We start from the raw sequence: 112,948 nt of genomic DNA on the forward strand, positions 1-112,948 counted from the left end.
TATGGCGGTGCGCATGGCTATATGCCTGGCCGTGTTTTGAAAGTGGATTCCGGCGCTCTATCCTTAATTAATGGTGGTGAATTCTGGATTGATTCAGTCACAACAAATACTGTGACAATGACGATTGACGCTGCTCCACTATCTATAAGCGGTGGGTTTGCCACGCGTATTGCCTCACTAGGTTGGTCGCTCGTTTATGAACAGGCAAATATTCACATCTATAAATTTAAACAGCTAGACGAATCCGATATATTTATTCGCATCGTTTTTCAAGATGTTTTAACACAGAGAAATAGATTAGGCGTCTGTATTGGTAAAACTGCAGACCCGGTAAGTGGCGTAATCACCGACTCAAATGCATTACAAAGTTATGCAACTATAACATCACCCAATCAGCCTTTTGCTATGGAATTTGGTGGTACAGCATCAAATACCGCAAATAACTATACGCACTCGCAAGGTGTGGCAACTTACGGAAAATGGGTTGTGGTGGGTAGTAAATATCATGTTGTTTTGAGTGGTAATATTGGACAAGCCAATTTCGGTAACCGATTTAATGCAGTATTACCTTTCGCAAGTGTTGGTTACGAAAAGTTAAATTACCCAGTAATTGTCGGTGAAGTAAGCACCCAAGCATTAACTGGAAGTAATTTTGGAGATGGGCAGAATGAGGGCGAAAGGGGATATGCGTATGTCGCTAAATACCGAGTTTGCATGAGAGAATACATTAAAACACTAACAACAGGTGTATTAGATCAATTACTTGGAATTCCACCACAATCCAAAACCAACTATTTACCAGCAGAAATAGATGGATTTAACACAACCACGGCAAAGCCGGTTGCGATCTATGACTACGAAAGTTGGCAATTTATAGGAATGATTTCCGGTGGTGCTTATCAAGTAAATTACTCTGACACAGGAAATCCAGATAAAACAACACTGCCATTAATTACAGGCGATATTGATTTAAATTCAATTGTATATCTCTGTGGTATGGCTAGTACAAGCGGTAATAATGTCTATTGGGCTGTGCCTGTTGAGGAGGTAAGAATTGCTTAAGATTTTTAGAACTTTTTTTGGCGGTTATATTCCAAACCATCAAAAACTCAATAGCATGAACTACAGTATTCTAAAGCTGCAACGCCCTATTATTACAGTAGTAAATCCGAATCAAGGCTTAGGTCAAATAAAAGGCACAACCAAAAAATTAGGGGCTAATTACTCACCAGTGCCAGTTTGTGTATTTAAGCGATCCACAAGGGAATTGCTTTGGGAAACCAAATCAAAAGCCGACGGCTCTTACTTGTTCCGCAATATTGCGGTAGGGCTTGAGTGCTTTGTGGTGGCTTTTGACCCAAATAATCAATACAACGCAGTCATTCAAGATAATGTGGTATCAAAATGAGTAAAACTTCAGTCAATGCTAGGCTTGCCATGATTCAAGCCTTTGCAGAATTTATGGATAGCGGTAGCCAAAGTGCTACCGTTATTTTTTATGAGGGTGTGCAGCCTGCCAATACATCGGTGGCGGCAGATTCAAATAATGCTTTGGTCACTTTGGTATTTCCTGAGCCATGCATCAAAGAAACTACAGCCACTTATGTAGAGCTTCATCCAACAGATACAGCCACTGTTATTAAAACCGGGACCGCTACTTGGGCACGGATCTACAATGGCGCTGGTGAGGCGGCTGCCGATCTGACAGTAGGTACAGATATTGCGCTAGCTAATACTAATTTAGCGCTTGGCGGCACACTTGCAGTCACATCAATAAAACTTAGACCTTAATTTAAAAAGGGTGCTCATGTGGATTTTAAAAATAAGCTCGGCACCATTGATGCTCACAACCTAAACTTAAACTTTAAGCCTGATAATACCGACAGCCATAACATTATTCTGAATTTTGAGCATCTGACCGATGGTTCAGCCAATCTCAATTTTGGTGATGATGTTTCTGGTGTTATTGATGCGGCACTTGATACTGAGTTTTCATTTGAAGTCACAGCAATTAATGCTGACAGTGGTGCCAATACTGCAGTCATAGACACAGTACTGGATACTGAGTTTGGCTTTGATGTGGTTGCTAAGTTTAGTGAAAACACTAATGTTATCGGTCAGATCGATACGGTTTTAGATACAAGCTTTAATTTTGAAATCGAAGCGGTATTTAGTGAAAACCTGTGCACCATTGATACGGTTTTAGATACTGAATTTCAATTTGAAGTTAAAGCACTATTCGATATCAATCACCTGGTTGGTGTGTCTTATGGTTTTGATATGCGCTACCAAAAAGCCATCGCAGCCTTAAGCACTACAGAAATACCATGGGCCAAGCCAATATTAAGAGTCTCGAATGAGGCTCTTTTTTATGATCAAGGCTTGGTGATTTCTAATCAAGTGGATATTTGGCATGAGCAAGCCGGATCATTAAATAGTGCGGTTAGATTGATACATGAGCAGGCAGCCGGTTTAAGTTCTGATGCATACATCATCTGGGAGGAAGGCGATAAACGCTTTATTCATCAGCGTTATCTGCATGAAGAAACCGTCAAGCTGCGTCATAACCGAGAAACAGTCTGGCAGGAAATGATCCGTCGGCGCAAGACTTTTACCTATTCCCATGAAGTCGCCCAAGTCTTAGAGCATCGTTTTTCGTTTGAATGGGATAAAAGCCTTGAGATTGTCACCAAGTCAGATTTGCCATGGGATAAAACCAAAGCGATTCATTATCGCAAGCATCCAGTTAAACCTTGGCCTGAGCCTGAGCTGCCCAAATACGAAGGCACTGGTGATTTAAATTTTGTCTGCCTTTGTGACGTTGATCCACACAATGTTGTTTTAAATTTTGGTGCGGATGACTGTATTCCAGCACTACCGAATAAAAACTGGTGGTATATCGTGAATAATTTAAGTGCAGAACGCTTAGATAATGGTGAGCCGATTAAAGTCATTAACGGCACTTATAACTGCAGCCGTAGTACGTGGTGCTGGTCATATTCAATTACCGTGGCACATACGGAGAAAGAAAAACTGCAGCCACTAAATGAGCAACCGGTGATTTTAAAATTAATCATCAATGGCTTTGAACATCATGTGTTACTTGAGACTGAAACAGAAACGATTAAGTTTGCGAATAAATCTTATACCTATGATGGTCGAAGTGTTACAGCGCTGAATGCAGTAGATTACGCTGCAAAACGATCCTTTATTCAAGACAATGAGCGAACGTCTGTACAGCTCGTGCAAGCAGAAATTGATCGAGCACAATCTGGTACCGAGCTGGACTGGAAGTTGATTGATGACGTCGGCTGGATCGTACCAATTGAGAGCCTAAGTTATGCGGAACTTGCGCCAATTGATGCAGTAAAGCAGGTTGTTGAAGCCGGTGGTGGTTTTATCTATAGCCAAAAGGCGGGTAATAAAGTCTCAGTGTTGCCACGCTATAAAAAAGGCTATTGGGACGCAATGACTGTGGATGACTACGATATCCTCATTTCACAGAGTATCGTGATTCAACAAACCATTGAACAGAATAAGGATTACATCACCGACTACAATGCGATTAATGTTGTGAATAGTCGAAGTGGCGACAGCTTGACTGTGAGGCAGCGCAACACTGGAGGTAATATTCCTCTTGAAGCTGTGACTGGCCCAATGTTTGATGTCGTATCGGGTGCAAGCTTTGGCAAGATGGAGTTGATCAAAGCCAATATTCAAGAATTTCACACCTTGTCAGGTTTACCGGTCTCTCAAGAAATTGGTGAGATGTTGCCAGGTAAAACGGTTGCGCTTCACGGGCAGTGGTGGGGAGTCATTGATTCGGTTAGCGGTTCATTTAGTCATGGCAAAGTCACAGAATCCATCAAAGTGGAGCGCATACATCGTGAGTAATCCTTTATTTGAACTTCGTAAACTGTTGAATCCAACTCATTCAGAATTAATTGGAACAATCACTTCTGCAAGTCATCCTGAATATCGTGTTCAAGTGGATGGAGGATCTGGACCAGTGCTTTGTACTAGTGGGACGGCCTACAACTTGGGGCAGCGAGTCTTCATTTCAAATCAACAAATCTTACGACCAGCTCCATCAGGTCAACACAGTCAGATAGAAGTCTGAATCATTTAAACAATGGCACCGAAAGGTGCTTTTTTATTGCCTAAAATTAGGGGGATTCATGCAAGAGCATGAGAGAAATTTACTATTGCTCATTGTCATTGGGGCAGCGATCGGGTTTGCAAAATTGCTTGTGTCTGATGAAAGGCTGACATGGCGTCTAGCAATTGGTCGAACAATTTTAGGGTCTGCAACATCAACAATTGCGGGAGCGGTCGTTTTACAAATACCTGATATTAATCCTTTAGCATTACTAGCCATTGCTTCAGCTGTGGGCATTTTAGGAAGTGCATTTATCGAATCATGGCTTAAATCACAAGTCACTAAGTGGAGTATCAAATGAAGTTAATCGATAACTGGAAACAGGCTTGGAAACTCAAGTCAGTACAAGTGGGCGCATTAAGCGCCTTTTTTTATGCCTTGATTTTATTCTCAGAGCAGTTTTTAAATATCTGGAATGTTATTCCACAGGAACTTAAAAACAAGATTCCTGAAAACATTGCAGAGTGGGGAGGTCTCTTTATTGGTGTGGCCACAGTGCTTGCACGTTTGAAAAAGCAGCCTGAACTACACGATGTAAATAAATTTGTGACGATTACTGCAGGGCATAGCAACTCAGATCCGGGTGCAGTCAATGGCAAATACAAAGAAGCTGAGTTAGTGCGACAATTCCGAAATGCAGTGACTCATTATTTGCGTGAAGCTGGATTGCAGGTCAAGACCGATGGAACAGGTACCAAGAATGACCCATTGTCCGCTGCGGTAAAGTTGATTCAGGGCTCAAGTGTTGCGGTTGAATTCCACATGAATGCTGCGGCATCAAAACAGGCCAATGGGATTGAAACGATTGCTTTACCAAAAGACAAGAAGTTGGCTCAAGACTTATCCAAAGCTGTAGCAGATGGACTAGGCGGTCGCTTACGTGGTGATAATGGTTGGATTGATCAAAGTAAATCTGCACGTGGTCGCTTGGCATACGTGAATGCTGGCGGTTTAATTGTAGAACTTGGTTTTATTTCAAATGAAGCTGAATTGGCAGCATTTCAGGTGCGCTATTGGCTTGCAGCAAAAGCTGTAGCCAAGGTTTTAATTGAATATGAAAACCGGAATTAAAATTTTATTGCTGTGCACTCTTCTTTCTGGGTGCACAGCTCATACGATTTCAACGAAAGTTCATATCACTGTATGTGTGCAGTGTGTTAACTAAGAGCCCTCGGTCTCCGGGCTGAGGGCTTATTATTCACTTTCTTTTGAATCAGTCATCGAGTGATTTTTCTTTACGTACTCTCCAACACTTTCTTTCGAGCAAGCAGTTAAAACTAATGTTGATAACAATAGAGCTAAAATGATTTTATGCATGTTGTTCTCCATTTTTTTGAGATTGAGTGATAATTTAATATATGAAATTATTCTAAATAAAATAATAATTCAATATCTTTTATAGCTGTAAGTTATTGATGTGTTTTATAAATATTGATTTAGGCTATTATAACTGGGTCGATGTTTTAATATAAAAAATTAATACTATATTGAATGTTATAGCTATTTTAGCTTTAACATATATTGACTTATTTATTATACTTAATTTATTTTTAACATCCCCTCCACAGAAAAATAGTTCTGTGTCAATCGATTACGACTCATTGACCATCTGCGGTTTGGCAACATACATGGTCCAATCGCAAGAATCTTATCCCCGAATTTTTCCTTTACATCTTCTAAAGTCGACTGCAGTTTTTCATCCACTTCTATGGAATCTAAATCTGCCAGCAAGTCATGAATGTAAGTTTCCTTAGGCTCAATACCAGTCAATATCACGCCACATTTCTTGAACTCAATTCCTTCTTTATATATCTCATCAATTCGCTTTATTACCGCTTTAATCATGACTGCAGCTGAGTCAGTGGGTTCGGCAAATCCAATACTGACGGACTTATTGTAAAAAGGTCGCTCCTTGTCAAAAGGATTTGATTGTGCGAAAGCAATGATACAACCACAAAGACTTCCATCATCACGTAATCTTTTAACTGCCGATTGCAAATAAGCACTCATGGCTTCTTTTAAGGAATCCAAATCAGTTACACGTTGGCCAAACGATTTCGAGCTGATGATCTGCTTCTTGCTGGGTGGAGTTTGTTCTAATTCAATACAAGCGGTACCAGTTAATTCAAGAACAGTTCTTTTCATCACAACGGAAAATTGCTGCTCTATATATTGGGGATTTGAGAGTGCTAGATCTAAAACAGATTTAATGCCCATTGCTTCAAGTTTCTTGGAATGCTTTCTTCCCACGCCCCAAACTTCCGACACATCAATATCATTAAGCACGTATTCTTTAATGCATGGATCCATTTCTACAAAATTGCAGATGCCGCTGAAGTGCTTATTTTTCTTAGCAACATGGTTTGCCATTTTTGCTTCAGTCTTAGATCGGCCGATCCCAACACATACTGGTAGGGCAAGCCATTTCCACAAAGTATCTTTAATATTTTGAGCAATCTCATTCACATCATGATTCACGTACGATGTTAGATCAGCAAAAGTTTCATCGATAGAGTATTGTTCGACATCTTTTTCAGAGACGAAGCACTTGATTGTATTTACGAAACGTCTACTCATTTCAGCATATACAGCGTAATTACTAGAAAGTACCTGCACATTATGCTGCTCTACAATATCTTTGATCTTAAAAAGGGGAACACCCATTTTAATACCGAGATCTTTAGCTTCTTGTGAACGTGCAACAGCACAACCGTCATTATTTGAAAGGACAATGACAGGGCGGTTTCTTAATTTTGGTTGGAATAAACGCTCGCAACTTACATAGCAATTATTGATGTCAATGAGCGCAATAATTCTATCATGAGCACTCATTTGAACTTCTTAATTACTGATGTCACAACACCCCAAACTTCAAAAGTTTGACCATCCATAGGGTGGATGTCTTTATAATCGGGATTTTCGGCTTTAAGCCAGCACCCTAGAGCATCTTTAATTAATCTTTTAACAGTTAATTCATTATCAACAACAGCAATGACAATATCTCGATGCTGCGGTTCACGACTGCGATCTACAATTAACTCATCATTAATGTCAATTCCAATATTAAGCATGGAAAGTGAATCAACTTTAACTATAAATGTTGCGTCAGCATTCTTAATTAGGTGCTCATTCAAGTCGACTTTTCGGTCGATATAATCTTGAGCTGGGGATGGGAAACCAGCTTGAACGCGCTCAAGTGCGAGTGGAATTTCTAGGTGTGTAATTGGGTCAATTTGACGAATATTTGAAATTTCTACTTCATTTTTAGGTTTGCTGAGAAAGTTTTTGATCTCTAAAATACGGGACTCTGGCACACGAATAACTTTCGTTGACTCTAACTTTTTTCTCCCAGAGCCAACTCTAAAGCCCCCATGTGATATGATCTCAGACATAATAAACTTGATATTTGTTACAGATATCAAGATTCTAATAATTGCTTAATTAGAATTCAAATTTATAAAATTTAGTAAAATCAACAAGAAGTCAAAATAAGTCGCGCTGAGATTTGTTTTCAGATAAACGGTTTTTCGGAAAAGTTACAAACTCATTTGGCATATCAAAGAAAAATTCATGCGCTTCTTCAAAATTGGTATTCAACCAATCTTCACGATAGTCCTCCGGAATCACAATGATGCTGCGCTTTTCATCCTGTGGAGCATGAAACTGTTTCATAAAAGGATGTTTGTCAGCATTTATGGTTAGCATGCTCATTGAGCGGATCTGTTCATTATCAATCATTGCACTTTCATAAATAGCGGCAACGGTAAACGGCATTCCGTCTTCGCGAGCTATACCATACCAGTGGGGTTTCCCATTGATATACTTTGGCTCATATATAGTTTCGACTGGAATTAAGGCAAACTGATTTTTATGCCAAGCGTTCTTGAAACTCGGCTTTTCAGCAACGGTTTCAGTTCTGGCGTTATAAGTATGACGGCCGTATTTAAGTTCCTTGGCCCATTTGGGGATCATTCCAAATTTTGCCGCGCGCCATTCAATATTACCGTTATTGCTAAAAACTAAAGGGGAGTTATAAGTGGGAAAAATATCATCCGGGAATTCAAGTTGAGTTGGCTCTGGCAGGCTTAATAGAAAAGCCCGGTCACGCTTTATCGCTTCAAAGTTTGAGCACATAGACTTCACCCTGATTTTTAATTATCATCTCTGCACAAATAATAACCTAAAAGAATAAAAAATGATTTCAAAGCAATTCAAATTACTGAGTACAGTTTTGGCAATACTAGGCATAGCTGCATTTGCCTATTTTCAATATCAAATGCGCCCAGAAGTACTAGGGGGTTATAAAGACGGTACCGAGCAGTATTTTGGATATCGCTACGCACGTGATAACCAACTTAAATCTGCTGATCAATGTGACGATGAAAAAGATGATCCTGGGATGAATGTGAATGCGGAATTTCTTAAAGGGTGTGAGTCGTATTTTAGAAATAAATGAAAACACATATCCTAAAGAGTGGTATTTATATTGTAAAAGCCCTCAAATGAGGGCTTAATTTAAAGCTCGATTGTATTTTAATTTCAATGATTCTAATTTTATAGTATTACGCTTGATCACGGATTGCTTGATGGATTCTTCTAATTGTTCATTTTGTATAAATTTCTCATATTCTTCAGTATTGGTATTTAATTTAATGAACTTAGAAGTTTCGACATCCTTAAAGCAATCTCTCAAATAACCTCTATATGAAATAATATTAGAAGAATTAAGTAGCTCTTTGAGTAGAATTAATGAATTTTTTCTATCAACTAAATATAATATTGAAAAAAGAATCCACCTAAGATGTATTGTGTCATCCTTGGTGTTTTTTATTGCCTTTTTTAGAATTTTAATAGCTTTCTTGGTTTGGTTATTATTTTTTAAGTATCTTAATTTAATAAAAAGAATTGATTTATTTTTTGCTCGTGATGATATTAATATTTTTTCAAGTTCTTTTTTTAGTTGATATATTTCAAAGAAAAAGTACCGTAAATAAGAGAGACTTGGGTCTGCTGGAACAGACGCTCTACCATCCCTAGTATCTACATATGGTCTATTAAAGTCTGAAAAATGATACTTATATAAAGCCTGATGAATTTTTTCTAAAACAAGAATTTCATCTGATGACAATTGATCATTAAAGTAAAAAATACGATCAATTTTTGTGTTAATGGTTTCTGTTTTCTTATAAACCAATTCACCAATAACTATATTGTCTGAAAAAATATCAACTAAATAACTTTTATTTAATGATTTATTCATTAATCCCATATGTAGATCATCTAAAGTTAGTTCATAATTTGCAATTTCCTTATGAAACATTGATGTAGTACTTTCGGCATGCGCCATTGCAAGATCAATTAAATGATTAATTGTGTTATTAATATAAAGTAAATCATCCTCTATTTTTGGCCTAAGTTTTGATTTTCTTATGTAAAGTGGAATAAGTTGAAATACAACCCAAAATACAAAACCTGAAAAAATAGATAACCCTATAGGAATTAAAATTTCTTTGATTGGATTTATAGATTTATTGTATTGATTAGCTAAAATTAAATTTTGCTGTTTTTCTATATCACGCACATTGGGTGAGGTCTGCTCGGTAGTTATCAAAAACTCCTTGTGAGTTTTATTAATTTCTTGAGAATTCGAATATGGGGTTAAAAATAAAGAAAAAACCAATATTATTAATGCTTTCATGAGGGATTCATATATTTTCAGGTTGTTAGCGCTTTAATGGGTTGATAATGCATGCATGTAAAATACTAGTTTTATCACCCCTCAACAACCCTACACCCCACAAAAAATCCCCGAGTTGTCTTGTGCTAAAAAACCATTAACACTCATCTGCTCTATAAACGCTATAGCATTGTCACTGTTGTTGATCCACTCAAAACCACATAATTATTCCTCAATCATAAGGCCAATTGATTTCTTTGAAAAATGGTTCGCGATTTTTGTATGTTCGATATAAAGGTAGAGTCATGTTTTCATTATTATAGTGACCTTTTTCAACCAAATTTTGTAATGTATTTTTGGAAAATCATTTTTTCAAGAGTTTTTATATTTTATCCCTTCCACCCATCAACCATATCAGCCCAATCTTGCATCATTTTCCTACGATCAGCTAAATATTTTGCGTGATTGTATGATGCTCGGGTTTTATTATCGTCAGCATGTGCAAGTTGAGCTTCAATCCATTTGTCATCATAGCCATATTCATTCAGCAAAGTAGAAGCAGTAGCACGCAAGTCGTGAGCTGAAACATCTTCAATAGCTAAATGTTGAAACATTCTATTTAGGGTCATCTGGTTAAGCATCGAATCCGATTTATAAACCGAAGGGAACACATAAACTTTATTACCAGAGTTTAAATATTGGTTTTTAAGAATTGCGTAGACTTGATCTGACATCGGAAGAATATGTTCGCGGCTTTTCTTCATAGCAGCCTTAGGAAAAGTTACGATGCGATCGTCAAAATCTACCCAAGACCACTCCATACGACGTATTTCTATGGTTCTAAGCATCGTGTAAAGCAGCATAAGACCAGCATTTTTTACCGTTTCAGTGCCGCCGTAAGTTTCTAAGCGAGTTCTGACCTTGATGCGCTCATCTTTACTTAATGGTCTTGCATGGGTAACTTCAGGGCGGATAACCACATCACGAACAGCATATGTTGGATCATTCTCAGCACGTAGGGTGGCAATGGCATATCGCATAACAGCACCAATAAACTTCCTATTCTGTATTGCTGTAACCTCACCAGTGCCACGATTCTTTTGAGATCTAACTCGTTTAATAGTATTTTTCAAAATACCTAAAACATCAGCTGACGTTACGGCTTTAATGTCTTTAGATCCGATAGCCGGAAACACATCTTTTTCCATAGAAACTGAAAATTGGTTTTTGTAGTTTTCAGTCTTAGAGCTTAGGCGCTCTGCATAGTATTCTAAAGCAACATTTTTAAAAGTATTTGTTAGTTTGCTTTCTTCTTCAAATTTGAGCTGCTTTCTCTCTAAAACAGGGTGAACTCCTCGAGCAAGTTTAGCCCTCATTTCTTCACGCAAAATACGTGCATCTGCTAAACCGATTGATGGATACTCACCAAGACTCATAGATGACTCTTTACCTTGATGCGTAAATTTAAAACGCCAAACTTTCGTACCTGATGGGCGAACTTCAATATACAGGCGATCTGAATCTAATATTCGGTAAACTTTCTCTTGTGGTTTAAGTGTTTTAATTTTTGCATCTGTAAGCTTATTGGAGGCCATACGGGTAACGAACGGGTAAATTTAAGGTTACCCGCAATATTACCCGTAAATGTACCGGATTAAGAAGAACTAAAAGGAACTAATACAAACCTATTTTGTAACAAATCAGACTGTTATGTGGGTCAAAGGAACTAATGGGGAGCAGTGTGAATCTCAGTACTTTTTTTCGATCATCAAAAGCATGAGCGTATTAACCTTTGAAATTTATGCACTTAAATGTGCTTTGAATAGTCCGAAATGATTCTAAATAGTTGTATATTGACCCAAATATCGTGTGGATATTTTTAATAGAAAAATAGTGAAATATTTAGAATGCAGCCAATCATAGCAAATATTATTCAATTTCTGCTGAACAATTTCGCCAAAGTTCATCGCAACTGAAATCATTTCAATAAATTTTCGACTTATAAATTTAGGATTTAATTTGAACAAGACATTAGGCTGAATTTAAGTGGGTAAAATATGTTCAATTGATATTTTAAAAAGATCTGCTTGATGTCGTTAAAAATAGCAATTCAGGCTCTAGATGGAAAAATATGAACCGTTTTGAAGTAAAATCACCAAAATGGAGCACAATTAATGTAAAGGTAAATTGATTAAAATTAAAACAAAGCGGTTAAATTAACTTCAAAAAAGAAGTGCTTTATGGGCTCAAAAAACCTAAATGTCGATCAGAAATATAGGTGTCACGCTGATTTTTTCCATCTATAACTAGCTAAACCATTAGTTTCTCTCGTATTTAAATTCGATCTTAAAGCTTTGATAAAATCTCAATGATTTTATCGTTGAAAGCGATTAATCATTTTGGTGCATACTGGTGCAAAACCAAGTTGCACTATTTTGATACACCTGCGAGAAGTTTTTAAACAAAAGTGATGAAGAGTGGCTGAATATGGTGCATTTACTGTTACACACAGTATAATAGTCGAAAAGCAAGGAGTTAAAATCTTCTATTCTGATAAGGAATTCAATATTTTAGCTTGGCTTTTAAAAGTTGGTACGGTAATTGCTTAATAACTACCAACTACTAACACGCACTTCAGTGTGCACAAAAAAATCATCGGAGCAAAATGAGCATGGCGAACAAGGTCCTTCAACTCATCCAAGAAAGTGGCGCAAAATGGGTCGATTTTCGCTTTACTGATACTAAGGGTAAAGAACAACACGTAACTTACCCAGCAGATTCAATCGACGAAGATACGTTTGAAGATGGCAAAATGTTTGATGGTTCTTCAATTGCTGGTTGGAAAGGCATTGAAGCATCTGACATGATCTTACGTCCAGATGCAGAAACTTGTTTTATCGACCCGTTCTTTGCAGAAGCTACAGTTGTTGTGACTTGTGATGTTATCGAACCTTCAACTGGTCAAGGTTATGAACGTGACCCACGCTCTATTGCTCGCCGTGCGGAAGAATACCTAAAATCAACTGGTATCGGTGATACAGCTTTCTTTGGTCCAGAACCAGAATTCTTCGTTTTTGACGAAGTAAAATGGGACATCGATATGTCTGGCGCGCGCCACACATTAATCGCTGAAGAAGCTGCTTGGTCTACTGGTAAAGATTACGAAGCGGGTAACTCTGGTCACCGTCCACGTGTGAAAGGTGGTTACTTCCCAGTTCCTCCTGTTGATTCTTCACAAGATATGCGTGCAGATATGTGTGCAAAAATCGAAGACATCATGGGCCCAGGTCGTGTAGAAGTACATCACCATGAAGTTGCATCTTGCCAGCTTGAAATCGGTGTAAGCTTCAACACTATGGTTCGCAAAGCGGACGAAGTTCAACAGTTCAAATATGCGGTTTGGAACGTTGCTCACCAATATGCTAAAACTGCTACGTTTATGCCTAAACCAATGGTTGGTGATAACGGTTCAGGTATGCACGTTCACATGTCGATCTCTAAAGACGGCAAGAACTTGTTTGCTGGTGATGAATACGCTGGTCTTTCAGAAATGGCGTTGTACTTCATTGGCGGTGTGATCAAACACGCTCGTTCATTGAACGCAATCACAAACCCATCAACTAACTCATACAAACGTTTAGTTCCACATTTCGAAGCGCCGATTATGCTTGCTTACTCAGCACGTAACCGTTCAGCTTCTATTCGTATTCCTTATGTTTCTAGCCCTAAAGGCAAACGTATCGAAGCACGTTTCCCAGACCCAATGATGAACCCGTACTTAGGTTTCGCTGCGCTTCTTATGGCTGGTCTTGACGGTATTCAAAACAAGATCCACCCAGGTGAAGCTGCTGACAAGAACTTGTACGACCTTCCTCCTGAAGAAGAAGCTAAAATCCCTACAGTGGCTCATAGCTTAGATATGGCGCTTGAAGCGCTTGCTGCGGACCATGATTACCTTCTTAAAGGTGGCGTGTTCACTAAAGAAATGCTTGATGCCTACATCGAACTTAAAACTGAAGAAGTTCGTCGTCTTAACACGACAACTCACCCAGTTGAATTCGACATGTACTACAGCTTGTAATTCTGTACAGAATTTCACTGTAAAAAGACCCGCCTTGTGCGGGTTTTTTTATGAGATGGGTTAAGATAAAGCAAAGAGTTGAATGAATATCTAAACATGGCAAAACCACGTAAAAAACATACCGGTTTTTTCCCTTGGATTGATCCAGCAGATCAGGCAAAGGGATTTAAACTCAACTTCTCAGAAGTGACTTATTTGGAAGTGGGGAGGACCGTTGAAGGTTATAAGCAGGCTCAATTTGTCGAACTGAAAAACCCAGAGCTGGCATTGGAGTTTGATTACCCTGAAAGTTTTTATATTACGACCGAAGGGCTGGTGCTGATTAAAACGCCGCAAGGCAAGTTTGAAGCCATTGCCAAGACAGATAACTTTTAATTCAACACTAAAAAATTGAACTGAAAAAATTACCAACAACATCGCAGGTCATTTTTTATTGAATATCTAGAAATTTGCCAATCGTCATTACAAACCATGCTGTTTTAAATTGTCGATTTCATAAGGCGCATCTTCGGCGGGGTAGCGTAAGTTTTCTAATCCTTTTGTTTTGGCAATAGACCAAATTACACTTTCACCCGCAGGGATGTTTTGGCTGTGCTGCGTATATAAGGGATCTTGCAGGGCGTCTGCTGCTGAAATAAAAGTCCAGCCATGCTGCTGAAAAGCAGTAATGACATCCTTTAAAAATGCGGCATTAATAGCATTCACATGTAAAAGTAAAACATGCTGTGGCGAACGATTTATGGTGAGCTGGGCAAGTTGGTCATAATAATCTGCTCGGTGAAGCAGGTGAGCAATATATGCTTGTTTTAGTCGGTCTAATTTGTCCTGATCTTGCAGTTTGGCATAGTCGAGATATTTTCGGTTATAAAACCAGTCACTGGCATCGATACTCACACCGCCAATGCGGTATTGATGCTGCTCTAACCATTGATAGACAGCATCACGTTTTTCAGCGCTATTACCTTCTTTTAAAAATGGATAACGATAGATACGTGTGTAATTCGGCAGCGTTTTTAACACTGTATCCGCATGTTCAATGCTGTGCAGATAATCTTTTAATGTGACATTATCTTTATTCAGATTTTGGTGCAGTGCACTATGATTGCCAATCAGATGGCCGGATTGTCCCCACGCTTGAATCAGTTGCTTACCTTGATAATCACCAATTTTAATCAGGCTCGGAAAAACAATAGTTTTGATTTTTTGATTATGCAGATGCTTTAAAATTTGAGCATTGATTTGTTCCGCTTGTGCGTTAAACGCTGGATTTAATCCATCATCAAAACTGAGTGCAATAGATTTTGCTTGAACCGTGATATTGGCACAAAGTAAAACGAAAAAAATAAAAACATGTAGCGGGTAAAATGGAAACATTATGCTTGTGTAATTTAGTGGTTATCCACGACATCATACTGTGTATGTGAGGTTTGTGTTGATTGCATATGTAATGAAGTGCTTAAGCTGTTTTGGTTTTGCTCATTTTACTGAAAACAAGCTATTGGTCATGAAAAACGATGTTGAGTTGGTTACACTAATGATTCGCTATACTCAGCAAATGATTAAAGGGAAATGAAATATGCAGCGTCAAGCATGCGAAATGCGGGATAAAAGAATGTCTCCTGAATTAAGAACATGGTTGTATGCTTCGGGTTCATTAACCCAACAATTAACAGATTTTGCCCAAGGTGTATTTAAAGTTGAGCCGAGTATTGAGCAATTTCAACGTATGACGCTTCAAGATGCACGGTGGCTACAAATGCCAATACAGCACACAGCTTGGGTACGTGAAAGTTATTTATATGGCTGTGAAGCTGAGCCGTGGGTCAAGGCAAAAAGTATATTTCCAATCCTTAGCATACAAGGCCGTGCGCGGATTTTTCAGCATATTGGTAAAAAACCCATCGGACATTTTTTATTTCAGCGTACCAATCCGAAGTGCGAGCGGCGTGTATTGTGGCTAGACGATGGTTGGACACGTCAGAGCTGTTATACTTGGCATGGTTGTAAATTTATAGTTCAGGAAACTTTTTTAGCGAGTTTTGAACAATATTTGCAGAAATAACATTACCAGATGAAGGACAGTCATGGCCGTGGTGCAACAGATTACTTGGCAGCAGCGTTTAGAAGCTTATTACTATTTATGTCGCTTCGATAAGCCAATTGGCACGGAACTGGTTTTTTGGCCAACCATGTGGGCACTGTGGATTGCCAATCAAGGAACACCGCAATTCAGTATTTTGATTCCCATGATTTTGGGCACGATATTTATGCGTGCAGCAGGTTGTGCGATTAATGACTTTGCTGACCGTAAAGTCGATGGTGCTGTGGAAAGAACCAAACATCGTCCTTTAGCGACAGGCGTAATTAGTGCTAAAGAAGCCATATATGTGTTTTTGATCTTGGTGCTTGCTAGCGCATGTATGTTGTTCTTTTTACCGATAGAAACTTTTTATTGGTCCTTTGGTGCATTGTTTTTAGCGTTCATTTATCCCTTTATGAAACGCTACACGCATTTGCCACAAGTATTTTTAGGCGCGGCATTTTCATGGTCGATTCCTATGGCTTATACCGCTGTGGGGCAAACACCTGATTTAACGTGTTGGTTATTGTACTTTGGTAATTTGGCGTGGACGGTTGCGTATGATACACAATATGCCATTACTGACCGTGAATATGATTTGAAAATTGGCGTGAAATCGACTGCGATTTTATTTGGTAAATATGATATTGAAATCATTTCTTTATTACAGGCGCTAAGCATTGTACTGATTGGTTCTGCGTTGTATTTAGAAGATCTCTTGATGCCATTTGGTTTAGTTGCAATGTTGGCTGTGGCTGCCGATTTTATTTACCAATGGACTAAAACTAAAGACCGTGATCCGCAGTTATGTTTTTGGGCGTTTCGCCATAACCGTTGGGTAGGGTTTATGATTTTTATTGGAATTTTTATGGTATTGGCTCTTTAATGTCATTGATCTGAAACTTTTTAAAATGAACTAAAGCATCCTATTCGGGTGCTTTTTTTTATGCATTAATAAAAAGGCATGTAGTTTCATGTTTAAAGAATAATGATTAAAAAGGATATTTTATGAAACGTTCAAAAATAGCATTAGCTTTGACAGTTGCAGTTTCTATGCTGTCTTTAACCGCGTGTAATGACGATGATAATGACTCATCATCTTCGAATCAAAAATCAACATTTGTGTCTGAAGCAAATTATGCTTTCAATACTGTAGACAATGCATCGTCCATAAAAGTCATGACCTATAACATGACCAATGTGCAGGGGAAAGCAGCAACAGCAACGGCTTTAGTGTTGTTTCCAAAAGCTACTCAACCTAAAGATGGTTATCGTGTTGTGGTATGGGAGCATGGAACAGTCGGAGCTGGAGATGAATGTGCGCCAAGTAAAAATGTAATTCATCCACGCTTTAAAATTCTAGCTAACACGCTTATGGCGGCAGGTTATGTAATTGTGGCACCAGACTATGAGGGTTTAGGAACCAAGGGGGTTCATCCATACCTTAATTTATCGAGTGCGGCAAATTCGGCGCTTGCTGCAGTTAAAGCGGCAAAAGAACATTATGGTAAGCAACTCAATGGTCAGTGGATGTCGATTGGTCAATCGCAAGGTGGTCATGCATCCTTAGGGACGGCGGAATTTGCGAATACCGATACTAACTATAAAGGTGCAGTAGCAGCCGCACCTGCGTCGAGTTTAGGCACGATTATTAAGATTTACTTAGATCCAAAACTAAATGTAGATGCAAATGGTCAACCTAAAGCCCATGGATTGAATAGATTGGATGAACAGTTGGCACAAGTGCGTTATGCACTTAGTATGGGGCAGCTTTCTGAGGTTCAAGCACAGGCGTTAATTGATCAAATTGCAGATGGCTATGCTGAGCTTTTGGCATATGCTGCATTGACTAGTTCAGGTATTAAAGCCTATGAGCCAAATTATGATTTAAAAAATATTTTTACTGCTGATGCTGGTGTTATTGCAGAAAAAGCCTATGGACGTACAGGGGATGACGGTGCATGTTTAAGTTATGCTGATCCAAATGGCGCAAATGGTTTGCAAGAACAGTTTAAAGCAGCTGTGATTGAATTCTTAAAGGATCCAACGCATACGGTTTCACAGTATGGAATTGATTTGAATAAAATCGATACCGATCCTGTTGTTCAGAAATTTTTAAATGATAATCAACCAGCGACAAATGCAAGCGCTGATAAAGTGATTAAAGCGCCTGTGTATATTATTCAAGGTGCAAATGATCAGGCAGTTATTCCTGTTGTTACGCAAGCGCTATTTGCAAATATGAAAACACAAGCGAAGAAGTATTTCCCAGATGCAAATTATGCTGAAGGTTATCAATTAGACGTTGTGCCAAATGCAAGTCATACACAGGCAATTATCTGTAGAAATGCGCAAGCGGTCGAATTTATTCAAGCTAAAATGTCTGCAGGTACAGGTATTGTCTTAACCAATGAGCAAAAAGATGCAAGCCAAAGTCCACATTGTAAGGGGGTTGCTGCTTCAAGCTAAGTTTTTTCAATAATAAAAAAAGGAGCATGTCTCCTTTTTTTTGCATATTGGATTATTAATCATTCAATCCTTAAAAATGAGGGGCACAGTTAGTTCGAGCAAAGAATGTTATGAAGACTTGAGCGAATTTTGTTTTTTGCTATATTGGGCGTCGAATTATTTATGTATATGAAAGAATAGTTATGTCTGAAGTTAAGTCAAAACCCAATACCAAAAAGATGATCACTCTGATGGCACTTGGGCTATTGATTCCTATATTTTTGGTCAGTATGGCTTTTCTTGCAGTCAATAGTGATGCCAAAAACCAAGAAAAATATAAGCAACAACAAGCTGAGATGATTGAGCGTATTAAAGCAAAAGAAGCACAAGATGAGGCTTTGGCTGCTGAGGCTGACCAAGCAGTATCAGAAGTGCTGGCAGCTCAAGAGTCAAATGCTCAATAAAATTCTGCTTACGTTATGGAGGTGAATGCAATGCGCATTCACTCAATGTTCGATTGTACTTTAGGTATTTAACAACTATTTATTTACATCATGCCTGAGCGTGTGAACTGTTGGAATACTGGTATAGCGGATTACACGGTAGCCAGCTTCTTCAAGCATTGCATCACGTTCAGCATCTTCTTGCTCTTTGCCTATATGACTGGGGTCATCCAGTTCGATAATTACAAGCACATCGTAAGTTTGGTCAAGTATGACAAAATCAGTGACTTTTCGATTAAATCTATTTCTGATTTTGTAATTTTGAGTGGTGATCAGTGCGCTAAAAGCCACTTGTGCTAAAATGTGGTAGTCCGGAAATGCTTCATTTAAACGATGAAACATCTTACTTTCAAAGGCAGTGATTACACGACGTGGGAAAAACTTTTGTTTGCTTCTAAACAGTCTCGGAAAGACTAAGCAGACAAGGGCAAAAGTTGCCAAGCAACCAATAATAAAAAATGTAAACTGACTGAGATTTGGCACGAAATAAACTACATATATGAAAAAAGCCCACGTCATGATGCGTGGGCTTTTTAGAATTTGGCTCTCCAACCTGGGCTCGAACCAGGGACCTGCGGATTAACAGTCCGTCGCTCTACCGACTGAGCTATTGGAGAATCTGCACGCATTCTATGGGGCAAATGCAGTGAGGTCAAGTCAGAATTGCAAAAAATAAGGAAATTTAGGCTGAATGTATTAAATATAAACACCTTTAATATAAAGCGTTTTTAAAACTTAAGCTCTGACTATTCTTTCTAATGTGGTCGGAGAGCTAAGTGAATAGCTTAGGTTATAGAGCAAGTTATACTTATCTTAAAACAAAAGTCAGAGCATAAAAAAAGCCCACGACATAATGCGTGGGCTTTTAGAATTTGGCTCTCCAACCTGGGCTCGAACCAGGGACCTGCGGATTAACAGTCCGTCGCTCTACCGACTGAGCTATTGGAGAATCTGAAACGGATTCTAAAGATGTATGGCAGGGTGGTCAAGCCTGATTTAAATAAAATACAGAAAAATCAAATTAAGTGTTTTAAAAATAGCCGAATCAGACAACTTGGTACATATACGGATACTTTTTGGAAAGCAAAAACAAAAAAAGTAGGTATGTTTTGTTAAATAGTAGGCAATAAAAAAACCACTTCGCAATGAGTGGGCTTTTTAGAATCTGGCTCTTCCACCTGGGCTCGAACCAGGGACCTGCGGATTAACAGTCCGTCGCTCTACCGACTGAGCTATGGAAGAATAGATGGCTCTCCAACCTGGGCTCGAACCAGGGACCTGCGGATTAACAGTCCGTCGCTCTACCGACTGAGCTATTGGAGAATCTGATGCGCATTTTAGGGATGAAAGCTAAAGCGGTCAAGCAGATTTGATGAAATGACTATTTGAATGTTTTTTTATTGTTCAAGTCTAGAAATTTTTTCTTAAATAGCGGTTATTTTTGAAGTTTTTTATATCATCTAGGTTGCTGATTTGCTTTATCGTCAAATTTTGTAGATTTAAATTTTTAAGCGTAGTTATACGTTTCTCTTGATCTAAAGGAATTATAATTTGGAATAATAAATATATTTCTAAAATTTGATGGTTTGCGAAGGTATCTAAATGAAATTTAGAAAAAGACATAACAGGTTTAATGGTGTTTTGGAGTAGATTAAAAAGATTTTGATTGTGTTTGAATACAATCCTTAATAAATATTCATTACCGACAGGTAATAGTTTGTAGTGACTTTTTGTGTTGTTAATGGATATGCTTTCTATTTGATCATAGTTAAACTGAATTTTAATTATATAAAGTTGAATTATACAATGACTTTCGAAAAATCTAATTTGTGGCAGTCCATTTTTGATGATAAGTAAAATTAAGACGAATTCCATAATTGATAATCCAGTCAGTATTAGTGCTGAATTAAAGCTGTATTTAATAGATTCTTGAACATAAGAGTAACTCAAATACTGGATTATAGTGATAAAGATAAATATCACTAATATTTTGGTATATTTTGCTTTTATGATTAGTAATGGCTCTTGATTCATTCTTTTGTGTAATATTGTTTGTTGTGGCAGTATGATATTTAAAGCATAAAAAATCACCCTAAAAGGGTGATTTTTTTGACTTTTGAATAAGTTTTAAAACTTATTTTTCAACGCCAGCAGCTTGACCTGCATATTTAGCGTTTGCATAGTCCCAGTTCACTAGGCTTTCTAAGAAAGTAGAGATGTATTTAGGACGAGCGTTACGGAAGTCGATGTAGTAAGCATGTTCCCAAACGTCGATAGTCAACACTGCAACTTTACCGTGAGCAAGTGGAGTGTCAGCATTTGAAGTTTTAAGGATAGAAAGGTTACCGTTTACTTCGTCAGCAACTAACCAAGCCCAACCTGAACCGAACTGAGTTGCAGCAGCATTTGCAAATTCTTCAGCGAATTTTTCGTAAGAACCGAAAGCTTCGTCGATTTTAGCTGCTAAAGCGCCAGTAGCTTTACCGCCACCGTTTTTAGCCATACAGTTCCAGTAGAATGTGTGGTTCCATACTTGAGCTGCATTGTTGAAGATACCAGCTTTAGAAGCATCGCCTTTAACAGCAGTGATGATTTCTTCTAAAGTTTTGCCAGCAAGGTCAGTACCTTCAATTGCTTTGTTTAGGTTAACCACATAAGTATTGTGGTGTTTGTCGTGATGGTATTCTAAAGTTTCTTTGCTGATATGAGGAGCAAGATCTTCGTAACCGTAAGGTAACGCTGGTAAAGTAATCGTTGTCATGTTTTCAATTCCTTGCATTTTGCTGGGTTTTGACATTAAGTGCCGTTATTGTAATAGATTCTTGCAGTAAAATGCGCATTGCTTATAAATAACAATACAGAATAAAGCCTGAAAATATACGTATAAGGACTGAGCCAAAGACCAGGACGATTTAAATTAAATCGGGTTGTTTAATTCGAAATAACTATACTCAATATTGAACTGTTCTGAAATAGCTTTTGCGAGTCGTTGTACACCATATCTTTCAGTTGCATGATGTCCACATGCATAATAATGCACATTTAATTCTTCTGCTTCGTAAAAAGTACGTTCACTCACTTCACCTGAAATGTACGCATCACAATCTAATGCAGCGGCTTTGCCAATAAAGTCCTGTGCGCCACCCGTACAAAAACCAATTTTTTGAATAGATGGTTTATCTGCTGGTAGGTGAATGGCATCAAATCCTAATTTTTCAGAAACGTATTCTTTAAACGCTGTTGGAGTCATTGCTTGTTTTAAATAACCAACATTACCAATAGGATTGCGCTCAGTAGGATCTAAGGCTTCAATATTCTCTAATTCGAGCAAATCTGCTATCGCTGCATTATTACCTAAAGTAGGGTGACTATCTAAAGGTAAGTGATAACCAACGAGTGAAATATCGTTTTTGATCAGGGTTTTGATGCGTTTGCCACGCATACCTGTGATTGGGTAAGCTTCACCTTTCCAAAAATAACCATGATGTACCAATAGCAAATCAGCATTTGCTGCGATTGCGGCTTCAATCGCTGTTTGAGATGCGGTAACTGCACATAAAATTTTATGCACTTCTGCTGAGCCTTCAATTTGCAAGCCATTGGGAGCATAGTCCTTAAATTCATGTGCTTTGAGTGTGCTGTCACACCACTGAATAATTTCACTTAACTGAGCCATATACTGTCCAAAATCTCAAAGAGATGCATCAAAATTTACGATTGTTTAAATTGTAACTAAAGAATCACAAATCTCTGTATTTATTTTTAATTTTGTTGAAAAGATTACATTACAATACGATATAAATTATTTAGCCATCAATGAATTATAAAATTTAGAGGATATAGACGTGCGTCGGACCTTTACATGGTTACCTTGGGTATTATTAATACTTGTGATCATCGGTTTCTTTACATGGCAACAGGTTCAAAAACCTAAAGCACCCATTGCCCCAGATGGGGTTAAAATGCCTGCAGAAAAGGTTGAGCCCCTCATTGATACGTCGCGTACAGGCGGTGTAGTTTCGTATAGTGCTGCGGTAAAAGTTGCTGCTCCAGCGGTTGTCAATATTTTCACTACGCAAAAAGTGAAACAGTTGGATCATCCTTTATTAAATGATCCTGTTTACCGTGAGTTTTTTGGTAATCAACTTCCAGATCAAACCAATCAAAATGAAAATAGTTTAGGTTCAGGTGTGATTGTTCGTCCAGATGGCTATATTTTGACGAATAACCACGTGATCGCACAGGCGGATCAGATCGTTGTGGCTTTACATGATGGTCGTCGTGCTGAAGCGAAAGTTGTGGGCACAGACCCAGATACAGACTTAGCTGTGATTAAGATTGAAATGAGTCAATTACCGGTTTTACCGTTTAAGCTAAGTGGCAATGAAGTCGGTGATGTCGTCCTAGCGATTGGTAACCCTTTTGGCGTAGGTCAGACGGTTACACAAGGGATTATCTCAGCTACAGGTCGTTCAGATTTGGGAATCAACACTTACGAAGACTTTATTCAAACAGATGCGGCGATCAACCCCGGTAACTCTGGTGGTGCTTTAATTGATGTTGCAGGAAACTTAATTGGTGTAAATACCGCGATCTTCTCGCAGTCAGGTGGCTCTTTGGGGATTGGTTTTGCTATTCCTGCAAAAGTATGTCAACAAGTGCTGAACGCTATTTTAAAAGATGGGCGAGTGGTTCGTGGTTGGTTAGGTATTAGTTTACTTCCAATTAAACAAGAAAATATTTTAGATCCACGGGTGAATGGTGTGATTGTCGCAGATGTCATTCGTAATGGACCTGCAGCACAAGCAGGTTTAAAACGTGGTGATAAAATCATGAAAGTGAATAATGAGCTGATTACCTCGACCTCACATTTAATCAATTACGTTGCACAGCAAGCGCCATTGAGCACTATGCAAATTGATATTGAGCGAGATGGTAAGGCGATGACATTGCCGGTACAAGTAGGAGAGCGTAAACCGCAAACTCAAAACAGTGACTCGCAATATATTCCATTACCACGTTAGTATAGAAAATCCCTCTTCATGAGGGATTTTTTTTGAGTTCCTTTTTTTGCACATCGCTTTTAAGTGCATCGTTTGAGCCAAACAATGCGCTTTGTAATTGAAATATCAATTACAAAAATGCATTGCACACTTTGCTGAATTTGGCTTAATTTATAAGCAATAATAATCAGATAAGCGTATAAGAATATGAGCTTTTTACCCGCTGAACATGCCAAAGTTTTATCCAGTCAAGCCAATTTAGATATCGCCTTATATAAGACACGTTTGGCTTTGCTGATTGAGGAAAATGCCAAACAGGGGAGTACCGCCGTATTTACGGTTTTACCCAAGCATTTAGCTTTAGAAGAGATTCGAAGTTTATCTGCTGAGCTTACAGAATTGGGATATCAAGTTCGATTTGAAGTGAATGAATTCTTCTATAATTTTAATGTCTACTGGATTTGATTCGGGATTCACTGCATTTAAGGTCCTAAGTTAAAAACAAGATGAAACCCTTTAGAAAACCACAATAATCGTAGTTTTCTAAAGCCGTTTTATAACGCAGTAACTTATTTAGATTTTTGATAGTCATTAATGACTTCAAGTGCCGCACGAAAGGCTTCTTGAGTCGCCGGTGCGCCACAATATGGCAAACTATGAAGTAACACTTCCTGAATTTCTTCTACAGTCGCCCCATTATTTAAAGCCCCTCGGACATGACCTTTGAGTTCTGTTGGACTTTTTTGTGCAGTTAAAAAGGCAATGGTAATCAGTGAGCGATATTTGCGGGGTAAAACACCTTCGCGTTGCCAAGTTGAACCCCATGCATGCTCATTAATCCAATCTTGCAAAGGTTGAGTAAATGGCACGGTATTGTCTTGAGCACGTTTAACGAAACTTTCACCCATAACTTCAGTACGAACTTTTAAGCCATTTTCATAATCTTGTTGTGACATGCAGCAAACCCTCTGTGATGTAATTTTGCAGTACAGCCTATACCTTTGACTCTGCGATACCATTGGCTGATGGTCGTATAAAAAAGCCATCCCATTGTTTAACAGTGGAATGGCTTTTATTTTGAGAAAAATTAAGCTAAAAAGCGATGCAGAAGTTGATTAATAACGCAGAAATGCTTCTGGTTCATCATCGGTGTGTTGTTGCTTTTTCACTTCTGGTGCAATGGTTAAATGTGGATTGGATAGCTCAAGTTCGTGGATGAGCTGCATGTCAAATACATCTGTGAGCATGCTGTCATAGCGTTGAATGTTGTAAGTGCTGAGCTGTTCAGCTTCAGAGGCTGTAATGAATTTTTGTGCAATTGCATCGGCTATATGTGCTTCAAAAGTTAAACCTTTAAATTGGCCTTTAGATTCAGCTTTTTTAAATTGGTTCCACAGCGGTTCAATTTTCAACAATTGTAAAAAGGCATTTTCCATACGACCAGAAACTTCATCTGCTGCAGTGCTGTAATACACGTGCTTTTTCAGTTCTTGGCGGAAAGTATTGTCTAGCATCATTTGAGTGGCAACTTCACGTTTTAAACGGTCTGTCGGTTTAGCAACAACTCGTCCCAACGGAAAGCAGATGATTTTTACTACGCTTGCTGCCAGCCGCATTGGGAAGTTGTCAAATAAGCCCTGGAAAGCTTCTTCAACATTGTACAAAGCTTTATCTAATGCAAGTTGCGCATGTAATTGTTCAGCTTCACTTCTTTGACCTTGTTCATAATATTTAAGAATAGCCGTTGCTATAAATAAATAAGAGTGAATGTCTGCAAGTCGGCCCGAAAGCATTTCTTTACGTTTAATATCACCGGCTAATAGGCCAAGACACATATCTGCAGTCAGCGCGAAATCGGCACTGAATCGATTAATTTTTTTATAGTAGGGGCGGCTAAATTCATCTGCTGAAGCTGGTGAGTCGGATGGGCCACCTGTGAACGCATAAGCAAAGGCGCGTGCAGTTCGGTTAAAGGTATAGCCTAAGTGCTTAAAGAGCATTTCATTGAATGTATCGAGTGCAGTGTTCTTATCTTCGGCTTGAAGTAATTGCAGCTCTTCAAATAAATATGGATGACAACGCATGGAGCCTTGTCCAAAAATCATCAGAGAGCGACTTAGAATATTGGCGCCTTCGACGGTAATTGACACAGGAATGGCTTGATAATTCAAAGCTAAAAAATTACGAGGTCCCATTTGCACGGCACGTCCACCGACGATGTCCATGCCATGATTCACCACTTTCCGCATGGTTTCAGTGGCATAGTATTTGGCCATTGCAGTCATTACAGCAGGTTTGCCGCCTTGGTTTAAACCACAAGTCACCAAATAGCGGAATGCTTCAAGCATATAAGCATCTGATGCGATATCACTCGAAGCTTCTTGTACACCTTCAAAATTACCCACGGAAATTTTAAACTGCTGACGAACTTTGGCAAATGCACCGACATTTAGATATGCCATTTCACCGGCTGCCGTTGACAATGCAGGGAGTGAAATACCACGACCAACCGCTAAGCATTCCATTAGCATACGCCAGCCTTTGCCTGCATTTTCAATCCCACCAATGATCCAGTCTAAGGGAATAAAGACATCTTTACCTTCAACTGTCCCATTCATAAATGGTGAGCCTGGATTATGACGAGGGCCTGTAATGACACCCTCATGACTCGCCGGTAGCAGTGCACAAGTGATGCCATATTCAGTTTTATTTCTATCTCCCAATAATCCATCTGGATCGTATAGTTTAAATGCTAGACCAATGACGGTGGCAATCGGTGCAAGGGTAATCCAGCGTTTAGAGAAATTCATGTTTAAGCCGAGCACTTGTTGTCCCTCAAAGGTGCCATAACAGACGACCCCTGTATCTGGAATAGCACCTGCATCCGAACCGGCTTCAGGACTGGTGAGTCCAAAACACGGAATTTCTTCACCTTTGGCAAGGCCTGGGAGATATCGGTCTTTTTGTGCTTCAGTACCATAGTGTAGAAGCAATTCCCCAGGTCCAAGCGAGTTGGGCACCATACAACTGACTGCAGCAGTCAGTGATCGGGATGCAATCTTGCTCATGACACGGCTTTGTGCAAATGAACTAAATTCACGGCCCCCGTAAGATTTTGGAATCACCAGTCCTAAGAAACCATTATCCTTAATGAATTGCCAAGCTTCTGGTGGGAGGTCTTTGTGTTTATGGTGAATATCCCACTCGTTGAGCATGGCACAAAGTTGCTCGACTTCATTATCAATGAAGGATTGTTCTTCAGCGCTGAGCTGAGGGTAGGGATAAGCCTCAAATTTTTTCCAATCAGGCGCGCCCATAAATAGCTCTTTTTCCCACCAACTTGTTCCTGCATCCAACGCTTCACGTTCCGTAGTACTCATACTCGGCATTGCATTTGCTAAGGTTTTATAGGCAGGTTTGGTGAGTAGATTGAGCCGCAGTGGGTCAATCAACACAACTAAACTCAAAGCAATAAGAGGGATGCCAAGTATTAATGACCATGGGGTTAAAAAGGCGAGTGCAATTGAAACAAATATCAGTGTTATTGCGCCTACAGCTCGTGAAAGTTCAAAGAAAAAAACGGCCCAAAGAGCAAAAATAAAGAGTACTGCACTGAGTATAAATAGCATTTGTTATGGCTCCAGTGACAAGGGCCAGAGCGTTATGCGTTTAAAACAGCCTACATGCGTTTAAAAATGATCTCATCTTTTGTCTTTCTGATTTTAAAGTGCATGAGACTGTCAAAATGCCATCACTCGGCTGGTGAGTTTGATTGGAAAATTGCGTGAATATCATGAAAGCGCAAATAAAGTGTTATCAATAGATTGATTAATAAATAATCACAATACAATCCCTATCGGGCAAAAAAATGTCACATTACGTAAACTTGGATGATTCGATATATTGGATAACGTTTAAGGAACGGACAATTTTCGAAAGATCTTATATTTGTTAACGAATTAGGCTGAGCGTGTGAAAGCCACAAAAAAGCCCTCAATCAATGAGGGCTTTAATTTGCGATGTTTTAAATCTTTGCGTGATTAGGCTTCAATCGTTTGAACTGCAATTTTCTTTGCAGGATCAGTTTTACGACGTACCGCAGGTACTGGCTCACCATAGTATTGACGGTCAGCAAAATAGCTTGAACGGACCATTGGTGCAGCCCAAATGTTTTTGAAACCAAGCTTTTGACCATGTGCCGTGTAACGCTCAAATTCTTCTGGGCTTACAAAACGGTCAATAGGGGCATGTTCTTTAGAGGGCTGTAAGTACTGGCCAATGGTGACATAGTCAACATCGTGTGCTTTTAAGTCGTCTAATAACGCAATGACTTCTTCTTCAGTTTCACCAATACCGACCATCAAACCACATTTAGTTGGTACATCTGGGCAGTATTCTTTAAACATTTTTAATAAGTTTAGAGAGTGTTGGTAGTCAGAACCCGGACGCATTGCTTTATACAAACGTGGCACGGTTTCAATGTTGTGGTTAAACACATCAGGTGGACACTCCGTCATAATACGAAGGGCAACATCCATACGACCACGGAAGTCAGGAACTAGAATTTCCAAAAGTGTTTTTGGACTCAAGTCACGAGCTTCTTTAATACAGTCAACAAAGTGCTGTGCGCCGCCATCAACTAGGTCATCACGGTCGACCGACGTAATTACGGCATATTTCAAACCAAGATTGGCAATGGTTTCTGCCATGTGACGTGGTTCATCTGGGTCAAGAGCATTAGGACGACCATGCGCAACGTCGCAGAATGGGCAACGACGAGTACAGATATCGCCCATAATCATAAAGGTTGCAGTACCGCCACCGAAACATTCAGGTAAGTTCGGGCAAGCCGCTTCTTCACACACGGTATGTAATTTTTGTGCGCGCAAAGTTGTTTTAATACGTTGAACTTCATCAGGGGCAGCCATTTTGACCCGAATCCAGTCAGGCTTACGAGGCGTTTCAACCGTTGGCACAACCTTCACAGGTATGCGAGCGACTTTTTCTGCGCCACGAAGTTTTACACCCTGTACAGGTTTACGGTTCTCAGACATATTCAACTTTTCCACTGTTTTTGACGAGGAGATATTCAAAAAATTAGCTCGATCATTATAGCGGACTTGAGCTTAAATAGGGGGAAAACGATATTCATATAATAAATGTGGTTATCACATAATATATGTGAGCTAAATATCCAAAAAAGTTAGGATATACGTCATAATACAGCCTAGATTAAAGAATATTTGTAAAGGAGCGTTGAATGCCACGTAAGAAAGAGGTCGTTAGTGGAACTTTCGTGAAATACGATGCGGTAGTTCTGGGTTCTGGCCCTGCGGGTGAAGGCGCTGCAATGAAACTTGCTAAATCAGGTAAGCGAGTTGCAATTGTAGATATGCGTGAACAGCTTGGTGGTAACTGTACCCATGTAGGAACAATTCCAAGTAAAGCATTGCGTCAGACCGTTTCAAGCATTTTACGTTACCAACGTGACCCTATGTTCCAAAAAGTCGGTGAATGGAAACAGTTCACGATGAAACAGGTGTTACGTAATGCGCATAAAGTGATTCAACAACAAGTTGAAACGCATTCACGTTTTTATGACCGTAATAAAATTGATATTTTCCACGGCCGTGCGTATATCCAAGATCAAAACACTGTTTTGATTTTTAGCAATGAAGGTATGACGGAAACTTTAGTATTCCAGCAATTAGTGATTGCGACAGGTTCACGTCCTTACCGTCCAGCTGCTTTAGACTTTAATCATCCTCGCGTATTTGATTCAGACAAAATTTTGGATCTGGATTATTCAATCCAAAAAATCATCATTTACGGTGCAGGTGTGATTGGTTGTGAATATGCCTCTATCTTTATTGGTCTAGACCACAAAGTCGATTTGATCAATACACAGCACAAATTACTCAGCTATTTAGACGATGAAATCTCAGATGCATTGTCATATCGTTTACGTGAGCAGGGTGTACTGATTCGCCACAACGAACAGATTGATCATCTTGAAACACATGATGACCACGTGGTGCTTCACTTGCAAAGTGGTAAGAAAATTAAAGCCGACGCGATTTTGTGGTGTAACGGCCGTTCTGGTAACACAGATGGTTTAGGTCTAGAAAATGTAGGCATCAAACCAAACAGCCGTGGTCAACTAACCGTGAATGATCAATATCAGACTGAAGTAGAGAATATCTTTGCAGCGGGTGATGTAATCGGTTGGCCATCACTTGCATCTGCTGCATATGACCAAGGTCGCTGTGCTGGTTCTAACATGAGCGGTGAAGAAGGAATTGCACCTGTAACGGATATTCCGACAGGTATTTATACAATTCCTGAAATTTCTTCGATTGGTAAAACTGAACAACAGTTAACTGAAGAAAAAATTCCGTATGAAGTGGGTCAGGCATCGTTCCGTCATTTGGCACGTGCGCAAATTACGGGCGACACCGTGGGTGAGCTTAAAATCTTGTTCCATCGTGATACTTTAGAAATTTTAGGTGTTCATTGCTTCGGTAATAATGCTGCGGAAATTATTCACATTGGTCAGGCCGTGATGAACAGCCCGAACAATACGATTAAATATTTCGTAGAAACCACATTTAACTATCCGACTATGGCGGAAGCGTACCGTGTTGCAACATTGAATGGTATGAACCGTTTATTCTAAGGTTAAATTGAACTTAGAATGTACAATGAAAGACCCGTAAGTTTCGGCTTGCGGGTTTTTTTATAGTTAGGATAAAGTGTATGCAAAATATACATTCAATCCACTTATAATCATCAGCATTTCCAACTCATTTTAGGTAGCTTATGACGATCCGTTCAGTGACCATTCAAGGTTTTCGATCTATTCATCATATGAATCTGACCTTATCGCGTCTGAATATTGTCAGTGGTCCGAATGGTTGTGGTAAATCCAATCTATATAAAGCTGTACGTCTCCTGCATGAAGCTGCAAATGGCCAATTATCCCAAGCTATTGCAAATGAGGGCGGGATTCAAAAAATCATGTGGGCAGGTGGTCACCGTGCGGGTGATCGATCGAAAGACCCTAAGCGCATGAAGCTTGCAGTGGAGATGGAGCATTATGAATATCAACTTGAAATAGGTTTTCCTGAACCGCTCATCACCTTGTTTGCACTCGATCCTTTGGTCAAAGTAGAAGGGATTTGGTTAAGCGGCTATCAACGTCGAAAAATGAGTGAGTTGTTGGAAAGAACCAACCAAGCGGCATTTCTTAAAAATGTTGATGAAGAACGGATTGCTTATCCGATGGCATTAACACCAGAAGAGTCGGTGTTTGGACAATTGTCCGATCCACACTTATATCCCGAAGTTTCACAAGTGCGTGAGACCATGAAAAACTGGCGTTTTTATCATGAGTTTTCTGTCAGTGGAAATTCACCGATCCGTGTCCCACAGGTGGGCATTCGTTCGCCAGTTTTAGCGCATGATGGTACAAATTTAGCTGCGGCTTTTGAAACCTTGCGTGAGCGTGGTAACAGTGAAACCTTGTTTGAAGTACTAGAAAAAGCCTTTCCGCAGACCCAATTTTATGTGCAGGAAATGGGTGGGCGCTTTCAAATGATGATGCAAAAGCAAGGGATCTTAAGACCTTTGGAAAGTGCCGAATTTTCAGATGGGACTTTACGGTTTTTGTGTTTAGCCGTGGCTTTGTTGAGTCCAAGACCCCCAAATTTTATGGCACTGAATGAGCCAGAAAATAGCTTACATCCCGATTTATTACCTGCCTTGGCGATGCTGATTGCCGAAGCAAGTCGCTATACGCAGCTTTGGTTGACCACACATTCCAATGAACTGGTTGAAATGATCAAACAGTATAGTGATGTGCAGCATTATCAACTGGATCAGGTCGAGGGGAAAACTGTGGTCAAGGGCGCAAGCTTAATCGATGAGGATTAATTTACTCCTTGAGTTCTAGTTTTTTTTGCTTAAGTTTAAAAAGGCAGAAAAGTTAAAAAAGCGTAATAGCCGATAAAACTGCTTATTAAGCTGAACCAAACTGGCAGTTTGCTGCGAAGTAAAGCAATAACGACGGCAACAAATATAAAGTCTGTCCATTGAATGATGTATTTTTGGCTCATTTGAAATAGTAGACACAGTAATAAACCAACGACAGCCGCATTGATTATTTTTAAGGTGCCAAAAAGCATCGGGTATTTCATCAATTTATTCCAATAGGGCAATAAGCCAAACAATAATAAAAATGATGGTAAAAATATCGCTAACGTCGCGAGTGCGGCATTCAAGATTGGCACATCGGTCATGGGTAAAAGTGTGCCGAGATAGGCGGCGAAACTAAACAAAGGTCCCGGCATGAGTTGTGCAAGGGCATAGCCTAAGTCAAAATTTTCATTACTGATCAGTCCTGTAGAGACAAAGTCCTGATGTAAAAATGGCAAAATAATATGTCCACCACCAAAGACGAGGGATGTTGTGCGGTAGAAGCTTTCTAAGCTGAAAGCCAATATATTGCTATGTTGTATATCGAAGAATGGCAGAACGAAAAAAGGGCTGATAAAGGCGAGAAGCCATAGCCAAGAGGTGCAAGTATTTTCATGTGCATTCCGGCTAAAATTGTCATGTTTGGGTGGAAATGTTTCGGCGATATTTGGCTTTTGGCTGTGTAATTGATTTGACGATAAAACTAAACCGATAATTGCAGCGCATAAAATCACCAAAACTTGATTTAAAGAAAATTGAAAGAAATAAATAAAAAATGCAGCTAAAAGCATGACTAGATACTGAAATTTTGTTTTACAGAAGCTTCGCATCATTTGCCAAAATGCCCATGCAACAACGGCTAGTACAATTAACTGAATAACATGAAAGAATAAAGTTGAGAGTTGATTACTGAGTTTTATACTTAAAGTGGCCGCGGCACACATCAGCAGGGCTGAAGGTAAAGTAAATCCTAACCATGCAAAACAAGCACCTTGATAGCGGTTGAGTTGAAATCCAATTGCCATGCCGAGCTGGCTACTTGTTGGGCCTGGAAGGACTTGAGCCAAGGCAAGCAAATGCGCATATTCATGCTCTGTTATCCATTTTTCTTGTTTCACAAAATATTGAAAAAACAACACCAAATGTGCCGCAGGTCCACCAAATGCAATACACCCTAATCTTAAAAAGGTGAGAAAGATGACAAGGTTTCGTTGTGGTTTGGACTGGCTCATGCGTTACCAATATTTAAAATCAAAAGTAAGGTTATGAATTTCTAAAGGATAAAATTATTAAAGTTAAAAGATCTTAAAGGCTGATTATTGCAGGAGTATGTAAATCCTGCTTCAAAAATATTTTGAAGTGCTTAGCAGGGAAAAAGATAATTGGACGAAGTGACATAGTGCTGTCCCACATGCACATGGCGTCGGTTTCCGCCGCTGATTAGCATCAGCACATACACATAAAAAATTGTCTAAAAATGACTTCTCCAAAATCAGACACCTTATCAGAAATTTTGAGCGCTTTATTGAAGTGGTTGATGAGTGGCATTGCATCGTTACTTTCAATCATGGCATTTGCAGATGATCAGCTACCGGCTACACAAGCATTAGCAAGTTATTCAGATCAAAACAGTTGGCAGGAAATTCAGCACTATCTACCCAAAGAATACCATTTAGACGAAACGCAGCGCCCTAAAGAAGAGTGGTGGAACTGGCAAGGTCATACTGTTCACTTAGATACTTATCGGAATCCACAGGCAAAAGTGAAGGTGATTCTGTTTCATGGTGTGGGAACAAATGGTCGACAAATGTCGATGATTTTGGGTCATCCTTTGGCACAACGTGGCTATGAAACTATCGCTATTGATATGCCCGGTTATGGCCTCACCCAAGTCAAAAAGGGCTCAAAAATTCGTTATGATGATTGGGTTCAAGCAGGTAATGACCTCATTGAAGCCGAGCTACAAAAAGATCATCGTCCTATCGTTTTGTATGGGCTTAGTGCAGGTGGTATGTTGACCTATCACGTGGCGGCAAAAAATAAAAAGGTGAAAGGTATCGTCGGTATGACCTTTCTAGACACTTCAAATAAAACTGTGCGTGATCAAGTCTCTTTGAATAAATTTATGAGCCGCGTGGGCAGCCCACTGGCTCATGTGACAGCACATACACCATTTTCAGCATTGCCAATGCCGATGCGGTGGGTAAGTAAAATGCATCGCTTGGTGAATAATGACGCAGCATTGCAGGTCTTTTTAAAAGATAAAACGTCAGCTGGGAATAGTGTATCGGTTAAATTTCTAGATTCGTATTTATATTATAAAAATGACACGCCACCGGAGCAGTTTGATGTCTGCCCAATTTTACTAACGCAGCCTGAACAAGACCGCTGGACGCCTTTGGCTTTAAGTCAGCCATTTTTAGCACGGATTCACCAAGTTCCAGTCGATGTCGTGCTGTTGAAAAATGCAGGACATTATCCTTTGGAACAGCCGGGACTTGAGCAAATGGTCAATGCAATAGATGCGTTTTATCAAAAAGTCACGCAATAATCTGCTGAAAGCGTGATGCGTAATTCATACCAACATAGATATAAAAAAACCGCCAGAAGGCGGTTTTTTTATTGGGACTTTATCGTGGAAATATTTAAGCAAAATGACCATGTTGAAAATCATAAAATGCCTGACGTATTTCATCTTCAGTATTCATGACGAATGGTCCATGTGCCGCAATCGGTTCATTTAAAGCTTCGCCACTTAAAATAAGCAGTTTGGTTGCTTCAAAAGATTTAAGTTTCAAGGACGATACTTGGTCACTCACATATAAAGTCTGTTTCGCATCAAAGCGTTGACCTTCAATTTCGATCGCCCCACTTAATACAAAAATCATGTTATTCCACTGTGGGTTGAATGAAAATTCCTGTTCAGCATTTGCATTCAAGCGCACATCCAATACATTCATCGGGCTAAAGGTTTCAGCGGCGCCCAATGTATCTTCGAATTGGCCAGCAATGACGCGTACCACGCCAGCATTTTGTGCAAGTTTAACTTCAGCAATATTGGCTTTAGTCAGTTCTTGATAGCGAGGTTCAGTCATTTTGGCATGACGAGGTAAATTGACCCAAAGTTGTACCATGTCTAAATTTCCGCCAGTTTTTGCAAAATCTTTAGAATGGTGTTCTTCATGCATAATGCCTCGACCTGCGGTCATCCATTGCACTTCGTCTTTGGCAATACTGCCGTGATTTCCTTTAGAGTCAAAATGCTCTAATTCACCTTCATAAACAATGGTTACTGTTTCAAAGCCACGATGTGGATGTGATCCAACACCACGTTGATGATGACTTGGAGAGAAGTGATATTGGCCGGTATAGCCCATAACGAGAAATGGACTGGTTTGATTGCCCATTTCTTGCATAGGGAGCATAGAGTTTGTTGGGAAGCCATCGCCCACCCAAGTACTACGATCACTATGATAAACACATTTGATTGAATTCATAATTCAGCCCTCAATATATTGCTTCTGAGATCTATTATTGAGGTATAGTGAGGGAATGACAGGGCGAAAAACTCAACAGATTATTCTAAAAATGAAACAATCATGCAAAATTTAAATGACTATTACTATTTCGTGCAAGTGGTGAAATATCAAGGTTATACCAAAGCCAGTGAAGCATTGGGTATTACAAAATCTAAGCTATCACGCCGTATCGCAGAATTAGAGACCCGTTTGGGGGTGCGTTTGATTCAGCGTAATACGCGTAAATTTACAGTAACTGAAATAGGACAACAGTTCTATTTGCATTGCTTAAAAATTTTAGAGGAAGTCAGCGAAACGGAAAACTTTGTGCTTAGTACGTTGAATGACCAACTCTGTGGCCAGATTAAAATTTCTTGTCCTGTAGCTTTGGTGGAAATGCCTGTTGCAAAAATGGTCACCGATTTTATGCAGCAATATCCTGAGGTCAGTGTGCATCTGATGGCGACCAATCATCGGGTTGATGTTATCGAGGAAGGCGTAGATTTAGCAATTCGTGTTCGAAATATGCCTTTAATGGATAGTGATTTGATCGTTCGAGATTTAGATGCTTGGGATCATGTTTTGGTGGCATCGCCACAACTTTTCTTCGAGCGTGAAATACCACAGCAATTGGCTGAGATTCAAAATTTTCCGTGTATTGGTTTTGATCGGCCTAAACATTTTTGGGATTTCCGACATCGTGAAAAAAGTGAAACTCAACAAATTGAATTTCATCCACGCTTAAGAACTGACAGTTTTAGTGCGATGATTTCGGCTGCTCTTTCTGGCGTAGGAATCGCATCTTTGCCCAAAGTGTTTGTACGTGATGCTTTAAAAAGTGGTGAGTTAATAGAGCTATTTCCTGAATGGCAATTGCCGCAAGGGGTCATCCATGTTGCCTACGCGACACGACAAGGCATGCTGCCGGGTGTGCGTGCGATGTTAGATCATTTAATTTCAGGTTTTAAGGCATTAGATATAGATCATCCGTAATTTGAGCAGTGTTCTTATTGTTTTAAAATTTTAATTATTTGGAGTTATTGCTCAAACACGGATTTTGCTGGGTTATTTATTTTTTATTGTTGGCATGAAGTTCAACATTAGTATGGTCGTCCTCCTGCTAGGCTAATTCGCTTTAATAAGCGGCGTTGGTCTGAAGGGAAAGGGCGGCGTGAGTGTAAAGTGGCTTGGTTATCCCAAAACACAATGTCACCTTCTTCCCATTGATGTTCATATCGAAACTCAGGTTTCAATAAATGTTCACGTAAAGATGCAATCAATTCACTGCCCGACTGATCATCGTAGTGAACCAATTCCACTTCAGATCGTTCATTTAACCACAGCCCTTTACGACCACTTTCTGGATGGGTACGTACAAGCGGATGTGGATAGGCATGTCCAACAATCGGTTGGTCTTTGAAACGGTAAAGCGGTGTAGCGCCATATCCAGTTGTGCTTTTATTATTTTTGGCACGGACAAATGGGTTGTAGGTAATGAGTTGAAGTTGTTCTAAATGTTTTTGTGTCGCTTCATCTAAAGCTTCATAGGCTTTAATGGTGTTATACCATGAGGTTTGTCCACCGTCTTGTGGCAGTTCAATGGCATAGAGTAATGAACCAAATGATGGCAGTGGAGTCCACTGATGGTCTGCATGCGCAGCCAATTCACCATGTCCAGTATAGTCTCCTTTACCGACTGCATTTGACACAGGTACGACGTCTGGTGGTGTACCGGTGTCATCTTGTGATGCTAGCACAGGAATATCTGCACCAGGACGGAAAATTGAACCGAAGTAGCTTGCAAACGCGAGATACTGTAAATCATCTAGACTTTGATGTTTAAAAATTAAAATCAACTGTTCTGCCAGCGCTTGTTTTAAACGGTAGATGGTTTCCCCAGACTGTGCTTTACGCGCATCTAAACCATAAACCACGGCCCCCAAAGCTTGGTCATGTTGCACTTCAATACGAATTTCATTGCCATCTTGAAAATGTTCTGCTTGATGCCAACGCGGAGCATCATGGATGGCTTGTGAAAGTTGAGTTAATGCGGTCATTTCATAAGTTCTCAAATTGTTCTTTATTGAGACTTAATCTAAGGAAGAAAGTGCAGGTTGGAAAATTAAAAAATAAGCTAAGTTTATGAAAAAACTTATTATTAATACTAATATGCTGAAAATGCAGCTTTTATTGAATCGTGGAGAAAATAGCTAAAAAACTGCTGTTGTAGTGTTGATAAAACAGCAGTTTGAATTGGAATTAAGGCTTCTATGCGTCTTTAATGTGCACAAAACGCTTGGTTAAAGTATTCGAATAATTCAGGCGTTTGGCTCCATAAGCCGATGGATAAGGCCAACAAGGCCAGAATACTGAGGGCAATACTGAGTCGAAACCATAATATTGAATTAGTCATGAATGACACTTTCCTCATTAACCATGAAATGTACCAATACCCCAAAAATACTCAGGACAATCGAAAAAATCCAAATGGCATTATAGTTACCGGTCATATCGTGGTTCACACCACCCAACCAACCACCAAAAAATGAACCGACTTGGTGAGTAAAGAACACGATACCACTCAGCATACTGAGATATTTAACGCCAAACATATTGGCCACTATACCGTTGGTGAGCGGTACGGTAGAAAGCCATAGTAGACCCATAATGACGCCAAAAGCATAGATTGTCCATGTGCTTAAAGGCAGCAAAAGAAAGGCAATAATGGCAATACCACGTAATCCATACAGTCCCATCAACAGCTTTGGTTTGGAATATTTGCCACCGAGCCAACCTGCTGTGTATGTGCCGACAATATTAAACAGTCCAACGAGCGCTAGGAAAATAGTGCCTGTAGTGGCATTAAAGCCATGATCAATTAAATAACCCGGCAGATGGATACCAATAAACACCACTTGGAAGCCACAGACAAAGAAACCAAGTGCTAAAAACCAAAAGGGTTTATGCTCCCAAGCCAATTGCAAAATTTGTTTAAATGTCAGAGAGGCTTCATGCGTATTGATTGCATTTGGTGCAACATACATTGGTGCTTTTAACATCCAAGCTAAAGGAATAATAAGCGCAATTAAAATGGCGCTGACCACCAAAGCCGAAGACCAACCAAATTTTTGCAGTAGCAGTAATGTAGAGGGCAGCATAATGAACTGACCAAAAGAACCTGCGGCACTGGCAATACCCATGGCTAAACTACGTTTGTCTGGATGTGCTGCACGTCCTACGGCCGAGAGTAATACTGGAAATGAAGTGGCCGAGAGAGCCAAACCTAGGATTAAACCTGCGCTTAAATTAAGAAGTAAACCGGTAGAGCTGATGGCCATGAGTAATAGCCCGAGGGCATATAATGCACCACCGACTGCGACCACGATCTTACTGCCATATTTATCTGCAAAAGCCCCAGTAATTGGCTGCACAGCACCCCAAATTAAGTTTTGCATGGCAATGGCAAGGCTAAATACGTTATGTCCCCAACCGAATTCATCACTCATCGGCACGAGATAGAGGCCAAATGCATGACGCACCCCTAAAGACAATGCCAAAATAATAGCACTGCCAATGAGCATGTAAATCAGGGGCTTTGAGAAACGAGTATCAGACATACAGCAGGCTACATTCTTTAAATTTAACCCAATGGTATGCGAATAAACGCAGAGTTGCGATTAAATTTAATTCACCAAACAATAAATTTTTTTTATAGGTAACTATGGATGAATAAAGAAAAATGACACAGCCGAAATTCAAAAGTGTTTAAAAGAGATTGAAGAGATAATTCAAAATAAAAGACCATATATAGCCTAATAAAAAAGACGGCCGTAGCCGTCTTTTTTTATATTCAGGTTATTAATTAGAAACGCATACCGATACCTGCATATGCAAGGATCGGGTTTACTTCAATATCCGCTTTAGATTTGATCAGTTCGCCGTGTGTCGCATCTGTAACGGTAATGGTGGTTTCATTTTGTAGGTGTGCATAGCTGACAGAACCAACAGCAAACCATTTATCATTGAAATCATATGTGAAGCCCACCGTCGCAACCGGAGCAAATACATCAGTTGCCTCTAAATCAACTTTGGGATTTGCCTTACTTGGTTTTCCTTCCAAAGAGGCGCCTGCATTACCTTCTTTAATGTTGGCAATCATGTGACCTGCGGCAATCAAATCTTTCTCAATTTGTGGATTCATTTCCAATTCATTGAAGTAGGCATACATCACGCCTAGACCCACATAGGGACGGAATTTATTGACGCCAGTTTTACCGAAGTGATATTGGATTTCAGCAGCCGGAGTCCATGCACGTGCAGAAGCTGCTGCACCATGTGCGCCTAAGTCGGTAATGAAAATATCATTTTCAAGTTCAAGATTTCCCAGTGCACCGCCTAGTGGTTTTGCAATGGCTGAAAAGGGCGCGTAAATTTTCCCTGAGCCTTGTAAATCAACTTTTGGCGGAATACCCGCTTTCATTTCTAGTGATACATTGTCAGTGAAGAAATAGTTGGTCATGATCCCAAGCGTGGTGACGTCGTCTGCTTCAAGACCTGTCCCTGGATTGTCCCATTGTTCAAGTCCTGAAATGGTGGCTTTACCACTCATTGAAGCAGGAACTGTGTCCAAAAGGTTTAGGGCACCTGCTAGCAGCGGAGGGACTTTGTATCCTTCTCGAATATTGTCTTTTACTGTTTGTGTTTTAACATCACCAACTTCTGCCTCATAGCCTTCATTGATGGCAGTATTTACACGAAATGGCTGCGCTTTACCTTGTGGCATAACATGTAAAGCACCAACAGAGACAGAAAAACGTTTGAAGCCATCGCCATCTTTTAAACTAAAATATGGTGAGTCTGCATGACTGAGCATAGGTAGAGCAGCCATAGAAGCAGCAATGCACAATACACTTTTTTTCATTTTAAAGGACTCCATGTCCGTAAATTGATAATAATTTTTCTAAGTGCTCATTATTCAAAATTAGTGCGTAAAAAATGTTATAGAAAACAAGAGTAAAGGTAATAGTCCTGTAACATTCTTGATGATTTGTATTGTTTGAAGGTTTTAATGAGGTATTTGTGTAAAAAAAAAGAACATTTTTGAAATTTAGAAATGCTTATATCTATTTGTAAATATTCAATATTTATTGACATAAATGACAGTGAATTTATTTGTTTAGGTCAATAAAATAGTTTAAAACGACCATATTCAAAGCAGTTTTGTGCTGTTGTCCTCTATAGATATAAAATTCATAGCTGATCATTGAGTCTTTATATGCCAATCGAGTCTAATCACTCAAAGCCTTTTACACCAAAACCATTTTTTTTGTACAATAGCGCCAGATTCAATTGAGTTATTCGTATGAGTACGCAAAACCCTCCCAAGAAAAAGGCTTTAGTCAATTTGCCTTTTCCGATTAAAAAAGCTGAAGATAATGCTTCGGATGAAATCTTTGAAGATATGCGTCCAAAACCTCAGCGTTATGCTGACCGTACTTGGATGCCACCACGCGGTACACGTCGTTCGATGGGTAAGCGTTAAGAGATTTAAATAAAAAAGCCATGGTTCAGACCATGGCTTTTTTATTGCAAATTATTGATGTTAATTGCGTATTTCAGACTGAATTCTACGGTCTTTATTGAGATAATACTTTTTCTTCTGACGATACATGTCAAGATCAGCACGTTTAAGCATATCTTCCATTCGCTCATTCAAGATATTGGTGGCAGAACCAATCGATATACTCATCGGTTGATTAGAATAAAATTGGTTATCGACCAATAACAACTCATTCAAACTTTGTAAGCAGTTTTGCAGTGCTGCATCATCTGCACCCGGTAAAAGTATGACAAATTCATCACCACCAATGCGCGAAGCAGAATAGGGCGTATGCTGAATAAGTTGGTTTAAAATGTTGCCCAAACGTCTGAGGATACTGTCACCAGCATCATGCCCAATGCTGTCATTGAGTTCTTTTAGCCCATTTAAATCCATAAAAATACAAGAAACAGGACGTAATTGATTGCGTGCGAGACGATTGAGTTCTGCGATATAAAATGAACGGTTATAGAGCTTGGTCAGAACGTCATGCTTACCTAAATATTCAAGATAATTTTCAGCCTTTTTACGTGCGGTAATATCAGTCAGCGCAACCTGCACGGTGCTCCAGTCATCGAGATAATCGGGAAATACAGTAAATTGCAATAATACGTGGCGAATACTGCCATCGAGTGCATAATTTATAGCTTCACGTTGATGATGTAGATTGCCATTCCAAAGTTCAATCAACTGTTCTTTAAAGGTTTGCAGCATTTCTTTGGCAAATACTTTATGTACATTTTTGAGCAATATTTCTTTGTCCGAAGCGCCAAACAAATCAAGGGTGGCCTGATTAACGTCAACGATCAGTATTTCCTTAATACACTCTTGTACAAAATCGGGGTGAACATCCAAAAATGTCACAAAATCTTCTATACCTAAAGCGCGAAGCTGATCTAATTTTATTTTAATTCGGCTGAAATCTTCTACCCAAAGTGAGGTTGGCGAATAATGGAAACGCGCTTCTGCCAAATGACGACTTTGTTCATGTAAACGACAAGCTTCAGTATAAGAGGTGATATCTTCAGTCGTAATTAAAACGGCAGACAAATCCTGCTCATGACTCGGTAGCACGATGCCTTTGAGTTGAATGTCTAGGCGTTGTCCACTGAGCGTATAGTTCACGGCAGAATGGGAAAAATGCGTTTCACCATTCCACAATGCAACCAACTCTCTAATGTGTGTTTGACACATCTCCGCCTTAAAAACGAGATCAAGGTTTTGACATAAATGTTCAATATTACGCGCTTGATAAAGTTCTAACGTTTTTGTGTTGACCTGTAAGATTTTTATTTTTCTTGCACATTGCAGAATACGTGATTCATCTTGTTGAAGAAAAGTGGCGAGATCCTGCACACCTTGCTGACGCCAGAGATCAAATTGTTTTTTGACTTCACTGTAATCTTCAAGCCACACGGCAATGGGGGATAGCTCAAAAAAAGGAGAATCTAGCATGTCTATTTTATGTGCTCGTCATTCTTTATGATAATGTCAGCAAGTAGTATAAGATGAAAAAAATGATATTAAAATAATGTGATATGTAAAATAAACTTTATTTTTAATGTGACTTAAGTCGCTAAAAATCATTAGTCAACCGTAGAAAAAAGCCAATATGGACATTGGCTTTTTGGGGGGGAATGTGGTGAAAATAGTCTTTAGCGGCTGGCTTTACGAGCTTTATTTTCAGGCTTTGGTGCAGCGATTTCACGTTCAGCTTTCCAAACATCAATAAAATCTTTTTCATTAATATTGTACAGTTCAAGTAGGGCTAAAATGACGCCGCCAAACATCATTGGGCCTTCTGAGTTGCTTTGAAACTCGAATATTTTCCCATTCAGGGCATGCAAAATATCTTCAATTTCAAAAATACGGTCACGACCATTGCTATCTGTCGGGTACATTTGGGTATTCAGCACAATTTTCGCAAGACTTTTTTCATTATCTGTTAAGGCCAGAACATCAACCAATTCATCTGCCGAAGGTGCAAAAATTACCGAGTCTTGAAAAATTGTATGTAGAAGTTTCGAAGTAAGTTTAGGTAAAGCTTTTTCAACGAAAGGACGGAATGAAAGTGGAAAAATAACATTTCTGGAAATCCCCTTAAACATGGGAGCAATTTCTTCAACTTTATAGCCAGCGACACCACAGCCAATCGAAGTAATGAAATATTTGGTCTTCGGATGATTCTTGGTATAGATTTTAAAATCATCAACATAATGTTGAATCTGAGACAATGGCATTTGTTGTAAATGCTCATTCATTGTTGGAATAGCAAAACTTTGACCAGCCCATCCACGACCAATACCATTCATTGCACCAAAATGCTCTAGGGCAGTACGCGCTGCACCACCAGCATGTTGACCTGCCATATTGCTGCCAAAAACAAAAATAGTATCTTCGGGTAGGTTTTTAACAATACTTTCGTCATGATATTGGTAAGTCATAAGTTTGATCTGTGGCGTCCTTTTGTTCATGTTGCAGGTGAAATTTACATAGGTCAAGTATCAATAAGGGATAAATGAACGCTTTATTCCTGAGTTTTTTTAGAGCCAACAGTTTCCTCAAGAAAAACATGCGAAATCAGGCGAATTATTTTTCAAACATGAGAAAAATCTATGGGGTTATGTTGAATGATAATTTTACAGTCTGTACACGCCTCTGGTATTTACATAAATTTAGCGTTGTTTTGTGCAACTTTGCCCTCATAATAAAGCCATATAAAACTGTTGAAGAAGAGTGTGATGCAGGAACAGCCTTTTGAACTGGTAACACAATATCAGCCGGCAGGTGATCAGCCTCAAGCGATTGAGAAATTGGTGAAGGGGATTGAAAAAGGAATGCATGATCAGTTGCTCTTAGGGGTAACAGGTTCAGGTAAAACCTATACCATGGCAAATGTGATAGCACGCACGCAACGTCCAACGATTATTATGGCGCATAATAAAACTTTGGCTGCGCAGCTTTATGGCGAGTTTAAAGCCTTCTTTCCGCATAATGCCGTGGAATACTTCGTCAGTTATTATGACTATTATCAACCCGAAGCCTATGTTCCATCTTCAGATACTTTTATTGAAAAAGATTCATCGATTAATGATCATATCGACCAAATGCGTCTTTCGGCAACACGGGCATTATTAGAGCGACGTGATGCAATTATCGTAGCGTCAGTTTCAGCTATTTATGGTCTGGGTGATCCCAATGCTTATATGAGTATGCTTCTGCATATCGTGGAAGGAGACCGTATTAGCCGTGATGATATCATCCGTCGTTTGGTGGAAATGCAATACACCCGAAATGAACTCGAATTTTTACGGGGCACATACCGTATTCGTGGTGAAATTATTGATATTTTTCCTGCTGAATCTGATCAAAATGCCATTCGAATAGAATTATTTGATGATGAAGTTGATTCAGTTCGATGGTTTGATCCATTGACGGGCAGAATGGTCCGTAAAGTGCCACGTATTACGATTTACCCAAAAAGCCATTATGTAACACCTAAAGATAATTTACAGCGTGCAATTGGAACGATTCGTGAAGAACTCGCAGAACGACTAGGATTCTTTCGTGCAAATGATAAATTACTCGAAGCACAGCGTATCGAACAACGTACACGGTATGATTTAGAGATGATGCAGCAGCTTGGCTATACCAACGGTATTGAAAACTATTCACGCCACTTGTCTGGCCGTCCTTCTGGTGAAGCACCTCCGACTTTGTTTGATTATGTACCTGATGATGCTTTATTAATCATTGATGAATCGCACGTTACCGTACCGCAAATTGGGGCTATGTATAAAGGTGACCGTTCACGTAAAGAAAATTTGGTCAATTACGGTTTTCGTTTACCAAGTGCGCTTGATAACCGCCCAATGAAATTTGAAGAATGGGAGCGGATTATTCCTTCGACCATTTATGTCAGTGCAACGCCTGCACATTACGAAATGGAAAAGTCTGAACAAGTCGTTGAGCAAGTGGTTCGACCCACAGGTTTGGTTGATCCTGAAATTGAAATTCGTCCAGTGTTAACGCAAGTGGATGATGTATTGTCAGAAATTAATAATCGAAAAAACTTAAATGAGCGTGTATTGGTTACGACATTAACCAAACGTATGGCAGAAGATTTAACTTCATATTTGAAAGAATATGGTATTAAGGTCGCTTATTTACATTCTGATATTGACACTGTTGAACGAACTAAAATTATTCATGAATTGCGTTCAGGTGTATACGATGCAATTGTTGGGATTAACTTGCTGCGTGAAGGCTTAGATATGCCAGAGGTGTCTCTAGTAGCCATTTTAGATGCAGACAAAGAGGGGTTCTTACGTTCTGAGCGTTCTTTGATTCAAACCATTGGTCGTGCAGCGCGTAACTTAAACGGTAAAGCGATTTTATATGCAGATCGTATGACCGACTCCATGCAAAAAGCCATTGATGAAACGGATCGTCGTCGTAATTTACAGATTGCATTTAACCTTGAACATGGCATTACACCACGTAGTGCTGTACGCCAAAACGTTAATGATATTGATACTGGTGAACTGCTGACAGATGATGAAATCGATGCAAAAATTTCAGATCAGGCCAAGGCATTAACTGCAGATGAACGTCATTTGATGTCGGATCCAAAACTTCTGGCAAAACATATGAACAAGCTGGAAAAAGAAATGCTGAAGGCATCGAAAGATTTACAGTTTGAACAAGCCGCTCGATTACGCGATGAAATCTTGCGTTTAAAAGCACAGATGATTTCATAATTTTGTTAGACAAGATGCGGAATATTGTTTGAATGACATACATAATTCAGACAAGAAAATGATTTTTAGGGCAATTTTTTCCGCTAGAGTAAAAACACGAGAGAAAGAATTACTTAATTTTCATCGAATGTTTTGCATCGAAATGAGGCATAAAAATGACAACAACGAATCTTCCGAAAGCTGGTTTTAAACTCGCAAAAATTGCACTTGGTGCAGCAGTGTTAATTGGTTTGGGTGCAGCCACAATGGCCTATGCACAGACGAAACCGTTACAGACTGTGGAAAAAGTCGAGCTCGATCGTTATTTAGGTATGTGGTATGAAGTAGCTCGTAAGCCTATGGTTTTTCAAAAAAGCTGTGACCGTGATGTGATTGCGGTTTACACGCTAAATGAAAATGGCAACATTAATGTAAATAATCGCTGCGTATCTAAAGATGGTACCAAGAAGCAATCAATAGGCGAGGCATTTGTACAAAATGCACCGTTTAACACGAAATTAAAAGTTAGTTTCTTACCAGAAGCCATTCGTTGGTTGCCTGTGGGGCGTGGTGATTATTGGGTACTCAAAGCCGATGAAGACTATCAAACAGTTTTGGTGGGTGAGCCACGTCGTAAATATATGTGGGTTCTTTCTCGTTCGGCTCATCCAGATCAGGAAGTGATTCAGGAATATCTAAATTATGCTCAATCTGTCGGTTATGACTTATCAGATATTATTCATACCAAGCAAACAGTAAAACCATAAAACCTAAATATTTGAACAAATGCTAAAAAACCATGCCTGTGCATGGTTTTTTATTTGCTAGAATGTCCATGCGAAAAGCTTGATTGATCAAGCAAAATATCAAGATTATGTAGTCATTTGGACTGGAGTGAAAGATGTATAAAGGCGTTGCATTGTCTGTATTGGCATCGGTCACTTTCGGTATTTTGTATTTCTTTACCATCTTTTTAAAACCTCTAGATAGCGAGCAAACTTTTGCATGGCGCATGTTGGCGACCTTGCCATTTTTAACCTTATTTATGTGGTGGATGAAAGATTTAAACAAAGTCAGTGAAATTTTTTGGCGTGTGGTCAAGCAACCGATCTTTCTCATTTGGTTAATCATTAGTTCATTTTTATGTACTACACAGCTTTGGTTGTTTTTGTGGGGACCAATTAATGGCCGAGGGCTAGAAGTATCTTTAGGGTATTTTCTATTGCCCTTAGTAATGGTTCTGGTTGGATGTGTACTGTATAAAGAAAAGCTGTCTAAATGGCAGATGGCTGCCGTGGCATTGGCAATTTTAGGGGTCGGCCACGAAATTTGGCGTATTGGCAGTATCGCGTGGGAAACTGTCTATGTCGCTGTGGCTTATCCGATTTATTTCTTTTTACGTCGTACCTTTAAAACCGATCATTTGGGTGGTTTTTGGTGGGATCTTTGCTTAATTTTGCCTGTAGCCTTTTATTTAGGATTTATTCATAGCGATAGTTTAGCGCTGATGTCGTTATTCCCGTATCTGATTTTGGCGGTTTTAGGACTGGGTTTTCTGAGTGCGCTTGGCTTAGGTAGCTATATGTTGGCGAGTCGTTATTTGCCATTTGTGATTTTTGGTTTGTTGAGTTATTTAGAACCCGTGTTGTTAGCTTTTGCATCCATCGCATTGGGGGAGCGAGTAGAAGCCGAAGAATGGCTGACCTATATTCCAATTTGGGGTGCGGTATTATTATTGGTGATAGAAGGTGTTTTGCATCTGTTTAAACAAAAGCAAAATGAACGTGCGCTAGCAAAAAATGTAAAAGCGTTAAATGATCGAATCGATTCTTAAACTGAAAATGCTGGTACGATAAATTGATCAGTTTACAATTAATGCTTGCTGTTTTTTAGTAAAATCTTAAACTTAGAAAACTACAACAAGACATGATTCAATTTATTGTTTAGGAAGAACAGCATTGAATGATGGTGTACAAAAATATTTATTTTAGATAAAAATAAACTGAAATCGATAAAAGATTGATTAAAGATTGATTAAAGAACCAAGATACAGGAAGCAGTCAGTGGTTGTCCCATTTCATCTAAGCGCAAAACTTTTACAGCTAGAGCCTGTGTTGGATCAGCATTGGCAGAGTATCGTGTCTGAAGTGTGCACTGATCTTGATCAATCAAACTTACCGCAGATACAGCAGGTGTTATCGCAAAAAGGTATTCGTTGGGAGTCTTCATCACAGTCGTATCAAAGCGATGTACCGATGAATTTGGGCATGCTGATGAAAGTACTAAAATATGATGTCATGCGTGAGCATGCACAGTATTTGGCAACACAGCTCGAAGAACTTAGGATATTGACCCAGAGTATTCAAATTGCGCGAAAATTAGAAGAAAACCTACTCTATATCAATAAAATAGATGCAGAAGAAGATTTTGAATTACAGTATGAAAAAAATGTATTACATCAGCATTTCATTTTAAATGCCGCACAAATCATTCGTGAAATGGATTTGATTGCGCCGAGTGATGCACGTCAACTCACTGCTCTGCAAGTTAAAATTTTCTTGATCGAAATTTTCTTAAAGTCACATATGTTAGGGCAAGTTTTTGATGCTTCTATACCAAAATCATCTGAGGTTTGGCAACATCCGATTTTTAAATATTATTTAAAGCGTGAACAAAAAACGCGATATTTACAAATTGTACAAACATCTGAGTTTATTTATATTTTGTCGCCTGATTTAGATTGGACGACGCAGTATTCAGCAACTCGATTTTTATCAACAAAGCACAATGACGCCCTAGCAGACGAAATTTTTGATGGGGTGGCCATAGATTTAAATACTGCTCTAGAAAATCAGCAGATCGAACAATTAAAATTTCGAGTCTCAAAGTTGGCATCCATTGCAGGTTTTATACATTTAGATCTACAAAATTTAATGCAGCAACTACATACACGGGTAGATAAGCATCTACTTTTAATGCTGCATGTAGAGGATGCTACTCAATTAGCGACGGTTTTACCTGCTTTTGAGCAGCAGTTCAATACATTGATCTTGAAGCCCTTACATCAGACTGTTCAATATCAACTGAGTGAGCAGATACAGTATGATTTTGTCTTTTTCCATAGCATGCAAATATCTCAGAAGCTCATCACGAGTCTAAAAGTCTTGAGTAGTTGCCCGGAGTTTGAGGCAAATTTGGAGTTGAAACGACTGCGACTTCAACTACAGGCTTGGCAGGTGCTTTTGTTGAAACGGCGTACGCACATTTTTCATGTTCAAAACGAAGATGATTGGGAGTTACATCATCAGCAGTCACAGCAAATTCATACGGCGTTGAAAGCGCTCTTGCAGCCGAACGAGGATCAACAGAAGATCTTTGCTAAAGACGTAATTGTAGAAAATACGGGTGCCCTAGGCGCGCATGTTGGATTTTCCAAACGCATGACGAAAACAGGGGAGTATGAAAGCCTTGAAGCCGATACTTTAAAAGCGCAGCAGCAAAAAAAGCGCCAGACTTATATGCAGGTTTTAATGTTGCTGAAGGAACATGCGTCACAGCTCGTCAATCTTGATTTTGAGCCATGTGAAAATGCCTTAAAGGTACAGTCATTTAGTGATCAGAGATATTTTGCGATTAGTGCTGGAGAGAATGGTTTAAATGCACTTCCGAAAATATTAGAGCTGAGTGTAAATTTCTTTGATTTTAATTTGGAAAAGTTTGCTGAGAATCTGAAAAATTAACAGAATTTTAAATATTGATCTGACTTTAAAACTAATGTTAGGCAGTAACATTAGAGGCGTAATTTGATCCAAATAAAAGAACGATACGCGGTAATGTTATCCGCAATTGTCTAAGACAAGGTTACTTCTAATAAAAAATGTTTTTGCGATACTTTGAATAAATTGACGGTAGTGAACGAGTTTTGCGGTGAGGAGCATTGCTCCGCAAGATGGTTTCCTTACGAAACGTTGTTTCTCATTTTGCCAAATGAGAAACAACGTTTCGTAAGAGTACCTCCAGCTGAAGGCTAAACCCTTTATTCAAACTTTAGATGTAAGATTCCGTCGAATAGTCTTAAAAATCATCTAAAAATGTGAAATTATTATTACGAGCTTAGCATCAGTAAAAATACTATAAATTGAGCAAAATAAAAAAACAGCACAATTTGAAAAATATAAATATTCGTTCATCTTTGAGCTAAATCTGCTGAGATCTGGTTGATAAAACTACATTTGAAATTTTGTGACAAAAATCTGCGAAAAAGCCTGTTTTTCAACTTTCGGCTATAAAATCATAATACTAATCATGATTATTTTGAAAACTTATAGTGAATATATAACAAAATAACCTTGTCGAAATCTGCTTTTAGATTCATTAATTTTCAGTTTTCCATTACAATTGTGGGGTTTTGAAATTTATGCTTAGATTTACAATTAATTAGAGGACGTATCTGTGAGCAAAGACACTATCGTTGCCCTACATGCAGAGCACCAAGGTCGCTGGAAAAACCGTGAAGAAATCGCGGAACGTATGATTGCCCTAGTGGGTCAGTTATATCGTGAAAAAAACATCGTAGCTACAGTATACGGTCGTTCTTTAATTAACCGTTCGGTTATCCAAATTCTTAAAGCGCATCGTCGTACTCGCGTACTTGACGTTGAACTTTCAGTTGTGAACACTTTCCCAATTCTTGAAGCTTTGGCGAAAATCGAAAACATCGGTACTGCTGAAATTGATCTTGGCAAACTTGCTGTTGAGTTCAAAGAAAAAGGCGGTGATGTTGATGCATTCGTTGCTGACGCTGTGAAATCACTTGAAGGCAATGCAACTAACGTTGAAAACCGTGATGTTGTACTTTACGGTTTCGGTCGTATCGGTCGTATCCTTGCACGTTTGATGATCAGCCAATCTGGTCTAGGTCGTGGCCTTAACCTTAAAGCAATCGTTGTTCGTAAATCATCTGACGGTGACTTAGAAAAACGTGCGTCTTTGTTACGTCGTGACTCTATTCATGGTCCATTCGCAGGTACGATTTCTGTTGATGAAGAAAACGAAGCAATCATTGCTAACGGTAACTTCATCAAAGTGATCTATGCGTCTAACCCATCTGAAGTTGATTACACTGCTTACGGTATTAACAATGCACTTGTAATCGATAATACAGGTAAATGGCGTGATTCTGAAGGTCTTGCACAGCACCTTAAATGTCCAGGTGCTGCACGCGTAATTCTAACTGCACCTGGTAAAGGTGATATGAAGAACGTTGTATACGGTGTGAACCAAGCTGACATCCTTGATGAAGATACAATCATCTCTGCTGCAAGCTGTACAACAAACGCGATTACACCAACACTTAAAGTGTTAAATGACAAGTACACAGTGATCAATGGTCACGTTGAAACAGTTCACTCGTTCACAAACGACCAAAACTTGATCGATAACTACCATAAAGCTGACCGTCGTGGTCGTGCTGCTACTTTAAACATGGTAATCACTGAAACTGGTGCTGCTAAAGCTGTTGCTAAAGCACTTCCTGCTCTTCAAGGTAAATTGACTGGTAACTCAGTACGTGTACCTACTCCAAACGTATCTCTTGCAATTTTGAACCTTACTTTGGGTCAAGATGTTGACCGTGAAGAAGTGAATGAATACATTCGCCAAATTTCAATCAACTCTAACCTTCAAGGTCAAATTGGTTATACAAACTCAACTGAAGTTGTATCGTCTGACTTTATCGGTTCACGTACTGCTGGTGTGTTTGACGCTCAAGCGACAATCGCTTCTGGTAACCGTTTAACTGCTTATGTTTGGTACGATAACGAAGTGGGTTATAGCTGCCAAGTATTGCGTATTGCTGAGCAAATGGGCGGCGTAAGCTATCCAAAAGTTCCTGCTGAAACTAATGCTTAATTAGTTCACGCTGTAAAAAAAGGGCCTCATTTGAGGCTCTTTTTTTATCTAAAGAGTATGGGTTAAAAACTTAAGGCATAGATGACGAATGGATTGATCAAAAGCATCAAAAGTTCTTGTTTTTTCTGCCACTGTTAGATGAGTGTGAGTCATTTATAATGAAAAGCTGACTAAAATATTCAAGTTTTAAGTTAATGAAATTATTAAAGAATTAAATACAAAAAATTGCAAACTGGTTTGTATAATGTGTTCAAAATGAGACTGTAAAAAATAAAAAGCAAAAGGAATTTAGTTTGCAAGCAAAGCACATGCTCAGTGGATTGGCATTTATTGTGTTTGCTGCGCTCTGTGGTGTACTTATCGCCATTTGGGTGTTTAAGCACTTTAATATTTATATCCCGCTAGAAAATCAGAACGTCAATATTGACCTGCAAGAGCCGTTACAAGCCGAAGTCAAAATTCATGATGCCTTGGATGTGGACGTGACAGGGCGGGTGAATGCTGAAATTCCGATACATGAAAATTTAAATATTCCCTTAACTCAAACGCTGACGCCACGGGTGTATTTTGATAATCAAGTCCCGATTAAGACCACGATTCCAGTGCGTGAAACTTTGAAAGTGAATCAAAACCTTCCTGTGAATACCAAAGTGAAAGTTAAAGTCATGGGGCAGGATGTGACTTTGCCGCTCAAAGGTGATATCCCGATACAATTGGATATTCCAGTAAATATGAATGTGCCTTTGGAGCAAAAAGTACATTTAAAATTTGATGCGCCAGTCAAAACCGTGCTGAAAGAAAACCTACATATTCCACTGAATGCAAATTTAAAAACCAACATTCCTATTGAAGGTAATTTAAATGTTCCAATTAAAACGGCATTAAAAGCGACAGTGGATGTGCAAAATACGTTGCCGGTTCAAATTAAAAAGGGTGAATTAGTAATTCCACTAAAAACAATGCGACTCAACAGAGAGCATGCCAAAACTGAAGCGAAAGCTCAGGAGTAAGCCATGTGGATATTTCAATCGGCGAAGCGCATCATTTTGAGTTTTATCGCAGTTGCGTTATTGGTTGCGGTACTATTTTGGTTGTATTTAAATATTTATGCGTCGATGCAAGTACGTGCAAAAAATGCTGATATTCAATTGTCGCATTCACTACCCACCAAAATTTCCGTTGGTAATTATTTGCAAACGCAGTCTATTGGGACGTTGGATACGCAGATTGCTTTAGATCGGAAGCTGCAACTACCCTTGAAGGGAAAATATCTGGCAGATTTGCAGTTTAGTGTAGAGGTTCCCATCTCTGTGGATATTGATTATTCCACCAATATTCAAATTAACCAGACGATGCCACTTGAGGCGACCACAGATTTGGTGATTAAAAATAAACTTGTGCCGAAGTTTCCGTTAAAAATGGATATACCAATAAAACTGGATGTCCCATTTCACTTAAAACGAACCTATAACATTCCTATTCGAATTAATTTTAATGGTCCTGTGTATTTTGAGTTTAATGAAAAAGTCGATTTGCATGTGGTACATCAGTTTGCACCACAGCTAAAACTCAATGACCCGATGACCATGCGAAAAATCGCAACCTTTAATGCCACGATGTACAACGCAGAGCGTAATACCAAGGCAAATTTAGATATGAACATGGATTTACCGATAAAAAATGTACATCCCTAAGTGAAATTCAAATCAAAAAGCCCGAATCAATTCGGGCTTTTTTGATGGTTCGATCTTATTTTAAAGCAGCTTCAACAGCACTGCCTAGAGAAGTGGTTGAGTGACCGAGCAACTGTTCCAAGTCCTTACGATCACTTTGCATTGCACCGTCAATGCTATTGATATCGGCATCGACGATCACATCTACAAGACCAGCAGGTAATCCAGCTTGTAATAGACCTTGTGTATAGTCTTCTGCTGTTAGATTTTGATAGTGAACCTTTTGACCTGAAACTTGCTGTAGGGTTTCAGCAAGCTGTGCCAAGGTGAAACTGTCTGAGCTTGCAAGTTCATAGGTTTTATTTTCATGACCAGAGCTTGTAAGTACTTTTGCTGCAGCTTCAGCATAGTCAGCACGTGTCGCTGCATTAATTTTTCCATCCTTTGCTGCACCAAATAAGGTACCTGTTTCAACCACATGCCCTACAGCGGCAAGATAGTTTTCGACATACCAGTTATTTCGTAAGAAGGTATAGGTTAAACCACTAGCTTGAATCAGACTTTCTGTTTCACGATGTTCTTGAGATAAACCCAATGGCGATGTATCAGCACGTAACAGGCTGGTATAAGCAAGATATGGAACTTTCGCATCTACTGCAGCATCAATTACGGCTTTGTGTTGTGGAGTACGACGACCAATTTCATTGGCAGAAATGAGTAATAATTTATCGACACCTTGTAGTGCAGGAACCAGTGTATCTGGTTGATCATAGTCAAAATGACGAAGTTCGATGCCTTGAGCTTGTAGAGATGCTGCTTTTTCTGGTGAGCGAACTAAAGCGATGATGTTTTCGGCCGCGGTTTCTTTCAATAAAAATTGAAGGACCAATTGGCCTAGTTGACCTGTTGCACCTGTAATTGCGATTTTCATATTTAAACCCTCTGATTGTTGAATAAATAATCTTGATGGTTGAATCTTAATCTGTTAACTTACTAAATGTAAGTACATACCAAAAAGTAAGTTAGTGACTTTGAGGAAAGATTTAATGAACACATACGCTACAAGTAAATTATTAGGTCAAGTTTTATCCACGGACTGTCCATCTCGAGAAATATTGGAACATCTCACCAATAAATGGTCAGTATTAGTTTTGCGTTGTTTGACTGAAGGGGTACACCGTTTTAGTGAACTTAAGCAGCGGATCGAAGGGGTGAGCGAAAAGATGCTGGCTCAAACGCTGAAAATGCTCGAGCAAGATGGTTTTATCTTACGGACAGTCTATCCAGTTGTGCCACCCAAAGTTGAATATCAACTGACTTTAATGGGCTCACAGGCTGCAGAAAAGTTAATGCATCTGATTGGTTGGGTTGAACGAACCTTGCCTGAAATTATTGAAGCCAAGGAAAATGCACGTAAATAGCTTTCAGAAATGGGGAGTGAAATTCGTTTGCCATTTATCAAAGGTATTTTGATGATGAGCTAAAGATTTTCGAGTGAGGTGCGGATTTTCCTAAAAATTTGCATCAGTACCAAGATAAATGAAATTTATAGTATTGCTGAATAATATTGTTCGAGAAATTCTTTAAAATATGGCAGAATAAGCGGTTTTAAAGTTTTTAGAGGATTGGCAAACATGCGCTTTGTTGATGAAGCAGTCATTACCGTAGAGGCTGGCGACGGTGGCAATGGCGTAGCCAGTTTTCGCCGTGAAAAATTCGTACCATTTGGTGGTCCAGATGGTGGTGATGGTGGTCGTGGCGGTAACGTATACGTTCAAGCCGACAACGACACAAGTACCCTAGTAGATTATCGTTATACACGTAAATTCCGTGCAGAACGTGCTAAAAATGGTCGTGGAGCGAACTGCTCAGGCCGTGGCGGTGAAGATACCGTATTGCTCGTTCCAGTGGGCACAACAATTGTAGATACAGAATCTGGCGATATCATCGGCGACTTAGTGGCTGACGGTCAGCGTGTGTTAGTGGCAGCAGGTGGTGAAGGTGGTTTGGGTAATACTCACTTCAAATCTTCAACCAACCGTTCTCCACGTAAATGTACACACGGCTCAAAAGGCGAATTTCGTGAAATTCGTCTTGAATTAAAAGTACTCGCAGACGTTGGTTTGTTGGGTATGCCAAATGCGGGTAAATCAACCTTTATCCGTGCAGTTTCAGCAGCAAAACCAAAAGTTGCAGATTATCCATTTACCACAATGGTGCCAAACCTAGGTGTGGTTGATGCCGATAGTCACCGTTCATTTGTAATGGCGGATATTCCAGGTCTAATCGAAGGGGCTGCAGAAGGTGCAGGTCTAGGTATTCGATTCCTGAAACACTTGGCACGTACACGTATTTTATTACACATCGTAGATGTTCAACCGATTGATGGTTCTGACCCTGCGTACAATGCAAAAGCAATTTTGGAAGAGTTGAAAAAATTCTCCCCAACACTTTCAAAATTACCTGTTGTATTGGTACTCAATAAAGTAGACCAATTGGCGGCCGAAACGCGTGATGAATGGTGTGATCACATTCTCGAAGAGTTACAGTGGAAAGGCCCTGTATTCAAAACTTCAGGTTTAACGTTTGAAGGTACTAAAGACGTTGTGTATTACCTGATGGATCAAATTGAAGAGCAGCGCGAACGCGAAACTGAAGATCCTGAATATGCTGCAGAAGTTAAAGCGTTCCGTGATCAGCTTGAAGCTGAAACACGTGAGCAAACGCTTGCTGCGAAAGAAGCATATCGTGAAATGCGTCGTCAACAACGTCTGACAGGTCAAGGTGAAGACTTTGATGATGAATTTGAAGACGGTGATGATGAGGCAGAATCGTACTACGTACGTTAATTGCTGAATAAGTGTCAAAGCAAACAAGTCTGAGGACAAGATGATAGAAGTGGTAGATGGGCAACGTCAGCTCAAGGGTTGTAAACGTATCGTTGTTAAAATCGGATCATCACTACTCACAGCAAACGGAAAAGGGTTAGATCTGGATGCAATCTCGCATTGGGCGGGACAAATTGCAGAACTACACAATGCAGGACACGAGATCATTCTTGTGTCTTCCGGTGCTGTGGCTGAAGGGATGGTTCGTATGAATTTGGACAACCGACCCACAGATCTACCCAGTCTACAGGCTTGTGCTGCCATTGGTCAGATGGGCTTAATTCATACTTGGTCAAGCGTTTTAGAACAACGTTCTATTCGTACAGCTCAAGTTTTATTAACCCATGATGATTTGGCTGACCGTCGTCGTTATTTAAACTCATGTGATGCCTTGCAGCATTTGATTGATTGGCGTGTCATTCCAGTCATCAATGAGAATGACACTGTTTCGACAGATGAAATTCGCTTTGGTGATAACGATACTTTGGCTGCGATGGTGGCTGGACAGGTTCATGCAGACCTTTTGGTGATTCTAACTGACCAAGAAGGCATGTTTGACTCAGACCCTCGTTCCAATCCAGATGCCAAACTGTTTCATACGGTGCGTGCAATGGATGAAACTTTATTTGATATGGCTGGCGGCGGCGGTAAATTTGGCCGTGGTGGCATGTTAACCAAAGTTCGTGCAGCACGTTTGGCTGCTAAGTCAGGTTGTCCAACCGTGATTGCGAGCGGTGATAGCGACAATGTGCTTTCACGCGTGATGGCAGGTGAATTACTGGGTACCTTATTCATTACGGACAATGACCGTGTCACAGCTCATCAACAATGGTTAGCTGCACATTTACAAACAGCTGGACGTTTGGTGATTGATGATGGTGCTGTAAAGGCAATACGTGATAATCACCGTAGTTTATTACCTGTAGGCGTGAAAGCAGTTGAAGGGCATTTTGAACGTGGTGATGTGGTGGAATGTGTCGATACACAAGGTCATCGTGTTGCCGTAGGTCGTGTAAACTTCAGTTCACGCTCGGCAGAAATAGTTAAAGGTTTGGCCTCAGATAAAGTTCATCAAGTTTTAGGGGAAGCCAGATCACTTGAAATGATCCATCGCAATCATATGTCGATTTACTAAATTGAAAATCAAAATCCTGCTTCCGAGCGGGATTTTTTATGGCATGCCATTTGAATATAACGATAAAAATAGAAATAAGAGGAAAAGAAGATGAGCGAAATTCAATATTTAAACATACAAGATCTAAAAGATGAGCAGGCTCAACTGTGTGAATTATTGGCACAATGTGTGCAAGATGGTGCATCACTGGGTTTTTTAACTAAAGAATCTAAGTCGCACTATGATGAATATTGGTCTGCTGTGGCAAAGGATATTCAAAAGCATAAAACCTTTTTGTGGGCGGCGCTACAAAGCGGTGAAATTGTGGGCACAGTACAATTGGTTCGTGCCACCAAAGCCAATGCGCTGCATCGTGCTGAGATTGAAAAACTTATGGTGCATCCAAAGGTACGTCAGCGAGGCATTGCTCATCAACTATTAACACTTGCAGAAGATCAAGCAAAACATTTGAACTTGAAATTACTTGTACTTGATACGCGTACAGGCGATGTCTCTGAAAAGCTATATGAAAAATTTAACTTTATAAAAGCTGGGATCATTCCGCAATTTGCATTGAGCCATACAAGTACAATAGATTCAACGACATTATTTTATAAATTATTAGTTTAAGTTGAAACGGATGGATATTTTAGACCAAAACTCCTGCACAGATGCAGGAGTTTTTCATTAAAGGTTCTTTTGATTAACCCGTTTAGAGAGTTCTTCCGCACTTTCAACTCGTTCAGAATAGCGATCTGTGAGGTAGGCAGATTGACCACGTGTGAGTAGGGTAAATTTATATAATTCCTCCATCACATCGACAATGCGAGTGTAATAGGAAGATGGTTTCATGCGGTCATTTTCATCAAATTCTAAAAATGCTTTCGCAACGGAAGATTGATTTGGAATTGTGATCATCCGCATCCAACGCCCAAGGATTCGCATTTGGTTAACAGCATTGAAAGATTGCGAACCGCCACTGACTTGCATTAACGCTAGCGTTTTACCTTGAGTAGCACGAATGGCACCTGCGGCTAAAGGAATCCAATCAATTTGAGCTTTCAAGATAGAACTCATCGCGCCATGTCGTTCTGGCGAACACCAAACCATGCCTTCAGACCATGCAAGTAATTCATGTAATTCCTGAACTTTGGGATGGGAGGTTTCAGCATCTTCAGGCAGAGGAAGACCTTTAGCATGAAAGATTTTGACTTCTGCACCAAAATGTTCAAGGATTCGACCCGCTTCCAATACCGTTAATCGGCTAAATGAGCGTTCACGGTTAGAGCCATATAGCAGCAGAATGCGTAGTGGATGTTCAAGTGCTTTGGCTTGAACTTGCTCAAAACGCGGTGTTTCAAGTAAATCTAGTTGAATATTGGGGAGCTTCATTTTAGTTCTCTTTATACCATTTGCGTTTTAACCAGAGCGATACACTCACTAATGCAATTAGCACAGGGACTTCAACCAATGGTCCAATAATCGTGGTCAATGCAATCGGAGATGCGATACCAAAGGTGGCGATGGCAACAGCGAGAGCAAGTTCAAAATTATTACCTGCTGCTGTAAAGGATATGGCAGTGGTTTTGGCGTAGTTATTGCCCATCCATTTGCTCATCAAAAAGCTAATGAAAAACATCACGACAAAGTAGATCGTGAGGGGAATGGCAATACGCAGTACATCTATTGGAAGGCTCACGACATCTGCACCTTTGAGGCTAAACATCACCACAATGGTAAAGAGTAATGCGATTAAACTGATCGGGCTGATCTTAGGTATAAATTGATTTTTATACCAATCTAGACCTTTTTGTTTTACCAATATGGCACGCGTCAGGAAACCGAGCAGGAAGGGAATACCTAGATACACCAATACTGCATGTGTGATGGTCCAAAAGCTGACTTGGATCACTTGTGCTTCGATACCAAAATATGGCGGTAAAAAACTCAAAAAGAACCATGCGTAGGTACTAAAAAATGCAATTTGGAAAATACTGTTAAATGCCACTAAAGCCGTAACGTATTGGTTGTCCCCACAAGCGAGATCATTCCAAACCAGAACCATTGCAATACAACGTGCTAAACCAATCAGAATCAAACCGGTCATGTATTCAGGGTAGTGTTGTAAAAACACGATAGCCAAAATAAACATCAGGCAAGGCGCAATTAACCAATTTTGAACCAGTGATAGGTATAAGGTACGTTTATCTTTAAACACTTCAGGCAGCGCTTTGTAATCCACTTTAGCCAAAGGCGGATACATCATGAGGATTAAACCAATGGCAATCGCAATATTGACATCACCGATATTGAGTTGATTTAAAGCTCTTGAAGTACTTGGAACATACACGCCAATCGCAATGCCTAGCCCCATTGCGATAAAAATCCATAGCGTTAAATTGCGGTCTAGAAATGACAGTTTTGCAGCAGCCATTATTGGATCTCTGAAATATTTTGGATTTCTTGGTTGAGTTCTTCGCGACTTAATTGCGTAAAATCGAGCGCAAATAAAGCATCTAAACGGCGGTTAATATGCGCCACGGTATCAAGAAAAGCTGCAAGTTTTACGTCATCTGCAAGCTCTAAATGGGAAGGGTCTTCTAAACCCCAGTGTGCTTTGATGGCAGAGCCTAAGTAAATTGGGCAAGCTTCTTGAGCTGCAGAACCACAGACAGTAATTACCACATCGGGTTGGTATTGTTCACATGCTGTGATGGTTTTACTCGACAAGCCCTCAGTCGGTAGATTGAGGTTATGTAGGGTTTTTAAGGTAAATGGGTGGACTTGTCCTGAAGGTTTACTGCCTGCGCTATAAGCACGGAAACCTTCAGGGGCACGCTGGTTAAAAAGTACTTCGGATAAAATGCTGCGGCAGCTATTGCCAGTACATAGAAATAAAAAATTCATAGCGTTTCACACAATGTGGTAGTGCCTTTCGGGGAGTTTAAATCGAGGTCTTTAAATCGTTCTTGGTGACGCATGACATCGAGTATTTGTGTACACCAAGTAGGCAGTGCAGGGTGAATGGAGTAATAGACCCATTGACCTTTACGTTGATCACTCAGTACACCTGATGAACGCAGTAATGCCAAATGACGCGAAATTTTAGGTTGGCTCAATTCAAGGGACTCAGTGAGTTCGCAGACGCAGAGTTCACCTTTACAAGCCAACAGCATGATGATGTTCAGACGAGTCTCATCTGCAAGTAATTTGAAAAATTCAGTCTGTTCCATGTTTATCTGTATATATGGATTTTCATATATCTTTACATATGAATATGTGGATGTCCATATATATTATTCAATAAAAATCCCACACTTGGTGGGATCTTTATATTTAGACCAGTTTAAAAGTCGAATGAAGTTTGTAAGAAGAAGGTTCGTGGCTGACCAATATATTTACCACCGGTTGCATCTGATGAACGGGTGAAATACTGTTTGGTTTAAATAAAGATTAGATGGAATTTATAGTCAAAAAAACCGCGCTAAAGCACGGTTTTTTAAAATGAATTTAATTATTTGAACTGGATAGAGCCATTTGCACTGACCGTGATTTTAGATTCACCACCTGCCATTTCTTGTTCAGGAATAGCATCGGCACTTGCAGCTTTCATCATCGCCATACGCGGAACTGGCTGACCACCATAATTGCTGGTATTTAAATTAATATTAACTAAGTTGTAGCCTGATTTATTCCATGCCTGAGCGAGCGCTTGGGCACGTTGTTGAAAGTTTTTGGATGCTTCAACCATCAGTTCATTTTCAACTTTTTTACGCTGTGCATCTGACACACTAAAGCTGATGGATTGAGTTTGGAAATTTTGTTGTAACTCACTCACCAATTGGCTAGCTGCTTTAAAGTCTGTACTTTCTAAACGTACTTCGGCACGACCACGCCATTCTTTCAATTTACGACTGTCATTGTCATAAATCGGGTAGGTGCTTTGAGATCCCGTTTCGATTTTTACCGCAGGGTATTTACGGGCTGTGTTCACCGCTTGGGTCATCAATTGGTTGATTTGGGTAGCAAGTTCAGCCGGTTGTTTATTTGATTTTTCAATATATAAAACGGCATACATTTGGTCGTTCGACACTTGGCGAGTAGCATCCGCCTGAATGTTCACGATGTTGTAATTGAGTGGGTCAGCTGCTTGAGTTGCTGCTGCCAAACCTAGACCAGATGCTAATAAAACAGTAGATAAGATAATTTTACGCATTGTTATGACCTATTCTTCTTTCAGAATGACTAATTTAGCTTATGCTGTTATCTTAAAAGGGGATTGTGATGGATTAAAGGAAAATCTGTGGTGGGATTGTAAATCTTTCAAGAAAAATAAATGTAGTGCTTGATGAATATTTATTTAAATAATCAGTACTTAGTTGTTTAAATAATTGATGATTACAATAATCATTCATAAGTTGTAAAAAAGCATAAAATAAAAAGGTTTTCTTTGTTTTGTCACACTGTAAGATGATAATTCAAGATATCCATGGAATAGATCTGTTTTTTCTCTAAATTATCTTTTTATTTGATCATAAAAGTGATTTATTTTCTTGAAAAAGTCTGTATCATCCGCCTCCTAGTTAGCCCATACTCAAAGAGCTTTTAAAGCTAACTAGAAACTCATAAAGCACCGAGTCAAAGGACCGCAAGTCACCCGACTTATTTCTTTCAACCCATATCAGAGATGGTAATTCGATATGAGCGTTTCTTCTGTAAACCCTGCCACTAATTCTACTAACGAATACTATTTGACTCGCCAAAGCCAGATGGAATCCAATGTTCGTAGCTATCCGCGTAAACTTCCACTTGCGATAGCAAAAGCTTTAGGTTGTTGGGTTACTGATGTTGAAGGTACAGAGTACCTCGATTGTTTAGCTGGGGCAGGAACATTGGCATTAGGCCATAATCATCCTGCGGTAATTCAAAGTATCCAAGACACACTTGCAAGTGGCCTCCCATTGCATACTTTGGATTTAACAACGCCTTTAAAAGATGCTTTCACTGAAGCACTACTTGAGCAATTACCTGGTGGTAAAGAAGAGTATTGTCTACAGTTCTGTGGTCCGTCTGGTGCAGATGGTACAGAAGCAGCAATTAAATTAGCAAAAACTTACACTGGTCGTAGTTCAGTAATCAGCTTCTCAGGTGGCTACCATGGTATGACCCATGGCTCTTTGGCTATGACTGGTAACTTGTCTGCTAAAAATGCTGTGAACGGCTTAATGCCAGGTGTTCAATTTATGCCGTATCCGCATGAATACCGTTGCCCATTAGGCATTGGTGGTGAAGCGGGTGTTGATGCATTAACGTATTATTTCGAAAACTTCATTGAAGACGTAGAAAGTGGTGTAACAAAACCTGCAGCTGTAATCTTGGAAGCAATCCAAGGCGAAGGCGGTGTAGTGACTGCACCTGTAAAATGGTTAAAGAAAATCCGTGAAGTGACTGAAAAGCACAACATCGTGTTGATTCTTGATGAAGTACAAGCGGGCTTTGCACGTTCAGGTAAAATGTTTGCCTTTGAACATGCAGGTATTGAGCCAGACGTCATTGTAATGTCTAAAGCGGTAGGTGGTAGCTTACCACTTGCAGTATTGGGCATTAAACGTAAGTTTGACGCATGGCAACCAGCGGGTCACACGGGTACATTCCGTGGTAACCAATTGGCGATGGGTACGGGTCTTGCAACAATCAAAACCATTAAAGAGCAAAATCTTGCGCAAAATGCGCAAGAACGTGGTGATTTCTTACAAGCTGAATTGAAAAAATTAGCGGTTGAATTCCCATGTATCGGTAACGTACGTGGCCGTGGTTTGATGATTGGTGTTGAAATTGTTGATGAACGTCAAAAAGCAGATCACATGGGCTCATTACCAGGTGATTCTCAATTGGCAGCAGCAATTCAAGCAGCATGTTTCAACAACAAATTGTTGTTAGAAAAAGGTGGTCGTAACGGTACAGTCATTCGTTTACTTTGCCCATTGATTATCAATCAAGCTGAATGTGAAGAAGTGATCGTTCGCTTCAAGAAAGCACTTGCTGAAGCACTTGTTGCAACTCGAGGCGCGTAATAATGGTTGATTTTGCAGAACATCGTAAAGCGTTATTCTGCAATGATGCACAATCCATTGCTGACTACCAGTCAGCAATGGGCGAAGCGGTAAAAGCCGTTTCTGCATGGTTGCAAAATGACAAAATGTACACCGGCGGTAGTATTAAAGAGCTTCGTAGTGCAATTGCATTCAATCCTTCTAAAGAAGGTATGGGTGTACAAAAATCACTAGACCGTATGGTTGAGCTGTTCTTAAACAAAAGCTTAAAAGTACATCACCCACATTCTTTAGCGCATTTGCATTGCCCAACAATGGTAACAAGCCAAATCGCTGAAGTGCTCATTAACGCGACAAACCAATCGATGGACTCATGGGATCAAAGCCCTGCAGGTTCATTGATGGAAGTTCAGTTAATTGACTGGCTTCGCCAAAAAGTTGGCTATGGTGCAGGTCAAGCAGGTGTATTCACCTCTGGCGGTACGCAGTCTAACTTAATGGGTGTTTTGCTTGCACGTGATGCATGTATTGCTAAAAACTGGAAAGACGAAAACGGCAATCCGTGGTCTGTTCAGCGTGATGGCGTACCATCTGATGCTATGCGTAACGTCAAAGTTATTTGTTCTGAAAATGCGCACTTCTCTGTGCAAAAGAACATGGCAATGATGGGCATGGGCTTCCAATCTGTCGTGACTGTTCCTGTAGATGCGAATGCTCGCATGGACATGGACGCACTTGAGAAAACCATGGCTCACCTTCAAGCTGAAGGTAAAATCGTCGCATGTGTAGTTGCAACTGCGGGTACAACCGATGCAGGCGCAATTGACCCATTGAAAGAAGTACGTGCAATCACCAATAAATATGGCGCGTGGATGCACATCGATGCGGCTTGGGGCGGTGCACTGATTCTTTCAAATGACTATCGTTCAATGTTAGACGGTATTGAACTGTCTGACTCGGTAACGCTTGATTTCCATAAGCATTACTTCCAAACGATTTCATGTGGTGCGTTCTTGCTGAAAGATGAAGCGAACTATCGTTTCATGCATTATGAAGCTGAGTATTTAAACTCTGCTTATGATGAAGAGCATGGCGTTCCTAACTTAGTATCTAAGTCACTACAAACAACTCGCCGTTTTGACGCGTTGAAATTGTGGATGACGGTTGAAGCGTTAGGTGAAGAGCTTTACGGTTCGATGATTGATCATGGTGTAGGTCTAACACGTGATGTTGCGGACTATATTACTGCCACTGACGGTCTAGAAATGCTGGTTGATCCTCAATTTGCATCGGTATTGTTCCGTGTAGTACCAGCAGGTTACCCAGCTGAATTGTTAGATACATTGAACCAAAACGTGGCAGACGAATTGTTTGCTCGGGGTGAAGCGAATATTGGTGTAACTAAAGTAGGTCAAGTTCAATCATTGAAAATGACGACTTTAAGCCCAGTAGCGACTTTAGACAACGTGAAGAATTTGCTTGCTCTTGTGCTAGCAGAAGCGGATCGTATCAAAGGCCCAATCGCTGATGGTACATATACACCTGCAATTGACTAATTGTCATTTTGTAATTGTAGAAGAAGGGGCTCGTAAGAGCTCCTTTTTTTTAAAAAATGAAAAGGCGTTTAATTTATTGCATGGCCGCAATTTTTCATTGAGTGATGATAGTTTACTGCGTAGGCAGATTGTTACTTTGAGGGATCAAAGTATCTAAAATCCTTCTCAGGTAAAAGGTACATCCATGTGACCATTACCTTATAGTGACATCCCTGTCGCCAGTCGCGATATTCATTGATGTTTATCATTTGATGAATGAGATACCACAATATTTATAACCAATATAAGGCTTGTAAAGGAGTTTCCCTCTCCTTGTAGGAGAGGGTTAGGGTGAGGTGAATGCAATACGATATTGATGTTATGCCGCAAATAATGGACTAAAACCTTTTTTATGCAATAATTTGCGGTACATGCTGGGACTGCGGTCCGCTGGAAAATGCGCTTCGATGCTTAAATCTAAGGGTAAATATTCAGGCTTTTGCGATTCAGAGACTAAACGGTCCTCCTCAAATATTTTCAGGTTAAAGTCATAAGCATCTTCGACAGGTAAGTCTTTGTCATAATTGCGGCAAATGGGAGCAAATAGACGGGTAGAATGAGCAGTCATCGGTGAAGCCGCATTCATAATCACTTGTTTGGTGTCGTTGGGAAAATGGATAGTCAGTGTTGCAGTAAAAGGCAGATGTATTTCGAAATAACGTAGCCATTGAAAACCTTCTTGACCTCTTTGATCTAAACCAATGGGGGTAACGTTCAACACTGCTCCAATAGTCCGCATTATAACCTGTTACTGTCTCAATAGTTTTATAGTCGGCTACTTCAACATTTTCAGGATCGCCAAACGTATCGGGATGTACCCATGCAAAATGCGCAACATCAATAAAACCTTCAAGCTGCCGGCCTGCAAAACATTGAAAATCTACCGTTGGACAAACCAATTGTTGAAAATCTGCATCTTCCCAATTGGGCATGCTAGGTATATTGGGTTCAGCTTCAGAATGAGCCGTCAGATTGCACTAGATCAAACCATAGCGCTCTACCGCTGCATAGGTGCGTAAATTAAAGTGCGGTGAAATTTTCTGTTCTGGATGTGCAGGAATACGGTTGCAATGACCATGTTCATCAAAGCGTAAGCCATGATATCGGCAGACCACGCCTTGACCATCATTCTTGCCTAAACTTAGGGGTACGCCGCGGTGTGGGCAGGCATCTTTAGCTACAATCAGTTCATCTCCCATTTTATAAATGACGAGCGGCATATCTAAAAGCATGGTGCCATAAGGCTGTTTTGTAATGTCTCGAGCGAGTGCAATCGGATACCAATATTTCGCAAGTAAGTGCCAGTCATGTTCTTCAAAAGTCATATGCACAGGCAAGTCTGGATTAAATGTCGCAATGGCTTTACTGGTCATTTTAGGCTCTGTTTTTATGTAAAGTTGCATATTGAGCTAACTAAAAATGTAATGAAATTTCAATTATTGGAATAACATGGAATAAAAAATCGAACATGCAAATGTGCATCATTCAGAAAAAGAGGACAATTTGAAAAAAGAAAATAAGACAAAATATGACAGTGACATGAATTCTTACGAATATCAAAGTAGAAATAAATAAGACCAATACTTTGATAAATTTCATTACGTATTGAAAAATAAAGAATTATATTTAAATCAATGAGCAATCATCAATTATCATAAAAGCGTCATAAAGATGTAACCTAACTGTCATACTCTAAAATCAAAATGCAGATATCGAAAAAGTACAAGACTTTAAAAATAAAAGTGGCGTACTCCAATAAATGCATCAATTAAGAGAGATGAGAATGCGCTTAAATCATATCGCACTTGCTATGGTACTCACTACTGGGGCAACAGTCGCTACAACTGCAAATGCAGCTCGTGACACGATCCAAATTGCTGGTTCTTCTACAGTTTTGCCTTACGCAAGTATTGTTGCAGAAGAGTTTGGTAATACATTCCCACAATTTAAAGCACCTGTTGTAGGTTCTGGTGGTACTTCTGGTGGTTTGAAACAATTCTGTAATGGCGTTGGTGATAACACTATCGATATTGCTAATGCATCTCGTAAAATTAAAGACACTGAGCTTGCTGCTTGTAAAAAAGCAGGTGTAAACCAAGTTCTTGAGATTAAAGTAGGTTATGACGGTATCGTGTTTGCATCAAACGCTAAAAAAGCCGCATTCAAACTTCGCCCACAGCACGTATTTGCTGCACTTGCTGCTGAATTACCTTCAAAAGGTAAATTGGTTCCAAACCCATACACACGTTGGAATCAAATCGACCCAACTTTACCAAACGAAGCAATCACTTTAGTTATTCCTGCATCAAATCACGGTACTCGTGAAGTATTCCAAGAGAAAATGGTAGATGCTGGCTGTGAAACTTACCAAGCATTTGCGAAGCTAGATAAAGATGCAAAGAAAAAGGCATGTTCTACATTCCGTAAAGATGGCCGTGTAATTGAAATTGCTGGTGACTATACAGAGACATTGGCACGCTTAAAAACTTCACCTAACGCTGTAGGTGTATTCGGTTTAGGTTTCTATGATCAAAACCGTGACAAATTACGTGTAGCGACAGTAAACAATGTTGCGCCATCTGAGAAAACAATTCTGAATGGTTCTTACCCTGTATCACGTCCATTGTTCTTCTACGTGAAAGGTGAGCATCTTAAATCAATCAAAGGCTTGAAAGAATTTACAGAATTCTTTGTAAGCAAAAAAGTATCTGGTAAAGGTTCTAAGCTTGAAAAAGCAGGCTTAATTTCAATGTCTGACAAAGAGCGCGCTGCAGTTCTTGCAAACTTTAAAGCTGGTAAAGCAGTTAAATAATTGGATTGAAACAGCCAATGGCAGGATTGACCTGCCATTGGCTTTTTGCAAAGAAACAGTTTTTTCAAGAAGGGCTTTTGAAAAAACAGTGGAGATTACATGAATCTGCTACTTATTGGTGTGTTGCTCGCAATTATTGCAATCGCTTATCAAGTTGGACTGACCAAAAGTCGCAAACTTGCAGGTAAAGGCAATAACTCAGCAATGTTGCATTCACGACCGGGCTATTATGGTGTTTTGGTCGCTTTATGGTGTGGGATTCCCGCTTTTTTAATCTTGATTGTTTGGAACTTGGTTGAACCGAGTATTTTTCAACACGTTATTTTAAATAATGTCCCAGAAAATATTCGTTTAGGTTTAGATCCTGCAAGCACAAGCGTAATGGTTGACCGCGTCCAAGCGATTGCTTCTGGTTTTGGAGTAAGTGATACGCCAGCTGCATATGAACTTGCAGCAGCAGAACAGTTACAGAAAATTGAAAACATCGGCTCATATGCAAAATTGGCCGTTGTAATTTGTGCGGCATTGATTGGTTTAGTTATGGCTAAACGCCGCATCGCAGAAAAATATCGTGCACGTAACCAAGTCGAAAAAGTTATTAATATCGCATTGGCACTGTGTTCGGGGGTCGCAATCCTGACAACAGTTGGCATTGTGATGTCGATGTTCAGTGAAGCCATGCGTTTCTTTAGTTTTGTCAGTCCACTCGATTTCTTCTTGGGCACTGAATGGAACCCAGGTTTTAGTACATCAGGGAATGCCGAAGGTAGTTATGGTTTGCTGCCACTCCTTTGGGGCACACTCATGGTTAGTGGTATTGCACTACTGGTTGCTGTTCCTGTTGGTCTAATGATTGCAATTTATTTGGCTGAATATGCAAAGCCAAGTTTCCGTGCTTGGGCAAAACCGGCCATTGAAGTTCTCGCAGGTATTCCAACCATCGTTTACGGTGTATTTGCCTTAATGATTATTGGACCCTTTGCAAAACAGCTTGGCGCATATATTGGACTCGATATTAATGCAACCAGTGCTCTAACAGCAGGCTTTGTGATGGGGATTATGATTATCCCATTCGTTTCATCATTATCTGATGACATCATTACTCAAGTTCCTCGCGCGCTTCGTGACGGTTCACTCGGTTTGGGTGCAACAAAATCAGAAACGATTCGCCAAGTAGTGATACCTGCAGCTTTGCCGGGCATTATCGGTGCATTCTTATTGGCAGCATCTCGTGCAATTGGTGAAACCATGATTGTGGTACTTGCAGCAGGGAACAGTCCTTTACTACACATTAATCCGCTCGAAGCAGTGTCTACAGTCACTATTACCATCGTAAACCAATTAACAGGTGATACAGACTTTGCGAGTCCTCAAGCATTGGTTGCTTTTGCACTCGGTTTAACACTGTTTGTGATTACCTTAGGGCTGAATATTGTTGCACTGTACATTGTGCGTAAATACCGTGAGCAATACGAATGAGTACGACGAATACATCAAATATGGATCAAACTTTTGATCCGCACGCAGCCGCAGAGCTTCGTGAAAAACGTAAGAAAATCATTGAAAACTCATTGGCGAAAAGACACCGTAAAGAAAATACCTTCCGTGTCTTGGGCTTTAGTGCAGTAGTGACCGGTTTATTTTTCGTCGTGCTATTGTTTGGCAGTATTTTAGCCAAAGGCTTACCTGCATTTTGGCAAAGCTCGATGACAGTGCCTGTGTTTTTTGATCCAAGTATCGTCAATGTAGGAGCGAAACCGGTTCAAAAAGAAGGTGAATCTCCTGCACAGTTCCAAGAGCGCTATATTGCTTGGCAAACTGATATGGGCATGGTGGATTGGGATGCGCTGATCGTAAATGGGATCATTGCAAAAGATCCAGCGATTGCCTCTCAACGTGATGATCTCAACAGTTTATATACCAGTTCAGAAGCATATCGCTTACGTGACATGGTTATGGCAGATCCGTCATTGATCGGTCAAAAGCAAGATTTTAAAATCCTTGCAGATGCCAATGTCGATGTCTGGTTAGCGGGTAATATTGACCGCAGCTTGCCTGATGAACAGCAACAATTGAGCCCAGAAGTACGCCAACTCGCAGATAAACTCAAAGCGGATGGTGTTATTACTAACTCATTTAATACTGAAATATTTAAGAATCCAGACTCTCGTAGCTCACCTGCAACTTCAGGTTTAGCTGGGGCGTTTATGGGGTCGTTATTTATGATGCTGATCGTGATCATTATTTCGATTCCAATTGGTGTAGCATCTGCAATTTACTTAGAAGAGTTTGCACCTAAAAACTGGATTACCGATGTTGTCGAAGTCAATATTAACAATCTAGCAGCGGTTCCTTCGATTGTCTTTGGTTTGCTTGGTGCAGCGATCTTTATTGGTTGGATGCATATGCCGCTTTCGGCTCCTGTGGTTGGTGGTTTAGTCTTAAGTTTGATGACTTTGCCAACGGTCATTATTACCACACGTGCTTCACTAAAAGCTGTTCCTCCATCGATCCGCCAAGCCGCTTTAGGTTTGGGTGCATCACGTTTACAAACTGTATTTCACCACGTCTTGCCACTGGCATTACCAGGTATCTTAACCGGTGCCATTATTGGTGTAGCGCAAGCCCTAGGTGAAACTGCTCCATTATTATTGATTGGTATGAGTGCCTTTGTAGCAAGTGTACCAGCCACTCCTTTAGATCAATCCACTGCATTACCTGTACAAATTTTCCTTTGGCAAGGTAATGAGCTACGTAACTTCTTTGAAGGACGTACCGCAGCAGCAATCATTGTACTTCTTGCTCTCATGATCGGCTTAAACAGTTTAGCCATCTGGTTACGTAAGAAATTTGAAGTACGCTGGTAATTGAGGGCATTATATGAATAGCGTCGTTACAACTGAAAAGAATTCCTTAGATCAGGATAAGTCCGTGAATCCAGAACAAACACAATTTACCTCTGCTCAGGGCAGCCAAAAACAAACCAATACTGCGTTTGTGTCACAATTCGATACGCAATCTAGCGCGAAAAAAGATGCGAAATCGAGCAATGTGAAAATCAGTACCAATGATGTGCATGTGTACTATGGCGAATCTGAAGCGATCAAAGGCATTGATCTGAACATTTATGAAAATGAAGTGATTGCCTTTATTGGACCGTCTGGTTGTGGTAAGTCAACGTTTCTACGTACGCTCAACCGTATGAATGACACGATTGATTCTTGTCGTGTGACAGGGCAAGTGCTCATGGATAATCAAGATATCTATGATCCAAATCTCGATGTGGTGTTACTTCGTGCCCAAGTGGGTATGGTTTTCCAAAAGCCGAACCCATTTCCAAAGTCAATTTTTGACAATGTGGCTTATGGTCCAAAATTGCATGGATTGGCACGTGACAAATACGATATGGAAGAAATTGTTGAAAATAGCCTACGTAAAGCAGGGCTTTGGGATGAAGTGAAAGACCGTTTAAACCAACCGGGTACGGGACTTTCAGGTGGTCAGCAGCAACGTTTATGTATTGCGCGAACCATTGCAGTCAGTCCTGAAGTGATTTTGATGGATGAACCATGTTCAGCACTGGATCCAATTGCAACAGCTAAAGTAGAAGAACTCATCACTGAACTTTCAGCGCAATATACCATTGCGATTGTGACGCACTCGATGCAACAAGCAGCACGTGTATCTGACCGTACCGCATATTTCCATTTGGGTGATTTGATTGAAGTGAATTCCACTGAAAAAGTCTTTACTCAACCGGATCATCAGTTGACTGAAGCGTATATTACCGGGCGTTTTGGTTAATCTAATCGGTTTAAAAATAGAGCCGAAAGGCTCTTTTTTTTATGGACTTTATGATTAGGTAGAAAAAGCTTAGTAGAAATAAAATACTCAATTTGGCTCAATGAGAATTATTTTCAAAAAATAGATTGAATTTTTGTGATGCAACCCACATGTTATACAACATAAATATGAATTAAATGAGTTTCAATTTTATGCTATTTCATAATCCCAAGTTGCCTGCGGAAATTCGTGTAAGTCACTTAAATGCACGTATTAATGAACAACGAAAAAAAATTGCGCAAACCACTGCATCTAAACTTGAGCTGCTGCAACTAAGCCAACAATTATCAAAAGAAGCGCGCGCACGTAAGAAGAATAACCAAAAAATTTATGTGATTGATTTTAATGGTGATACCGCTGCATCTGCGGTAACAAGTCTACGTGAAGAAATTACTCTAATCTTAGCGACAGCAAAAGCTGGGCGCGACCGCGTGGTTTTACGTTTAGAGAGCCCAGGCGGGATGGTGCATGGCTATGGTCTGGCTGCAGCACAATTGGTACGTTTACGTGATGCTGGATTTAACTTAACCATTTGTGTGGACAAAGTTGCTGCAAGTGGTGGCTATATGATGGCCTGCATTGCAAATGAAATAGTTTCAGCTCCATTTGCAGTTGTGGGATCGATTGGCGTGGTTGCACAAGTGCCAAACTTTAACCGTTTATTGAAAGAAAAACATATCGATTTTGAGTTGTATACTGCGGGTCAGTTCAAACGTACCGTAACGATGTTTGGTGAAAATACTGCTGAAGGTAAAGCCAAATTTGAAGAAGAGTTGCAGCAAACCCATAACTTGTTTAAACACTTTGTTGAAAAATACCGTCCTCAGCTCAATGTCGATAAAGTCGCAACAGGTGAGCATTGGTATGGGCAAGATGCCCTTGATCTTAATCTAGTCGATAAGCTCCAAACGTCAGATGAATATCTATTAAGTCTCATGCCACAACATGATGTATATATGATTGAAACCCGCAAAAAGCCAACACTTGGTGAGAAGTTGGGCTTACAAGCAGCACAAATTGCGGATTCATTGGTTCCTGCAGTCATGTCTAAAGTGATGGAGTCATTGAGCAAAGCCAATTCGAGTCTCGTGCAGTTGCGTGATCCTAAACTCTAAAATCGTTTTTGTTATGATGTCTTTAAAGCTCACTTCGGTGAGCTTTTTTTATTCTAAATGACGCTACTTTGAAAATTGCAGCAAGCGCGGCTAATAAACAGCAATCATTTATAAATACTTTGATAATTTTGATTATCCAAACTTGGCTGAATCTAAAATATTAAAATGGATAGAACCATAGAAACCGCTGTTATTGGCGTAGAATTTAAGGTGAAAAATTAAATAAATATAATTCTGATGAATTTACATCCAGAATGGTTTGTCTGTTCAGCACCAATTTGATAAGGTACTTAACTAATTATTTATTAGATGTTTATTACATAATAACACTGAGGGCGAAATGACAAAAATTGTCGTGATATCAAAGAAAGATCAAACGATTTTAAAAGAAACTCAGGCCACAAAAATACAAATATCTCAACCGTCCGTTATTCAGTTAGAACTCAAGCCAGCCGATATTCAGTCGATCCATAGGGTAGGTAATCAATGTGTGATTACCCTGAAAAATGGTCAAAAAATCGTGATTGATGATTTTTATACAGATGACTTTGGCTCTGATAATTCTTTGCTCGTGCATAGTGGGCCAGAGCAATTTGAATTGGTTGAAATGGATGTCGATGGCAAAACAATTAGCTATCGTTCTGTGAATGAATTTATGCAACCTTTAGCTGCATCGACTCAATTAAATCAGGCGACAACACCAGCTCAAGCTACAGAAGTTGCAAGTGAAGATGATGGTTCGCCATCTCTACTTAAAGCAGGATTGGCGATCTTGGGTGCAGAAGCGGTATATTTGCTGGCATTTGACAAAGAAGATGAACAATCCTCTAGCAATGACAAAACAGCACCAAGTACGCCAACTGGAAGTTTTGATAGTGATGGAAAAGTCGTGTCCGGCAAGGCGGAAGCTGGTGCAACGGTTTATATCGTAGATGCGAAAGGCAATACGATTGGTCAATCTAAAGTAGATGCCGATGGCAACTATAAAATTACTTTAGATGATGCGATTACAGACGGCAATCGCGTAATTTTGTACGCTAAAGACAAGGCGGGAAATAGTTCACAATCGACGATATTGACGGGTAATAAAGATACAATTTCGCCGGACGCGGCAAATGCACAAGTGGATGAAAGCGGTAAGTTTGTCTCTGGTTTTGCCGAAGCGGGTGCAAAAGTTTATGTTTATGCTGCAGATGGCACAACGCTTTTAGGTGGGCCTGTGACTGCGGCAAGTGATGGCAATTTCTCCATTGCATTAAGTAATACTTTACAAGCAGGTGAGACGGCTAAAGTCATTGTAGAAGATAAAGCCGGCAACAAATCTGAAGTGCAGTCAGTTGAGATGGGCAAAGATACGCTTCGACCTGATCAACCTAAGATTGAAGTGAATAAAGCCGGAACTGAGCTGGTTGGTACTGCCGAAGCCAATAGCACCATTCAAATATTAGATGCAAATTTACAAGTCATTGCTACCACTACGGTAGATGCCAATGGTCAATTTAAACTGACATTGTCCCCAGCACTGTCGGATAGTAATAAGACAACTATTATTGTGGTTGATGCAGCAGGGAATCAATCGTTACCTTTAAATGTCACTGCTGGAACGGATAATACGGCACCCGTTGCACCAACAGCAATAATCAATACTGATGGTACAGAGGTGTCGGGAAGCGCTGAAATTGGTGCCAAAATTACCATTAAAAACAGTGCAGGAAATACGCTTGGTACCGCAACTGTAGGTGACGATGGTCGCTATACGGTGAAATTAAGCAGCGCAGTAACAGATAATAATGTTGTCCAAGTGACTGCGACAGATGCCGCTGGCAATAGCTCAAAGAGCACGCAAGTGATTGGTACAAAGGACACCATTGCGCCATCCGCGCCGACATTGACGACTGTGTATGATGATCGCGAGACGACAAAGCTCACCATTAAACAGGGGGAGAGCACTCAAGATTCAACCCCAAGTTTTGAAGGCAAAGGTGAGGCAAATGCCACGATCACCATTTATAAAAATGGCGTCGCAGTGGCAACGGTCAAAGCAGATACCAGTGGAAAATGGTTGTATACACCAGAATCTGACTTAGCGGCAGGTAAGTATAGCTATAGTTTTACCCAAACGGATCTAGCTGGAAATACCAGTGCCAAAAGCTCAGCATTTGATATTACAGTTGAAGCGATGACAGTTGCTAAAGCGAGTTTATTCTTGATCTCAGAAGAACAGGCTTCGAATGAATTACATGATCAAGCATCGCAGTTAATAGATGATAATAATGTATTTGATGTACTTGCGCAGCACAGTGTGTCGGGCTTTGGCTTAAACGAAATAAGCTCTTTTATTTCTGATGATCAAATCGATTTGAACAGCTTATTGAGCAATCAAGAGCCAAACAATGCTCTTGATGTAATATCAGATGATTCATCTTATTTAAATGCGTCCATCAATCCTGTATCGGGTGGGACAGCAGTTTCGAATGCAGCGTTCCAAACAGCATGGGGCGCTTTAGATCAGTTAGATCAATCCTTAAATGTGCTACCACTCTATTAATAATTAATACATCCATTCATGAATATAGCGATAAAAAAGCACTCTGATGAGTGCTTTTTTATTTAAGATTTTTTCAGATTGAAATATAAAAGGCCGCCAGTGATCATCGCACCAAGTGTTGCAAGTAGCATATCTTTATGTGCATCCCAAATATCACCTTGTTGCCCATTGTAATTTTCAGCTTCCTCTGGTGATAAGCCAATGGCAATCAGCCATTCGATCCATTCATAAAATAAACTGGTCGCCATGACGAATTGTACGACCAATAAAAAGAGTGTTCCGGCTTTTAACTGCGGTAGCCAGATTTGAAATATGCGATAAAAGAACGGGTAGAGCAGCAAACCATAGGCAAGATGTACAAGCCGATCATACATATTCCGACTCCATCCCATGCTTTGGTCAAGATTGAAACCGAGGAGAGCTTGTGTCCATTCAGAATAAGGCACATAAGAATATAAATAATGGGCACCAATGACATGAATCAGTAAAAAGCCAAGATACAGGCAAACTGTTGTGAAAGTTAGCCCTATTTTATAGAGGAAAACGAGTAACACGATCAGCATAAACGCTGTGCCGATTTGATGGAGGATATACGCTTCCATTTCTAAAGGTTGGATACTGGTGATCACAATGGCAAGCGTTAATAACGCAAAAGCTAAGATGTGCTTAAGTTTTAATTTGAAATCAATCATGAAAAGGCAAAGCTCAAAATTTTTATCGGTGTGCAGTGGTTATAATTCGCGGCAAGTATAGCCATAATGCGATGAAAAGTGTTAGTTAGACGGCGCTAGAATTTGTGCATTATTTTTTCAAATGTCTTTAGTTTGCGGCTGGGGATAAGTATTTTTAAAAAGATTGTATTAAACTCAGATGAATATCGATGTTTAAGTATTTGGAAGTAACTATGGCCGTTGTTGAGGCATTTATTGCGACTCAAAATTGTTATTTTAACTATGAGTTTGAAGAACTTAATTTAACAGATGATTTTCCAGAAGAGCTCTCTGTATCTTTGCGCGGCATGATGTTTCGCCATGAGATTCAATATCCCGATGCCACATATTATGTTTATTATTCAGATGTTTTAACAGGCTGTGAATTACAACGGATGAAAGATGATTGGGCGAAATATTGCCCTGCAGAATAAAATTACGTCTAAATTTTCTATCTCCTTGCGGAGCATGCTCCTTATCTCAAAGAGAGAAGAAGTATTATAAATAAAAAACGAGGCATGAAGCCTCGTTTTTTTGATCTATCTAAAATTAGATTTTAGAAATAAGATCTTTAATGTTTGCTGCTTGAGTTGATGCATTACCTGTATATGTTGCAGGTGTCATTTCTGCAAGACGCGCACGGTCAGCAGCAGGAACAGCTTCAAGCTCATTACCATTTACGAAATCAACCATCATATCGCGAGTCATTGCTTGACCACGAGTGAGGGCTTTAAGTTTTTCGTATGGTTTTTCAACTGCATAACGACGCATAACAGTTTGAATTGGTTCAGCAAGAACTTCTTGAGCATGGTCAAGGTCTTCAAGAATACGTTGAGCATTCAATTCAAGTTTGCCAATACCTTTAGAGCAAGCTTCAAATGCAATCAAACTTTGTGCAAAACCAACACCCATGTTACGAAGCACAGTTGAGTCAGTTAAGTCACGCTGCCAACGAGATACAGGAAGTTTTTCACCAAGGTGAGCCAATACCGCATTCGCAATACCCAAGTTACCTTCAGAGTTTTCGAAGTCAATTGGGTTAACTTTATGTGGCATTGTTGAAGAACCAACTTCGCCTTCTTTCAAACGTTGTTTGAAGAAACCAAGTGAGATGTATCCCCAAACGTCACGGTTAAAGTCGATTAAGATTGTGTTGAAACGACGTAGCGCATCAAAAAGTTCCGCCATGTAGTCATGCGGTTCAATCTGAGTCGTGTACGGGTTGAAGGTTAAACCTAAAGACTCTACAAAAGCTTGAGAATGAGCAGGCCAGTTAATTTCAGGGTAAGCAGAGTAATGAGCGTTGTAGTTACCTACAGCACCGTTAATTTTACCTAGAAGTTCAACTTGTTTGAATTGTTTGATTTGACGTGCAAGGCGGTAAGCTACGTTCGCCATTTCTTTACCCAAAGTTGTTGGGCTAGCAGTTTGACCGTGTGTACGAGACAACATTGGTTGTTCAGCATGTTTTTCAGCCAAAGCAACGATTGAATCGATGATTTGCTGCATTGCTGCAACTAAAACTTCACGGCCATTTTTAAGCATTAAAGCGTGAGACAAGTTGTTGATGTCTTCTGATGTACATGCAAAGTGAATAAATTCGCCTGCATTTTTAAGCTCATCGATATGTGCGATTTGCTCTTTTAAGAAGTACTCAACTGCTTTTACGTCATGGTTTGTTGTACGTTCAATTTCTTTAATGCGGTTTGCATTGTCTTCAGAGAAGTTCGCAACAATTGCATCAAGCGCAGCGTTGGTTTCAGCACTGAACGCAGGAACTTCAGTGATTTCAGGGCGGTTTGCAAGCGCTTGTAACCAACGCACTTCAACAGTCACACGAGCATGGATTAAACCAAACTCAGAGAGGAAGGGACGTAGAGCATCACATTTGCTTGCGTAACGTCCATCTAATGGAGAAAGTGCGGTTAAAGCGTTCATAGCGATTCCTTAAATTTTGGAATTAAACGTAAAACAAAAAGCCCGTACTGCATCAGTTAAACCACCTGATACTGTAAACGGGCAAGATCTTGAATATCTTGTAGTAGCTTGCGCTTACTGAAAATCATACCCCATGAGCTACCACCGAGCTGACGCCATAAATGTGCCATTTGTAAGCCGGTAAATAAGGTGGCGCGAATGCGATTGGTATGAGAGGTGTCTTTAAATGCTTCGGCATTACCACGAACCATAATACGTGGATTAATTTGGCCAGCAGTTTCAATATAGGTTTGCGCTAAATTGGCAATGATACTTGGATGTAAATAATTATTATCGAAAAAGGAAAGCTGTCTTAGGATTTTTTGTTGGGATTGTTCAATGATTTCGACAAATTTGGGATTGCTGTAGACTTTCTTTTCTAACTGTAATAACGCCATCGCATACGTCATGGGTAGCTTGGTATTGGCAAGTTTAGGAAGTCTAGATTTGGGAGAAGTATTGAAGGGCTGAGTAATGCTACTTTCTAAGGTCTTTAAACCCAGTGAAATATCCGCCAAACCACTAAAAAAATCGAGCGTCTGACTAGACTGATTCGACTTGGGACGGATATTTAAACTGGCTTTAATGAGATGTTCAAAATAAAAGTTACCGCTTTCACCAATACTTTGCGTACCCGTCAATGCGGTCATATGGGTTAGCTGCGTCGCTTGAAAAACAGCAGCTAACGCCAATGCGCGATTTTGGCGAGTATTCAGAGTTTGAGGCTGTTGAAACGGTAACTCTGTCATCCGAAACAATCCTTATGAAATAAAATCCGGTTTAGGGGCATTGGTATGATGAATCACACCACCACCTAAACAAACTTCACCGGTGTAGAACACCACACTTTGACCCGGTGTAACAGCACGTTGTGGCTCATCGAATTCGACACGCACACCATTTGGCGCTGTAGAGTCTTTAAATAATGTACAGTCTTGGTCAGGCTGACGATAACGAGTTTTCGCTGTGCAGCGGAAGCCTGTTTCAGGAATCTCTTGTTCACCAGCCACCCAATCAATCGCTTCAGACCATAAAATGGTGCTTTGCATGAGTGGATGTTCATGACCTTGACCAACGACTAGGCGGTTACCCTCAATGTCTTTGTGAAGTACAAACCAAGCGCCTTCTTCAGCACCTTTTAGACCACCAAGACCGATGCCACCACGTTGGCCGAGCGTATAGTACATTAAGCCGTGATGTTCACCAACCTCTTTACCCGTGTCTAAGACGATTTTTCCGGGTTGAGCAGGTAAATATTGCTTTAAGAAGTCATTAAATCGACGTTCGCCAATAAAGCAGATGCCAGTAGAGTCTTTTTTCTTCGCGGTGATTAGACCTAATTCTTCAGCGATTTTACGTACTTGTGGTTTTTCAATTTCACCCACAGGGAACAAGGTCTTGTTAATTTCACGACCATGCACTGCATGTAGGAAATAGGTTTGGTCTTTATTTTGATCTACGCCACGCAGTAGAGGGGCATACTCTTCACCACGTGAATTTTTTAGTGTTTCACCACGGCGGCAATAATGGCCTGTCGCAATAAAGTCAGCACCTAAGTTCACAGCATGGTCAAGAAATGCACGGAATTTAATTTCTTTATTGCAGAGAATATCTGGATTTGGTGTACGACCAGCGGCATATTCTTCTAAAAAATGCTCAAAGACACGGTCCCAATATTCCATCGCAAAGTTTGCGGTATGAAGTTTGATACCAATTTTGTCACAAACGGCTTGAGCATCGGCAAGATCTTCCATTGCCGTACAGTATTCCGTGCCGTCATCTTCTTCCCAGTTTTTCATGAAAAGACCTTCAACTTGATACCCTTGTTGAAGTAACAGTGCTGCAGATACAGAAGAATCTACACCACCAGACATACCGACGATGACACGTTGTTGCATAGGATTAAGCATCCAAATTTGAAATTAAGGGAGAATTTTGGTGCTCGTAAATGAGCGATAAAGGAAATTTTTGACCTGAAAGAGCATCTTGTACAGCTTTGATGACTAATGGACTACGCGCACGGGCAGACTCAATGAGCTCATCAAGCGTCATCCATACTGCACCGACAATACCTGTGTCTAATTGTGCATCGGCATGGTGCTGAATGTCTTTAGCTAAGAAACAGAAACGGAAATAAGTACGATCAGGGAACATCGGGGGAGTATAAGTATACATGCCTAGAAGGTTCGTGATTTCTACATCGTGACCTGTTTCTTCCATGGTTTCTCGAATGGCTGCTTCAATAATGGTTTCGCCAGCTTCGACATGGCCTGCAGGTTGATTAAATACAGTATGGGTAACACCTTCTGTATGTTCTTCAACAAATAGGAATTTTCCGTCTTTTTCAACGACTGTCGCAACAGTGACGTGAGCAGTCCAAGCGGTCATAGAAAAGCACCATGGGGTAAAAACGCTATTCTACAAAATTTAGAGAGCGGTGGCTATGATGGGAGGTGAATTCTTTGGAGAGATATTTTTTAGCGTAGAAATTTATGGAACACTGTTTCATAAATAGGGTTGGAAACAATGAATCATAAAAAGCCCTGAACAGTTGATATAGGCTTTTTTTGTAATATGGATATGATTAATATTAAAAAATAATTAATACATGCACTATTTCAATTGTTACTTTCAATTGCCATTTCATAAGAACCCTGAAATTGGAACTTCATTGTTTCATCTGTAGTCGAGTTAATGAATTTTTCCATTTGTTCTTTATACTCACCATGTCCTGATTTATACATAGCTAATAAATATCCCCATTTAGCATACGGATAAGCTGGATCATCTTTGGGGATAGTATTTAATTCATTCCTTATACCTTCTGCTACTTTACTCTGACAAGATCGCAGGTCATTTTGCGGATACTTCAAAATTTGCATTAGTTCACAGTGCTTAAATAATTTAGCTTGAGTTGGTCTCTCATTGAGTTGTTTCTTATTTAATTCATAAGCCTCTTGATACATTTCTAAAGAGAGATAAATATTCATTTCTATTTTTTCTCGCTCATTTTGAGCTTGGATTTTTTTTACATCTAATAAAATATTTTTTAATTTTTCTTTAGATTTAGGGTTATGAATGTCTATATCATTCATTAATGTTCTGTATTTTTGGATGATAATATCATCTGATAGGGATATTTTTTGTTCTTCTACAACTTCATGTTTCTTTGGAATCTCTTGTGCATTAGAGCATCCAGTTATAGTGAAAACTGTACTAAAAAGAATAGTTAAAATTAGATATTTTTTCATGAAATACGTCTAGCAGCCGAAGTTAATGTGAATGTATGTGTTGTAAATCTTGGATTTGGATAAATTATTCCGCCATCTAATTTGGCTTCATATCCCATTTGCATTTCAACTTTAATTAAAGATGAAATTTTCTTGATTAAACTGACTTTTTACAATTTTTTTTATTACAGACTTCATTTTCTATTTTTAAGTTTTTTTCTAATAAATTTAGAACACTTGCATTTCTCTAAATATTTTCATTAGTTGCTACAATAGCAAGTAATGCTAGACCTACCTGAGTTTTCATTTTTTTACATAAAAATCTTATGCAAAATCTATTTTATTTATAATTCCCCGACACCTTCACATAATTCTGCGCTGAATACGGTAAAAATGCTTTTTCTTTATCGGTTAGTGGGCGGACTTTTTTGACTGGACTGCCCACATATAAATAACCACTTTCTAGAACTTTATTGGGTGGGACAAGTGAACCAGCGCCTATCATCACATCATCTTCAACAATTACATCATCCAAAATAATCGTGCCAATACCGATTAAAACACGATTACCAATGGTACAACCGTGTAATTTCACATGATGACCAATTGTCACATCTTCACCAATAATCAGTGGAGAACCCTCAGGTTTATCGGCTTTTTTATGACTCACATGCAACATTGAGTGATCTTGCACATTAGAGTTTTTACCAATACGAATATGGTTTACATCACCACGAATCACAGCAAATGGCCAAACCGAAACATTTTCAGCCAATACAACATCGCCAATCAAGACTGACATTTCATCGATATAGCAAGAGTCAGCAATACGTGGAACAGTGTCTAAATAAGGGCGAATGTTTTGGCTCATAGGAAAGTCATCTACAGGTTTTTAGGCAGTATAAAATAAAAAAGCACCTAGACCGAAATCTAGATGCTTTCACTTTAGTCTTAATATCGAGTTTTCATCAAATTTAGAATAAGTTACTAAAGAATTGTTTGATGTGATCAATCATTTTTGCAAAGAAACCAGCTTCTTCGACATTTTGTAGAGCTACAAGTGGTTTTTCAGCAATGACTTTGCCATTAAGCGTTGCAACGTATTTACCAACCACTTGACCTTGTTTTAAAGGAGCAGTTAATTTTGGTTGAACAACCAATTGAGTTTTAATGGCGTTCGCTTCGCCTTTAGGCATCGTCACGTTAAAGTTTTCAGCTAGACCTACTTGAACTTCATTGTCTTTACCGTACCAAACTTTTGCTTTTGCAAGCACTTGTTTAGCAGGTTGGACTTTTACAGTTTCAAAGTTTGCATAACCCCAAGCTAAAATTTCACGTGTTTGAGATGCACGTTCGTTCATGCTTGGCGCACCAAAGATCACTGAAATTAAACGTAAAGGACCACGTTTAGCTGAAGTCGTTAAGCAGTAGCCCGCTTCTTCAGTATGGCCAGTTTTTAAACCATCTACACTTGGGTCAGTATAAAGCAGGGCATTACGGTTGCCTTGCTTAATGCCATTGAACGTAAATTCTTTTTCAGAGTAGATCGGATAGTATTTTGAACTGTCATGAATGATATGTTGCGCTAGAGTCGCCATATCTTTGGCAGTTGAGAAATGACCTTCAGCTGGCATACCTGTCGCATTGATGAATTGAGTATTCACCATGCCAATACGTTTCGCTTCTTGGTTCATCATGTGGGCAAAGGTGCCTTCATTGCCAGCAATATGTTCTGCCATAGCTTTAGAAGCATCGTTACCCGACTGAATGATAATGCCACGTAACATTTCTAATGCAGTTGCAGTACCGTTGAGCGGAACGTACATACATGACTCAGTGCTGCTGCCGCGACACCAAGCCGACTCATTCATACGTACTTTTTCATTTTCAGTTAGTTCACCGCTTAATAACTTTTGCTCAATGATGTAACTGGTCATCATTTTTGTCATTGAAGCAGGAGCTAATTTTTCGTTTTCATTTTTAGAAGCAAGGATTTGCCCTGTCTCATAGTCCATCAGCACATAAGATTTATTATTTAATTCAGGTGGTGCAGAAAGGACAGTTGCCGCGAATGAAAAACTAGGTGCAAGTAGTAATGCGGCAAGGGCGGTTTTTCGGGTCATTCTGGGTGGTTCCAATAACTTAGGTATAAGCACAAAGAGCCTAGCATTTTAGGACAAAGCTAGGCGGACTGCTATGGGGTGCAAGCGCTTATTTTAAAAGTATTGTAACCAATTGGTATTATTTGCTGTAAGCAGTCAATTCTTTGCAAATCGCACCATTTTTCTTATCGCCAGCTTTCTTCGCATCAGACTGCGCTTCTTTTAAAGCGTCTTTAAAACTTTTTTGTTTGCTGAGTTGCTGTAAAGCATTTACTGGGTTCTTTTCATTCGGCATATATTCTTTAGCTAATTTTGCATAACCCGCTTCAAACTTTGGTTGATCTTTGTCATTCACCAATTTTGGGCAGACTTCAGATAGTACATAGATAGCTGCAAGTTCTTGACTGGTCACTTGAGGTGTAGGGGTAACTTCAATTTTTTCATCTGCGGCATGTGCAGACATGGTAGTGAAAGCAAAAGCAGAAAGGCTAAGGGCACAAAGAGATTTTACAAAGGAGTTTTTCATTTAAATAACCTGTTAAATAACCTAAAAGATATCAAATAGCTAAAATTTATTTGCTTAGCTTAATCGTATTTCTGGTAGAGATCAGTAGAAAATTGTATTGAAGCTGTTTAAAAATCAATACATTGTGAAAGAAAAAAGGATGAGGCTATAAGGCTTCATCCTTTTTTTGGCAGGTTTGATGCAATAAGGACTAACCTATTTAGAGGACGTCCAAAGCTGAATGATCAATTAACCTTCATAACTTAAAACGTCATCACAAACTGATTTTTGCTCAGCTTTATCAGTTTCTTTAGCAGCTTGACGCGCTTCTTCAAGAACTGATTTATATTCGCTGTCAGACTGTAGTTTTTCTAATGTCATTGATTTATCAGAATAATCAGCAAGATATGTTTTAGTGAGTGCTTGAATGTTGGCATCAAATTTTGCATTTTGACCAATAATCGCAGGGCATACTTCTAACATGACTTGTGCAGATGCAATATCTTCTTTTACGATGGTATTGGCTTCTTCTTGAGTGAAGTCATTGTCTGCGACCACAGTTTGAGTCATGCAAGCTGCTAGAGCAAAGCTCAATAAACCACGAAGTGCTACGGTTTTATTCATTTTGTACACACACATTTATGCTGGATGTTGAAATGTAAATATATATAATTATTCATATATTTCAATAAAATGTTCTTGCGAGTCATTTTTAATTTTTTAGTAATGGAAATTTAGTCGTGAATATATTAATTGCCAATGATGATGGCGTTTTTGCTCCCGGTATCCAAGCTTTAGCACATGCATTGCGTCCTCTCGGTCGTGTGGTGATTGTTGCACCTGAAAGCGAACGCAGCGGTTTTTCAAGTGCACTGACTTTAGATCGACCATTACGACCTGTCGAAATTGCACCAAATATGTGGGCAGTAAATGGTACACCTGCGGACTGTGTGTATTTATCAATGAATGGTCTGTTCGATTTTGAATTTGATCTGGTGGTGAGTGGGATCAATAGCGGCGCAAATCTGGGTGATGATGTGCTGTATTCAGGGACAGTGGGTGCCGCATTTGAAGGCCGTTTAATGAAACAACCTGCGCTAGCCGTGTCTTTGGCTGGGCCAAATGTGCGTAGTTATAATAACCCAGAAGATTATGCAGTCGCCGCGCAATGGGTGCATGATTTTATTGCCAAAGGACTACCCGCGCTACCTGCACGACATATTTTTAATATTAATATTCCAGATGTTGCTGAACTTCAAGGCACCAAAGTGACCTATCAAGGAAGACGTTTACAGTCCAAACCGATTACCAGTCATGTAGACCCGCGTGGTCGTCAAGTCTATTGGATTGGATTGGCAGGCGAGGCAGTGGCAGAGCCTAAGAAAGGCTTAACCGATATCGAGTCAGATTTTTTTGCCGTGGCAAATGGTTATGTCAGTGTAACGCCTATACAAATGGATGCTACAAACTATGAGATTTTGAATAACTTACACGCAGAGTTATCTAAAATTTAAGTATTAGTGTTATAACTTTGTGAAAATGGTTATGCCGCAACTTTTTTAGAGTGGATTTTTGCTAATCTTAGCCCATTCATAATGACTATATTTGAATTATTAGTGAGGAAGATGATGTCCCTGGTGTCACAATATCGCGTTATTACCGCTCCTGCAGCATTATTTAAGACCCTTGTTTTATCTGCTGCTGTGGTTACAACTTTGGTCATGACTGGCTGTGCGTCAAAACCACAAATTAATAATGCGACCCGTTATGCGACTGCTCCGGATTATTATACAGTTCGTTCGGGAGATACTTTAAGTGGCATTGCAGCTCGCTATGGCTTGAGCTATGTCAGCATCGCAGAAATGAACGATATTGCCCAGCCTTATCGCATCTATGTTGGACAATCCATTCGCCTTAAAAATAGTGGCTCTCGTCGTACGACGTCTACACAAGCCATGACTCAAGCGGCACCAATTCAACGCCAAACGATTGCAATGCCAACGCAAACAGCGCCCGTGACTCAAGCTTCAACCACACCATCGACAGTGACGCGAACTACAGTTCCAACGCCTGTGGTCAGTTCTTCAAGTTTACGTTGGGTGAGTCCAGTATCGCGTCCTACGGTATTACAAGGCTATAACTTAGCATCGAATGTGAAAGGAACACGTTACGCAGGTAATACAGGTGATCCTATTTTTGCAGCAGCTGATGGTCAAGTGGTCTATGCCGCCGATGGTCTTAAAGAGTACGGCAATTTAATTTTGGTGAAGCATATTAATGGCTATATCACTGCATATGCACATAACAGTAAAATGAATGTCAAAAGTGGCGATACTGTAAAAGCAGGGCAGCAAATTGGTGAGATGGGTTCATCGGGTACCAACCGCACGATGCTTGAGTTCCAAGTGCGTTTAGATGGTAAACCAATCAATCCAACTTCAGTTTTACCAAATAATTAAATATATAATGCAAAAGCAAAATATCCCCGTATAATACAATGAGTTGCTTTTATCGAAAGATGAAGCTTCTCATAAGTTTATGAGGGAAATTTATGTTAGATCAACTTCGAGCAATGGGTGTCTTTGCTTGCGTTGTGGAAAAAAATTCGTTTAGCGGTGCTGCTCGTGAGTTAGGTATTACCACGAGTGCCGTGAGTCAGCAAATCCGCTCACTAGAGCAGGATATGGAAGTCATTCTTTTACATCGTTCAACACGTAAGTTAAGTTTGACAGAAGCTGGACAAGCTTTTTTTCATAGTTGCCAAGAGATGCTATCTGCCGCAGAGCGCGGCAAAATTCGTATCAATGAACTTCGTGACGACTTAGTCGGTGAATTACGTATTGCATCAACACCAGAACTTTGTGCGAATCATGTGATTCCTGCATTGTCACATTGGATGTCGGCACATCGCGGTTTATCCGTTCATCTAGAAGCAGATAATCAATATATTGACTTAATTGATGGCCGCATTGATATTGCGCTACGAATGAGTTCAAAAATTGATGATCAACAGTTTCATGTGGTGCCATTGGCACATGTTGAACAAGTTCTCGTTGCAGCACCAAGCTATATCAACCAAACCAGTTTAATTACACGACCAGAAGATTTACAAAATCATGATATGGTTCAAATAAATTTGGTTAGAAACTTTCAGCATTTTGCATTTGAAAATGCAGTGACTAAAGAGCAGGTTGCATTGGATGTGCACTCCCGATTTACAACAAATAATGTATTTGCTGCAAAAGCAATGTGCCAACAAGGACATGGCATTGCAAGAATATTATATCTAGATACGCAAAAAGACTTATTAAACGGTTCTCTTGTTGAAGTTTTACCAGAATGGCGTTTACCATCATTTACTTTATATGCGGTGATGTCTAAACGTGATCAACAGCCTACCAAGATTCATCGTTGCCTAGATGCATTAAAATTGTATTTCAGTCAATTACCAGGCGGACGTGTATACCAAGAAGCCTCATAAAAATAAAAAAGGTTTAAAAAGATATAAAAAAAGCCGCAATCAGCGGCTTTTTTTACTTTCGGCACAAATTACGCTAGAAAGTTTTTCACCATTTTAACAATGCGTTCAATTAAGATATCCGCTTGTTTTTTATTGATGTTCAGCGTAGGTAATAAACGAATCACAGAGCCTGCTGTTACGTTAATAATCAAGTGATGCTCATCACGTGCAATATTCACAAGTTCGCCACATGCTTTTGGTAATTCAATGCCGACCATTAAACCAAAACCACGAACAGTCACGTTTTGCTCTGCAAGTTGCTCTGTGAATTGCTCAACAAGATACGCACCCATATTTGCAGCATTTTCAACAAGGTTTTCCTTTTGAATGGTATCAATCACGGTATAAACCACACGTGAACCTAATGCAGTACCGCTATAAGTTGAACCGTGGTTACCCGATGTTAAAACCCCAACACCACGACCTTGAGTCATGACTGCGCCAATAGGGAAACCATTACCTAGACCTTTAGCTGTAGTTAGCACATCAGGAACAATATTGGTGTGTTGATACGCAAAGTATTTACCTGTACGACCATTACCTGTTTGCACTTCATCAAGCATCATTAACCAGTTGTGTTGGTTACAGATACGACGAATATCTTCTAAATAGCTAAAACCTTGAGGAGCAGTGTTGACGCCACCTTCGCCTTGGATCGGCTCAACCAAAATCGCTACGATGTCTGGGTGGTGAATTGCAGCTTCTTCAATTGCTTCGATATCACCGAAAGGCACACGAATGAAACCTTCAACCAGTGGGCCAAAGCCTTCTTGAACTTTTTTGTTACCTGTCGCAGATAACGTTGCCATGGTACGACCATGGAATGAATGATCAGCAACAATAATTTTAGGGCTTGCAACACCTTGCATATGACCAAATTTACGTGCAATTTTGATTGCACCTTCATTTGATTCTGCACCACTATTTGAGAAGAAAACTTCTTCCATACCCGCAACTTCAGCTAATTTTTGCGCAGCAGCCGTTTGCCAAGGCACTTCAAATAAGTTACTGGTATGAATGAGGGTCGCTGCCTGTTCAGCAATTGCAGCTGTAATTGCAGGATGTGAGTGACCTAAACCACAAACAGCGATCCCTGTCAGTGCGTCTAAGTATTCTGTGCCATCTGCGGTATACAGGTGAGCACCTTGACCTCGGACAAAGCTGATCGGTTGGCGGCCAAATACTGGCATCAAGTGCGATGGTTGATCAGTTTGTACTGGGGCAAGGGTAATGTTATTCATGACTAACTCTAATTTGTCAGGTGATTGAAATAATATAGAGGAGACGCCATATATATATGAGCATCAAGAGGTCTATATAAGCAAAATATGACTCACTTGAAAAGCTGAAATGTAAATAAAACGTGAAATATTGCTTTAGTCATATTGTTTTACTCAGTTTTGGGTATAATGCGAAGCAGATTTATTGAGGATATATCAATGACTGAACAAGCACGCGATACAGAAGCGTTAATTCGTGACCAAATTGCTAAACACGCAGTTCTACTTTACATGAAAGGCACTCCACAGTTTCCACAGTGTGGTTTCTCTGCGCGTGCAGTAGAAGCGCTCAGTCAAATTGGTCGTCCGTTTGCTTATGTAAATATTCTTGAAAATCAAGATATTCGCGCAACTCTTCCACAAATTGCAAACTGGCCGACTTTCCCACAATTATGGATCAATGGTGAGTTGATCGGTGGTAGCGACATTATGCTTGATATGTTCCAAAAAGGTGAATTACAACCTTTAGTTGAACAATATAGCCCAGCTCCTGAAGCTTAATTGGATATGTATTTGATGATTTTAATCATTGGATACAGATAAAAAATAGCGCCTTTAAGGCGCTTTTTTTATGACTTAATTATCAAAAAGTCGGAGTTTATGCGTTTTTCCACCATCCCCATACGCATTTAAAGCACAAAGGGTGGTGGAAAAATCAACAAATGAATAAACTCATCGAAGATTTATGACGGATTGTCTTCAGTCGGACTTTCTTCAACACGTTGCTCGTTTTCAGCAGTCCCATTTTTAGCAGTACTGTCTTGAGCTTCAGACTTCTTTGCCTTTTTATCTTTGTCCTTTTTTGACTTCTTCTTTTTTTTCTTTTTCTTTGGCTCTTCTTCCTCAAATTCAGCACCATCTTCAATCGCTTGCCAGTATTCAAGTTGCTCCATGACAGCAGCGTAGATTGAGCCTTTGCTATAACGGCCTTTTTTATCAAGAGTGCCTACTGGACGCGCCATCAAAATTTCTAATGCTTGATCAATGGTATCTATGGCGTGAATATGGAATTGACCTTGTTGCACAGCTTCAATCACATCTTTGCGTAACATCAAGTGCTGCATATTTTGGCGTGGAATAATCACACCTTGCTTGCCTGTTAGCCCTTGTAATTTACATGCATCATAGAAGCCTTCAATCTTGGCATTTACACCACCAATCGGTTGAACTTGACCCAATTGGTTCATTGAGCCAGTGATTGCCCATGATTGATCGATCGGTAATTGGCTAATAGCGGAAATAAGAGCTGAAAGCTCTGCAACAGTTGCGCTGTCGCCATCTACTTGGCCATAGCTTTGCTCAAAGGCAAGGGCAGCAGAAAAATGTAAAATTTGTTCACGACCAAAGTGTGCCTTTAAGAAACTCGACATCAGCAGGACGCCTTTGGCATGTAAAGAACCACCGAGTTCTACACTACGCTCGATATCTAAAATATCGCCACCGCCTTGATAAACCGAAGCCGTTAAACGTGACGGTAAACCAAATTCAACATCAGCATATTGAATCACAGAGAGGGCGTTAATCTGCCCGAATCGATGACCTTTGGTTTCGATTAACTGTGTACCGCGAGTGAGATCTTGCCAATATAATTCACGCAAGTAGCCTAGACGGTATTTACGATGATCAAGAGCGGTGTTGATATGTGTTTCTGTCACCATTTTATCGCCAGCAAGTGCTGCATGATGATGTGCTTCACGAATCAAATCACCTAAGGTGAGGGCATGTAATGACAAAGAGCTTTGATCTTCAGCTTGACGACTTGAATCAGTTAACAGTGCAGCAAGTGCTGTACGGTCAAACGGCAGAAGTTTGTCTGTTTGCACATAATCAGCAATTAGCTGCATATATGCCTGCTCATTAATGTCATTACGTTGTAATGTATCGGTAAAATCGGCACGAATTTTAAAGACACTGCCCAGTTCTGGTTCGAGTTCTAAAATATCGTAATAAATATCAGGTTCAGCAAGCAGGATCACTTTGATATTTAAATCAATAGCTTCTGGTTCAATCGAAATACTACCAGTTAGTGTAAGCATATGCTCAAGTGAAGACAGCTTTAAATGTCCTGATTTTAATGCACGTTTTAGACCTTGCCATGCATAAGGCTGCTCTAAAAGTTGTTCAGCTTCCAAAATAAGGAAACCACCATTAGCCTTATGCAACGCACCGGGGCGGATTAAGGTAAAGTCTGTAGTAATGGTGCCATTTTGGGTCAGTTGTTCGACATGACCTAACAAATTGTAATGGGTTGGGAAATCTTCAAAAATAACGGGCGCACCAGCATTAGGTTTATGTGTGGCAATGATGTTTGCTTGGTAGCGAGATGGCACGCGGTTAAATTGGCCAGGTGTAAAGTCATCTTCTTCTTGCTCAAGCACAAACTCAACATTTTGAATGATGTCATCTGCATATTGCTTCAGATAATCTTCCAAGCCTTCAACCATGCTGAATTTATTTTGAATTACATCAATACGCGGCATGACGACTTGTTTAGCAATTTCACGGTTTAAAACCTGAACTTTATCGCGTGCGTCATCTTCAAGATCACCAAGATGTAGACCAAGACGTTCAAGTTTTTTATCCATATAACGGACGTTTGACGCAATTTCAGCACGTTGTTTGCTGCTTAAAGCATTGATGTCTTCTTTCGACATTTCTTGGTATTTGTTATCGACCAAATGCATCGGAACGAAACAATGATCATCATCCTGAGAAATCAGTTTAAGATCGAGCTCTTCACCTTCTCGGGTTAATTCAACTAAAGCAAGATGTTGTTCATCACCAGCATGTTGGCGAATCATTTCAATGCGATTGTGATAGGTTTCTGCGGTGAAGCGACGTTCAAGCTGTTTTAATATGGTTTGCCAACTTTGATGTAATAACGCTTGAAATTTTGTCGCTTGACCAGAAGGAAGTTTTAGCGCAATTGGTTCACGCGGAAACTTAAAATTATTGACATAGACCCAGTCTGAAGGCGTTGGCATATTTTTAGCGTGTTGCTGTAATAAGCGCTTAATCATGGTGCGCTTACCTAAGCCTGCGGTGCCTACAGCAAAAATATTATAGCCTGAGTAAGGTAAGGCAATGCCAGCCTCGACCGAAGCTCGAGCACGATCTTGTCCTAAAAAGTCATTGAGTGGTTTGATCCGCTTAGTAGACGTTGGTATTTTTTTGAGTTCAGGCGTATGCGTCAGCTGAAGCGGCTGCAACTGGGTTTTAGTTAAAGTATTCTGTATTTCGGGTTGATCAAAAGCGCTCTTTAGTGTCGTTACTGTTTCTGCTAAGTTTTTTGTGTTGGTTTCATTAATAGTGGTTGATAAAGAAGAGTGAATTTGTTCAAGTCGCTGGGTCACTGTTGAATCCAAAAAACTAAAGAATAGAGATATGTAATTAAGGTATACAGGTTTAATGCCAAAGATCAAGCAACAGCATGCGAAATATCGATAAAATAAAACAATGATTTCATAAATGTTGTTGAAACCGTTGTCATTAAGCGCTTGAATAGCAACATTCGATTTTGACAAAAATAACTGAGTCATGACAACACAAGCTTCAGGATGGAAATCTGCTTTTACTGCATTTTTAGACCGACGTGCGCTGATTATGCTTTTTCTTGGCTTTTCGGCCGGTATTCCAATTTTACTGATCTTTTCCAGTTTATCGCTTTGGTTAGGTGAAGCAGGAATTGATAAAAGTGCAGTGACTTTTTTTAGTTGGGCAGCGCTTGGCTATTCGTTTAAGTTTGTTTGGGCGCCATTAATTGATGAGTTACCTGTGCCATTTTTAACTAAACAACTCGGACGGCGCCGTGCATGGTTGTTGATCGCTCAAGTTATCATTATCTGTGCAATTTGTATCATGGCATTTTCAGATCCTGCTTTAGGACAAAGCTATATTTACCAAATGGCCGCTGGAGCCGTACTACTTGGTTTTTCTGCCGCAACGCAAGATATTGTGATCGATGCCTATCGTATTGAGTTGGCAGAAACTGAAATGCAGACCGTTTTAGCTTCGACCTATAATGCAGGTTATCGTATCGGCATGATCGTGGCAGGTGCAGGGGCGTTATTTTTGGCTGCATATTTAGGCACGGCCAAAGGTAACTATATTTATGAAGCTTGGAAATATACTTACCTTGCAATGGCTGCTGTAATGGTTATCGGTATTATCACAACTTTATCGATACGTGAGCCGCAGGTTGACCGTGTACAAAAGCATTATAAACGGACCGACTATTATCGTTTAGTCGCGGTATTCTTTGCTGCGGTGGTTGCCTTTGTCTTGAGTTATATCTATTCAGGTGTAGCGGTTGAAAGCTTGAAAGAGCAGTGGCAAATTTCGGACTCATTTGCATTGTTCTGTTTAGAGGCTGTGCGCTTTATTTGTTCAGCGGTGGTTGCTTTTGGCATCGGTTCAGTTTTAGTGAAATCAGGTGCTGTAAATAAGCAGATGGCATTTGAAACTTGGGTTAATCCAGTTGCAGATTTCTTTAAGCGTTATGGTCTAAAACTGGCTTTAGTGCTGTTGTTACTTATTGGTTTTTACCGTATTTCCGATATTATCGCTGGCGTCATTTCTAATGTGTTTTATCAAGATTTAAACTTCACCAAAGAGCAGATTGCTGAAGCTGTAAAAGTCTATGGTGTGATTTTTAGCTTGGTTGGCGGCTTCCTTGGCGGTTTGCTAGCGCAGCGCATGAACATTATGAAATTGATGTTTGTTGGTGCGATTTTAGCAAGTTCAACAAACTTGATTTTTATCGGTCTGGTCAAATCAGGTCAGCCATTAAGCGATGTCACTGTAAATGTAGCAGGGCAGCAATATATAGCGACGCCGGATGACACGGGTGCTTGGGTAGTTAAAATTCCAAAAGCAGTCTTGGCTGGAGATCAAAATATTAAAGTCAGTGCGGATTATCAGTCGAAGAATCAACATCCAGTACAGGTGAGTTTGCCGTATTTGAATAATGCTTTTTCAAACTCAGCAATGATGTTGCTGCCAGTGACTTCAGATAACACGATTTCAGCTCAAGAGACTGCAAATAGTATCGTGGTCCGTGGACAATACTTGGCAGGCGAGTTAAAAGAAAATCAAAAAATTCAAATTATTTTGGATGCTAAACCATTCGACGCGAAGCTTGATAAAACTGGTGTTTTTAGTGCTGCAATTCCAGGTCAAGCGCTCGAAACAGCAAAGCAAAAAACATTAACGGCTCAACTACTAGAAAATGATGTGGTGAAAAAGAGTGTCGATTTAGCATATCAAGTGAATACATCAGCCAATATGTCAGGTGTGCTTGGTATTGATATTCAACCGATTAACTTAGCAAGTGCTGAACAGAATGTGGACATCAAAGGTAAGGTCATTAAGCCTTATAGTTCGCTGTGGCTGTATTTTGCGATTATTGTTGATAACTTGGCTTCTGGTCTTGCTGGTGCGGCATTTATTGCATTTTTATCGAGCTTAACCAGTGTTTCTTTCACAGCTGTTCAATATGCCATCTTTAGTTCATTAATGACCTTAACCCCTAAAATTTTAGGCGGTTACTCAGGTACGATTGTGACCAATATCGGTTATCCAAACTTTTTCTTGATGACAACTCTAATTGGTATTCCGATTTTAATTCTAGTGGTTTGGGTCGCCAAACTATTGAGAGAACATGAACAGAAATCCAGTTCATAATTCAATTTAACTTAAAAAAAGCCTATTCAGTTTGAGTGGGCTTTTTTATTCTAAGCTGTTAAATAGCCTAAGCAGGTCTACGGTTTTGGACAAGGATATTTGAAATAAGGCGGTATATGTGCTCTAGACTTAAATTGAACTTTGCATGTTAAATCTCTATAGTATTCATACATAATGATAGATTTAGGAAACTCGATTATGCGCATGCTGCATACCATGTTACGTGTAGGCAATTTAGAGCGTTCATTGGCGTTCTATACTGAAGTACTCGGTATGACTTTGCTTCGTAAGCGTGATTATGAAGAAGGTCGTTTTACTTTGGCATTTGTGGGCTATGGTGATGAAGAAAATCATACTGTACTTGAGTTAACGCATAACTGGGATACGGAGAGTTATGAATTGGGTAACGCTTATGGCCATATTGCTATTGCAGTAGATGATGCCTACAAGGCTTGTGAAGAAATTAAAGCACGTGGCGGAAACGTGGTACGTGAAGCAGGACCAATGAAAGGTGGTGTGACCGTCATTGCCTTTGTTGAAGATCCCGATGGCTATAAAATTGAGTTGATCCAACAAGACTCAAATGCACGAAATAATTAATGTGCAATCATTAATATAAAGTCATCTGTAATTCTGAATATTCTTATTTATAAATTTTTTTGCGTTGAGCTCACTATCAACGTTTAAAATAATGAATATATCGGAGAAAAGCTGGCTTTATTTATATGGCCCAGTAAGATGAAATTTACTCAATGGTAAATTTAGCTTATTGGGCATTTTTGTGCCGATGAGCTTTAAAGGGAAATTTGTACAGGATGTTGTTATGCTAAAAATGTTGGCTTTGGATCGTTTTACCATTCTACTTTTTGTAATGGTCATACTTGCGACTTTTTTGCCTGTCAGTGGTCAAGCTGCAGAAATTTTTGGCTATATTACAACGGCTGCAATTGCCATTTTATTTTTTCTACATGGTGCAAAGTTATCTCGTGAGGCTGTGGTTGAAGGCATAATGCATTGGAAGTTACATGCTTTAGTTTTTGCTTTTACCTTTGCATTATTTCCATTATTGGGTTTAATGGCGAAACCAATTCTCGTGCCGATGTTAGGGCAAGAGTTGTATTGGGGCTTTTTGTTTATGTGCTTTTTACCCTCGACAGTACAGTCTTCCATTGCATTTACTTCGGTAGCACAGGGTAATGTTGCTGGCGCAGTCTGTAGTGCATCATTTTCAAATATTATTGGGATGTTTATTACCCCAGTGATGGTGGCCTATTTTATTCTCGGCCAGTCACAACATAACTACGATCCGACAGCATCTATTATCCAAATTACCCTGTTATTACTGATTCCCTTCATTTTAGGGCAGCTCCTCCGTCCTTGGGTGTTTCCTTATATGAAGAAAATGCCAAAAATTGTGAAGGTATTTGATCAGGGCTCAATTTTGATGGTGGTCTATGGTGCATTCAGTAGTGCGGTGGTGGCAGGGCTTTGGCATCAAGTAAGTGGTATGACTTTATTTCTATTGATTGTGGCGTGCTCTGTCTTGTTAACGATCATTATGTTATTGGCGCTATACGTACCGCGTTGGTTGGGCTTTAGTCGAGCTGATCAAAAGACGATTTTCTTTTGTGGCTCTAAAAAAACCTTGGCGAGTGGTGTGCCCATGGCACAAATTCTCTTTATTGGTCAGCCGATGGGGATGATAGTTTTACCAATTATGATCTTTCACCAAATTCAGTTGATGGTCTGTGGTGTGATTGCCAACCTTTGGGCAAAACAGAGCCGTGGGCAAGAGTAAGGACGAGATGAATACGTCCTTTTAAAATACCTTATATAGATGAAAAGAAAATAATCATGAAAATTAAAAAAGGCTTTTTCATTTTATTCTTGGGTATGAACACAGTCGTTCATGCCCAAGAGGATTTATCCCTAAATAGTAACCGTGATGTCATTGAAAAAATGCCGCTCATCAGCCTGCAGCCCATGCTAGATTTTTGTCGTGATCGACAACCACATATGAATATGGAATTAGATCAGGCTTTTCAAGCTGCAAAGCTAAAATTAATTGCTGCGGTTCAGGCTGTCCGTTTTAATGGTGTAGAGCCATTAAAGGCAAAAGATATTGATCTGTCAGTCGATGCGCAATTTAAACAGCAGCTTCAAAGCATTTTAGAGGGTATGAGCAGATCATTACAGTCAGTAAATGCTACGACGTTTTGTCCTGCATTTATTGAAAAATTAAAACATTTTGATCAAGCCCAATTTCAGCGTACAGTCGAATTACAATATCAGAAATATTTAGAGCAAGCTCAACCTAAAGAGTAGAGCGATTCAGCCTTGAATATCTATTTATTAACATTAAAAAATCAGCTATAATTTGCCTCAACTTGTTGTGCTTAGCTCTGACGGTATCCGTCTCGGTGGGCCAAAAGAATGGTCTGTTATGGTGTTGGTCTGCTTTTTTAAGCCTTCCTTGTAGTGATGCAAGAGTGATCAATTGCGATGACAGCTAAACCTTCTTAAATCTTAGGAGTAATCGACGATGCGCGCCGATATTCACCCAAAATATGAAACTTTAGTTGCTACATGTTCATGCGGTAACGTAATTGAAACTCGTTCAGCTCTTGGTAAAGAAACTATTTACCTAGACGTATGTTCTGCTTGCCACCCATTCTACACTGGTAAACAGAAAAGCGTTGACACTGGCGGTCGTATCGACAAATTCAAACAACGTTTTGCTGGTATGTCACGTTCTATCAAACGTTAATATCCAAAACGAAAAAACGGGCTTTATGCCCGTTTTTTTTGTGCCGATAAAAAGATAAACCTTAAATCGGCAATGTTCAGAACCTTATTGGTCCTGAACATCGATGAGATGGTCGAGTTTCTTCTGGAAATAATCACCTTGAATAAAACGAGCTTCTACATTCCAAGCATTGGCAAACAGTGTCATGTCATTTAATTCACGTAGCATGATTTCAACAGTTTTGATTTCATGATAAGTGGTAATTTTTTCTTGCAGCTCTTGGCATGACTTGTCGTTTGCAAGCATTTGGGTCAAGCTTGAATCTAGTGTTAAGCAGTGAACATCCATTTGACGTAATAATGATTCACTAAACATCGAATGACCAAAATTACGTAAAGCCAGTTCGGCACCATTTTTACGAAGTTCAACAAATGCTTTTTGAGCGGCATCAATATTGAGCTGAATGTCTTCTTCTGCAAATTGTAAAATCAGTGGATTCTTCAATTTACTACGAATAATCGTAATGAGTTTTGAAATAAACTCAGGGAAGGTGCGGTCGTTATATAGCACTTCCTTGTTCAGGTTAACGATTAATTTAGCTTCAGGGAACTGAGTAATAAAGTTGTGTAGCTGTTTACACGATTCAACCAAGATCCAACGATCCAATTTAATGGATAGCTCTGAGTCTTCAGCCAATTCACGTAGTTGGGCGATATCTTTCCATTTATTTTCAAAAATAAAGCCGCTGGTTACTTCATAAGTATAAAGATGTGAATCTTCTTTATCATACAGTTGCTGATATTTAAGATGAATTTCACCGCGTTCTAAGCAGTTGCGAAGAGCCTTGATAACAGGAGCTTCATCACTAACGACAATCGGTGCGATTTGCGCTTCTGGTGTACCAAAATCCAAACTTGGAATATCAATTTCTAATGGAATCGTTAAATCGATTTCAGGTGCTTGTTGGTTGGTTGGTAGCGCAGTATTAAAGGCTTTCGCAACAAAAATCTCAAAATGTGCTTCATCACGAATATCGCTGTCTAAAACACTGTATCCCATGCGTAAATTTAATGGATATGTTTCATTATTTACACTGAGTAATTGAGGTTTGCTCAGGGTGTTGAGTCCAATCAATTTAGACTCAAGTTTGAGCTGATTATCCGCTTGGAATAAGGCAACCATTGCACCATTGTCTAAACTAAATAATGGAGCATGAGTCTGATCTTTCAAGAAGTCTTTAATGTTATTGAAATAGCTCTTATAGGTATTCCAATCTTTTTGAAAAATCGCATCTGAGCAAGAAGCCAACGTAAATAGCACTAATGCATTTACATTGGCAGGTTGCTGACCGATGGTACGGTTGAGTTGTTGAAAAGCTTTTGGTTTTTGTGGGCTGGCTTCAACTGGCGCGGTGCTTACAGCATTGCTGCTTTGACTGCCAATTTCAATTGCGAGCTGTAAAGCATCTTCTTCAGCCGCAGCAATAAATTCGAGTTTTAGTGGGTTTTGTCCAGCCACAGCGATATTTTGCGAATCAAGATCAAAACGTCCTAAGTCGAGCTGTCCTTGACTGATTTTTTTAAAACGTTGTTTAAAGTCATTGAGGTCAGAAGGTTGTAATAGATCGAGCAGGGGCAGACCAATTATATCATCTTCATTTTTTAAACCAAATAAAGTGAGATATTCAGCATTGGCTTGAATATGAATACCTTCTTGAATCACGGCAACCGCTTTACGACTATCTTCAACTAAAGACTGAGTTTGGATTTGAGCTGTTTCGAGCTCTTCCATCAAATGTTGTTGCGATTGTTGTAGGCGACTAAAAGACAATGCACGAATTAAACCAAAATAGAAACTTTCAGGTTCAGCAATATCGACGATGTCATAAATCCCTTTTTTGACTAAACTTGCATATTGTTCTGCTTGATAGTCCTCGGGTTTAAGTAAAATAATCGGTAAATTCGGTTGGCTCGATAGTTGAACTAAACTTAAAGCTTGTTCATATTTTAAATCATAAGCACGTCCAAAAATGATCAAGTCCCAATTGAGATTCAGCTGTTTTTCGAAATTTTGTAAATCATCAAGTAATATGGCATGAACTTGATGTTCGCTGTCTGTCAATAAATCACGTATCTGGTTAAAACGTATTTGATTATCATCAATAATGAGTAATCGAGTTTCCGTACGTTTTAGTTTTTTGGATAGTAATGGATTTCTCACTTTAATGCTTCCCATAAGTCGTTATTTTTGATCTCATTGCTCTGTTTCGCAATATAGTCTTTAACGACATTTTCTTGCTCTTCATTCAATAATTCATATTCAAAGCGAATAAAGCTTTGTGTCACCAACTGCGCTTTGGTGAGATAGACTTTGATGTCTTCTTTGCCTAAGCGAAGGTGGATCGTTTGTTTCTCTCGGAAGAGATTTGCCCCAGGTAAAATTAAGGTCGTAGACACTTGATCAAGTTGTGTGGTCTGTACCAATAAAGCAGGTTGATGATTTGTTGTATTGCGGTCGGTACGAATATGGGCTGAACATGGATACAAATCTTGAGCCAGTACTTCGAGACCCAATTCCAAACTTTTTTCAGTCGATTGTTTGATCCAACGAACAACACCGCCACGCCATTGGCTTTGAGCATTTTCTTGGATCAAAATAAATTCGCCGGTTTTTAAATTGGCAGGGGTAGGGCCAGTCCATTTAATGCGATAACCATTCACACTAATATCTAATACGTCAGCGGTATGAATCTGTTTTGCTTCACGATCTAGCGCTTTCGCATTAGTCATGCCTGTTGGCATATTTGAATCATGCGAATTGACAAAAGAGGCTTCATTGTGGAATTGATAATTGCCTTCCAAATCTAAAGTTTCGTGGAAGTTTTTACCTTTAGAGAGATAGAAATGCGCCACCATTAAGCTAAAGCAAATATTAATTTGCGCAGAATATTCATAACGTTCATGACGACGTTCAGTGTTGTTGGTCAAAATATTATGAATATGGAAATATAGCGCTGGAGTTAAAAATAACTTTTCATTTTTAGATAAATAATTGGCATTTCTAGTTTGCGTTTCGGTCAAATGATCGAGCAAGTTTTGCGTTGAAATGTATACATTGGCTTGATAAGACCGATCTTGTTTTGAGTTATAAATCGGTGGGTGATCTTTTTTCGTGTCTACAATATAGCGTGAAAGCGTGGTTTCTTTCGGTAGGATTTGAACCAATTTTGCCCAGTCAAAGCTACATAAATACAAGCCTTGGATTTCAGCAGGGCGAATCTGATGATTATTGAAAATATCTAATAAGATTAATTGTGCATAAGCTTGAGCAATATTTGCAATTTGATGTTGAGTACCCAGTAACTGATTGACATTACTTTGATAGAAATTGTGTTCAATGGCACATTCAATCAGTTGATGTGCTGCAATCCATTGTCCCGTAGTCGGGGTGGCATACAACATATGTTGTTGATACAACAATAGTGTCAGTTGTTGCAGTGCATAGTAAATCGACGCAATTCGAGCAGTTTGTAAGCTTTTTTTATGGCCGAATGAAAAAATCGAAAACTTTTGTTGATTAAGCTGCTGATTACATCGTTTGGCAATATCAATATAGATTTTGGCAAAGTGACTACGTAAAAGCATCGCCAATTCAATGATTTGATCATTACGATCCGTGGTAATGAGGCTTTGATTGGTAAAGTGTTTTTCTAAGCTTGTGAGCACACTTTCCATAGTTGGATGTAAAATTTGAACCAAATCAAAACGTAACATCTCTTGGCATTTCAGCTCGGAGATTTCAAGTAAGGCATTGAATAAAGCTTTAGATGAGGTACCCAATTGTAAAATTGAAATACCGTTTAACCACTCTTGCAGACCTTTAGCATTGGTCGGACAAAAGCTTAATTTATCCAGCTTTAATTCAGTCGGATTGTAAAACGTATCTGAAGTATGCGTGGTCATCTTTATTATTTAACTCAAAAAGTTGAAGCCCCAAAAAGCGGTGTCTTGTTTTTTTCGCCCGCTATTTCCCGTACAAGTTTAGGAACCAAATAACCAGGTAGGTTCTCTAAAACTTTTTTATAAATTAAATCAATATCCTGAGCTGGTGTATCAAAATGATGAGCACCTTTTACTTTATCCAGAACATGCAAATAATATGGCATTACACCTGCGTCGAATAAGCGGTAACTTAAATCGACCAACACTTCTGCAGAATCATTAACCCCTTTTAATAAGACTGCTTGGTTCAGCACGGTGATTCCTTGTTTGACAAGCTGTTGAAGCTGGCTGCACGTGAAGTCATCTAGCTCTGATGGATGATTTGAGTGTACCACTAGAATAATGCGTAGCCTACTGTTTTTTAAAATAGAAACCAGCTCTTCATCGACACGGTTGGGGATTACGATAGGAACTCGTGAATGAATTCTCAAAAATTTAATTTGTGGCAAAGTCGATAAACGTTCAATCCACACTTGAAGTTTACGATTTGATAGTGTGAGCGGGTCTCCACCACTTAAAATCACTTCATTAATATCGGGTTGTTGTTCAATATATTGTTTAATGTTTGGCCAATCGTCATTTTTAGGCAGGTTTTCTTGGTATGGAAAATGACGGCGGAAACAATAACGGCAATGGACCGCGCAGGCACCGGTTAAAGTCAGTAAAAAACGAGACTTGTACTTATGTAATACCCCTGGCTGTTGGTTAGCCTGCTCTTCACCTAAAGGGTCGGTGACAAAACCGCCGTGTTCTTCAAGTTCCAAATGATGCGGTAGGACTTGCAGTAAAAGCGGATCAAGCGGATTACCTTTTTGCATTTTTTCGACAAAAGCGCGCGGCACACGTAGGCGAAACTCATCTGCTGCGAACTGAGCACCCGATAATAACTGATCATGCGAAAGTTGTAATACATCGAGTAATTCTTGAGGATTTGTTATCAAATCACTCAATTGTGTTTGCCAGTTTTGCTCTTGAAATAAATAGTTTATCATGCCGATTGTTTAAAAAATGCAGAAAGGTGAGTAGGGAATATTGCTGAAATTAATGCGTCGAACTTTGATGTTTAAGCTGAAAAAATTCCGATAAAGCTTAGAACGGATGAAGCCTACGAAACATTTATTAAGTTTCAGTAAACAGCAATTTTACCTGTTTGTGGGCATTGTATAAACAAAGTTCTTTAATGTCTGAGTGTAAGTTAAGCAGCTTGACCCCTTTAATGGGGATTTTTTCGTTGCGACATGGTGCATTGGTCATTTAGAATACGCAATATCACATTAATGTGCATGTGGCAGCCAATGTTACAGTCAGTACTTGCTAAATGACATGTTACAGCCCATAGCATCTATAGATTAAAGTTAGTAAGTTTGGAGTGAGCCAGTCATGGCCTATTATTCTACGAATGATTTCAAGTCAGGCCTTAAGGTCATGCTTGACGGTAACCCATGTTCAATCATGGAAAACGAATACGTAAAACCAGGTAAAGGCCAAGCTTTTAACCGCGTAAAATTACGTAACCTTAAAACTGGTAAAGTTTTAGAAAAAACTTTCAAATCTGGTGATTCACTAGAAGCTGCTGACATCCAAGAAGTTGAGATGAACTACTTGTATAACGACGGTGAAATGTGGAACTTCATGGATCCAGAATCTTTCGAACAAATCGCTGCTGATAAAGTTGCTATGGGCGACGCGGCTAAATGGTTGAAAGATGACTCAAATGAACTTTGCACAATCATGCTTTGGAACGGTGTTCCTTTAACTGTGAGCGCGCCAAACTTCGTTGTATTAAAAATCGTTGAAACTGATCCAGGTGTACGTGGTGATACTTCAGGCGGTGGCGGTAAACCGGCTAAGCTTGAAACTGGTGCAGTTGTACGTGTTCCATTATTCGTACAGCAAGAAGAAAGCGTTCGTGTAGACACTCGTACTGGTGACTATTTAGAACGTGCATAATGGTTTAAAAATAGACTATTATCGAAAGGGATGAAGTGATTCATCCCTTTTTTTATACCTATTGGTTTAAATTTTTATTCCAAAGTATTAGATGAAAAAACCTATAACAGGAGTAGAGTTTCAAGGGAAGAAACAGCAGTACCTCGAACAAGAAAAATCAAGCTGATTTATTTCAACATTTATGAGGGATTGAGATGGAAAACATTCAACCGAAGTCAGGAATGGCTTCGAAGATTATCTGGCTGTTTGTAGCCATTCTAGGTGCCGTTTCATTCGGCATACTAGCACTCAGTCGAGGCGAGCATGTCAATGCAGTTTGGCTGATCCTTGCAGCAATCTGTGTGTATAGCATTGCATATCGTTTTTATAGTTTATTTATTGCCAATAAAGTCTTTGAACTGAATGAGCGACGTTTAACGCCTGCTCATCGCTTAGCTGACGGTTTGGATTATGTGCCGACCAATAAAAGCGTTCTATTTGGTCACCACTTTGCTGCGATTGCAGGTGCAGGTCCTTTAGTCGGACCGATCCTTGCTGCGCAAATGGGTTATTTGCCGGGAACAATTTGGCTCTTGGTGGGTGTTGTTCTCGCCGGTGCGGTTCAAGACTTTTTAGTCTTATTCATCTCAACGCGTCGTGATGGTCGTTCACTCGGTGAAATGGCAAAACAAGAACTTGGCTCATTTGCCGGAATCATCGTGATGCTTGGCGCACTTGGTGTGATGATCATCATTCTTGCGGTACTTGCTTTGGTGGTTGTAAAAGCGTTGACCAACAGTCCGTGGGGTGTTTTCAGTATCGCTGCAACGGTGCCGATTGCGATTTTCATGGGTATCTATATGCGATTTATCCGTCCGGGTAAAATTGCAGAAGTGTCGATCATTGGTTTTGTGCTGATGATGGCAGGGATTATCTATGGTGGCGACATTGCACAGCATCCTTATTGGGGGCCATTCTTTACACTTTCAGGTACTGAACTGACTTGGTGGCTGATCGGTTATGGTTTCGTGGCATCAGTATTACCTGTTTGGTTACTGCTTGCACCACGTGATTACCTATCTACCTTCTTGAAAATTGGTGTTATTGCAGGTTTGGCAATCGGGATCATGTTTGCATTGCCTGAAATGAAAATGCCAGCAGTAACGCATTTTATTGATGGTACAGGTCCTGTATTTGCAGGCTCAATGTTCCCATTCTTGTTTATTACCATTGCCTGTGGTGCAATTTCAGGTTTCCATGCGCTCGTTTCTTCAGGAACGACACCGAAGCTTGTGAATAATGAAAAAGATATTCGCATGATCGGTTATGGCGGCATGTTGATGGAGTCTTTTGTTGCGATTATGGCTTTGGTCTGTGCAACGATTCTTGAGCCTGGTGTGTATTTTGCGATTAATGCACCAGCAGCTGTGATTGGTACAACGGTTGAGTCCGCTGCAGAAGCAGTTCGTACATTAGGCTTCGTGGTAACACCTGAAGCATTGACCTTACTTGCACAAGAAGTGGGTGAAAATTCGATTCTGTCTCGTACAGGGGGGGCGCCAACATTTGCGATTGGTATGGCGCATATCATTACGGAAATTTTTAATAACCGTTCAATGATGGCGTTCTGGTATCACTTTGCGATTTTATTCGAAGCACTTTTCATTTTAACGGCAGTTGATGCGGGTACACGTGCATGTCGTTTCATGGTGCAAGATACTGTGGGTATCGTGATTCCTGCGGTTAAAAACTCACATAACTTCTTCGGAAATCTGTTAGGTACAGCGGTGGCTGTTGCAGGTTGGGGCTTCTTCGTTTACCAAGGTGTGGTGGATCCACTCGGCGGTATTAATAGCTTATGGCCGCTATTTGGTATTGGTAACCAAATTCTTGCTGCGATGGCATTGATCTTGGGTACAGTGATTTTATTCAAGATGAAAAAACAAAAGTATGTTTGGGTGACAATTATCCCAACATTATTCTTGTTTATTACTTCAATGACCGCTGGTTGGCAGAAGATTTTCCACGAAAATCCAAAAATTGGTTTCTTGGCTCAAGCAGATCGTTTTAATGCAGCCATTGCGAAAAATGAATTGTTGGCACCTGCGAAAACCATGGCTGAAATGCATACGGTTGCATTGTCGAATCAAATCAATGCCGGTCTTTGTGCATTCTTTATGATCGTGGCATTTGTGATGTTATTTGCAGCGATTGGTGTGGTGCGTCGTGCCTTGGCAAATCCAAATCCATCGGTGAATGAAGCAGAAGCGATTTACCGTGACCCAGCTGAAATTAATCCGTCAAATTCAGCACATTAATAGGGGAATATGAATGAACCTGAAGTTTGCAAAAAGTGGAAAAACGGTGATTTATAAAATCATTAAAATGACCATTCTGTCGCAGAAGGATTTAATTCTGAACCCGAAAAATTGGTCACGTATTGCGACGTTATGGCAACGTTTACAGCAAAGCTTCCGCCTGATGGTGGGTGTGCCAGATTACCAAAATTATTTGGAACATATGGCAAAACATCATCCTGATTTGGAAGCGATGGATGCAAAAACATTTTATCGTCACTGTGTAGATGCACGTTATCCATCAGCTGGTGGTGACATGAAGAAGTGTCCTTGCTAATGCAGTGACTCGAGCCAAAAATCTAAGAAAAAAGCGTTCTTCGGGACGCTTTTTTTATTGCTGATTTGTGATCAGTCGAAGCGAAAACAACCCTTTTGTATACTCAATAAATATCAAGCGTATGTATTAAAAGTAATGAACTGGGTATGGCTTGGAGATAAACACTGTATTTTTAAATAAAACCCTGTATGTTAGTCATTCATTTAACTTTTTTATTGGGGAATAAAAGGTGTTTTGGGGATCAGAGAAAAGCCAACAAAATAATACATCAACGCTTTTAAGTGAGCAGAGCCTTGCGCCTTTTTACCCGAAAATAAATATATTCCTCGAACAAATTAACCAAATTATTTTGGATAAAAATCAGCAAACCAAATTGGCTTTAGCTTGTCTATTGGCAGGCGGGCATGTGCTATTTGAAGACTTACCTGGTTTAGGAAAAACGACATTATCTAGCGCCTTGTCACATTTGGCGGGATTAAAGTTTCAACGGATTCAATTTACCAATGACATGCTGGCCAGCGATGTGATTGGGGTAAATATGTTTAATCAAAAAGAACATCATTTTGAGTTTAAATCTGGGCCGATTTTTACCCAAATTTTATTGGCAGATGAAATCAACCGTTGTAGTCCAAAGACCCAAAGTGCTTTATTGGAAGCGATGGAAGAGGGGTATGTGACGGTTGATGGTGTGCGATATGCTTTGCCTCAACCATTTTGGGTGATTGCGACACAAAACCCTTTATTTCAAAGTGGTACTTATGCCTTACCTGAGTCCCAGTTGGACCGGTTTTTAATGCGTTTGTCTTTAGGTTATCCATCGCGTCAGGCAGAGAAATTATTGCTCCAACAAACTTCACGCCATGATCTGATTGCGGCATTAGCACATATCTTTAATGAATCAGAAATTTTACAACTACAAGGCTTTGTCGAGCAGATATATCTGAGTGATCGTTTGATGGATTACATTTTGGATCTTGCTGCTGAAACACGTAAAGGGAGACATGGTCTTTCTACGCGTGGTGTTTTAGCCTTAAAGAAAGCTGCGCAAGCGTATGCGCTGATTGAACAGCGAAATTATGTGAATCCTGATGATGTGCAAGCGGTGTTTGCAGCTGTGGTATCTCATCGAATTGGGTTGTCAGATCTTGAAGCCTTTAAGCTTTTAGAACAAGTTTCGATTCAATAAAGGAGTTGAACCTTGGCTTCGATGTGGCAGCAATGGGTTGAACGTCGATTTAAAATCGATCAGCACAAGCAGCTGACTCAAAAAGACGTCTTGATCTTTATCTATCAGCAAGGCTACTTGTATTTGGTGTTAATTTTCATCACCTTTATTACAGGTGTGAATTATGCCAATAACTTGATTTTAGGATTTTGCTTTTTAATTAGCGCCGTATTGTGTATTAGTTTCTATATTACTTTTAAACAGCTTCATGCGTTGCAGATTCAAATAAATGTTGTTGATACACCGCAAGTAGGTGAATTACTTTTGGTCGATATTTACTTTAAACAAGATGTAGAACAGGCGCGATATTTGTGGATTAAAACTGAAAATCAGCTACATAAATTATTGTTCAATACGCAACAGCATGGCTTTCAATTAAATTTTATAACCAGTCAACGCGGTGTTTTTCAGATTCCACCTATACAAATTTATAGTGTTTATCCCTTTGGTTTGGTTCGGGCCTGGACGTATTTGTACGTACAGCAACCAGCGTGGGTTGCACCTCAAGCCAGTTGGCATTCCGTTGAAAATAAGCAACAACAGCAAAACTTTGAACCTGATCTTGATGAATTTCGCGAATTACGGAGTTTTCAGACGGGGGATTCACTTCATGCGGTGTCTTGGAAACAAGCAGCACGAGGACAAGGCTTATATGTCAAAGTCTTTGAACAGTATGAAGATCTAAAGAAATTAGAGATCCATTATCACCATATGCCAGCTCCAAGTCATGAAGAAAAACTCAGCCTTATGATGGGTTTGGTCGAGCAGGCTGAAAAAAATCACGATCAATATGCACTGTATTTACCTAATGCTGAGTTAGCATCAGGCACTGGAGCACTGCATTTTTCCGAAGCTAAACGGTTATTGGCGCAGGCTTGATTTATGATTGAAAATACCATACGCCGCTCCATACTACTCACTTTAGCTTTGGTGCTCATTGCGCAAATGCTTTATATACCAGTGGTGACATCATTAGTATTTTTAGTCATTTGGCTTATTTTATTACACAATACCCGCGCAACTAAAAAACCATTTTCTAAAATTTTAACCTATGTGCTGACATTGATAGCTTTATTCAGCATTTACATAAGCCATAAAACCTTTATTGGTGTTGATGCAGGGGTTACAGTACTTAGTACATTTTTATTTGCTAAATCTTTAGAAACAAAAACACGTCGTGATGTAATTATTCTATTTAACTTTGCGATGTTTGTGATTGCCAGTAGCTTTCTGTTTAGCCAGTCTTTCGCCATGGCACTGGTTATTTTATTGGCACTGTTGAGCTGTTTTATTGGATTATACCGTTTACAGACCGTTGGTTTTAGCCAAAACTCAGGCGGTGAAGTACAAGCGATTAAACAAGATATTGGGCATGTGGGAAAATTTATTGCCTTAGCTGTTCCATTTTTTATTTTACTGTTTCTCTTTTTTCCACGCCTACCACCGCTATGGCACATTCCTATTCCTGAAAATAAAGCCACAACAGGGATCAGTGACAGCATGTCTCCGGGCGATATTGCTGAGTTATCACAGTCGAGTAGTTTGGCTTTTCGTATAATCGGTGATATTCAAGCGTTGCCACCACGTACAGAGCTGTATTGGCGGGCGATGGCTTTAGATGAATATAATGGTTCTAAATGGACCAGTCATTTTTTTAACCAGAATGTTATACAGCTGAATCCAGCCGAGTTAAAAACCAAGCGGGCGTTGAATTATCAATATTTGGCCGCCGATCCAAGTGTGATGTGGATTATGTCGTTGGAGCAATCCGTTCCCAATGAAGCACGTTTTGCTTTAGGTCAAGATGGTCGAATTACACCCTACCGATTAACAGCACGTACAGAGCCGATTCAACTGAAATGGTTAGGAAGTGCAGAGCCGCCACAAATAAAAAATGTAGCTTTACTTGAAAAATTAAACACTCGCTATGTTGAAAACTTGGATGTTCAATCACAACAATTGGCCCAAACTTTATGGCAGAGAAGTCGTCAAAATCCTGAGCGGTATATTACCGAAGTTTTGCAATGGTATAAACAAAATCGGTTTGCATATACCTTGAGCCCAGGTGTATTGGGGCAAAATCGGATAGATGATTTTTTATTTGGATCAAGACAGGGCTTTTGCGAACATTTTGCTTCAAGTTTTGCAATGTTGATGCGCTATGTTGGCGTACCGTCGCGTATTGTCGTGGGATATCAAGGTGGTCAATTAGCACCAGATGGAAAAAGTTGGGAGGTTCGTCAGCTCGATGCACATGCGTGGACAGAGGTTTATGTCAATCAACATTGGCGTCGTATTGATCCGACGGCCATGATCGCACCGCAGCGTATCGATGGGGGGATGCAGGATTATATGGAACAAGATCGGACAATTTTTGGGAGCCAGCAGTCGACTTGGGCCTATCAACAATTTTCGATGTTGAAAAAAGTCCGTGTATGGAGTGATTATGCGAGTTACCAATGGCAGAGCAAGGTGGTGGGTTATAATGCTGAATCACAACAACAATGGTTTAAAAAGCTCGGTACAAATTCTGCTTATGCAGTTGTTTTAATTCTTATTTTGAGTATTGGTGGCATTGTAGCATTATATTTTATATGGATTTTGTGGAAAAAAAGAAAAAGTTTAAGCCCTCTTGAAAGAGAAATTACCAATTTCGCAAAGAATTTACCCTTGAGCCAGCAAAAATTGACTTCTGAAAGTTTTCGGCATTGGTTACAACGTTTGGCTGAAAATGTACCTGAACATGAAAGGCGTTCATTTGAACAATCCATCAAGTTATTTGAGCAGGAAATTTACGTAGGTACTCCGCTAAGTTCTGAAGATATTCAATGTTTTAAGACTTTGCTTAAAACTTGTACGCAAAGTTTAAAAAACTCAGAAAAGGGCTTGTCATAAAAAATAAAAATGAATATGATGCTTGGACTTCAGGTGTATAGCTCAGTTGGTTAGAGCGCTACGTTGACATCGTAGAGGTCTCCAGTTCGAGTCTGGATATACCTACCAAGATTTTTATTCGTAAATCAATTGATCTAATTTATCTTAATAAATTACATTTCAGTTTTGAATGTAAAATTAGTTGGCTTAAGAAACATAATCTGCGAAATGAGTATAAAAAACCAATTTAAATTTCTGTTTTGATATCAAGTTTGAGTTTTTAGTGTAATGGCGACCGGATATTTGGGGAGTCTTCATATTAATACCAATTAAATGTATAAATCATGGCTTATCACTGTTCGATATAACGGAATCAGCTTCATAGTAACTAGAGATACAGAGTATGAATGTATTGCTTGGGCCAATTCTATTCTTTTCAATTTAAAGTTTCCAAAAACTTTTCCTAAATATGGCTTTGTTGCACAAACCTATCTGTAAAGGCTTTTTCAGCGATATAATTTTCAAATGAAGAAGCCTACACACAAAATCTATCGCACAACCAATTGGCCCGCATATAACCGAGCACTCATGAGTCGCGGAAATATTGCCATTTGGTTTGATCCTGCTACGCAATGGTATGCTCCATCAAAAGGCAAACAAGGGCGAAATCAAACCTACTCCGACGCAGCTATCCAATGCTGCTTAATGATTAAATCCTTATTCCGTCTATCTTTACGTATGGTCACTGGCTTTGTGCAAAGTCTGATTAAACTTTGTGGATTAAATTGGACCGCACCAGATTACAGTACGCTTTGCAGAAGACAAAAACATATTGATATTGCGATTAATTATCAAAAAAGCAGTGGTGGGCTTAACTTGCTGGTAGACTCTACCGGTCTAAAGTTTTTAGGTGAAGGTGAATGGAAAAGGAAGAAACATGGACCTGAATATCGTCGCCAATGGCGTAAACTTCATATTGGTATAGATGCTGAAACCCTTCAAATACGCGCCATTCAACTCACTACAAATAATGTGAGTGATTCACAAGTGCTTGGTGATTTACTCGATCAGATTCCACAAGATGAGCAGATTGACTCTGTTTATACCGATGGAGCTTATGACACCAAGCAATGCCGTCAGGTCATTGTAGATCGGCAAGCGCATGCGGTGATTCCACCTAGAAAAAATGCGAAACCATGGAAAGATACAAAGATCAGCTCGCTAGCGCGAAATGAATTACTTCGAACAGTTAATCTTGCGAAGCAGTGCTTCTCAGGCAGGACATTATGGAAAAAATGGTCCGGCTATCATTGCCGAAGTTTGGTCGAAACTAAGATGCATTGCATCAAATTATTGGGGGATAAACTCAGTGCAAGAAAATTTGATAGCCAAGTCAATGAAATTCATGCACGTTTAGCAGTCCTCAACAGATTTACGGAATTAGGTCGACCACTTACCCAAGTTACGCCTTAAATTTGGCTCAATTAGGGGGCTTTGTATTTCAAGTCTTTGTGCAACAAAGCCTGTATGTTATATGAAAAAATAAATATTTTAAGATTTATATAAAAGTTATTAAATATCAATTATTTACTGGTTGGCAAAAAGTATCACATTTTTAGGCCAATTATTCAGTCAAAAAAAAGTGAATATTAAATTTTTTATTATAAATTATTAAGTTAAGTTAACTAAATAATGAGATTGATCTCTTTATTTTTAAGGTTGAGTGATTTAGTCGGGTTTATTTGTTAGTTTATATATATATATTAAAAATTATGTGATTTGTGTTAGGTTTTTCGTAGGAGGTGTTAATTTCAACAATAAAGTAAAATTCTTAATATAAAAAATAAAATATATAAATTAATCGCCTGATTTTTTTTAAAAAATACAATATATAACAATAACTTATATTATTTTTTAGAAAAATAATAATTATTAAAACTATTTAAATTATATAGGAGCTTTTTGCAATTTAAAAAAACGATTAAATCAGCTATTTATGCAATGTCAAAAAAGCAATTGCAATGCATAGAGGAATGATTTTCATGGCTAATGTCCAAGTAGTTTCGAAAGAAACTCATGTTGTTTTACAACAGAGTTCGGAAAGTAGAATTCTTTTGACTGAAAATTCAGTGGTTAAAATTGAAGTTAGTAAGAACATGGTAGAAAGTATTACTCGAGATGGTAACTCTGCTGTAGTGAAATTAAAAAATGGCGAAATTATTATAATAGAAAGTTATTTTGATGATTCCGTAGGTGCTCATAGTCTTGTTTTTGAAGGAGACGATGGACTGTATTGGGTTCAATTTACTGATGAGTCTGGCAATATTTTATCAAATATAATCTACAATCCTTTAGAAGACATAACTCCTTTGCTCTATAGCAATACAATAGATGGAATTAGTCCTTGGGCTATTGGCGCAGGACTGCTTGGTGGTATAGCTGCAGGTATTGAAAGCTTATCTGAAGATAAAAAAAATAATAAAGATTTAAATTCCGGTACTGATACCACTGCACCATCAGCACCAACCGATGTAGTGATATCGGAAGACGGTACAACGGTTACAGGTAAAGGTGAACCTGGATCAACATTTAAAATAAAAGATAAAGATGGCACCGTAATTGGTACTGGTACTGTTGATTCTGCAGGAAATTTTGAAGTTGAATTGAAAGATCCATTAACTAATGGTGAAAAAGTAGATGTTACACTAACAGATAAAGCTGGTAATGAATCTGAACCAACAGAAGCAACTGCGCCAGATACAACAGCGCCAGCAGCACCAACCGATGTGGCGGTATCAGAAGACGGTACAACAGTTACAGGTAAAGGTGAGCCCGGCTCCACGGTAGAAATCAAAGACCAAGACGGCAATGTGATTGGTACAGGAACTGTGGATAGCAATGGTGATTTCAGTGTTGAACTTGAAGAACCGTTAACCAATGGTGAAACCATTGAAGCGACAGTAACCGATCCAGCTGGCAACGAATCTGAACCAACAGAAGCAACTGCGCCAGATACAACAGCGCCTGTTGTAAGTGACGTTGTAGCGACGCCAAATGAAGATGGCACAGCGACCGTAACAGGTAAAACTGAACCAGGTGCAACAGTAGTCATTAAAGATCCAGCGGGTAATCCAGTTCCAGTGACGGTTAATCCAGACGGCACCTTCACAGCGACTGTCCCAGCACCAGCCCCAGAGGGTG

The 112,948-nt window shown here is 39.6% G+C and carries 99 protein-coding genes, 5 tRNA genes and 2 pseudogenes; 59 read left to right on the forward strand and 47 right to left on the reverse strand.

The window, feature by feature from the left end:
- The 7 genes from FTT92_RS14230 to FTT92_RS14260 all read left to right on the forward strand — a co-directional run.
- Nucleotides 1–1,062 (forward strand): hypothetical protein (locus tag FTT92_RS14230; protein WP_180172416.1); only part of this gene is annotated, 1,062 nt, incomplete at its 5' end.
- Nucleotides 1,055–1,408: a carboxypeptidase regulatory-like domain-containing protein gene (locus FTT92_RS14235; protein WP_180172417.1), complete on the forward strand. Its 354-nt coding sequence runs from the start codon at nt 1,055–1,057 to the stop codon at nt 1,406–1,408. The genes FTT92_RS14230 and FTT92_RS14235, both read left to right, overlap by 8 nt.
- The gene (locus FTT92_RS14240; protein ID WP_180172418.1) at nt 1,405–1,791 is read left to right on the forward strand and encodes a hypothetical protein; all 387 of its coding nucleotides are present in this window, start codon (nt 1,405–1,407) and stop codon (nt 1,789–1,791) included. The genes FTT92_RS14235 and FTT92_RS14240 overlap by 4 nt, the downstream gene beginning before the upstream one ends.
- An 18-nt stretch (nt 1,792–1,809) precedes the next feature.
- Nucleotides 1,810–3,894 carry a hypothetical protein gene (locus FTT92_RS14245; RefSeq protein ID WP_180172419.1) on the forward strand — a complete coding sequence of 695 codons (2,085 nt, stop codon included), beginning with the start codon at nt 1,810–1,812 and terminating at the stop codon, nt 3,892–3,894.
- Nucleotides 3,887–4,120: a hypothetical protein gene (locus FTT92_RS14250; protein WP_180172420.1), complete on the forward strand. Its 234-nt coding sequence runs from the start codon at nt 3,887–3,889 to the stop codon at nt 4,118–4,120. The genes FTT92_RS14245 and FTT92_RS14250 overlap by 8 nt, the downstream gene beginning before the upstream one ends.
- A 58-nt stretch (nt 4,121–4,178) precedes the next feature.
- On the forward strand, nt 4,179–4,460 hold the full coding sequence (locus FTT92_RS14255) for a holin (protein ID WP_180172421.1): 282 nt from the start codon (nt 4,179–4,181) through the stop codon (nt 4,458–4,460).
- Nucleotides 4,457–5,230, forward strand: a complete 774-nt coding sequence (locus FTT92_RS14260) for an N-acetylmuramoyl-L-alanine amidase (RefSeq protein WP_180172422.1) — start codon at nt 4,457–4,459, stop codon at nt 5,228–5,230. The genes FTT92_RS14255 and FTT92_RS14260 overlap by 4 nt, the downstream gene beginning before the upstream one ends.
- 468 nt (nt 5,231–5,698) lie before the next feature.
- On the opposite strand, the gene FTT92_RS14265 is transcribed toward FTT92_RS14260, so the two are convergent.
- From FTT92_RS14265 to FTT92_RS14275, 3 genes are all read right to left on the reverse strand, one after another.
- On the reverse strand, nt 5,699–6,991 hold the full coding sequence (locus FTT92_RS14265) for a Y-family DNA polymerase (protein ID WP_180172423.1): 1,293 nt from the start codon (nt 6,989–6,991) through the stop codon (nt 5,699–5,701).
- Nucleotides 6,988–7,551, reverse strand: coding sequence for a LexA family transcriptional regulator (locus tag FTT92_RS14270; RefSeq protein WP_180172424.1), 564 nt, complete (start codon nt 7,549–7,551; stop codon nt 6,988–6,990). The genes FTT92_RS14265 and FTT92_RS14270 overlap by 4 nt, the downstream gene beginning before the upstream one ends.
- A gap of 91 nt (nt 7,552–7,642) precedes the next feature.
- Nucleotides 7,643–8,293 carry an SOS response-associated peptidase family protein gene (locus tag FTT92_RS14275; RefSeq protein ID WP_180172425.1) on the reverse strand — a complete coding sequence of 217 codons (651 nt, stop codon included), beginning with the start codon at nt 8,291–8,293 and terminating at the stop codon, nt 7,643–7,645.
- Between the two features lie 61 nt (nt 8,294–8,354).
- Here FTT92_RS14275 and FTT92_RS14280 point away from each other — a divergent pair, with 61 nt between their 5' ends.
- Nucleotides 8,355–8,615: a hypothetical protein gene (locus FTT92_RS14280; RefSeq protein ID WP_180172426.1), complete on the forward strand. Its 261-nt coding sequence runs from the start codon at nt 8,355–8,357 to the stop codon at nt 8,613–8,615.
- Between the two features lie 54 nt (nt 8,616–8,669).
- On the opposite strand, the gene FTT92_RS14285 is transcribed toward FTT92_RS14280, so the two are convergent.
- Nucleotides 8,670–9,857 (reverse strand): hypothetical protein, encoded by a 1,188-nt coding sequence (locus tag FTT92_RS14285; RefSeq protein WP_180172427.1) that lies wholly within the window; start codon nt 9,855–9,857, stop codon nt 8,670–8,672.
- 368 nt (nt 9,858–10,225) lie between these two features.
- Entirely contained in the window at nt 10,226–11,431 is a 1,206-nt protein-coding gene (locus FTT92_RS14290; protein WP_180172428.1) for a tyrosine-type recombinase/integrase, read from the reverse strand.
- Between the two features lie 1,070 nt (nt 11,432–12,501).
- Between FTT92_RS14290 and glnA the strand changes: the two genes are divergently transcribed.
- Together glnA and FTT92_RS14300 are read left to right on the forward strand one after the other, a co-directional pair.
- A complete protein-coding gene (gene glnA / locus FTT92_RS14295; protein ID WP_171319222.1) occupies nt 12,502–13,917 on the forward strand; it encodes a type I glutamate--ammonia ligase in 1,416 nt (471 codons plus the stop codon).
- A 96-nt stretch (nt 13,918–14,013) separates the two neighbouring features.
- Nucleotides 14,014–14,292, forward strand: coding sequence for a hypothetical protein (locus tag FTT92_RS14300; protein WP_180007665.1), 279 nt, complete (start codon nt 14,014–14,016; stop codon nt 14,290–14,292).
- Nucleotides 14,293–14,379: 87 nt separating this feature from the next.
- Here the strand turns inward: FTT92_RS14300 and FTT92_RS14305 are convergent, their stop codons facing one another.
- On the reverse strand, nt 14,380–15,291 hold the full coding sequence (locus FTT92_RS14305) for a polysaccharide deacetylase family protein (protein ID WP_180172429.1): 912 nt from the start codon (nt 15,289–15,291) through the stop codon (nt 14,380–14,382).
- 202 nt (nt 15,292–15,493) lie between these two features.
- Between FTT92_RS14305 and FTT92_RS14310 the strand changes: the two genes are divergently transcribed.
- From FTT92_RS14310 to FTT92_RS14325, 4 genes are all read left to right on the forward strand, one after another.
- Nucleotides 15,494–15,979 carry a chorismate lyase gene (locus FTT92_RS14310; RefSeq protein ID WP_111884531.1) on the forward strand — a complete coding sequence of 162 codons (486 nt, stop codon included), beginning with the start codon at nt 15,494–15,496 and terminating at the stop codon, nt 15,977–15,979.
- Between the two features lie 22 nt (nt 15,980–16,001).
- Nucleotides 16,002–16,883 carry a 4-hydroxybenzoate octaprenyltransferase gene (ubiA, locus tag FTT92_RS14315; protein WP_180172430.1) on the forward strand — a complete coding sequence of 294 codons (882 nt, stop codon included), beginning with the start codon at nt 16,002–16,004 and terminating at the stop codon, nt 16,881–16,883.
- A 122-nt stretch (nt 16,884–17,005) separates the two neighbouring features.
- Nucleotides 17,006–18,466: a S9 family peptidase gene (locus FTT92_RS14320; protein WP_180172431.1), complete on the forward strand. Its 1,461-nt coding sequence runs from the start codon at nt 17,006–17,008 to the stop codon at nt 18,464–18,466.
- Between the two features lie 182 nt (nt 18,467–18,648).
- Nucleotides 18,649–18,909: a hypothetical protein gene (locus FTT92_RS14325; protein WP_180055032.1), complete on the forward strand. Its 261-nt coding sequence runs from the start codon at nt 18,649–18,651 to the stop codon at nt 18,907–18,909.
- 75 nt (nt 18,910–18,984) lie between these two features.
- Here FTT92_RS14325 and FTT92_RS14330 read toward each other — a convergent pair whose 3' ends face one another.
- The 7 genes from FTT92_RS14330 to FTT92_RS14360 form a co-directional block, all read right to left on the reverse strand.
- Complete coding sequence (locus FTT92_RS14330; RefSeq protein WP_218947253.1) at nt 18,985–19,467, reverse strand: DUF2726 domain-containing protein; 483 nt, start codon at nt 19,465–19,467, stop codon at nt 18,985–18,987.
- Nucleotides 19,468–19,489: 22 nt separating this feature from the next.
- Nucleotides 19,490–19,565 (reverse strand) — tRNA-Asn (locus FTT92_RS14335).
- A 256-nt stretch (nt 19,566–19,821) separates the two neighbouring features.
- Nucleotides 19,822–19,897 (reverse strand) — tRNA-Asn (locus FTT92_RS14340).
- A gap of 217 nt (nt 19,898–20,114) precedes the next feature.
- Nucleotides 20,115–20,190, reverse strand: a tRNA-Asn gene (locus tag FTT92_RS14345).
- Nucleotides 20,191–20,195: 5 nt separating this feature from the next.
- Nucleotides 20,196–20,271: transfer RNA gene (locus FTT92_RS14350), tRNA-Asn, on the reverse strand.
- An 811-nt stretch (nt 20,272–21,082) separates the two neighbouring features.
- Nucleotides 21,083–21,709: a superoxide dismutase gene (locus FTT92_RS14355; protein ID WP_078192384.1), complete on the reverse strand. Its 627-nt coding sequence runs from the start codon at nt 21,707–21,709 to the stop codon at nt 21,083–21,085.
- Nucleotides 21,710–21,865: 156 nt separating this feature from the next.
- Entirely contained in the window at nt 21,866–22,624 is a 759-nt protein-coding gene (locus FTT92_RS14360; RefSeq protein WP_180172432.1) for a Nif3-like dinuclear metal center hexameric protein, read from the reverse strand.
- A 169-nt stretch (nt 22,625–22,793) separates the two neighbouring features.
- On the opposite strand from FTT92_RS14360, the gene FTT92_RS14365 reads away from it, so the two are divergent.
- Both FTT92_RS14365 and FTT92_RS14370 read left to right on the forward strand, forming a co-directional pair.
- Nucleotides 22,794–23,972, forward strand: coding sequence for a S1C family serine protease (locus FTT92_RS14365; protein WP_078191894.1), 1,179 nt, complete (start codon nt 22,794–22,796; stop codon nt 23,970–23,972).
- A gap of 186 nt (nt 23,973–24,158) precedes the next feature.
- The gene (locus tag FTT92_RS14370; RefSeq protein WP_180172433.1) at nt 24,159–24,416 is read left to right on the forward strand and encodes a hypothetical protein; all 258 of its coding nucleotides are present in this window, start codon (nt 24,159–24,161) and stop codon (nt 24,414–24,416) included.
- Nucleotides 24,417–24,520: 104 nt separating this feature from the next.
- Here the strand turns inward: FTT92_RS14370 and FTT92_RS14375 are convergent, their stop codons facing one another.
- The 3 genes from FTT92_RS14375 to lipA all read right to left on the reverse strand — a co-directional run bounded on the left by FTT92_RS14375 (nt 24,521) and on the right by lipA (nt 29,005).
- Entirely contained in the window at nt 24,521–24,907 is a 387-nt protein-coding gene (locus FTT92_RS14375) for a carboxymuconolactone decarboxylase family protein (RefSeq protein WP_168379173.1), read from the reverse strand.
- 159 nt (nt 24,908–25,066) lie between these two features.
- Nucleotides 25,067–27,580 carry an acyl-CoA dehydrogenase gene (locus FTT92_RS14380; RefSeq protein WP_180172434.1) on the reverse strand — a complete coding sequence of 838 codons (2,514 nt, stop codon included), beginning with the start codon at nt 27,578–27,580 and terminating at the stop codon, nt 25,067–25,069.
- A gap of 411 nt (nt 27,581–27,991) precedes the next feature.
- Nucleotides 27,992–29,005 carry a lipoyl synthase gene (lipA, locus tag FTT92_RS14385; protein ID WP_078190238.1) on the reverse strand — a complete coding sequence of 338 codons (1,014 nt, stop codon included), beginning with the start codon at nt 29,003–29,005 and terminating at the stop codon, nt 27,992–27,994.
- A gap of 206 nt (nt 29,006–29,211) precedes the next feature.
- Here lipA and sthA point away from each other — a divergent pair, with 206 nt between their 5' ends.
- Together sthA and FTT92_RS14395 are read left to right on the forward strand one after the other, a co-directional pair.
- Nucleotides 29,212–30,627, forward strand: coding sequence for a Si-specific NAD(P)(+) transhydrogenase (gene sthA, locus FTT92_RS14390; RefSeq protein ID WP_078190237.1), 1,416 nt, complete (start codon nt 29,212–29,214; stop codon nt 30,625–30,627).
- Between the two features lie 143 nt (nt 30,628–30,770).
- The gene (locus FTT92_RS14395) at nt 30,771–31,883 is read left to right on the forward strand and encodes an AAA family ATPase (RefSeq protein ID WP_180004940.1); all 1,113 of its coding nucleotides are present in this window, start codon (nt 30,771–30,773) and stop codon (nt 31,881–31,883) included.
- Nucleotides 31,884–31,918: 35 nt separating this feature from the next.
- Here FTT92_RS14395 and chrA read toward each other — a convergent pair whose 3' ends face one another.
- Entirely contained in the window at nt 31,919–33,157 is a 1,239-nt protein-coding gene (chrA, locus tag FTT92_RS14400) for a chromate efflux transporter (protein ID WP_180172435.1), read from the reverse strand.
- Between the two features lie 335 nt (nt 33,158–33,492).
- Here chrA and FTT92_RS14405 point away from each other — a divergent pair, with 335 nt between their 5' ends.
- Nucleotides 33,493–34,476 (forward strand): alpha/beta hydrolase, encoded by a 984-nt coding sequence (locus FTT92_RS14405; protein ID WP_257231748.1) that lies wholly within the window; start codon nt 33,493–33,495, stop codon nt 34,474–34,476.
- Nucleotides 34,477–34,570: 94 nt separating this feature from the next.
- Here FTT92_RS14405 and FTT92_RS14410 read toward each other — a convergent pair whose 3' ends face one another.
- A complete protein-coding gene (locus tag FTT92_RS14410) occupies nt 34,571–35,422 on the reverse strand; it encodes a pirin family protein (RefSeq protein WP_180172437.1) in 852 nt (283 codons plus the stop codon).
- Nucleotides 35,423–35,524: 102 nt separating this feature from the next.
- Here FTT92_RS14410 and FTT92_RS14415 point away from each other — a divergent pair, with 102 nt between their 5' ends.
- Nucleotides 35,525–36,436 carry a LysR substrate-binding domain-containing protein gene (locus tag FTT92_RS14415; protein WP_180172438.1) on the forward strand — a complete coding sequence of 304 codons (912 nt, stop codon included), beginning with the start codon at nt 35,525–35,527 and terminating at the stop codon, nt 36,434–36,436.
- 107 nt (nt 36,437–36,543) lie between these two features.
- Here FTT92_RS14415 and FTT92_RS14420 read toward each other — a convergent pair whose 3' ends face one another.
- From FTT92_RS14420 to FTT92_RS14430, 4 genes are all read right to left on the reverse strand, one after another.
- The gene (locus tag FTT92_RS14420) at nt 36,544–37,500 is read right to left on the reverse strand and encodes a TauD/TfdA family dioxygenase (protein WP_180172439.1); all 957 of its coding nucleotides are present in this window, start codon (nt 37,498–37,500) and stop codon (nt 36,544–36,546) included.
- Between the two features lie 221 nt (nt 37,501–37,721).
- A complete protein-coding gene (locus tag FTT92_RS16770; RefSeq protein ID WP_257231741.1) occupies nt 37,722–37,856 on the reverse strand; it encodes a hypothetical protein in 135 nt (44 codons plus the stop codon).
- Nucleotides 37,849–39,060, reverse strand: a complete 1,212-nt coding sequence (locus FTT92_RS14425) for an MFS transporter (RefSeq protein ID WP_180172440.1) — start codon at nt 39,058–39,060, stop codon at nt 37,849–37,851. Before FTT92_RS14425 ends, FTT92_RS16770 begins: the two co-directional genes overlap by 8 nt.
- Before the next feature lie 245 nt (nt 39,061–39,305).
- On the reverse strand, nt 39,306–40,364 hold the full coding sequence (locus FTT92_RS14430; protein WP_180035627.1) for an OmpW family protein: 1,059 nt from the start codon (nt 40,362–40,364) through the stop codon (nt 39,306–39,308).
- 441 nt (nt 40,365–40,805) lie between these two features.
- Between FTT92_RS14430 and FTT92_RS14435 the strand changes: the two genes are divergently transcribed.
- On the forward strand, nt 40,806–40,985 hold the full coding sequence (locus FTT92_RS14435; RefSeq protein ID WP_078190224.1) for a hypothetical protein: 180 nt from the start codon (nt 40,806–40,808) through the stop codon (nt 40,983–40,985).
- Nucleotides 40,986–41,045: 60 nt separating this feature from the next.
- On the opposite strand, the gene FTT92_RS14440 is transcribed toward FTT92_RS14435, so the two are convergent.
- Entirely contained in the window at nt 41,046–42,503 is a 1,458-nt protein-coding gene (locus tag FTT92_RS14440) for a sensor domain-containing diguanylate cyclase (RefSeq protein ID WP_180172469.1), read from the reverse strand.
- 194 nt (nt 42,504–42,697) lie between these two features.
- Nucleotides 42,698–43,486 (reverse strand): hypothetical protein, encoded by a 789-nt coding sequence (locus tag FTT92_RS14445; protein ID WP_180172441.1) that lies wholly within the window; start codon nt 43,484–43,486, stop codon nt 42,698–42,700.
- Between the two features lie 294 nt (nt 43,487–43,780).
- On the opposite strand from FTT92_RS14445, the gene uvrB reads away from it, so the two are divergent.
- The 7 genes from uvrB to FTT92_RS14480 all read left to right on the forward strand — a co-directional run bounded on the left by uvrB (nt 43,781) and on the right by FTT92_RS14480 (nt 53,385).
- Nucleotides 43,781–45,802, forward strand: coding sequence for an excinuclease ABC subunit UvrB (gene uvrB, locus FTT92_RS14450; RefSeq protein WP_180172442.1), 2,022 nt, complete (start codon nt 43,781–43,783; stop codon nt 45,800–45,802).
- 155 nt (nt 45,803–45,957) lie between these two features.
- On the forward strand, nt 45,958–46,548 hold the full coding sequence (locus FTT92_RS14455; RefSeq protein WP_180060292.1) for a lipocalin family protein: 591 nt from the start codon (nt 45,958–45,960) through the stop codon (nt 46,546–46,548).
- A 134-nt stretch (nt 46,549–46,682) separates the two neighbouring features.
- Nucleotides 46,683–47,615 (forward strand): EamA family transporter RarD, encoded by a 933-nt coding sequence (gene rarD / locus FTT92_RS14460; RefSeq protein ID WP_078191878.1) that lies wholly within the window; start codon nt 46,683–46,685, stop codon nt 47,613–47,615.
- A gap of 229 nt (nt 47,616–47,844) precedes the next feature.
- Entirely contained in the window at nt 47,845–49,521 is a 1,677-nt protein-coding gene (locus tag FTT92_RS14465; protein ID WP_180172443.1) for a hypothetical protein, read from the forward strand.
- A 712-nt stretch (nt 49,522–50,233) separates the two neighbouring features.
- Nucleotides 50,234–51,691: a glyceraldehyde-3-phosphate dehydrogenase gene (locus FTT92_RS14470; RefSeq protein ID WP_078191876.1), complete on the forward strand. Its 1,458-nt coding sequence runs from the start codon at nt 50,234–50,236 to the stop codon at nt 51,689–51,691.
- A gap of 308 nt (nt 51,692–51,999) precedes the next feature.
- Nucleotides 52,000–52,701 carry an MFS transporter gene (locus tag FTT92_RS14475; protein WP_143221649.1) on the forward strand — a complete coding sequence of 234 codons (702 nt, stop codon included), beginning with the start codon at nt 52,000–52,002 and terminating at the stop codon, nt 52,699–52,701.
- 3 nt (nt 52,702–52,704) lie between these two features.
- Complete coding sequence (locus FTT92_RS14480) at nt 52,705–53,385, forward strand: hypothetical protein (protein WP_180084155.1); 681 nt, start codon at nt 52,705–52,707, stop codon at nt 53,383–53,385.
- A 55-nt stretch (nt 53,386–53,440) separates the two neighbouring features.
- Here the strand turns inward: FTT92_RS14480 and FTT92_RS14485 are convergent, their stop codons facing one another.
- Nucleotides 53,441–54,295, reverse strand: a complete 855-nt coding sequence (locus tag FTT92_RS14485; protein ID WP_180172444.1) for an SDR family oxidoreductase — start codon at nt 54,293–54,295, stop codon at nt 53,441–53,443.
- A 115-nt stretch (nt 54,296–54,410) separates the two neighbouring features.
- Here FTT92_RS14485 and FTT92_RS14490 point away from each other — a divergent pair, with 115 nt between their 5' ends.
- The 4 genes from FTT92_RS14490 (at nt 54,411) to FTT92_RS14505 (ending at nt 57,996) form a co-directional block, all read left to right on the forward strand.
- A complete protein-coding gene (locus tag FTT92_RS14490; RefSeq protein WP_078191873.1) occupies nt 54,411–54,785 on the forward strand; it encodes a helix-turn-helix domain-containing protein in 375 nt (124 codons plus the stop codon).
- 213 nt (nt 54,786–54,998) lie between these two features.
- Nucleotides 54,999–56,213 carry an Obg family GTPase CgtA gene (cgtA, locus tag FTT92_RS14495; protein ID WP_180172445.1) on the forward strand — a complete coding sequence of 405 codons (1,215 nt, stop codon included), beginning with the start codon at nt 54,999–55,001 and terminating at the stop codon, nt 56,211–56,213.
- A gap of 40 nt (nt 56,214–56,253) precedes the next feature.
- Nucleotides 56,254–57,387 (forward strand): glutamate 5-kinase, encoded by a 1,134-nt coding sequence (gene proB / locus FTT92_RS14500; protein WP_180172446.1) that lies wholly within the window; start codon nt 56,254–56,256, stop codon nt 57,385–57,387.
- A gap of 90 nt (nt 57,388–57,477) precedes the next feature.
- Nucleotides 57,478–57,996: a GNAT family N-acetyltransferase gene (locus tag FTT92_RS14505; RefSeq protein WP_180172447.1), complete on the forward strand. Its 519-nt coding sequence runs from the start codon at nt 57,478–57,480 to the stop codon at nt 57,994–57,996.
- Between the two features lie 57 nt (nt 57,997–58,053).
- Here FTT92_RS14505 and arsH read toward each other — a convergent pair whose 3' ends face one another.
- The 6 genes and pseudogenes from arsH to FTT92_RS14530 form a co-directional block, all read right to left on the reverse strand.
- Nucleotides 58,054–58,758, reverse strand: a complete 705-nt coding sequence (gene arsH / locus FTT92_RS14510) for an arsenical resistance protein ArsH (protein WP_180172448.1) — start codon at nt 58,756–58,758, stop codon at nt 58,054–58,056.
- A 1-nt stretch (nt 58,759) separates the two neighbouring features.
- Nucleotides 58,760–59,800 carry an ACR3 family arsenite efflux transporter gene (gene arsB, locus FTT92_RS14515; protein WP_180172449.1) on the reverse strand — a complete coding sequence of 347 codons (1,041 nt, stop codon included), beginning with the start codon at nt 59,798–59,800 and terminating at the stop codon, nt 58,760–58,762.
- A complete protein-coding gene (locus FTT92_RS14520) occupies nt 59,800–60,273 on the reverse strand; it encodes an arsenate reductase ArsC (RefSeq protein WP_180063376.1) in 474 nt (157 codons plus the stop codon). The genes arsB and FTT92_RS14520 overlap by 1 nt, the downstream gene beginning before the upstream one ends.
- Nucleotides 60,270–60,599, reverse strand: a complete 330-nt coding sequence (locus FTT92_RS14525) for a metalloregulator ArsR/SmtB family transcription factor (RefSeq protein ID WP_078191857.1) — start codon at nt 60,597–60,599, stop codon at nt 60,270–60,272. Before FTT92_RS14525 ends, FTT92_RS14520 begins: the two co-directional genes overlap by 4 nt.
- A 113-nt stretch (nt 60,600–60,712) precedes the next feature.
- Nucleotides 60,713–60,805 (reverse strand): annotated as a pseudogene (locus tag FTT92_RS16875) (hypothetical protein); the annotation flags it as partial.
- 75 nt (nt 60,806–60,880) lie between these two features.
- Nucleotides 60,881–61,582: an SIMPL domain-containing protein gene (locus tag FTT92_RS14530; RefSeq protein ID WP_078191855.1), complete on the reverse strand. Its 702-nt coding sequence runs from the start codon at nt 61,580–61,582 to the stop codon at nt 60,881–60,883.
- A gap of 484 nt (nt 61,583–62,066) precedes the next feature.
- On the opposite strand from FTT92_RS14530, the gene FTT92_RS14535 reads away from it, so the two are divergent.
- A complete protein-coding gene (locus FTT92_RS14535; RefSeq protein WP_180023447.1) occupies nt 62,067–63,440 on the forward strand; it encodes a diaminobutyrate--2-oxoglutarate transaminase in 1,374 nt (457 codons plus the stop codon).
- Between the two features lie 2 nt (nt 63,441–63,442).
- Complete coding sequence (locus FTT92_RS14540; protein WP_180076937.1) at nt 63,443–64,975, forward strand: aspartate aminotransferase family protein; 1,533 nt, start codon at nt 63,443–63,445, stop codon at nt 64,973–64,975.
- 358 nt (nt 64,976–65,333) lie between these two features.
- Here the strand turns inward: FTT92_RS14540 and FTT92_RS14545 are convergent.
- Nucleotides 65,334–66,387, reverse strand: a pseudogene (locus FTT92_RS14545) (Rieske 2Fe-2S domain-containing protein).
- Between the two features lie 410 nt (nt 66,388–66,797).
- On the opposite strand from FTT92_RS14545, the gene FTT92_RS14550 reads away from it, so the two are divergent.
- The 6 genes from FTT92_RS14550 to FTT92_RS14575 all read left to right on the forward strand — a co-directional run bounded on the left by FTT92_RS14550 (nt 66,798) and on the right by FTT92_RS14575 (nt 75,332).
- Complete coding sequence (locus tag FTT92_RS14550) at nt 66,798–67,826, forward strand: substrate-binding domain-containing protein (RefSeq protein ID WP_180076938.1); 1,029 nt, start codon at nt 66,798–66,800, stop codon at nt 67,824–67,826.
- Nucleotides 67,827–67,925: 99 nt separating this feature from the next.
- Nucleotides 67,926–69,305 carry a phosphate ABC transporter permease subunit PstC gene (pstC, locus tag FTT92_RS14555; protein ID WP_180172450.1) on the forward strand — a complete coding sequence of 460 codons (1,380 nt, stop codon included), beginning with the start codon at nt 67,926–67,928 and terminating at the stop codon, nt 69,303–69,305.
- Entirely contained in the window at nt 69,302–70,693 is a 1,392-nt protein-coding gene (gene pstA / locus FTT92_RS14560; protein ID WP_180172451.1) for a phosphate ABC transporter permease PstA, read from the forward strand. The genes pstC and pstA overlap by 4 nt, the downstream gene beginning before the upstream one ends.
- A 13-nt stretch (nt 70,694–70,706) precedes the next feature.
- Nucleotides 70,707–71,630, forward strand: a complete 924-nt coding sequence (gene pstB / locus FTT92_RS14565; protein WP_218947256.1) for a phosphate ABC transporter ATP-binding protein PstB — start codon at nt 70,707–70,709, stop codon at nt 71,628–71,630.
- A gap of 191 nt (nt 71,631–71,821) precedes the next feature.
- Nucleotides 71,822–72,784, forward strand: a complete 963-nt coding sequence (gene sohB / locus FTT92_RS14570) for a protease SohB (RefSeq protein WP_078192382.1) — start codon at nt 71,822–71,824, stop codon at nt 72,782–72,784.
- Nucleotides 72,785–73,124: 340 nt separating this feature from the next.
- Nucleotides 73,125–75,332, forward strand: a complete 2,208-nt coding sequence (locus tag FTT92_RS14575; protein ID WP_180172452.1) for an Ig-like domain-containing protein — start codon at nt 73,125–73,127, stop codon at nt 75,330–75,332.
- Between the two features lie 62 nt (nt 75,333–75,394).
- Here the strand turns inward: FTT92_RS14575 and FTT92_RS14580 are convergent, their stop codons facing one another.
- Entirely contained in the window at nt 75,395–76,024 is a 630-nt protein-coding gene (locus FTT92_RS14580) for a DUF2238 domain-containing protein (protein ID WP_180172453.1), read from the reverse strand.
- Between the two features lie 212 nt (nt 76,025–76,236).
- On the opposite strand from FTT92_RS14580, the gene FTT92_RS14585 reads away from it, so the two are divergent.
- On the forward strand, nt 76,237–76,476 hold the full coding sequence (locus FTT92_RS14585; RefSeq protein ID WP_180023455.1) for a hypothetical protein: 240 nt from the start codon (nt 76,237–76,239) through the stop codon (nt 76,474–76,476).
- Nucleotides 76,477–76,591: 115 nt separating this feature from the next.
- Here the strand turns inward: FTT92_RS14585 and purB are convergent, their stop codons facing one another.
- From purB to FTT92_RS14630, 9 genes are all read right to left on the reverse strand, one after another.
- Nucleotides 76,592–77,980, reverse strand: coding sequence for an adenylosuccinate lyase (gene purB / locus FTT92_RS14590; RefSeq protein ID WP_180172454.1), 1,389 nt, complete (start codon nt 77,978–77,980; stop codon nt 76,592–76,594).
- Nucleotides 77,981–78,036: 56 nt separating this feature from the next.
- A complete protein-coding gene (gene hflD, locus FTT92_RS14595; protein WP_218950703.1) occupies nt 78,037–78,768 on the reverse strand; it encodes a high frequency lysogenization protein HflD in 732 nt (243 codons plus the stop codon).
- A 12-nt stretch (nt 78,769–78,780) separates the two neighbouring features.
- Nucleotides 78,781–79,917, reverse strand: coding sequence for a tRNA 2-thiouridine(34) synthase MnmA (gene mnmA / locus FTT92_RS14600; protein WP_180172455.1), 1,137 nt, complete (start codon nt 79,915–79,917; stop codon nt 78,781–78,783).
- 4 nt (nt 79,918–79,921) lie between these two features.
- Nucleotides 79,922–80,407 (reverse strand): NUDIX hydrolase, encoded by a 486-nt coding sequence (locus tag FTT92_RS14605; protein ID WP_078190179.1) that lies wholly within the window; start codon nt 80,405–80,407, stop codon nt 79,922–79,924.
- A gap of 230 nt (nt 80,408–80,637) precedes the next feature.
- Complete coding sequence (locus FTT92_RS14610; protein WP_218951597.1) at nt 80,638–81,270, reverse strand: hypothetical protein; 633 nt, start codon at nt 81,268–81,270, stop codon at nt 80,638–80,640.
- A gap of 319 nt (nt 81,271–81,589) precedes the next feature.
- A complete protein-coding gene (locus FTT92_RS14615) occupies nt 81,590–82,120 on the reverse strand; it encodes a gamma carbonic anhydrase family protein (RefSeq protein ID WP_180172456.1) in 531 nt (176 codons plus the stop codon).
- A gap of 103 nt (nt 82,121–82,223) precedes the next feature.
- Nucleotides 82,224–83,372, reverse strand: a complete 1,149-nt coding sequence (gene dacC, locus FTT92_RS14620) for a D-alanyl-D-alanine carboxypeptidase PBP5/6 (protein WP_078191838.1) — start codon at nt 83,370–83,372, stop codon at nt 82,224–82,226.
- Between the two features lie 118 nt (nt 83,373–83,490).
- Nucleotides 83,491–83,877 carry an MCR_0457 family protein gene (locus FTT92_RS14625; protein WP_111884221.1) on the reverse strand — a complete coding sequence of 129 codons (387 nt, stop codon included), beginning with the start codon at nt 83,875–83,877 and terminating at the stop codon, nt 83,491–83,493.
- Nucleotides 83,878–84,105: 228 nt separating this feature from the next.
- Nucleotides 84,106–84,480, reverse strand: a complete 375-nt coding sequence (locus tag FTT92_RS14630; RefSeq protein WP_111884222.1) for an MCR_0457 family protein — start codon at nt 84,478–84,480, stop codon at nt 84,106–84,108.
- Nucleotides 84,481–84,596: 116 nt separating this feature from the next.
- On the opposite strand from FTT92_RS14630, the gene surE reads away from it, so the two are divergent.
- The 3 genes from surE to FTT92_RS14645 all read left to right on the forward strand — a co-directional run bounded on the left by surE (nt 84,597) and on the right by FTT92_RS14645 (nt 87,337).
- Nucleotides 84,597–85,370, forward strand: a complete 774-nt coding sequence (gene surE, locus FTT92_RS14635; RefSeq protein ID WP_180172457.1) for a 5'/3'-nucleotidase SurE — start codon at nt 84,597–84,599, stop codon at nt 85,368–85,370.
- 114 nt (nt 85,371–85,484) lie between these two features.
- A complete protein-coding gene (locus FTT92_RS14640) occupies nt 85,485–86,315 on the forward strand; it encodes a peptidoglycan DD-metalloendopeptidase family protein (RefSeq protein ID WP_078191836.1) in 831 nt (276 codons plus the stop codon).
- A gap of 92 nt (nt 86,316–86,407) precedes the next feature.
- Nucleotides 86,408–87,337 carry a LysR family transcriptional regulator gene (locus FTT92_RS14645; protein ID WP_111884224.1) on the forward strand — a complete coding sequence of 310 codons (930 nt, stop codon included), beginning with the start codon at nt 86,408–86,410 and terminating at the stop codon, nt 87,335–87,337.
- Between the two features lie 68 nt (nt 87,338–87,405).
- Here FTT92_RS14645 and FTT92_RS14650 read toward each other — a convergent pair whose 3' ends face one another.
- A complete protein-coding gene (locus tag FTT92_RS14650) occupies nt 87,406–88,617 on the reverse strand; it encodes an aspartate aminotransferase family protein (protein WP_180172458.1) in 1,212 nt (403 codons plus the stop codon).
- Between the two features lie 198 nt (nt 88,618–88,815).
- On the opposite strand from FTT92_RS14650, the gene grxD reads away from it, so the two are divergent.
- Nucleotides 88,816–89,157, forward strand: coding sequence for a Grx4 family monothiol glutaredoxin (gene grxD / locus FTT92_RS14655; protein WP_067762767.1), 342 nt, complete (start codon nt 88,816–88,818; stop codon nt 89,155–89,157).
- A 182-nt stretch (nt 89,158–89,339) separates the two neighbouring features.
- Here grxD and FTT92_RS14660 read toward each other — a convergent pair whose 3' ends face one another.
- Nucleotides 89,340–91,988: a Lon protease family protein gene (locus FTT92_RS14660; RefSeq protein ID WP_373684124.1), complete on the reverse strand. Its 2,649-nt coding sequence runs from the start codon at nt 91,986–91,988 to the stop codon at nt 89,340–89,342.
- 205 nt (nt 91,989–92,193) lie between these two features.
- On the opposite strand from FTT92_RS14660, the gene FTT92_RS14665 reads away from it, so the two are divergent.
- The 5 genes from FTT92_RS14665 to rpmE all read left to right on the forward strand — a co-directional run bounded on the left by FTT92_RS14665 (nt 92,194) and on the right by rpmE (nt 97,105).
- Nucleotides 92,194–94,338 carry an MFS transporter gene (locus FTT92_RS14665; protein WP_180172460.1) on the forward strand — a complete coding sequence of 715 codons (2,145 nt, stop codon included), beginning with the start codon at nt 92,194–92,196 and terminating at the stop codon, nt 94,336–94,338.
- Between the two features lie 198 nt (nt 94,339–94,536).
- Entirely contained in the window at nt 94,537–94,938 is a 402-nt protein-coding gene (gloA, locus tag FTT92_RS14670; RefSeq protein ID WP_078191833.1) for a lactoylglutathione lyase, read from the forward strand.
- Nucleotides 94,939–95,161: 223 nt separating this feature from the next.
- Complete coding sequence (locus FTT92_RS14675) at nt 95,162–96,136, forward strand: bile acid:sodium symporter family protein (RefSeq protein WP_078190167.1); 975 nt, start codon at nt 95,162–95,164, stop codon at nt 96,134–96,136.
- A gap of 56 nt (nt 96,137–96,192) precedes the next feature.
- A complete protein-coding gene (locus FTT92_RS14680) occupies nt 96,193–96,663 on the forward strand; it encodes a hypothetical protein (protein WP_180172461.1) in 471 nt (156 codons plus the stop codon).
- Nucleotides 96,664–96,880: 217 nt separating this feature from the next.
- The gene (gene rpmE, locus FTT92_RS14685) at nt 96,881–97,105 is read left to right on the forward strand and encodes a 50S ribosomal protein L31 (protein ID WP_078190165.1); all 225 of its coding nucleotides are present in this window, start codon (nt 96,881–96,883) and stop codon (nt 97,103–97,105) included.
- An 84-nt stretch (nt 97,106–97,189) separates the two neighbouring features.
- Here the strand turns inward: rpmE and FTT92_RS14690 are convergent, their stop codons facing one another.
- From FTT92_RS14690 to epmB, 3 genes are read right to left on the reverse strand one after another with little or no spacing between them, the layout of a single operon-like run.
- Nucleotides 97,190–99,319, reverse strand: coding sequence for an EAL domain-containing protein (locus tag FTT92_RS14690; protein ID WP_180172462.1), 2,130 nt, complete (start codon nt 99,317–99,319; stop codon nt 97,190–97,192).
- Nucleotides 99,301–101,046, reverse strand: coding sequence for a GTPase (locus FTT92_RS14695; protein WP_180172463.1), 1,746 nt, complete (start codon nt 101,044–101,046; stop codon nt 99,301–99,303). The genes FTT92_RS14690 and FTT92_RS14695 overlap by 19 nt, the downstream gene beginning before the upstream one ends.
- Before the next feature lie 14 nt (nt 101,047–101,060).
- Nucleotides 101,061–102,077, reverse strand: coding sequence for an EF-P beta-lysylation protein EpmB (epmB, locus tag FTT92_RS14700; RefSeq protein ID WP_180172464.1), 1,017 nt, complete (start codon nt 102,075–102,077; stop codon nt 101,061–101,063).
- Nucleotides 102,078–102,465: 388 nt separating this feature from the next.
- Here epmB and efp point away from each other — a divergent pair, with 388 nt between their 5' ends.
- From efp to FTT92_RS14745, 9 genes are all read left to right on the forward strand, one after another.
- The gene (efp, locus tag FTT92_RS14705; protein WP_067762759.1) at nt 102,466–103,035 is read left to right on the forward strand and encodes an elongation factor P; all 570 of its coding nucleotides are present in this window, start codon (nt 102,466–102,468) and stop codon (nt 103,033–103,035) included.
- 194 nt (nt 103,036–103,229) lie between these two features.
- Entirely contained in the window at nt 103,230–105,332 is a 2,103-nt protein-coding gene (locus FTT92_RS14710; protein WP_078191829.1) for a carbon starvation CstA family protein, read from the forward strand.
- A gap of 13 nt (nt 105,333–105,345) precedes the next feature.
- On the forward strand, nt 105,346–105,648 hold the full coding sequence (locus FTT92_RS14715) for a YbdD/YjiX family protein (RefSeq protein WP_111884233.1): 303 nt from the start codon (nt 105,346–105,348) through the stop codon (nt 105,646–105,648).
- Nucleotides 105,649–105,877: 229 nt separating this feature from the next.
- The gene (locus tag FTT92_RS14720; protein ID WP_180035312.1) at nt 105,878–106,834 is read left to right on the forward strand and encodes an AAA family ATPase; all 957 of its coding nucleotides are present in this window, start codon (nt 105,878–105,880) and stop codon (nt 106,832–106,834) included.
- A 12-nt stretch (nt 106,835–106,846) separates the two neighbouring features.
- The gene (locus tag FTT92_RS14725; protein ID WP_180172465.1) at nt 106,847–107,752 is read left to right on the forward strand and encodes a DUF58 domain-containing protein; all 906 of its coding nucleotides are present in this window, start codon (nt 106,847–106,849) and stop codon (nt 107,750–107,752) included.
- A gap of 3 nt (nt 107,753–107,755) precedes the next feature.
- Nucleotides 107,756–109,768: a DUF3488 and transglutaminase-like domain-containing protein gene (locus FTT92_RS14730; RefSeq protein ID WP_180172466.1), complete on the forward strand. Its 2,013-nt coding sequence runs from the start codon at nt 107,756–107,758 to the stop codon at nt 109,766–109,768.
- 31 nt (nt 109,769–109,799) lie between these two features.
- A tRNA-Val gene (locus FTT92_RS14735) sits at nt 109,800–109,876 on the forward strand.
- A gap of 396 nt (nt 109,877–110,272) precedes the next feature.
- Entirely contained in the window at nt 110,273–111,220 is a 948-nt protein-coding gene (locus FTT92_RS14740; RefSeq protein WP_180172467.1) for an IS5 family transposase, read from the forward strand.
- 569 nt (nt 111,221–111,789) lie between these two features.
- A partial coding sequence (locus FTT92_RS14745) for an Ig-like domain-containing protein (protein ID WP_180172468.1) occupies nt 111,790–112,948 on the forward strand: 1,159 nt, incomplete at its 3' end.

Origin of the sequence: Acinetobacter sp. YH12023, assembly GCF_013420135.1 — a bacterium.
Lineage (GTDB): Bacteria > Pseudomonadota > Gammaproteobacteria > Pseudomonadales > Moraxellaceae > Acinetobacter > Acinetobacter amyesii.

Coding starts and splice junctions, on each gene's coding strand:
- FTT92_RS14625 (WP_111884221.1), bottom strand. CDS start 83,877: ATGAAAAACTCCTTTGTAAAATCTCTTTGTGCCCTTAGCCTTTCTGCT.
- FTT92_RS14610 (WP_218951597.1), bottom strand. CDS start 81,270: ATGAAAAAATATCTAATTTTAACTATTCTTTTTAGTACAGTTTTCACT.
- FTT92_RS14580 (WP_180172453.1), bottom strand. CDS start 76,024: ATGATTGATTTCAAATTAAAACTTAAGCACATCTTAGCTTTTGCGTTA.
- pstC (WP_180172450.1), top strand. CDS start 67,926: ATGAATCTGCTACTTATTGGTGTGTTGCTCGCAATTATTGCAATCGCT.
- rpmE (WP_078190165.1), top strand. CDS start 96,881: ATGCGCGCCGATATTCACCCAAAATATGAAACTTTAGTTGCTACATGT.
- FTT92_RS14490 (WP_078191873.1), top strand. CDS start 54,411: ATGAACACATACGCTACAAGTAAATTATTAGGTCAAGTTTTATCCACG.
- FTT92_RS14325 (WP_180055032.1), top strand. CDS start 18,649: ATGTCTGAAGTTAAGTCAAAACCCAATACCAAAAAGATGATCACTCTG.
- FTT92_RS14355 (WP_078192384.1), bottom strand. CDS start 21,709: ATGACAACGATTACTTTACCAGCGTTACCTTACGGTTACGAAGATCTT.
- FTT92_RS14370 (WP_180172433.1), top strand. CDS start 24,159: ATGAGCTTTTTACCCGCTGAACATGCCAAAGTTTTATCCAGTCAAGCC.
- FTT92_RS14305 (WP_180172429.1), bottom strand. CDS start 15,291: ATGTTTCCATTTTACCCGCTACATGTTTTTATTTTTTTCGTTTTACTT.
- FTT92_RS14730 (WP_180172466.1), top strand. CDS start 107,756: ATGATTGAAAATACCATACGCCGCTCCATACTACTCACTTTAGCTTTG.
- FTT92_RS14615 (WP_180172456.1), bottom strand. CDS start 82,120: ATGAGCCAAAACATTCGCCCTTATTTAGACACTGTTCCACGTATTGCT.
- FTT92_RS14710 (WP_078191829.1), top strand. CDS start 103,230: ATGGAAAACATTCAACCGAAGTCAGGAATGGCTTCGAAGATTATCTGG.
- FTT92_RS14410 (WP_180172437.1), bottom strand. CDS start 35,422: ATGAATTCAATCAAATGTGTTTATCATAGTGATCGTAGTACTTGGGTG.
- lipA (WP_078190238.1), bottom strand. CDS start 29,005: ATGTCTGAGAACCGTAAACCTGTACAGGGTGTAAAACTTCGTGGCGCA.
- pstA (WP_180172451.1), top strand. CDS start 69,302: ATGAGTACGACGAATACATCAAATATGGATCAAACTTTTGATCCGCAC.
- FTT92_RS14650 (WP_180172458.1), bottom strand. CDS start 88,617: ATGAATAACATTACCCTTGCCCCAGTACAAACTGATCAACCATCGCAC.
- FTT92_RS14300 (WP_180007665.1), top strand. CDS start 14,014: ATGGCAAAACCACGTAAAAAACATACCGGTTTTTTCCCTTGGATTGAT.
- FTT92_RS14280 (WP_180172426.1), top strand. CDS start 8,355: ATGATTTCAAAGCAATTCAAATTACTGAGTACAGTTTTGGCAATACTA.
- FTT92_RS14475 (WP_143221649.1), top strand. CDS start 52,000: ATGCTCAGTGGATTGGCATTTATTGTGTTTGCTGCGCTCTGTGGTGTA.
- FTT92_RS14425 (WP_180172440.1), bottom strand. CDS start 39,060: ATGTCTGATACTCGTTTCTCAAAGCCCCTGATTTACATGCTCATTGGC.
- FTT92_RS14630 (WP_111884222.1), bottom strand. CDS start 84,480: ATGAATAAAACCGTAGCACTTCGTGGTTTATTGAGCTTTGCTCTAGCA.
- FTT92_RS14550 (WP_180076938.1), top strand. CDS start 66,798: ATGCGCTTAAATCATATCGCACTTGCTATGGTACTCACTACTGGGGCA.
- FTT92_RS14455 (WP_180060292.1), top strand. CDS start 45,958: ATGACAACAACGAATCTTCCGAAAGCTGGTTTTAAACTCGCAAAAATT.
- FTT92_RS14255 (WP_180172421.1), top strand. CDS start 4,179: ATGCAAGAGCATGAGAGAAATTTACTATTGCTCATTGTCATTGGGGCA.
- mnmA (WP_180172455.1), bottom strand. CDS start 79,917: ATGCAACAACGTGTCATCGTCGGTATGTCTGGTGGTGTAGATTCTTCT.
- FTT92_RS14480 (WP_180084155.1), top strand. CDS start 52,705: ATGTGGATATTTCAATCGGCGAAGCGCATCATTTTGAGTTTTATCGCA.
- FTT92_RS14640 (WP_078191836.1), top strand. CDS start 85,485: ATGTCCCTGGTGTCACAATATCGCGTTATTACCGCTCCTGCAGCATTA.
- FTT92_RS14375 (WP_168379173.1), bottom strand. CDS start 24,907: ATGTCACAACAAGATTATGAAAATGGCTTAAAAGTTCGTACTGAAGTT.
- FTT92_RS14285 (WP_180172427.1), bottom strand. CDS start 9,857: ATGAAAGCATTAATAATATTGGTTTTTTCTTTATTTTTAACCCCATAT.
- FTT92_RS14420 (WP_180172439.1), bottom strand. CDS start 37,500: ATGACCGCATTAACTCAACTTTCACAAGCCATCCATGATGCTCCGCGT.
- FTT92_RS14415 (WP_180172438.1), top strand. CDS start 35,525: ATGCAAAATTTAAATGACTATTACTATTTCGTGCAAGTGGTGAAATAT.
- chrA (WP_180172435.1), bottom strand. CDS start 33,157: ATGAGCCAGTCCAAACCACAACGAAACCTTGTCATCTTTCTCACCTTT.
- FTT92_RS14380 (WP_180172434.1), bottom strand. CDS start 27,580: ATGCTATTTATACTCAGTGCAGTACTCTTTATTTTTGCTCTTTGGGCC.
- dacC (WP_078191838.1), bottom strand. CDS start 83,372: ATGACCCGAAAAACCGCCCTTGCCGCATTACTACTTGCACCTAGTTTT.
- purB (WP_180172454.1), bottom strand. CDS start 77,980: ATGAACGCTTTAACCGCACTTTCTCCATTAGATGGACGTTACGCAAGC.
- FTT92_RS14740 (WP_180172467.1), top strand. CDS start 110,273: ATGAAGAAGCCTACACACAAAATCTATCGCACAACCAATTGGCCCGCA.
- FTT92_RS14535 (WP_180023447.1), top strand. CDS start 62,067: ATGAGCGTTTCTTCTGTAAACCCTGCCACTAATTCTACTAACGAATAC.
- arsB (WP_180172449.1), bottom strand. CDS start 59,800: ATGGCTGCTGCAAAACTGTCATTTCTAGACCGCAATTTAACGCTATGG.
- FTT92_RS14445 (WP_180172441.1), bottom strand. CDS start 43,486: ATGACTTACCAATATCATGACGAAAGTATTGTTAAAAACCTACCCGAA.
- grxD (WP_067762767.1), top strand. CDS start 88,816: ATGACTGAACAAGCACGCGATACAGAAGCGTTAATTCGTGACCAAATT.
- FTT92_RS14485 (WP_180172444.1), bottom strand. CDS start 54,295: ATGAAAATCGCAATTACAGGTGCAACAGGTCAACTAGGCCAATTGGTC.
- FTT92_RS14690 (WP_180172462.1), bottom strand. CDS start 99,319: ATGGGAAGCATTAAAGTGAGAAATCCATTACTATCCAAAAAACTAAAA.
- glnA (WP_171319222.1), top strand. CDS start 12,502: ATGAGCATGGCGAACAAGGTCCTTCAACTCATCCAAGAAAGTGGCGCA.
- FTT92_RS14645 (WP_111884224.1), top strand. CDS start 86,408: ATGTTAGATCAACTTCGAGCAATGGGTGTCTTTGCTTGCGTTGTGGAA.
- epmB (WP_180172464.1), bottom strand. CDS start 102,077: ATGATAAACTATTTATTTCAAGAGCAAAACTGGCAAACACAATTGAGT.
- FTT92_RS14265 (WP_180172423.1), bottom strand. CDS start 6,991: ATGAGTGCTCATGATAGAATTATTGCGCTCATTGACATCAATAATTGC.
- FTT92_RS14395 (WP_180004940.1), top strand. CDS start 30,771: ATGACGATCCGTTCAGTGACCATTCAAGGTTTTCGATCTATTCATCAT.
- FTT92_RS14695 (WP_180172463.1), bottom strand. CDS start 101,046: ATGACCACGCATACTTCAGATACGTTTTACAATCCGACTGAATTAAAG.
- FTT92_RS14665 (WP_180172460.1), top strand. CDS start 92,194: ATGACAACACAAGCTTCAGGATGGAAATCTGCTTTTACTGCATTTTTA.
- efp (WP_067762759.1), top strand. CDS start 102,466: ATGGCCTATTATTCTACGAATGATTTCAAGTCAGGCCTTAAGGTCATG.
- FTT92_RS14530 (WP_078191855.1), bottom strand. CDS start 61,582: ATGCGTAAAATTATCTTATCTACTGTTTTATTAGCATCTGGTCTAGGT.
- FTT92_RS14525 (WP_078191857.1), bottom strand. CDS start 60,599: ATGGAACAGACTGAATTTTTCAAATTACTTGCAGATGAGACTCGTCTG.
- gloA (WP_078191833.1), top strand. CDS start 94,537: ATGCGCATGCTGCATACCATGTTACGTGTAGGCAATTTAGAGCGTTCA.
- FTT92_RS14505 (WP_180172447.1), top strand. CDS start 57,478: ATGAGCGAAATTCAATATTTAAACATACAAGATCTAAAAGATGAGCAG.
- ubiA (WP_180172430.1), top strand. CDS start 16,002: ATGGCCGTGGTGCAACAGATTACTTGGCAGCAGCGTTTAGAAGCTTAT.
- FTT92_RS14435 (WP_078190224.1), top strand. CDS start 40,806: ATGAGTACGCAAAACCCTCCCAAGAAAAAGGCTTTAGTCAATTTGCCT.
- arsH (WP_180172448.1), bottom strand. CDS start 58,758: ATGAAGCTCCCCAATATTCAACTAGATTTACTTGAAACACCGCGTTTT.
- FTT92_RS14290 (WP_180172428.1), bottom strand. CDS start 11,431: ATGGCCTCCAATAAGCTTACAGATGCAAAAATTAAAACACTTAAACCA.
- FTT92_RS14330 (WP_218947253.1), bottom strand. CDS start 19,467: ATGACGTGGGCTTTTTTCATATATGTAGTTTATTTCGTGCCAAATCTC.
- FTT92_RS14605 (WP_078190179.1), bottom strand. CDS start 80,407: ATGACCGCTTGGACTGCTCACGTCACTGTTGCGACAGTCGTTGAAAAA.
- FTT92_RS14275 (WP_180172425.1), bottom strand. CDS start 8,293: ATGTGCTCAAACTTTGAAGCGATAAAGCGTGACCGGGCTTTTCTATTA.
- FTT92_RS14240 (WP_180172418.1), top strand. CDS start 1,405: ATGAGTAAAACTTCAGTCAATGCTAGGCTTGCCATGATTCAAGCCTTT.
- sthA (WP_078190237.1), top strand. CDS start 29,212: ATGCCACGTAAGAAAGAGGTCGTTAGTGGAACTTTCGTGAAATACGAT.
- FTT92_RS14680 (WP_180172461.1), top strand. CDS start 96,193: ATGAAAATTAAAAAAGGCTTTTTCATTTTATTCTTGGGTATGAACACA.
- FTT92_RS14320 (WP_180172431.1), top strand. CDS start 17,006: ATGAAACGTTCAAAAATAGCATTAGCTTTGACAGTTGCAGTTTCTATG.
- FTT92_RS14520 (WP_180063376.1), bottom strand. CDS start 60,273: ATGAATTTTTTATTTCTATGTACTGGCAATAGCTGCCGCAGCATTTTA.
- FTT92_RS14260 (WP_180172422.1), top strand. CDS start 4,457: ATGAAGTTAATCGATAACTGGAAACAGGCTTGGAAACTCAAGTCAGTA.
- cgtA (WP_180172445.1), top strand. CDS start 54,999: ATGCGCTTTGTTGATGAAGCAGTCATTACCGTAGAGGCTGGCGACGGT.
- rarD (WP_078191878.1), top strand. CDS start 46,683: ATGTATAAAGGCGTTGCATTGTCTGTATTGGCATCGGTCACTTTCGGT.
- FTT92_RS14360 (WP_180172432.1), bottom strand. CDS start 22,624: ATGGCTCAGTTAAGTGAAATTATTCAGTGGTGTGACAGCACACTCAAA.
- FTT92_RS14585 (WP_180023455.1), top strand. CDS start 76,237: ATGGCCGTTGTTGAGGCATTTATTGCGACTCAAAATTGTTATTTTAAC.
- sohB (WP_078192382.1), top strand. CDS start 71,822: ATGCTATTTCATAATCCCAAGTTGCCTGCGGAAATTCGTGTAAGTCAC.
- proB (WP_180172446.1), top strand. CDS start 56,254: ATGATAGAAGTGGTAGATGGGCAACGTCAGCTCAAGGGTTGTAAACGT.
- FTT92_RS14430 (WP_180035627.1), bottom strand. CDS start 40,364: ATGAAAAAAAGTGTATTGTGCATTGCTGCTTCTATGGCTGCTCTACCT.
- FTT92_RS14270 (WP_180172424.1), bottom strand. CDS start 7,551: ATGTCTGAGATCATATCACATGGGGGCTTTAGAGTTGGCTCTGGGAGA.
- FTT92_RS14540 (WP_180076937.1), top strand. CDS start 63,443: ATGGTTGATTTTGCAGAACATCGTAAAGCGTTATTCTGCAATGATGCA.
- FTT92_RS14675 (WP_078190167.1), top strand. CDS start 95,162: ATGCTAAAAATGTTGGCTTTGGATCGTTTTACCATTCTACTTTTTGTA.
- FTT92_RS14405 (WP_257231748.1), top strand. CDS start 33,493: ATGGCATTTGCAGATGATCAGCTACCGGCTACACAAGCATTAGCAAGT.
- FTT92_RS16770 (WP_257231741.1), bottom strand. CDS start 37,856: ATGACTAATTCAATATTATGGTTTCGACTCAGTATTGCCCTCAGTATT.
- pstB (WP_218947256.1), top strand. CDS start 70,707: ATGAATAGCGTCGTTACAACTGAAAAGAATTCCTTAGATCAGGATAAG.
- hflD (WP_218950703.1), bottom strand. CDS start 78,768: ATGACAGAGTTACCGTTTCAACAGCCTCAAACTCTGAATACTCGCCAA.
- FTT92_RS14575 (WP_180172452.1), top strand. CDS start 73,125: ATGACAAAAATTGTCGTGATATCAAAGAAAGATCAAACGATTTTAAAA.
- FTT92_RS14310 (WP_111884531.1), top strand. CDS start 15,494: ATGCAGCGTCAAGCATGCGAAATGCGGGATAAAAGAATGTCTCCTGAA.
- FTT92_RS14715 (WP_111884233.1), top strand. CDS start 105,346: ATGAACCTGAAGTTTGCAAAAAGTGGAAAAACGGTGATTTATAAAATC.